Consider the following 115,343-nt stretch of genomic DNA (forward strand, 5'->3'; position numbering starts at 1 on the left):
GAAAGTTATTCCCTGAAAATAAAAAGAGGCTGATCATGATTTATGATACAGCCTCTTTTCTTTTTTAAATTATTCCTAATTATTTACCAGCAGCTTTCGCATGATCTGCAAGAAACTGTGCTAAACCAATATCGGTTAATGGATGTTTTGATAAAGCTATCATTGCTGAAAGCGGACCAGTAATTACGTCAGCACCTATCTTAGCACAATTCATAATGTGCATTGGATGACGAACAGAGGCAGCCAAGATTTGTGTATCAAATCCGTAATTATCATAAATTAAACGAATGTCTTCAATTAATGTTAAACCATCTGTTGAAACATCATCAAGACGTCCAATAAATGGAGAAACATAAGTTGCACCTACTTTTGCAGCTAAAAGAGCTTGCCCAGACGAGAAAACTAAGGTGCAATTGGTTTTAATACCCTTCGAACTAAAGTATTTTATGGCTTTAATTCCCTCTGCAATCATTGGAACTTTTACCACAATTTTAGGATCTAAGGCAGCCAAAATTTCTCCCTCCTTAACCATGTTTTCAAAGTCGGTTGAAATAACCTCCGCACTCACATCACCATCAACTAAAGCACAAATAGCTTTATAATGATTAATAACATTCTGGTCGCCAGTAATGCCCTCTTTAGCCATAAGGCTAGGATTTGTTGTTACTCCATCTAATATTCCTAATGCCTGAGCTTCCTTAATTTGGGCTAGGTTTGCAGTGTCTATAAAGAACTTCATTTCAATTTGTTTTATTATTTGCTGTTGTGAATTGTATGTGTTGTTTGATGTAAATTTATTCTATATTTTTTAGAGACAAAAACTGATTTTTGAAAAATAAAATCCAATACATGCATACCTGCATGAATTAAATTTCAAAACTAATAATCGATAAGGATTTGGCTTTTTAAGAAAAAAAAGATTTGAATTGTAATCCTGAAAATGGATGTTAAAATTCATAGACAATCGCCCAATTAAAAAAAAAATGGGCAAGCACCTTTTATCGCACCGCTACAACCTTCTACCCTTGCTGCGTTCCCACCCTGGGGGAGTTCAAAGGGAGCTGGTCGTAAAAGACTTGCCCGTCACAAAAGTAATAAAAAATTGGAAATATTGCTCCTAAGCTTAAAATTAGATAGTTGAAATACAATATTTATAAAAAATATATTTATTCATTATTAAAATCATAAAAATATTGATTTTGTATAATATTATTTTAACTTAATTATAAAAATCATTGTCAATTAAGCAATTTTGTTGTTTTTTGCCTATTTTAGGAAAAAAATAAATCAATAAATATTAATGACAAATAAAGACGAGCAAACTCAAGGTTTATACAACTCATCAATGGAGCATGATGCTTGTGGGGTTGGTTTCATCGCTAATATTAAAGGGCGTAAATCTCACCAGATTGTAAGTGATGCACTAACTATTTTAGAAAATATGGAACACCGTGGTGCTTGCGGTTGTGATCCTGATTCTGGTGATGGTGCAGGAATCTTAATTCAGATTCCTCACGATTTTCTAAAACAAGAAGCTCTAAAAATCAATATTCATCTAGATAAGGAAGGTGATTATGGTGTGGGTATGTTATTCCTTCCTAAAAAGGCTACCATTAAAGAGGCTTGTCGTAGGGCTATTGCTAAGTCGGCCGAAAAATTAGGCCTCAGCATATTGGGATATCGTAAAGTGCCTGTTAATGCAGGAATTATTGGCGAAGCAGCCTTTTCTTCTGAGCCTGATATTGAGCAAATTTTTATTGCTAAACCTGCAAATATTCATACTCCCGCTGATTTTGAACGTAAATTATATGTCCTTAAAAATCATATAACTAAAACTGTTAGAGAAACTGTTTTAGGTGCCGAGCAACAATTCTATATCGTTTCTCTATCTCAAAATATTATCATCTACAAGGGTGAATTTACTAGTAGTCAGGTACGAATTTATTTCCCGGATTTAAATGAAGTACAATTAACTTCTGCCTTTGGGATGATTCATTCCCGATTTTCTACCAATACCTTCCCATCTTGGCGCCTTGCTCAACCTTTCCGGTTTATAGCGCATAATGGAGAAATAAACACCTTGAAAGGTAATTTAAATTGGTTTTATTCGGGTATTCGCTCTTTTGCATCTCCTTTTTTCTCAAAAGATGAAATGGATATGCTCTTGCCTGTAATTGATAATAATCAATCGGACTCAGCTTGTTTAGACAATGTCATTGAATTGCTTTTCCACTGCGGTAGATCTTTGCCTCATGTCATGATGATGCTTATTCCCGAGGCTTGGGATGGCAATGAACAGATGGATCCTGCTACCAAAGCATTTTATGAATACCATGCCACATTAATTGAGCCTTGGGATGGACCAGCAGCAATCGCTTTTACTGATGGTCATCTAATAGGGGCAACCCTTGATCGTAATGGCCTAAGACCTCAACGATTTGTAATCACAAGTGATGATCAAATTATTGTAGCTTCCGAAGCTGGAGTTTTGCCGGTTGATGAATCAAAAGTGATAAAAAAAGGTCGTTTGCAACCCGGTAAAATGCTCGTTGTAGATACCATCAAAGGTCAAATAATTGAAGATGATGAAATTAAGAAAGTAATTACCTCACAACAACCTTATGGTACTTGGCTTGAAAATTATAAAATCAGGTTGGAAGATCTTGATGAGCCTCGAGTAGCCTTTACGCAATTATCAAATGAATCTACTTTTAAATATCAACAGGTTTTTGGTTTTTCTCGTGAAGATATAGAAACTTTAATATTGCCAATGGCGCTAACGGGTAAAGAGGCTGTGGGTTCAATGGGGACAGACACACCTTTAGCCGTATTTTCTGATCGTCCGCAGCATTTATCCAATTACTTTAAACAATTATTTGCGCAAGTTACAAATCCGCCCATTGATCCTATTAGAGAACGATTGGTGATGAGCTTAGCCGGATTTATGGGTAATAATGGCAATATCCTTGATGAGGATAAAATGCATTGTCATTGTGTAGCATTACCTCATCCTGTATTAAATAATACAGAACTTGAAAAAATTAGAAGTATTGATACAGGTTCTTTTCAAGCTAAAACTTTACAGACTTATTTTAAAGCTGATGGGCATGCAGGATCTCTTCAAAGAGGTCTGGAACGTTTGTGCCGATATGCTGAAGATGCAGTTCACGATGGTTTTGAGGTCTTAATCCTATCAGATCGTGCCATCGACTCTGAGCATGCCCCAATTCCTTCTTTACTTGCCGTTTCTGCCGTTCATCACCACCTAATTAAAAAGGGTTTACGTGGTGCCGTTGGAATTATGGTTGAAGCTGGAGATGTATGGGAAGTGCATCATTTCGCTTGTCTAATTGCATTCGGTGCTACAGCAGTCAACCCTTACCTTGCTTTAGCAACAATACGTAAACTAAAAACAGATGAAAAGATAGATACTCAGCTGGACTTGAAGGCTTTATATAAAAATTATACAAAGTCAATTAATGATGGTCTATTGAAAATATTCTCTAAAATGGGAATATCTACTCTTCAATCGTATCATGGAGCTCAAATTTTTGAGATTATTGGTTTAAATCAAGATGTTATCGATCAATATTTTACTGGTGCTGTTTCAAGAATCAGTGGAATGGGTCTTGACGATCTTGCCGAAGAAGCTTTACGTAAGCATTATTTAGGCTTCAGACGCTCTGGTGTGGAAGCTAAATTATTGCCTGAAGGAGGTGTTTATCAATGGAAAAGAAAAGGGGAAGCTCATCTTTTTAATCCTGAAACGATTCATTTATTGCAACATGCTACCAGGACTAATAACTACGAAATTTATAAAAATTACGCCAAGCATATTAATAAACAAACGGATGCCTTGTACACCATTCGTGGGCTTCTAGACTTTGCACATCACCGCCAGCCAGTGCCATTGGATGAGGTAGAGCCCGTAGAAGCTATTTTAAAGCGTTTTGCGACAGGTGCGATGTCTTTTGGCTCAATATCCCACGAAGCTCATAGCACACTTGCTATAGCCATGAATAGTATTGGCGCAAAAAGCAATACCGGTGAAGGTGGAGAGGATGAATTGAGATATGAACCAATGGCCGATGGTAGTTCTATGCGCTCTTCAATTAAGCAAATTGCATCTGGAAGGTTTGGCGTAACAGCCAATTATTTAACCAATGCGGATGAACTACAGATAAAAATGGCTCAGGGAGCTAAACCGGGTGAAGGAGGACAGTTACCAGGCGATAAAGTAGATGAATGGATTGCGAAAGTAAGACATGCTACTCCTGGTGTGGGACTGATTTCTCCACCTCCTCATCACGATATTTACTCTATTGAGGATTTAGCTCAGCTAATTTTCGACCTTAAAAATGCAAATCGTGATGCTCGAATCAGTGTTAAACTGGTCTCAAAGGCAGGTGTTGGTACCATTGCTGCCGGTGTAGCTAAGGCTCATGCTGATGTAATTCTGATTGCAGGATACGATGGAGGTACGGGTGCTTCGCCTTTAACTTCTATTAAACATGCGGGTTTACCATGGGAGCTTGGACTGGCAGAGGCGCAACAAACGCTTGTTAAAAATAAATTAAGAAGTAGAGTAGTTCTTCAAACCGACGGTCAGTTGAAAACGGGTAAAGACATAGCTATTGCTACTCTTTTGGGTGCTGAAGAGTGGGGAGTTGCTACCGCTGCACTTGTTGCAGGGGGTTGTATAATGATGCGTAAATGCCATTTAAATACTTGTCCCGTAGGTGTTGCTACCCAAGATCCTGAATTAAGAAAGCTGTTCTCTGGTAAGCCTGAGCATATCGTTAATCTATTTAGGTTTATTGCTGAAGAGTTACGTGAAATAATGGCCGAACTCGGATTTAGAACCATAAATGATATGGTTGGAAGGGTTCAATTCCTTAAAATGCGTGATGATGTGGATCATTGGAAAGTTAAAAATATCGATTTGTCGGCTATTCTATACTCTATGGATAATCCTTCAGGTATGACACTCTACAATAGCGAAAAACAAGATCATAATTTAGATCATGTGCTTGATTGGAAATTATTAGCTCATGCAAATAAAGCTATTGATAGCAAAGAACCTGTTTTTGCTGAATTCGACATCAAAAATACGGATCGTACAACCGGTACTCTTCTTTCAAATGAAATTACTAAAAAGTATCAATCTGCAGGATTACCTCAAAATACGGTTAATTTTAAGTTTAAGGGGTCTGCTGGACAAAGTTTTGGTGCTTTTTGTACAAAAGGGATTTCTTTTGAACTTACAGGTGAAGCGAATGATTATGTTGGAAAGGGGCTTTCAGGTGCTCAATTAGTGATTTATCCTGCTCAAAACAGTAAAATTCTATCTCAGGACAATATCATTATTGGAAATGTTGCCCTGTATGGTGCCACCTCCGGCGAATTATTTGTAAGGGGGCAAGCTGGTGAACGTTTTGCCGTTAGAAACTCGGGGGCTACCGCAGTAGTTGAAGGTGTAGGTGATCATGGTTGTGAATACATGACAGGTGGAAGAGCATTAATTTTAGGTAAAACAGGCCGAAACTTTGCCGCAGGTATGAGCGGAGGCATTGCTTGGGTTTATGATCCAGAGCATACTTTTGCTGAAAACTGCAATACCGAAATGGTAGAACTAGATCCACTTACTCCAAATGATGAAGTGGAGATTCAAAATTTACTCAAAAAACATGTTTTACTCACTCAAAGTCAGGTCGCTAAGTATATTCTTGAGGACTGGGAAAATGCTTCTTCATCATTTATAAAAGTATTCCCGACTGAATACAAGCGAGTTTTAAATAATCAACAATTACAACAATCAGCAGGATAATGGGAAAAGTTACAGGATTTTTAGAATTTGATAGGGAGCTTCCTCAAAAAAATGCCCCTCAAGAGCGTTTGGAAAATTATAATGAATTTGTGCAGGAGTTTGAGCCTGAAAAATTGAATCAACAAGCTGCCCGATGCATGAATTGTGGTGTTCCTTTTTGCCATTCGGGTTGCCCACTCGGCAATGTTATTCCTGAGTTTAATGATGCTGTATATCAAGGAAAGTGGGAAGATGCTTATCTCATTCTTTCATCTACCAACAACTTTCCTGAGTTTACTGGTAGAATTTGTCCCGCTCCTTGCGAATCTGCATGTGTTTTAGGTATTAATAAACCTGCAGTTGCAATTGAAGAGATTGAAAGGCATATCATTGAAATAGCCTTTTCGAAGGGTTTTGTGAAGCCCAATTCGCCAATCCTTAAAACAGATAAAAGGGTAGCAATTATTGGCTCTGGACCAGCTGGTTTGGCTGCCGCAGCTCAAATGAATAAAGCTGGACATAGCGTAACTGTTTATGAACGTGATGATCAACCGGGTGGTTTATTGAGATATGGGATTCCTGATTTTAAACTCGAAAAGTCGGTTATTGACCGCCGTATTGAAATTATGAAGCAGGAGGGAATTCAATTTATTTGCAATACTGAAGTAGGTGTAAAGGATGATATGAAAGCATTTATTGATCGTCATGATGCTGTAATTATGGCCGCTGGGTCAACTATTCCTAGAAATTTAACTATTCCTGGGCGCGATTTAAAGGGTATTCACTTTGCTATGGACTTCCTAAAACAGCAAAATAAGGAAGTAAGTAACCTTGCTATTCCCGGAGAAAGAATTCATGCCAAAGGGAGAGATGTGGTTGTTATTGGTGGTGGTGATACTGGTTCTGATTGTGTGGGGACATCCAACAGACAACATGCAAATTCAGTAAAACAGTTTGAATTGATGGTTCAACCCCCGAAACAAAGGAATGAAAACATGCCTTGGCCAAGCTATCCCATGTTGCTTAAAACTACAAGCTCGCATGAGGAAGGTTGTGAGCGCTTTTGGGGGATTAATACCAAAGAATTTTTGGGTGATTCACAGGGTAATTTAAGGGCAATTTTAGTTTCAGATGTGAGCTGGGAGCTTGATCCTTTAGGCCGTCCAATTAAATTTGATGAAGTGGAAGGCTCTGAAAGAGAGATTCCTTGTCAGTTGGTTTTACTAGCAATGGGCTTTTTACATGCTCAGCATCAGGGACTTATACAAAACTCGGGTTTAGAGCTTGATAATCGTGGGAATGTGAAGGCGGTGGAAGGTCAATATCAGACTAATATTCAGAAGGTTTTTGCTGCTGGAGATATGCGTAGGGGACAATCATTGGTTGTTTGGGCAATTTCTGAAGGTAGGGAAGCTGCACGTAAAGCGGATGAATTTCTTATGGGTAAAAGTAATCTTCCAAGTAAAGATCGAATCAATGAATATGTAAATGTTTAATTTTAAGGTTAAATTTCGCCCTGATTTATAATTTTTTTAAATCAGGGCATTTTTATTGTCATAATTTCAATTTCGCGAAAAAATCCCATAATACAATTCCTGCAGAAACTACAATATTAAAGGAGTGTTTGGTTCCAAATTGTGGTATTTCGATGCATGTATCAATCATTTGCATCGCTTCATCACTTACACCATTTACCTCATTTCCAAAAATTAATGCATACTTATCAGATATCTCAGGTTGATAGTGATTTAATAGCGTACTGTTTTCAGCTTGCTCGATAGCAATTATCTTATATCCATCTGATTTTAAGGTATTTATAGCATCGCAAACATCCTCAAAATATATCCATTCGATAGATTGCGTAGCACCTAAAGCAGTCTTTTCAATTTCTCGGTGTGGTGGTTGCGCTGTAATTCCACATAGGTATATTTTCTCGATAGCAAAACCATCAGAAGTGCGAAATATAGATCCAATATTGTGCATACTACGCACATTGTCTAAAATTACTACTAAAGGTAATTTCTCTTGTTTTTTAAAGTCATCAATACCTACACGGCCTAATTCTTCCGTTTTTAATTTTCGCATCTTCAAAAATAGCTTCTTTGAATTAAATCAGCCTTATTTTTTATTATTATTCATTTTTGCCTTATTTTGATGCATTAAATAAATACCCCAAACACAAAATGAAAATACATAAATCTCAACCTTTGTTTCAACATCATGGTGATGATGTTTTTCTGTTTACCCTTACAAATAGTAATGGGCTAGAGGTATGTATCAGTAATTTGGGAGCTATAATTCAATCTTTTAAAGTCCCGCGCGACGGAAAATTAATTGATATTGTTTTAGGTTTTGATGAAATGGAACAATATTTAGATCCAGAGTATTTAAAAACTATGACCTACCTAGGTGCAATAATTGGTCGCTATGCAAATAGGGTAGAAAATTCACAAATATTAATTGATGGGCAAACTTTCCCGATTAGTCCCAATTTACCTCCTCATCAGCTTCATGGTGGCTTTGAAGGTTTTGATAGAAAGGTTTGGAAGCTTGTAGATTATAATGATCAATTACTTAAATTCTCTTATTTGAGTAAAGATTTGGAAGAAGGTTATCCAGGTAATTTGCTTGTTTATATTAGTTTTTCTCTAACTAACAACAATGAATTAATTATTTCAACCGAAGCTAGCACTGATAAAGCAACTGCTATTAATTTAACTCATCACGATTATTTTAATTTGAATGGTTCGGGAAGAATTGATGATCACTTTGTTCAAATATCAGCTTCTAATTTTTTAGGTCAACATGATGATTATGTTGCCAATGGCGAAATTTTAGCGGTTAAAGACACAAAATTTGATTTTAATGTTTCTAAACCAATTAGACAAAATTGGGACTCTAATTTAGGATACGATCAATCTTTTGTTATAGATAAAGAATATGGGACTTTGGGATATGCCGCTTCAGCTTATTCAGAAAAAAGCGGGATTAAATTGGAGGTCTTTACGGATGAGCCAACGGTTCATTTTTATACAGGAAATCATCTAGGTATTAATTCTGGAAAAAATGGTCAAATTTATGAACCTTTAACGGCTTTTTGTTTCGAAACTCAGCATCATTGCAATGCAGTTCACCTAGCTAATTTCCCTTCAACTATACTTCGCCCAGGTAAAATTTATAGCCATCAGACTCGATATCGAATTGATAGTATTTAATTAAAATAAATATTATTTCTTTCCTGTTAAATAATTTAACAAGAAAAATCCACTTGCTGTGAGCATGCAGATTCCGCTAATTGTCCACCAATATAGCGAATAACCACCAAATTCGACTAAAAATGAACCGTAAAGAGGTCCGATTATTTGCGCTACAGACCATGAAATGGTATAAAGTCCAGCATATTCACCGCGATTACTATCATTCGATCTGCTTGTCCAAAAGGTATTCATAAATGGCATGGCAAACATTTCTCCAAATGAAATAATAATCGTTGAAAGGATTGCAACAAGTGCTAAAGCGGGAAGGATATCCAATATTGCAAAAGAAAAACCGGTGATTATTGTGCCTAGTCCGATAAAATACAAACTGGGTTTCTTACCTTCAATTTTATTGATCAAAAGCATCTCAAATCCCACAATTAATAAACCATTTAAGGCCATTAATCCGCCAATAAATATTTCACTTAAATGCCATTCTGTTTTATAAAATACGGGTTGAAGGGTAAATAATTGGAAAAAACAGGATGCAAATAAAGTGCTTAAAAGAATGAATGCTAAATAAGGCTTATCGCGATAAGCTGATTTAGTGATTTTTCTTTCAATAGATTTGTCTTCATTCTTTACCTTTTTAACTGCAGGTAATAGTTTTATGAGAATTAGAGCAGCAAGAATATTAGTAAAACCATCTACAAAAAACAATAAATGATAATCAATAGATGCAAAAAAACCACCCATTGCGCCACCAAAGGACCAACCTAAATTAATAGCTATCCGATTTAATGAATAAGATCTTGTACGGGTCTTTTCAGTACTATAAAATGCTACTGCTGAGGAGTTTGCAGGTCGGAAACCTTCGTTGCACATGCTTAAAATAAAAGTTCCTATGGCTAAGCTTACAAAAGTTTCTAAAAAAGCGAGGGTAATAAACATGAATCCTCCACTAATTAAGGCTCCAACTTGTAAATAGTAAAAACCAAGCTTATCTGTAATTTTTCCACCTATAAATGCCCCAAACACAGAACCTAGTCCGAATAATGCCATTATTGTACCTGCTTGTACAATGCTAAAGTTTAATTTCTGAGTGCAATAAATGGTAAGAAAAGGCACAACCATAGTCCCGCTACGGTTTATAAGCATCACAAGAGATAAATACCAATTCTCTTTGCTTAGTCCCGAAAAGGCATTTTTATAAATTTTAAGGGTATTATTTAGCACATTCAAAGATAGATTTTTGTGAGGGTTTTGTGAATGTTCTTTAAGATTATTAGGATTTAAATTTATTTTCTTGCCAAAAATATTTTAAAATTTTCTCACAAATCTTCTAAAAACCTTTTAATCCATTAACTTTATTCTTTTAAAAATAAAAGATTTGTCGAAGAAGGTTGAACAGAAGGAAACTCCTTTAATGAAGCAATACAATGCCATCAAGGCCAAATACCCTGGTGCATTGCTACTATTCCGTGTGGGAGATTTTTATGAAACATTTGGTGAAGATGCTGTAAAAGCGTCTGGTATCCTCGGAATTGTACTCACTAAACGTGGGAATGGGTCGGGTACTCATACCGAATTAGCTGGTTTTCCACATCATTCACTTGAGACATATCTTCCAAAATTGGTTAGAGCAGGTCAAAGAGTGGCTATTTGTGATCAATTAGAGGATCCTAAAACAACCAAAACTATTGTAAAACGGGGTGTGACTGAACTTGTTACTCCTGGTGTTTCTTACAGTGATAATATTATTCAGCAGAACACCAATAATTATTTGGCGTCGCTTTATTTTGAGAAAAATTCTTTCGGAATTGCTTTTATAGATATCTCTACTGGCGAATTTTTAGTCGCGCAAGGTAATGCCGATTATATTGACAAGCTTTTACAAAGTTTTAAACCTAGTGAAGTAATTTTCCAGAAAAGTAGGCAGCGTGATTTTATCGAGACTTTTGGTGATCGATTTTATACCTACCACCTTGATGATTGGGCTTATAGTGGCGATTATGCTACTGAATTTTTATTGAAGCACTTTGAAGTAAAGTCGCTTAAAGGCTTCGGAATTGATAAATTTCCGCTAGCAATAACTGCAGCTGGAGTAGCGCTACATTATTTAAATGAGACCGAGCATCGTAACCTTCAACATGTTTCCTCGATTGCTAGAATTGAGGAAGATCGTTATATGTGGCTCGACCGATTCACAATTCGAAATTTAGAATTAATTGGTTCTTCAAATGAAAACGCAGTCAGTTTGGTTGATGTTCTAGATCAAACTTGTTCACCAATGGGGGCTCGATTGCTACGTCGTTGGATAATTATGCCGCTGAAAGAACTGAAACCTATTCAAGAGCGATTGGATGTGGTTGAGTTTTTGATGAATGATGACGATTTGCGCGAAAAATTACTGCATGAGTTAAAGCAGATTGGTGATTTAGAGCGATTAATTTCAAAAATTGGTCTCCAAAAGGCTAATCCTAGGGAGGTTATGCAGCTTAAAAGAGCTCTTTATGCCATTTTTAATCTGAAAGAGCTCTGCCAAAACGCTGATAATTATGCTTTAAAAAGTATTGCAGAGCAGTTAAATCCATGCTTACTTATTCGCGAAAAAATAGAAACTGAGCTCAATCCTGATCCTCCGGTTCTTATTATCAAAGGTAATGTGATTGCCGATGGGGTGGATGAAGAGCTCGATCGACTAAGGAAAATTGCTTTTGGTGGAAAGGGTTATTTATTAGAAATTCAAAAACGTGAGGCAGAAATAACGGGTATTCCTTCACTAAAAGTAGCCTTTAATAATGTTTTTGGCTATTATTTGGAAGTAACTCATACCCACAAGGATAAAGTTCCAACTGAATGGTTACGAAAGCAAACGCTTGTAAATGCTGAACGCTATATTACCCCCGAATTAAAAGAGTATGAAGAACAAATTCTTGGTGCTGAAGAAAAGATTTTAGTACTCGAGACTCGTTTATATAATGAGCTTACTTATGCTTTATCGGAGTATATAAAACCAATACAGCTTAATGCTCAATTAGTTGCGCAGCTTGACGTTCTTTTAAATTTTGCCACATTGGCTATTAAAAATTATTATGTCAAGCCAATAATTGATAATAGTACTATCATTGATATTAAAGGGGGCAGACATCCGGTAATAGAGAAAAATCTTCCACTAGGAGAGGAGTATATCACAAACGATGTGTTTTTGGATAGTGATACGCAACAGATTATTATCATTACGGGTCCCAATATGTCGGGTAAATCTGCTTTGTTAAGACAAACTGGATTAATTGTTTTAATGGCTCAAATGGGCTGTTTTGTACCTGCTAAGGAAGCTCAAATTGGTATTGTAGATAAAATTTTTACCCGTGTTGGTGCATCAGATAATTTAACTACTGGCGAATCAACTTTCATGGTTGAGATGAACGAAACAGCTAGTATTTTAAATAATTTATCGCCAAGAAGTCTGATTTTAATGGATGAAATTGGTCGCGGGACAAGCACCTACGACGGTATTTCAATTGCATGGTCAATTGCTGAATTTTTACATAATCATCCCACTGCACAAGCTAAGACCTTGTTTGCCACCCATTATCATGAGCTAAATGAGCTAACGAACACTTTCCCACGAATCAAGAATTTCAATGTTTCTGTAAAAGAACTCTCTAACAAGGTCATTTTCTTACGTAAGCTCGTCCCAGGTGGCAGTGAGCATAGTTTTGGTATTCATGTCGCTAAAATGGCTGGAATGCCTCCTAAATTAGTTTCCAGGGCAAATGAGATACTAAAACGATTAGAACAAGAGCGTACCGGTGGTGAAGATATCAAAGATAGTCTCAAAAAAGTTCAGAAACAGGCTTATCAATTACAAATGTTCTCTATCGACGATCCAATTTTGGTCAAAATTAGAGATATGCTAAATAATCTTGAGGTAAATACCCTTACTCCAGTAGAAGCTTTGATGAAATTGGATGAGATTCAAAGGGTGTTGAAGTCTTAGTATTTAGTAGGTAGTAATTAGTAGGTAGATATGAGATATTAGATGTGAGATATGAGACAATAGATATTTGATAATTATCCAAGAATCTCCGAAATCATCCAAATCAAATAAATCATAGTTCAGACAATTTTTAGATGTGAGACAAAAGATGTGATATATTTGATGTGAGAAAATAGATAAATAATAACATTTGTTCTTTATCCTTACTCTTGGTTCCTTGTTCCTTTTTCTAATATTCCCTAAACTCTCTAATTTATTCTGTAATTTTACAAAATTACATCACCGGATTCTATGAGCAAAAACACAGGCGATTACACATTCTGGATGAAATATAAACGCTTTGCCACAACCGAAATTCTCATGTATTTTATCATGATTATTGGAATATTGGTAGGAATAATAATCTTTAGTTAATCGTATGAAATTAAATTTAAAACGTCCTCTTGCTTTTTTTGATCTTGAAACTACAGGTGTAAATGTGGCTTCCGACCGTATTGTGGAAATATCTATATTGAAAGCAATGCCTGATGGTACAGAAGAAATAAAAACACTACGTATTAATCCAGGAATACCTATTCCGCTTGAATCATCCTTGGTACATGGTATTTATGATGAAGATATTAAGCATGAACCTACTTTTAAGCAGGTAGGTGAGGAGCTTGCACGTTTTTTAGATGATTGTGATTTAGCAGGTTATAATTCAAATCGCTTTGATATTCCTGTTTTAATGGAGGAATTTCTACGCAATGGGATAGATTTTGATATTGAAAATAGAAAATTTGTTGATGTTCAAAATATTTTCCACCAAATGGAACAGCGTACGCTAAAAGCCGCTTATTTATTTTATTGTGGTAAAAATATTGAAAACGCTCATTCTGCCGAAGCTGATATCAAAGCAACTTATGAAGTTTTAAAAGCTCAAATTGCCAAATATGAAAATGTGGAATGGGAAGATAAAAAGGGAGAAAAATCTAAACCTGTTCAAAATAATATTGAGGCATTACATAAATTTACAAACCTAAATAAACCAGTCGATTTTGCTGCTAGATTGGTTTATAATGAGGATGGCCTTGAAGTAATTAACTTTGGAAAACATAAAGGCAGACCTGTAGAAGAGGTTTTTCAAGCCGAACCAAGCTATTATAATTGGATGTTAAATGGAGATTTCCCACTTTATACTAAGCGTTGTCTTGAAAAAATATGGAACCGAATGAATGCAAAAAAGGAGCAATTGAAAAATGAAAAACAATCCCTAAATGCAAAATCTTCTCCAGTTAATCCAAATAAAGTAAAAGAAGAAATTAAGCCTATCAATAATGATATGCTAGACCAACTAAAAATGAAATTTGGTAAGTAATTGTTTAGGATCTAGTATATAAATACCTGATTAACAATGGCTTATGTATTATAATTTAATAGGGTAAAAGGGCTTTTCAATTCTGCCTTCATCACTTAATAATTCATATAATTCTTCCGACTTAAGAATTTTTTGAACAGTAGACCTTTTATCATTTAGCAAAACTTTATTTTGAACTAGTCTTATGCCATGACTATAATCGACATGTATTGTTGAATGTCCGTTATAAAGGGGTTGTATTGGCCTCCCATCTGATTTATGCCAGCCGTAAATTACCACTCTTAGTGAGCCTTTGTCGTTAAAAATTTTATTAGAAATTACCACGTCCTTTTTATTTCCTGTAACTAAATGCCCGTTTGGGAACTTTTCTAAGCTATTTTTCCTTTGTTCTTGAACCATCAAATTATGCTTTTCAAAAACTGGAACTGTTATCATTTCTTTAGAAGGGGGAATCGGTTGTGGGCTTAATTTCACTTGTGCAGATTGATAAATTTTATCTGATATTTTACGTGTTGGCAGACTACATTTTAAGTATTTTGCTATTTTTTGAGCTAATTGAGGTCGCATTGGACAATAGAAATAATCTTGATCGCTACCGATGGCAAGGAAATCAGGTAAAACATAATATTTTATACTTTGCTGAACATTGTCGATTAAAATTGTGTCTCTGATTTCAACTAATTGACGATAAAAATTGGGAATGTTTCCCGATTTAACTTCTTTAAATATAATTTCTTCCCGTTTATCTAAACTAAGATTTGTATCACGAATACTTTTAGAGAATTCAGAACCACTTAATGCGTTGATAGATCGATTTTTAATTTTTAAAATCTGACCATAACTGAATGAAGAAGTTAAGAATAGGAGGATAATAAGAATGTTTTTCATTTTTCCTTATTTATTTTATTGAATAAAGAAAATCAATATTTCGTTTTAAGCCACTAAATTTTGTTCTTTTTACAGCCGAATTCTTAAAGACTTTCTTGAATGTATCTTCAGTGATCTCTTGCCAATCTCTTTGACTTAGGTTGAGTAATTCTTCTTTAGGTTGGAATCTTGGTTCTGAGTGGAGGATAGAGAATTTATTCCAAGGACAAACATCCTGGCAGATATCGCATCCGAACATCCAATTATCCATTTTGCCTTTAAATTCTTTAGGAATTTCATTTTTTAATTCGATGCTTAAATATGAAATACATCGACTACCATCTACTACATAAGGAGCAATTATTGCATCGGTAGGACAGGAATCTATACATTTGGTGCATGTTCCGCAATGATCTTTGCTCGATTCTTCTTCATAATCTAATTCTAAGTCGATTATTAATTCGGCTAAAAAAAAGAAAGAACCTGATTTTTTATTAATCAGGTTAGTGTTTTTGCCAATCCATCCTAAACCAGCTTTTTTTGCCCAAACTTTATCGAGAACAGGCGCCGAATCAACAAATGAACGGCCATTAACAACCCCAATTTCTTGCCGGATGAACTCTAATAAGGCGGTTAGCTTTTCCTTTATTACATCATGATAATCATCCCCATAGGCATATTTACTGATTCTGGGAGCATTAGGATCTTGCTGTTTTTCTTCAGTATAATAGTTTAATGCTAAGGAGACCACGGATTTAGCACCATCAACTAATTTGCGAGGATCAAGGCGTTTGTCGAAATGATTTTCCATATAGTTCATTTCGCCGTGATGATTATTTTGGAGCCATTTTTCCAATCGAGGGGCCTCTTCCTCTAGAAAAACAGCTTTTGAAATACCACAAGCCATAAAACCCAAGCGCATTGCTTCGGCTTTAATTAGTTGGCTATATTTTGTGCTATTGCTTTTCATTTGATACAAAGGTAGCTTAAAGCAAATAAAAACTTTTAATTGTGACGATTGTTATCTAATAAATTCAGCTTTTCACTAAATGCCAAAGATGATGGAAAATAATAAATTGGATGTAAATAATGAAGAAAAGAGTATAGCGCACCCCGCTGAACACGATTATGAAAAACATAAAAAAAATCCAGGACCCTCACCAAGTGCTTTAAATGAGGAGGATGATAAAGGTGTTGGATTTACATTAATCTGGATAATTGCGATAATGTTTATCTTATTGTTAATTGTCTGGTTTTTCTTTTTTAGAGATGTACCATGAGATATTAGATGTGAGACGTGAGACGTGAGACGGAAATCCAATCTCCAATCTAGTGTATCATATCGTTTAGTATATGCTTAGTACGACCGCTTGGGTAAATTATCGCATATATAATGTTACAAGCTGGCCTTCTGTCTGTCGAAGTTGTAAAGTTCTTGTCCACTGTGAGTTTCGGTGTTGTTGTCGAGTTAAGATTGGGTCTGTTTGTGTCGGCTGTGGGTAGCGGTTTTAAAAATTTTAGAAGCGAAGGGAATTTTACAAAATTATTTTTCTTTGGGTGTTAAAGGTGTAAGCTCTTTTGCAATTTTTGGTCTGTGCGTTGTCTCGTGCGACTTGCAAATGTGCTTACACCTGTGTGATAGTTATTTTCTTCTGTTTAATTTCTCTTTTGCTGTGTCCACTAAATAATAGACCATAGGCACTAAAAACACAGTCAAAATTAAAGATGATAGAAGTCCGCCAATGATTACCCATGCCAGTCCATTTTTCCATTCGGCTGCTGTTCCTGTTGCCATTGCAATGGGGAGCATACCAACAACCATTGAAAGCGTTGTCATTAGGATTGGTCGCATACGACCTTTTCCCGCAATGATTAATGCTTCTTTGAAATGTTTGCCTTCTGCTTTTAATTGATTGGTAAAATCGACAATTAAAATGGCGTTTTTTACTACTAAGCCCATTAGCATAATTAAACCCAATAAGGCGAATAAACTCAAATTGCTTAACGACAAATTCAATGCGAAAAACGCCCCAATTGCTGCTACTGGAATAGAAAACAAAACTACAAATGGATAAACAAAACTGTCATACAGTGCTACCATAATCAGGTAAATGAGCAAAAAAGAAATGAGTAAAACAGAACCTAATGCTCCAAAACTATCATTCTGTCTTTTGATGTCGCTACCCCAAGTCATCTGTATTCCGTTTGGCAATGGATTTTCTTTGAGATATGCTACTACATCGTCTGCTACAGTTCCTGATGGTCTGCCTAATGCGTCTGCTGTTAAAGTAACTGCTGGTTGTCGGTCTTTTCGTTCTAACAATGACGGAGAATTGTCTTGCTCTACGCTTGCAAACTGTGAAACTTCAACTGGTATTCCCATTGGGTTAATGATCGAAAGTTGTTGAACATCTTCAAAGTTTTGTCGGTTAAATTCATCTAACCAAATTCTTACAGGATATTCTGTTCCGTTCTCAGTAAGCGTTGCATCTTCATTACCTGTAAATGCAGTTCTTAGGTTCAATCCAACATAAGCGGTTGTTAAACCTAATCGTTGCATTTTATCTTTGTCGGGAATAATTTTGTATTCGGGACTTCCTGCTTCAACAGATAAACGAACATTATCAGCTCCTGGAATTTTTTCAATTACCGTTTTCAATTCATCGCCTGTTTTCATCACTAAATCTAAATTGCTACCGCTTAACGTAATTTCAATTGGTGCTGAACGTGGAATTAAACCCAATGCTGCCATTGAATAATTGATACTCGGAAATTTTGACTTTAGTTCTTCCCGAAGATTTTTCATAAATGTTTCGGTAGGTAAATTATCCAATTCCTTTTTGGATTTTAGTTGAATTGTAAATTCAGTTTTATTTGCTGAACCTACACCCAAACTTCCAATGCCCGTGCTTGGTCCGCCAATATTGCTGAACACCGTTGCTACTTCGGGTTGTTGAATAATGTATGTTTCAATCTTTTGAGCAATTAAATTGTTTTGATGTATAGATGTGGACTTATCAAATTCTAATGCCATTCTAAATTTACCTTGGTCGCCTGTTGAAATTAATTCTTTACCAATAATACCTTGTTTCATAATGCCTAAAGTCATTGCAAAAAGCACAATAACGATACCTGTAAAAGCTAATTTATGGCTCAATACCCATTCTAATCTGCGACCATACCATTCATTAAAGTTTTCTAACTGAATTTCAAACCAAAGTAGAAATCGATTGAAGAAATTGGTTGGTTGTAAATCTTCTTTCTTACCAATACGTGAAGCCATCCAAGGCGTTAAAGTAAAACCAACCAATAAACTGGTGAGAGTAGAAGTTACTACAACAACCGAAAACTGCTTGAGCATATCAGCAACAAACACTTGTAGAAAAAGAATAGGTAAAAAAACCACAACGTCAACTAAGGTGATGGATAAAGCAGCAAAGCCAATTTCCATTCTGCCATCCATTGCAGCAGATCTTTTGTCTTTCCCTTTATCTAAGTGCTTTTGAATGTTTTCTAAAACTACGGTAGCATCATCTACCAAAATACCAATGATTAAAGACATTGCAAGCAAGGTCATTAAATTTAAGGTGTAACCCAAAAGCCACATCACAGCGAATGCAGTAACTAAAGATGTTGGAATAGCTACCAAAACGATTAAGGAATTTCTAAAACTTCGTAGAAATAAAAGCATTACCAACGATACCAACAGAACCGCTAAAATCAAGTCAAAAACAACGGAGTTTACGGCTGCAATCGTGTTGTCGGTGCTATCGTCTGCAATAATAAATTTCACACCCGAACTGGCATTTTGTTGTTCGATAGATTTAAATTTCTCCCGAACTGCTTTTGAAACATCAACAGCATTTGCATCGCCTTGTTTTTTCAACAGTAAACCAATACCATCCTTTCCATTGTATCGACTAATAGAAGTCGTTTCTTTTATGCCATCAATAATATCTGCTATATCTTTTACATAAACTGGACTTCCTAAAACAGGCATTGCAACTTGTACTTTTTTAATGTCTTCTAACGATGTAAATTTTCCAGTTAAACGAACTGAATTACTTTCTTTATCGGTTTGCACCTTTCCAGCAGGTAAGTCTAAGCCAGAACGGTTAATTGCTTCAACAACCTGAACCATTGAAATTTTATACAATTTCAGCTTGTCCTGATTTATTTTTACTTGTATTTCTCTTTCTTCTCCACCTAAAACAGTAATCTCTGCTACACCTTTTATTTGTTGAATTTGCGGCAGATAATCATCTTTCATTTTTTGATAAAACTCGGTCGCAGACAAATTACTTGTTGCACTGATAGACATTATCGGCAAATCATTTGGCGAAACTTTGCTCATTACAGGACTTAAAATATCCTGTGGTAAATCTTTGCGAATGTTGTCAATGTAGCGTTGTGCATCTTGCATTGACTTATCCAAATCTGTCCCATATTTTAGATTGGCTATGATGATAGAAGCATTAGGTAATGACTTTGTCACCAAGTAATCTACACCTTCCAAATTGGATAAAGCATCTTCTATTTTTCGTGAAACGGATGTTTCTACTTCATTGGGTTCAGCACCTGGATAAACTGTTTTGATTACAACTACTGGCTGATTAAAGTCGGGCATTAATTCATAGCTTAAATTTTTATACCCAATAAAACCTAATAAAGTAAATACGCTGAAAAGCACTATAATCAGCGAAGGACGTTTGATTGATATTTCTGTAATATTCATTTTTCGCTGATTTTATTTAACCGTTACATTAGCACCTTCAAAAAGATTTATGAAGCCATTTGTTACAATTACATCACCTACATTTAATCCATTTGAAACAACTGCTTTGTTCTTTATTTTATTTGATATAGTGATGTTTTGCAAAAGGGCTTTGCCATTTTTCACTATGTAAACTTGCGGTTGGTTTTCAGTGCCTTGTATGGCAGAAGTCGGAATTACAATTCCCTTTCCAGACGTTTCGCTTTTGAGTAAAACATTACCAAACATCCCAGATTTTATTTTTAAGTCGGTTGTGTTATTTACCGTAAACTGAACAGGAAAACTACTACCCATATTAGCTTTACTGCCAATCATAGTAGTTTTTCCAGTCAATAAAATTTCAGAATAAGCATCTGCCGAAAGAGAATAGCTTTGATTTAATTTGAACTGGCTTAAATCTTTTTCGGCAACATTTACGGTGAATTTTAAAGTTGTAATGTCTGTTATTTGGAGCAATGGAACGCCCGGTGCAGCAAAAGCTCCTTCTTCACTAAGCTTTGCAGTAACTACTCCGCTAAAAGGTGCTTTAATAGTGGTTTTGTTTAGCTGCTCCAACAAAGTTGCTTTCTGAACTTTTGCAGATTTCAAACCTAACTCCGCCTTTTCTAATTGAACGCCTTGGATTGCATCTGCTTTAGCTAAAATCGTATAACGGTTTATATCTGCTACCAAACCTTCAATTTGCACTTCTATGGTTTGCAGTTGCAATTTCAATAATGAATTATCCAACTGAATTAATGATTGACCTTTTTTCACATAGCTTCCTAAATCAACTAAAACATCATTTATCTTTCCTTGTATTTCGGCACTTATTTTAGTTTCCTTATTAGGTTCAAATGTTCCAGAATAAGAAATTTCGGTATTCACATTTTTAATTTGCAAGGTATCTACCTGAACATATTTTACTTGTTCTTTATCGTATTGATACACTTTACTCTGCGTAATTTCTTTGTTGTTTTTCAACTTAATTACCACAATGGCAATTATCGCCAACGGAATGATGACGTAGAGTGCTTTTTTTAGGATTGATGATTTTGTGTTCATTGTGACAATTATTTAGTTGTTGAAATATTTCCTGTGAGTTTTTTTAGTTCTAAATCTGCTTTTAGATAATCAATTACAGCAGTCAGATATGTTTGTTGTGCTTCACGTAAAGCGTTGTCTGCAAGCAAAACATCTGTTAAACTTGCTGTTCCTAGTTTCTGTTGAAGTATCGTTTGATCATAAATTGTTTGAGCCAATTGGATTTGTTCTGTTGTTGTTTCTACCGTTTTTTTAGCGACTTCTTTTTGCATTTTTGAATTTTGAACCTGCATATTATTTTGTTCGGTAAATAATCCAAATTGAAGTTCATTATTATGAAGTTCAAATCTTTTCTGATTAATTTTTCGTTGTGTAACCGTTCCGTTAAATAGTGGATAAGAGAGTTGAATACCGGCAAAACCAATTGGATAGAATTTTAGAAAATCATTCGGTAGCTTGTCATATCCAAAACCTGTTGTTCCATACATTCCAATAAGATTTATTGAAGGTAAAAACCTTGATTTGTTTAATGTGCTTAATTCACTCAACAATAAGCGGTTTTGAGTTTTTATGATACGAATATCTAAAATTGACGAAGGTGTATATTCATTTGCGGTTTGATATTGAATGTTTGGCTCAATTTGTAGATTTTGCTCGATTGAAATACCCATATTGAATTTCAGCGCATTTAAAACTTGCTCGTATTTACTTTTTATGCTTAATTTTTGTGTAGTTAATTGTGCAACTTGTAATTTCACCTTGCTTACATCAGTTCCTTTGGCAAGCAATTGTTCGTTGAGTAGTTGCATATTTTTTAGAAGTCTTTCAGCATTTACAAAGTTGCTGTCGATAAATGCCAATTGATTATGTAAAATTTGTGCATTGTAATACAGATTGGAAATTTCAAAAAAGATTTGCTCTTCAGTTTTTAGGTATTGTAATTCAGTTAATTCCGATGCAATTTTAGTTGTTTGAATTGCTCCGTAAACTTGCGGATTATACAAAGGCATTGACAATTGCAAGTTTGCATTTATGTTGTGTGGAACGCCAAATTGAGCTTCTTTAAACTGACCTTCTGGAGCTGTCGGATTAAATGTTGATAATGGCATTAACTGGTATGGCAAATTGGTAAAATACTTGTAATCCGCATTGGCTGTTACTTTCGGTATTAAATTGGCTTTGGCTTCATTCTTTTTTTGCTCACCAATAGCCATATTGTTTCTGCTCATTTGCAGGTTTTTGTTATAAATCTGTGCTGTGTCAATACATTGCTGCAAAGTGCTGACTTGAGCTTGAGATGAATAAACTCCTATTAAAAAAAATAGTAGGAATACTGTTTGTTTGTGAATGTTTACTAACTTCATTGGTCATTTTTTTTTTTACTTAATTAAAACTAGTTGAGAAGAAACAGTAGCATAAAGCCAGTGTTTAACATTTGGTAAAATATTTACAAAATCGCCTTGTTCCAATTTGAATTGTTGCTCATTTTCATCCTCATAGTTAATCGTTCCCGATACGCAAATTAGTAAAGCTGGGGTTTTGGTGATGTGTTGCTTCAAAGTGCCATTTCTTTTAATATTAATCGCGGTAACTATCCCAATTCCGCCTTTAAATAGTTCAATGGCTGATACATCACTATCCTGTTTGTCTAATTCGTTTAAATTTTTCACTTCGATTTAATTAAGGTTAATACAGCCTGAATCATATTGTCACCGTTGCTTTTTATATCAAACTGAAAGTTCGCAACCCTCCATTTATACATTTGTAATCGGAAAGTTCCCATCACGATATGAATTAACTCATGAGATGTAATGGAATTAGTGAAAAAGTTTTTTTGTTGACCTTCATTTATGATAGGCATCAAGTGCTTCATTTTAACCTTCATAATTTTTAAAATGGTTTCATTGATACGTTCACTTTCTTCCATCAATCCGTCAGAGAATACTGCCACTACAAAATGCGGATGCTTTTTAAAGAATGAAAATTGGTTTTGAAACAGCGTTATAAATTTTTCTTCGGGCGATTGTTCACTGTTAATTGCATTAGTATAGCGCTCATCCATACTTTGAGCAAGATACTCAAGCAAGGCAATTATGATTTCTTCCTTGCTTGTAAAGTGTCTGTAAATGGCACTTTCAGAAAATTTCATTTCCTTAGCCAAGTTCTTAATTGTTAGCCCACTTATTCCCGAAGCAGTCAATATTTTTCCTGCTGCTTCAATGATTTCGAGCTGTCTATCTGAAATTGTTGCAGTCATATTATTTGTTTATCGAGTTCATTTTCAAAAAGGCAATTCCTAACCAAACTACAGATGCGGTCATTGCAATTGCACCGATCAATACTAAAGCAGGAGGTAAGCCAAAATACACTTCTGTTAATATTCCTATTGGCATTAATAAGCCTGTAAGTGCCAACCAAGAAATAGTTTTCACGTTTTGTAATTTGTCTCTGAAATGTAAAAGCAAATAGCCAATTAGGATGTTTAGAAAGGCAAACAAGTTACCGTGAACGTGAGCCAATCTGCTTTCGAAATGTTTTCCTATGCTGTATGAGTTTACCCATTCTTCTTTACCTGGTACAAAGTCTTTTTAATATATTAGGAGAAAGCCGTAGCGATAAAAAGCCTCATTATCAGGAAGCCTATTGCAAAGTTGTTTTTAGCGTTCATCTCGTTTATATTTTAAGTAAGTGAATATTCACTCTTCAAAGATAATTAAATTATGTTCACAGTTTCAAGTTTTTTTCAAGAAAACTTTAAAATACGAGGAAAATCATCCTGGTTCGGTGGGTAATTGGCTCTTTTGGGATTTGTTTGTGTGTCGAGTTGTGTTGAGGCAAACCCCAAATGTACCAATGTGGGTAGGCTAAATTTATTTTATTAAATGTGCGGTGGGGAAATTTTTAAAATCTTGCGTTGGCTTTAGTGTCGGCAAATTAGTCTGGTCGGTATCTAGGTACAGCGGAATTTTCAACCGAGTTTTTGTCGCACGAAAGTTAGTTTGGAAATCAAAAGTCTAGTCGTTTTGTTGTCCGTCTTACGGTTGCACGGTCGTCTTTTAGGCTTGCTTATAAGGTTTCTACGCTTGGCGAGGTTGCAAACTGCGGAACTGATTATTTTCTGTTTAAGATAAAATTTCTTGCGAAACGTGAATTTATTACAAAATTCGCAATCTTGCCAAACTCTTGTTGAACTGGTTATTATTCTTTGTTTATTTCGTACCAAACACATTTTTTAAATTCAGGAAATTCTCTTAATTCTGGGTGATTGAATTCACCTTTTCTTATCATTCCAATTTTTTTCATAACGTTCTCTGATTAATTGTTTTTAACAGTACAAATTGCGAAAACCTTATCAATCCCTATTTTACTAAATGCAAATTCAATACATCTTTTTGCTCCTTCTGTTGCATAACCTTTCCCCCAAGCAGATTTTTTCAAGCGCCAACCAATATCAGTAGCTGGGCTAAATTCGGTTTTATATTCCTGAAATGCCAAACCACTAAATCCAATAAATTCTCCTGTTTTAACTATTTCATTTGCAAAATAGGTGTAACCATTCTTTTCATAATGACTTTGAAGTCGTTCAATCAATTTGGCTGTATCTTGATTTGTCAGAGTTTTGGGGAAATGTTCCATTACATCTGAATCCGTATTCATTTTACTAAATTCGGTCAAGTCTTCCATTGTCCAGTTCCGAAAACCAAGTCTGTCAGATTTGAATATGTATTTGTCTTTCAAGTTCTGGTTTTTAATGTTTGCTAACTAATGTCTCATATCTCACATCCAATGTCTCACATCTCACATCTAGTGTCTCACATCTCAAAACAACTTCCCCGTCTGGCCAGATTTTATTCTTCCTAGATGTTTATAAGCGATATCCGTACATTCTCTACCTCTGGAAGTCCGCATGATATAACCTTCTTGGATTAGGAATGGCTCGTAAACTTCCTCAATAGTGCCTTCTTCTTCACCAACAGCTGTAGCAATGGTTTTTAATCCCACAGGACCACCCTTAAATTTATCGATGATGGTCATTAAGATTTTATTATCCATCTCATCTAGACCATGTTCATCCACATTTAAAGCGTTTAAGGCATATTTAGCTATTTCAGTATCGATTGAACCTGTACCTTTAATTTGAGCAAAATCGCGTGTTCTTCTTAAAAGAGCATTGGCAATACGAGGTGTTCCGCGACTTCTTCGCGCAATTTCAAAGGCTCCCTCTTCAGATATTTCTGTTTTGAGAATATCTGCCGATCTTAGAACAATACTTGTTAAAAGTTTAGCATCATAATACTCTAAGCGACTATTTATACCGAATCGGGCCCTTAGAGGTGCTGTAAGTAATCCTGAACGGGTAGTAGCCCCCACCAAAGTGAATGGATTTAATGAAATTTGTACAGAGCGTGCATTAGGGCCCGTCTCAAGCATGATATCTATCTTGAAGTCCTCCATAGCAGAATACAGATATTCTTCAACTAGCGGACTTAAACGATGTATTTCATCTATGAAAAGAATATCGCCTTCTTCCAAATTGGTTAATAATCCGGCAAGATCTCCTGGTTTATCTAAAACGGGTCCAGAAGTTATTCGAATATTAACTCCCATTTCATTGGCAATGATATGGGATAGGGTAGTTTTTCCTAATCCTGGAGGGCCATGTAATAAAACATGGTCTAATGCTTCTCCTCTAAGTTTAGCTGCTTGAACAAAAATTCGTAAATTCTCTAAAATTTTATGCTGGCCGGTAAAATCTTCAAAAACTTGAGGACGCAAAACTTTTTCAATCTCCCTTTCTATGGGTGAAAGATTTTCTTCTGCGGGATCTAAGTTTTCATTCATTTTGGAGATGATAAATATTAGGTATAAAGATAAAAATTGATTTTTAGTATCAAGAATCTATCTTTCTAGAATAATTTCTGAAAAAGCTATTCAATTTAATCTGAATTACCCCTAAAAAGGCCTCTCTAAATATTTTAGTGCTCATTTTTGAAGTCCCTTCCGTTCTATCTGTGAAAATAATGGGTACTTCAACCACCTCAAAACCATATTTTATGGCAGTAAATTTCATTTCAATTTGAAAGGCATAGCCAATAAATTTAATTTTATGAAGCGGAATAGTTTCTAAAACGATGCGCTTATAACATTTAAATCCGGCAGTAGCATCTTGAATAGATATTCTTGTGATAAATCTGACATAAACTGATGCAAAATAAGACATTAAAACTCTGCTCATTGGCCAGTTTACAACATTTACTCCTTTAATGTATCTCGATCCAATAGCTAAATCAGCACCATCAATACAGGCATTTTTTAATTTTATGAGATCATCTGGATTATGCGAAAAATCAGCATCCATCTCAAAAATATAGTCATAATGACGCTCAAGAGCCCATTTGAAGCCATGTATATAAGCGGTACCTAAGCCAAGTTTGCCCTTACGTTCTTCAATATGAAGTAAACCCTGATATTCTTCTTGCAGTTTTTTAACAATATCAGCGGTTCCATCAGGCGATCCATCATCAACAATCAAAACGTGAAAAACATCAGGAAGAGAGAACACCTTCCGAATAATATTCTCGATGTTCTCTTTCTCGTTATAAGTGGGAATTATGACTAGACTATTGGACATAAAAACTCATTAAAAATGATATAATAACTAGTTTTTTATTCAATTCCATGCATTTTTTTCTTCAAAAGGTTCTTTAGCAAAATTAAAACTAAACCAGCAACACCTGTTGCTACAACAAAGATTGTGAAGAAGCCTGACATAGATGATTCTTCAGCTATAGAATCCATGAAACTAGCCATAAATCCTCCTAAATAATTTGCTAATGCGGTTGCTCCAAACCAAATACCAAACATTAATCCTACATATTTTTTAGGAGATAATTTACTGATGTAGGATAAACCTACAGGAGAAACACAAAGTTCGCCCATAGTATGAAATAAATAGGCTAAACACAGCCAAATTATGCTTACTTGAGCTAATTTAGCACCATTTGGTATCGCTAATGAACCAAAAACCAATGCTCCAAAACCAACTGCAACTAGAATTAAACCTAAGGCAAATTTTACTGGTCCTGAGGGACTAAATTTACTCGATGAAAGTTTTATCCATAATGCTGAAAAAACGGGTGCTAACAAGATAATAAATAATGAGTTTAAGGTTTGAAACCATGAAGCGGGGATTTCTAAGGCCTGATCATTAAATTGTCTGTCAAGCATCCATATAGCAAGTCCCCATATTGTTAAAACACTTAATCCCATTGCCAAAACAGTCATTTGATAGCTTCTTCCAATTTTGGATGCCATATTTATCCAAAGCCATGTTAAAACTGCCAAAGGAACAATTGTAATGATAGTATTTATGATTTTAAATGCATTTGCTGCAAGTCCGGGACTCAAAGTTCTATCTGTATAATCTCTCGCGTATAAATTCATGGATGATCCAGCTTGTTCAAAAGCAAGCCAAAAGAAAATAGTGAAAAATGAGAATACACCAATCACAATTAAACGATCGCGATCAACTTTGGAAAGGGGTTCATTTGAAACAACTAATTTGTCATCTTCAGTTTTTTTCAATGGTCTTTCACCTATTTCACCAAAGAATTTACGAGCAAACCAAAATTGAACTAAGCCTAAAAGCATAAAAATTCCGGCTAAACCAAAACCATAATGCCATCCCACTGATTCACCGATATAACCACATAGTAAAATTCCAAGAAAAGCTCCAGTGTTAATTCCCATGTAGAAAATAGTATATGCAGAATCCTTTAATTGGCTTCCATCAGGGTATAATTGTCCTACCATAGATGAAATATTTGGTTTAAAGAAACCATTACCTAATATTAAAAACGCACAACCTAAATAAAATGCTGGAATCGCATCAATTGCTAAAACAACATGTCCTATAGTCATTAAAAGGCCTCCAATAAGAATCGCTTTTTTATAGCCCCATAACTTATCAGCTATTAGTCCGCCAATGATAGGTGTAATATAAACTAAACCAGTGTACCAACCATAAAGCATGCTTGCATCAGCTCTGCTCCAAGCTTGACCTCCATCAGCGAGTGAAGCTGTAAGGTATAAAACAAACAGTACACGCATTCCATAATAACTGAATCGTTCCCACATTTCTGTGAAGAATAAAATAAAAAGACCTAGTGGATGGCCAATTAATTGTTTTTGTTGTAATTCCATATAATTTGATAATTGGTAATTTTGTTTTATTTTTTTAATGTTTATCGATTAAAAAGTTCAATTATAATTAAATTTTACTAAAATTGATGCTAAATATATTCTTAAAAAATTAAAATGATTGATCAAACTGCCCTAATTACTAATGACGCTGTTGTTCTTGGAATACTAATGAGTATTCTTGGATTTGTATTTTGGACTTCACAAAGTAATCACATTATTTTTAAGAATCTATATAAATTTGTCCCGCCAATTTTATTATGTTATTTCTTGCCAGGATTATTAAATTCTACGGGTGTTATATCTGGTTCAGAGTCAAAGCTTTATACGATTGCATCTAGGTATCTTTTACCTGCAAGTTTAGTGCTTTTTACTTTAAGTCTCGATTTAAAAGAAATTTGGAAATTAAGAAAAAAAGCGGGTTTAATGTTTCTTGTTGGAACATTTAGCATTATTATTGGCGGACCAATCTCGGTTTATTTAGTTTCTTTGTTTGCTCCTGAAGTTGTGGGTGGAGAAGGCGCTGATGCTGTTTGGCGCGGATTAAGCACTATTGCTGGGGCATGGATAGGTGGTGGACCTAACCAAGCAGCAATGTTTGAGGTTTTTAAACCGAGCACAGATCTTTTTTCAGCTATGGTTGCCCTAGATGTTTTTGTAGGATATGTTTGGATGGCTCTTTTACTCTATGCAGCTGGTAGAAATAAGGAAATAAATAGCTTTTTAAAAGCTGATGATCAATCGGTTACTGAGATTAAAGATAAAATTGAAGCCTATCAACTCAGTATTATGAAAATCCCTAAAATGGATGATCTCCTCAAAATACTTGCAGTAGGTTTTGGAATTACGGGTATTGCACATTTTGGTGCAGATATTATTGCACCATGGATTACAATTAATGCTCCTCAGCTAAGTACTTTGAGCCTTACATCTGGTTTTTTCTGGATTATTATCATTGCAACAACATTAGGGATGCTATTATCGCTCACTAAACTTAGAAATTTAGAGGGTGTAGGGGCTTCTCGCTTAGCGAGCGTATTCTTATACGTGTTAATTGCATCTATAGGTATGCAAATGAATATTATGGCTATTTTTAAGAATCCAGGCTTATTAATTGTTGGAATGATTTGGATCTTAATTCATGCAATTGTATTAATTATTGTCGCTAAATTAACTAAAACACCGTTTTTTTTCCTTGCTACTGGTAGTATGGCAAATGTTGGCGGACCAGCATCAGCTCCGGTAATAGCTAGTGCTTTTCATCCTTCATTAGCTCCAATAGGAGTGTTATTGGCGGTTTTCGGATATGTTTTAGGGACTTATGGAGCTTATGTTTCTGCTTTATTAATGCAAATGGTGTCGCCTTAATAAAATGGTCTAATTAATCATAAACCTTTCATCTTTTTAGGATCGTTAAAGTTCTCATCCTGATCTGTAGAATCGTTTTTTAATTCTAATTCAGAAATGAATTTCCATCTCCCATTTAGAAACTTAAATCCATCATAAGAAAAATCTGGGCCATAAAGCTCGAATTTGCCTTTTAAATTAGGGTCGGGGGGAGCTAAATGATCAAAAATAATTCGATTCTCAGCACTCTCATAATTTAAAAGCATTGTTGCTCTTCTATCGTATTCGAAAATAATTCGTTTTTTATTCAGATTATCTGGATCTCCATCGAAAACTGGCTTCCCGAAATAGGCTTTTCCATCCTTAAAATGCAATACTTCAATGACTTTTTTTGTTGATTTTACTGTGTTTCCTTTCCAGCCAAGTAGCATATAATACGGACTTTCAACATCTTTTAACACAGGAATAATCTTATAATACTGTGCGCCATACCATCTACTGTTCGTATAAGTGCTGTCTGAAGGATTCTTTAATGTAGGGCTATAATCGACTAGAGGGAACATCTCAAGCCCGCCTTGGCTTGTATTCATTTGAATGGTACCATAAAAACGGTAACTACCATCATTATTCATAACGTGCCAAGTAAATACCCTAAATTTTTGATCTGGAGAATTTTGAATAGAAATGGTTTTTAAGGAATCAAATGTGAAATTAAATGAATAAGGAGTTTTTAGTGCAGTTACTAATGTTTTAATTAGTTTATAGCTTGCATTATAACGCTGAGGCTCAATGCTATCATTAATCATTTTGAAACTAATTTCTTTCAAACTATCTTGAAATACAATTAATTTTTCTCTGTTGGATTTATCTAAAGATTGGCCATCTACTTTTGTGATTATTAAAAGTAGAAGGCCAAATACTAGTGTTAATTGCTTCATTTAATATTATTGAAGGTTCTCAATGATTAGTGCACTCGCACCGCCACCACCATTACAAATTGCTGCTAAGCCTATTTTCGCATTGTTTTGTTGCAGCACATTGATTAGTGTAACAACTATTCTTGCGCCAGATGCACCGAGTGGATGGCCCATAGAAACGGCTCCACCGTTTATATTTACTTTAGATGGTTCTAGCTTTAAAATCTGATTATTTGCTAAAGAAACCACCGAAAAAGCTTCATTTATTTCAAAATAATCAACATCATCAGTTTTTAATCCTGCACGTTGTAAAGCAATTGGGATGGCTTTTGAGGGACTTGTTGTAAACCATTCAGGGGCTTGTTGTGCATCAGCATAGGAAATAATGCGTGCTAATGGTTTTATACCTAGCTGCTCTGCTTTTTCCTTACTCATTAAAACTAATGCCGCTGCACCATCATTTAATGTGGAGGCATTTGCTGCGGTAACCGTTCCATCTTTTTTAAATACTGCTTTTAGTGAAGGAATTTTATCGAATTTTACTGAATGGACTTCTTCGTCCTCCGAAATTAGAGTTATTTCACCTTTTCTATCCTTAATTTCAACGGCTGCAATTTCATTTTTAAATTTACCTGCCGATTGAGCTGCTTGTGATCTTTTGTAAGATTCAATAGCGTAGGCGTCTTGGTCTTCGCGACTAATTTTACAATCTGTAGCACATAATTCAGCTGCCGAACCCATGTGATAGTCGTTATAAACATCCCAAAGGCCATCCTTTACTAATCCGTCAATAATTTTCCCATCTCCTAAACGATAACCATTTCTTGCTTTATCAAGGTAGTAGGGCACATTGCTCATGCTTTCCATTCCGCCAGCAACTACAATATCATTTTGACCTAAAGCTATACTTTGAGCGGCTAGCATAATTGCTTTTGTACCCGAAGCACAAACTTTATTGATTGTTGTTGCAGGAACATCAGGTAAACCGGCAAATTTTGCAGCTTGCGTAGCAGGTGCTTGGCCTAAGTTTGCTGATAAAACATTTCCCATAAATACTTCTTGAATCTGCCCAGGGTCAATTCCCGCACGTTCAACAGCAGATTTAATTGCCGTAGCTCCTAGCTGACTTGCACTAAGTGATGATAAAACACCACCGAAACTACCGATTGGTGTTCTCGCTGCTGATATGATATATACTTCTTTCATTTTGGCTTTAATAATTGGTTGGTGCAAGTTAAGAATTTAAGGGCAAGGCCGTACAATCGAACTTATTTTTGACTGATTTATTACTCTTTACAAATAAAATATTTTGATGCTGATTTCCATTTTAACAATTAATGATGATTGATAAATAATACTATGCTAGCATATTATTTAATGTCTTTAATTGAGATTCCATTAAATCCTGCTATAGAATCAGGTAAACTTTTAACATCAATTTCAAGATTATGTTTAGCGTCGAAAGTTTTATAAGTAAAATTTAGGGATTTGCGCTTCGGAATATTTATTATTGTATAGGTTTTTACAGCCTCAGCTGGGTTAGCAATCAATTTTCTTGGTCCATCGCCAATACAACCCGCATTTAAAAAACGAATACCTTCTTTTATGGCAGGATAGAAGGCATGCTGGTGACCACTAATATATAAGTCGATACCATGCTTTTTGAAAAAGTTCAAAGCCTTCTCAGGATCTTCATTTACTTCACCAACCTTATTTTTGCTATCTACAATCGCGTAAAGCGGTAAATGCCCAATTAAAATTCTCAACTTTGCTTTTTGTGCTTGCTTGGCAGTTAATTGTTCTTCCATCCATTGATATAGCTCTGGATCCATTCTTGCACCAGCAGTGTCCCAACTTATAAAATAAACCCCGTCTTTAACATAAGAATAATAGAATGGGTAATTACTTGAATCAACGAAATTTAATCCAGTTGCATTTTTATTTTCTAGCCAAAATTTTTGTGATAATGTACGATCTAAAAGGTAGGAAGGAGAGGCATCATGGTTTCCAACAGTGAATCCAAAAGGAATTTTAAGATTATTGATTGGGTTAAGAACAGTACTCTTAAAACTATTCCACATGGAATTGATGTTATTTTCTGTTAATGATGTTTTTTGCCCTGCTACCATATCTCCAGCGCATAAAATGAGGTCGGGTTTTATCTCATTTAACTTCCCGATAACAGATTTGACCTCATCAGCATAATTTGTAGATCCATAACTAGAGTTTAAATCTGAAATCACACAAATTTTTAAGCCCTTGTTTCTTTTTTTGTCTTTACCTTTCGGCAAATCATTCGCAAAATCATGATGTTCTAATGCATAAAGCGGATTTAAAATAAAAAAGAATAAAAGAACGAAAAGATAGTTCGAAGAGTTTATTTTCATCATTAATATGTATAATCAAATTTAACTATTTCAAATGAATGAAACTGTATTAAGCGAATTATCCTTGACTGTGTATAAAATCTAGATTCATCAATCTGTTTAGCTATTTTTGTAAAATAATAAACCATTGAAAGTATGATTTTTGATACCTATTATGTTTTAATCGCTCTTTCAGTCCTAGTGATTATATCCTATTTTTTCAATATTATCGCTGATCGATTAAAGATTCCATCTGTTATACTTTTAATTGTATCAGGAATTTTATTCAAAATTGGAGCAGATTTTATTCAATTTGACTTCCCTGTATCAAGAACGGTCCTTGAAATTTTGGGCGTAATGGGATTGATTCTGATAGTCTTAGAGGGTTCTTTGGATCTTAAAATCACTACAGACAAACGACAAATAATCAAAAGGTCGCTACTTGCCGCAACTTTAATGCTATTTTCAACCACTGTGGCCATTGCTTTAATTTTGGGATACACTTTAGATATGTCCTTTAAGCAATCATTGCCTTATGCCGTTGCAATGGGTGTAATAAGTAGTGCCATCGCTATTCCTAGTGTCAATAAACTGGAGCCCAACAAAAAGGATTTCATCATTTATGAATCGAGTTTTTCGGATATCATTGGCATTATGCTCTTTAATTATGTAATTTCTGAGGAGTTACTTTCGATATTAACAGTTGGTACTTTTTTTGGAAACTTAGCATTAATAAGCTTAATATCAGTAGTTTGTACAGTTTTAGTACTTCTTTTGTTTAAATATCTTAAGGGTCACATCAAGGTTTTTTTAATCTTGTCAATATTGATTCTTGTATATTCTTTATCTAAACAATTGCATCTTCCTTCCTTGTTTTTTATTCTAGTTTTCGGCTTAGTGCTAAATAATGCTGAGCCTTATTTGCAAGGTTGGTTAAAGAAATATCTTCAGCCAGAAAAGCTTTTGGAGGTAAACATAGAGCTTAAAACTATGACTGCCGAGTTAGCCTTTCTGATAAGAACCTTCTTTTTCCTATTATTTGGCTTTAGTATTGATATTTCTTTAATTGTTTTGGAGCCAGTTATGCTAACAGGTAGTCTTGTAATCCTAATGATTCTTATTATCAGATATCTGTTTTTACGTTTTATTTCTAAAACCAATATTTTTCCAGAACTTTTTATTGCTCCTCGTGGTTTGATTACCATCATTCTTTTTTACAGTATTCCTTCTCATCTTACTACAGATAAATTTAATGAGGGAGTATTGTCTTTTGTGATATTAGGTTCGGGACTTATCATGATGTTTGGACTTATTTTTTCTAAAAAGAATGTGAATTCGGAGAATGAACTTGAATCTGAACATGTACTATAATTAATGTTTTCAACTAATTTTTAATGATATGGAAAAGACTAACAGTCGTTTAGACCAAATGAAACAGTTTATTGACAAAAAGACTTTCGACAGTCCCTCGCCATTTTCACACTGGTTAAAACCTATCATTAAGGAGGTTTCTTATGGCTCTTTAAAATGTGAGTTTACCATCCGGAAGGATATGACAAATCCCATGGGAATGCTGCATGGTGGTGTATCAGCTGGGATTATCGATGATATAATTGGGGCAACTATTTTTAGTATGGACTTGAGCCATCCATTTACCACAATTAATAATTATATCGATTATTTTGCACCCGCTATGGAAGGGGATATCATAGAAGCTCAAACAAGCGTTGTGAAATTAGGTCGCCAAATAATAAATTTACAATGTGAAATTTGGTTACCATCTAAAAAGCGTCTTATTGCACGTGGTTATTCCAATATGATTCGAATTGAAAAACCATAATTGGAAAATCCTTAAATATCTTTACAGTTAATTTATTTAATTGTGTGTCCAAAGAATATATATGCAAGAAATATTGCAGCTATAAGTCCCACGAAATCAGCAATTAAACCACAAATAATAGCATATCTTGGTTTTTTAATTCCCACAGAACCAAAATAAACTGCTAAAACATAGAAAGTTGTTTCTGAACTACCTTGGATTATACTTGATAATCTTCCTTGAAAGGAATCGGCGCCATAGGTTTTCATCACATCTACCATTAATCCTCTTGCACCTCCGCCGCTAAGAGTTTTCATTAATCCGACAGGTAAAGCCGGGACGAATGAGGTATCTAAACCGAATAATGCAACCAAAGAGCCTATACCGTTTACGATATAATCCATACAACCGGTTGTTCTAAAGGCACTTATGGCGACTAAAATGGCAATTAAAAATGGGACTATCATGATTGAAGTACTGAATCCTTCTTTGGCACCATCAATAAATGACTCATATACATTTACTTTTTTTGATGCCCCATAAACGATAAAAAGTGTAATAATTGAAAATATGATGATTCCTCCCATGAGTCCGGCATAAACCTGAATTTGATCAGGTGGGAGTGAACCGAGCCAGAAATATAATCCCGACATGATTGCTATGAAACCGCCGAAAAAAACAAGAATGGGTAGCTGAAACAGATTGATTTTCTGATAGATAGCAACAGCAATCATGCCTGCAAGGAATGAAATGAAAGTCCCAATGAGACAAGGAATAAAGACATCTGCTGGATTTGCCGCTCCATTAGCCATTCTCAGAGCAATAACACCAGTTGGTATTAAGGTAATGCCGGCTGTGTTCAAAACAAGAAACATGATTTGAGCATTACTTGCAGTATCTTTTTTAGGATTAATATCTTGCAATTCCTGCATTGCTTTTAATCCTACAGGTGTGGCTGCATTATCTAAGCCCAACATATTGGCCGAAAAGTTCATGATTATAGAACCATTTGCTGGATGGTTTTTAGGTACTTCAGGGAATAATCGACTAAAAAATGGATTTACACCTCGAGCAAAAAGTGTAATCATGCCCGCTTTTTCACCAATTTTCATGATTCCAAGCCAAAAGGTCATGATTCCAATCAATCCTATAGAAATTTCTGCACCAGTTTTTGCGCTATCAAACATCCCATTCACCACATTATTGAAAATGCTTGTATCGCCAAATACGATGAGTTTGACTAATGCTACTATAAACGCAATTACAAAAAAACCAATCCAGATGTAGTTTAAAGCCATATTTTGAGCCTGTTATGATTTATAATATATTTAATAAATTAAAATATTGCCGAATCTATTCATTTAAATTTGTTAATCTTCCATTTTCTATGGTCAGTATAATGTTATTTGCATCCTGAACGATTATATCGGCAGGTTCATCTATCCTTAATTCTTTAATTTCAGTTATTTTATAAGATTCACAATTTAGTTCTTGATAAGCATAAAATCCAGTTAAATCGCCTAAATCGCCTAATAAATAGTTGTATGATACTGATTTTAGATCTGGATTGATCTTTTCTTGAGCTATGATGCCAATATCAGCCGTATAGATTTCCCCATTGCGTTGAAGTTTGCAATTCTTTAATAAGAATTGAAAATGTCTTTTTTTATTCTCAGGAATCGAAAAATAATTATCTAATATTTCAGAATTATAAGATTCGTCCGCGATACTAATTAATCCCGAAAGGATAGATTTTAGATAAATCTTACGAATAAATTGCTTTTCAGAGTCATTTTTATACCCGCCTGCTTCAATTAATATTGTACTCGTTCCTGCAGCTTGAAAATTATCTCCAAAGGCTCTGGGCTCATATTCATCATCAAATCGGGCAATATGATTCGGGATATCATTTTTAATATCCTTATGCATATGGGAAATAACTTTCATTGCTTTTTCCCGGACGGAATTTATGCTTAATTCGCGATTATAAGCTGGGGCTAGTACAGAGATTGTGGCTGGATTTCCGGTTTCTGCCGCCGACCATAATATACTCTGATCATGTAGGTTAAAACCAAATTCAGGGTTGATTTTGTCTCTTAACTGACGTAAAATTTGTGCTTCTGGACTCTGCTGTTTATGGAAATCGCGATTAATGTCTATTTCCATGGCATTTCTTCTTGTAAATGATTCAGCACCATCGGGATTTAGCATGGGTAAAATGTAGAGCGTACATTTTTTATTTAATAATTCATTTATTTCTTTGAACTCGCCATTTAACTCCAAAATGTTCATTAAATCAAAAAGAGCCATTGTTGCTGTAGCTTCATCTCCATGCATTTGGCTCCATAAAAACACTTTTTTAGGACCTTTTCCCCATTTTACTAGGTTTATTGACCTTCCCAGTGTAGAATGTCCTACCTCTTCAATACTAAAATTGTGATTTAATGATTTCAACAAATCAATAATGAGATCATGCTTAAAAAAACGGTCATTTATTCGCTTTTCTTCAAATACATGATAGTTTGTGAGGAGAGTAGAGAGTAATTCCATTCCACTAAAATAGTATTTAGTATTAATATTTTTAATCAAAAATTTAGGTCAAAAAAAAATACCCTCCTGATTAATAGGAGGGTATTTTTGAAAAAAAGAATATATTTTTTAGATTAAACTAACACTTCTATTTACAAATTCAGTTAGTTCAGAACCAGTTAACATTCCTTGAGATAATAAAGCTAAATCGAAGGCTTGTTTAGCAAGTTGTAATTGTTCAGATTCATCTGTGCTTTGAAGAATTTTTCCAATAAGCTTGTGATTTCCATTGATAGCTACATTGTAATTATCAGGAAGAGTACCATAAAAGCCCATTCCACCACCCATTTTCGACATGTCTTTCATGCGACGCATAAACTCATCCATGGTTACAATTACGGGAAGTTCATCTGGATTTAAGCTTTCAATTTCAACGCGCATGTTTGGCTTTGTGATAGCTTTTTCAAAGATTGATTTCACGATGCCTTTTTCATCATCGTTAAGTACATGTACAGTATTGTCCTCCTTTGCAATAATTTTATCAGCCACATCAGCATCAACACGTTTTAAAGATGTTTTTTCGAGTTTTTGCTCCATCTGACTTATAAAATGAGTGTCGATAGGAGAGTTCATTAATAAAACATCATAACCCTTTTTATTCGCTGACTGTATGAATGTGTCTTGTTTATCTGCATCTGTAGCATATAAATAGACTAGATTTTCATCTTTATCTGTTTGTGCAGACTTAACCTTTTCTTTGTATTCATCTAAAGTGAAATACTTATTTTGGGTATTGCCTAATAAAACGAAATCTTTTCCTTTTTCATAAAATTTCTCTTCGCTAATCATGCCATATTTTACGAATAAACCGATATCATTCCACTTTTCTTCGTATGACTTACGGTCGTTCTTGAATAGTGAAGCAAGTTTATCAGCAACTTTTTTGGTGATATAGCTATTTATCTTTTTAACGGCACTGTCTGCTTGTAAAAAGCTTCTAGATACGTTTAATGGGATATCTGGTGAGTCGATAATGCCATGTAATAGCATTAAAAATTCAGGGACAACATCTTTCACCTCATCGGTAATGAATACTTGTCTTGAGAATAACTTGATTTTGTTTCTCTGAATTTCGAATTCATTTTTAACTTTCGGGAAGTATAAAACTCCAGTTAAATTGAAAGGATAGTCAACGTTCAAATGGATCCAAAACAATGGATCTTCAGAAAATGGATATAATTCCTTGTAAAAAGCTAAATAATCTTCATCTTTTAGCTCTGAAGGCGATTTTGTCCATATAGGGCTAGTATTATTGATAATATTATCAACTTCTACAGATTTATATTGAGGCTTTCCATCTTTATCTTCACCATCGGGAATAGATTCAGATTTAGTACCAAATTGAACTGGAATAGGTAAAAATTTACAGTATTTATCGAGAATTTCAGCAAGCTTTGCCTTGTCTAAAAACTCTTTGGATTCTTTATTAATGTGAAGAATAATATCAGTACCTCTGCTTGTACGGCTACCGGGACTAATCTCAAATTCAGTGCTTCCATCACAAACCCAACGCGCAGGTTCAGAAGCATCTTTAAATGATAATGTTTGAATCTCTACTTGATCTGCAACCATAAAAGCGGAGTAAAATCCGAGTCCGAATTTTCCAATGATCTCATTGGCATCTTTTGCATCCTTAAATTTCTCGACAAATTCAGTCGCACCCGAAAAGGCCACCTGATTAATATATTTCTTAATTTCTTCGGCAGTCATCCCCAATCCATTATCTGAAATGGTGATGGTTTTTTTCTTTTCGTCGAATGCTACAGAAACTCTTAAATCTCCAAGATCTCCATTATATTCACCAAGAGAGGAGAGGCGCTTTATTTTTTGAGTGGCATCCACTGCGTTTGCAACCAGCTCTCTCAGGAAGATCTCGTTATCAGAGTATAAAAATTTCTTAATGATTGGAAAAATGTTCTCAGTGTGAATCGAAATGGTTCCTTTTTCTTGCATCTTTTTAATTATTTTGGTTAACGGGGGTATTATCTCAATACTTATTCCAAAATAAAATATATGTCAGAATGACACACTGTTTACCTTTATTCTATAATAAAATATTTGTGATTATCTATAAATCGGTATTTTATTATAACAATAATAATTTAATTATAAATTAAATTTTTATTATAAAAAAGAAACAAAAGAAGGTTTATTCTACAGAGTCTTTTTTCCTATTAAACTCAGAGGTAGTATGGAATTCAACATCAGGGAAATCGCGTTTAGCAAGGTTTAATGTCCAATCATTATCAGCCAGAAATACAGGATTACCATCTTTATCAGTAGCTATATGATGATGTCTACGTTGAATGATTTCGTTAATATTTTTCTTGTCTTTTGAAGTTAACCAGCTTGATTTTCTGAAGGTTAATGGCCTGAATGCACATTTGGCACCATATTCATGTTGAAGTCTGAATACAATAACTTCATACTGAAGTTCACCAACTGTTCCAATAATTTTACGATTTCCTGGCTGTTGTACAAAAAGCTGGGCTACACCTTCTTCGGTAAGCTGCTGAAGTCCTTTTTCTAATTGTTTAGATTTTAGGGGATCTCTATTTTCAACTTCTTTAAATATTTCGGGTGAGAAGCTTGGGATTCCTTTAAATTGTAGGTTTTCACCTTCTGTAAGTGTATCGCCAATTTTAAAGTTACCACTGTCATATAAACCTACCACATCACCTGGCCATGCCTCTTCAACGAGACTTTTTTCATTAGCCATAAAATCTACAGGATTTGAAAATTTTAGTTTTTTATCTAATCGGGTGTGATAATAGAATTTATTGCGTTCAAATTTTCCTGAACATATTCTTAAAAAGGCAATCCGATCGCGATGATTAGGGTCTAAGTTAGCATGTATTTTAAAAACAAAACCAGTGAAGTTTTTTTCGTTTGCTAAAACCATACGTTCATTAGCTTCACGGCTTTTAGGGCTGGGAGCTATAGAAACGAAGGTATCGAGAAGCTCTCTTATTCCGAAATTATTGATGGCACTACCAAAAAATACCGGAGCTAATAAGCCTTCCAAATAAAGCTCATTATCTAATTTTCCATAAACTCCATCTACTAATTCTAGGTCATCTTGGAGTGTTTTTAATTCTTTTTCTTGAAGAAATTTATTGAGTAGGGGGTCGTTCAGATCGTTTACCTGAATAACTGGTTCCGTTATTTTAGATTTATCTGGTTTAAACAGATTCAGTTGCTTCTCATAAATATTATATACGCCTTTAAAATTATGGCCTTGTCCAATAGGCCATGAAAGAGGGCATACACTAATGTTTAAGTTGTTTTCAAGTTCATCAAGTAGATCAAAGGTATCTTTACCTTCACGGTCAAGTTTGTTGATGAAAATGATCACAGGAGTGTTCCGCATGCGACAAACATCCATCAGTTTTTGTGTTTGTTCCTCAACCCCCTTAACACTATCTACAACTAAAATAACACTATCAACGGCAGATAAAGTTCGGTAAGTATCCTCTGCAAAGTCCTTGTGACCCGGTGTATCTAAAATATTAATTCTTTTCCCATTATATTCAAATCCCATAACTGAGGTAGCAACAGAAATTCCTCTCTGCTTCTCAATCTCCATGAAATCTGAGGTGCTACTCTGATTGGCCTTGTTCCGTTTTACTGTCCCAGCAGTATTAATTGCACCTCCAAACAGCAAGAATTTCTCTGTTAATGTAGTTTTACCAGCATCTGGGTGAGAAATAATTGCAAATGTTTTTCTTTTTTCAATTTCAGGGTTGAACATAATATTCGGAACGTCGGCTTGTATTTGAATGAATAGAAATTTTTAAAAATAAGAATCGTCAGTCTCTTAAATAGCGTGCAAAGGTAGTGAATTTTGATTTAAATCGTTTTAAAGCATTAAAAACCTTCAAAAACAAGGTTTTTATTATTTAAAAAATACCTCAGTTGCGCCATAACCAAATTTTTCTTTTCTAGCATCCATGTAGGTTTTTACTTGGGGATGTTTAGAAATAAACTTGTGCAGCTCTGTCCTTAAAGTTCCATTACCAGTCCCGTGAATAAAAATTATTGATTGTAGTTTATGTACAATGGCAGCATCTAAACACTTTTTAAAGTGATCTGTCTGAATGTTTAATATTTCAGAATTGCTTAAAAAGTGAAAATCATCTCTTAGTTTTTCGATATGAAGATCAATTTCTTTGCCTGGATTTTGGATTTCAATTTTTTCATCACTTCCTTTAAAAAAACTTTCTTTCAGTTTTTGAGGATCAATTAATGGAGTTTGAGGATCTAATTGAATAATCCATGCGTCTTTAGCCAATATACTTTGATGCTTTTTTACTCCTGAAAAATCTTTTGCCTTGAATTTATCAGAATAGAGTAGGGGCTTTTGAAATTCATGCTTTCCATTACTGTAAAATAGGCATTGGATATGAAATTTGGGCCATAAATCTAGTTCGTTTAAAGACGCTGAAAAAATTTGAATGCTTGAATTGCTTTTCAATATTCCAGAGCATTCTCCTTTATATTCTTGGTTTTTTTCTGTGTTTAAAGTGAATAATATTTCCCATGAACTAGTATTTACAAGATTAAAATATACTACTGAGCCAACGCGTTTATCATCTGTAATGGCAAGAAATAAACCAGTTGAGATAAATTTATCGCTTTGATTTAAGCCTTCCTTTTTAATTTCTTCAATATCAACTACATCACTTTTCCCATGAACACGAGTTACCTGACTTGCAAGAACGGGTATTTCAAAGCCGTCATCATCGGTAACGGCAATGGTATCTTCATCAATTATTCGAGTGATAATCCCTTCACGTTTTTCATTTACAAAGCGAACAAATTCGCCTAATTTATACTTCATTTTGATTTAATTATTTACAAATCTATCAAAAATAGCTACCATAATTTTTTTTATCATCAATACCTGAATTTAGGTTTAAGAATTAACTTTGTTGAATATGAGTAAAGACCCATTACATGGCAAAACCTTAGAATCCATTTTGATTTTTTTAGTGGAACATTATGGATGGGAAAACTTAGCTTCTCTAATTAGGATTAATTGCTTTATTGATAATCCAAGTATTAACTCAAGCTTAAAATTTTTTAGAAAGACAGATTGGGCCCGAAAAAAGGTTGAAGCACTTTATATCAATACAATTAATAAGCAGAATGAGAAATTATGACGATTTAACGATATTTTTATAGCTCAAATTGCCTTAAATTTTTGATATTTGAGTAACCAAATTATTAATCATGAATAAGATGAAATTATTTTTACCTGCATTATCTTTAATTTTTGCTTTTGCAGCTTGTAACCAAACAGAACAAAAAACTGAAACTGCAGCAGCAACAGATTCTGTAAGTGTCTCAACACCAATTGAAATTGAATTGAAAGACTCAAATGTTGATATGGCTTATGATCAATATTTACAATTAAAGGATGTTTTAATATTGTCTGATTCAGTTCAAACTCGCACCTCAGCTAAATTGCTTGTAGGTACCTTAGCTAAAATTACTGGTTCAGAAAGTACAGCCAAATTGGCTAATGATATCGCTAATGAAATCTCATTGTCTAAGCAAAGAGTTATCTTCACTTCATTAAGTAACGAATTAATTGAGTTATTTAAAAAATCGGAAATTACTTCTGGTAGTATGTTCGTTCAGTTTTGTCCGATGGCAAATGAAGGAGAGGGTGGATACTGGTTAGCCTCTGAAACTGAAATTAAAAATCCGTATTATGGTGATGAGATGCTTAATTGCGGTGAAGTAAAGGAAACCATTGAAAAAAAATAGTCTTAAATAAATTTTATTCAGGCAAATCTTTGTTTTAACATCATTTATTGTAATTTCTCTGTTGAAAATTGATAAAATCTCATTTTTAACAAAAATATTGCAATTCATTTCACTAAAATGTGCTCTAAAATGAGCTTATTTATTAGTTTTGTCTAATAACCATATTAATCATTATGTCGGAAACAGCATCCTTAAAAATAGGAGAAAAAACTTACGAACTACCAATAATAACAGGTACTGAAGGTGAAAAAGCTATTGATATCTCTAAACTTAGAGATGTTAGCGGTTTTATAACTTTAGACTCTGGTTATAAGAATACAGGCGCCACTAAAAGTGCTATCACCTACCTAGATGGTGAAGAGGGAATATTAAAGTATAGAGGCTATGGAATTGAAGAATTAGCTGAAAAATCTACTTTCCTTGAGGTGGCTTATTTATTAATTTATGGCAATCTTCCAACTCAAAGTCAGTTAGATTCTTTTCAATCGGATATTTCGAGACATACTCTGGTTCATGAAGATATGAAAAAGTTTTTTGATGGTTTTCCATCGAAATCTCACCCTATGGGTCAGTTGTCTTCTTTGATTTGCTCATTATCATCTTTTTATCCAGAATCTTTAAATTCTAAGCAAACAGCTGAAGAGCAAAATTTAACAATAATAAAGCTTCTAGCCAAAATGACTACTGTTGTTTCATGGATTTACAAGAAGTCTTTAGGTCATCCAATTATCTATCCTCAAAATAAGCTTGATTATGTGAGTAATTTCTTAAACATGACTTTCGGTCAGCGTACAGAGGAAATTATAATTGACCCAGTTATTGTTAAAGCGATGAATGTTTTATTCATACTGCATGCAGACCATGAACAAAATTGTTCTACCTCAACGGTTCGTATTGTTGGTTCATCAGAATGTAATTTATATGCATCCATATCAGCGGGTATTTCAGCACTTTGGGGACCATTACATGGTGGTGCTAATCAAGCAGTTATTGAGATGCTTGAGCAAATTAAAAATGATGGTGGCGATACCGATAAGTGGATAAATAAAGCAAAAGATAAAAATGATAGTTTCCGTTTGATGGGATTCGGACACCGTGTTTATAAGAACTTTGATCCACGTGCCAAAATCATTAAAAAGGCTTGTGATGATATTCTTGATAAATTAGGCATCAATGATCCAGTTTTAGATATTGCTAAGAAGTTAGAGGAAGCAGCTCTAAATGATCCATATTTTGTGGAGCGTAAACTATATCCAAATGTTGATTTCTATTCTGGTATTATTTATCGTGCTTTAGGTTTCCCTACTGATATGTTTACAGTACTTTTCGCTCTAGGCCGTTTACCGGGATGGATTGCACAGTGGAAAGAAATGCGTGAAAACAAAGAGCCAATTGGACGTCCTAGACAGATATTCACTGGTGAGGTTGTTCGCGAATATGTTGATTTATCAAAGCGCTAATTATTAAAAATAAAAAAATCCGGTGAAAATTTTCACCGGATTTTTTTTGCCTAAATATTTGAATAAAATAATATTTACATTAAAATACCAGCTATTGTTGCTGATAAGTAGGAGGCAAGTGTACCACAAATTAATGCTCTCATACCTAGTTTAGCAAGGTCTGTTCTTCTTTCTGGAGAAAGTTCTCCGATACCTCCAACTTGTATAGCAATTGAACTAAAATTAGCAAAACCGCATAATGCGAAACTGGTTATTAATATTGTTTTCTGATCAAGGGTTTCCTTGATTTTTACTAAATCGAGGTAGGCAACAAATTCATTGATTACCATTTTAGTCCCCATTAAAGAACCAGCTACCTGGATATCTTTTCCTGGAACTCCCATTGCATAAGCAAAAACTGAGAATAAAGATCCTAAAATTTGATTTAGACTAAGCGTCTGTAAATTAATTCCTATAAATGAAAGTGAAAGGCCTAAACTACTTAATCCCAAGCCTATTTTTCCTAAAACAAAATCGACCAAAGCAATTATTGCAATAAACCCAATAAGCATGGCTACTACATTTAAACCAACCTTTAATCCATCACTTGCCCCATGAGAAATTGCATCTACTAGATTCGCATTTGTTTTTTTAATTTCTAGAGATACTCTTCCTTTTGTTTCTGAAATCTCAGTTTCAGGCCAAACGATTTTAGATATAACAAGAGCAGCCGGAGCAGCCATTAAACTTGCAGCAATTAAATATTCAGCTGGTACACCCATTGCGATATATACTGCCATAACCCCACCCGCAATACATGCCATGCTTCCGGTCATAGATGCTAAAAGTTCAGACATAGTCATACCTTTTAAATAAGGTTTTATCATGATTTGAGCTTCTACTTGCCCAACAAAGGCACTTGCAACGTTTGATAAGGCTTCAGATCCAGACACGCCCATAAGCTTATAAACAATCATAGCAATGAATTTTACAATCCGTTGCATAATTCCCAAATAATAAGCTACACTCACTAAAACCGCAACAAATATTATGGTAGGGATAATATTGAAGAAAAAGATAAACTCATTTCCAGCTCCAAAAGCTTTACCCATGTTAACCGAATTAACTAGGGGGCCAAATACAAATTCAGCACCTTTTTGTGAGAAATTAAGGATTTTAGTCACTGCAGTACCCAGCCAAGCGAAGATTGCTTTTCCTACTGGAACTTTAAGGATGAAAATTGCAAGTGATAATTGTATAGCTATTCCAGAAAGAACTAACCTATAATTTATCGCTTTTCTGTTATTAGACATTAAAAAAGCGATACCAAAAATTAAAAAAACGCCAATAAGACCTGTAAATCTTTCCATAGAATGAATAAAATGAATTAATCGTGAAATTTAGGAATAAGATTTATAAATAATGAATTATTCGAAAATTCATGAAGATTTTCTTCTTGAAAGTTCATCACGTATGCTTGCAGCCTTTTCATAAGCTTCTTCTGCAAGTGCATTCTTCAATTTAGTTTTTAATTCATCTTCAGATAGAGCACTGTAATTTAAAGCGGTGCCGGCTACTTTTTCTTCTTTAGGTGTTTCTATATTTTCAAGAAAAACGAAATCATTGCCTTCAATTACAATTCCTGCACTAGCTAAAATAAACTCATAGGTATAAATTGGACAGTCAAAACGTACAGCTAAAGCTATTGCATCAGAAGTTCTAGCATCAATCTCACTTGTTTTTTTGCCATCTGAACAGATTAATTTAGCGTAAAATATCCCGTCTACAAGGTTATAAATAATTATTTCTTGGATGTTTAAATGATAGTTTTCAGCCAATGATTTGAAAAGATCGTGAGTTAAAGGTCTACTAGGAGTCATTTTTTCAATTTCGATGGCTATTGCTTGGGCTTCGAAACTTCCTATTATTATAGGTAATCTTCTTCGTCCATGCACTTCTCCTAATACTAATGCATATGCACCAGATTGAGTCTGACTGTAAGATAAGCCTACAATATCTAGTTTAATCTTCTTCATAAATAAAGACTGAATTGTAATGAATTAAAACTAAAAAATGTTTTAAGAATGCGCTTTATAAGCTTTAACAGCATCTATTAATTTGGGAACTACATCAAATGCATCACCAACAATACCATAATCAGCCACTTTGAAAAATGGTGCTTCTGGATCTTTATTTATCACAACAATAGTTTTTGATGAGCTAACACCTGCTAGATGTTGAATGGCACCAGAAATCCCAATGGCAATGTATAAATTCGGACTTACGGCTATTCCTGTTTGACCAACATGCTCTTCGTGAGGTCTCCAACCAGCATCAGAAATAGGTTTTGAGCATGCTGTTGCTGCTCCAAGTGTTTTTGCAAGCTCTTCAATCATAGCCCAATTTTCTGGTCCTTTCATACCACGACCAGCTGAAACGACTAATTCGGCATCAGGTAGAGCAATTTTATCACTAGCTCTCACAATTTCAGAAACCATAGTTCCGAAATCTGAATCGTTCAATTCAGGAGCAAAATTTTCGACTACAGCTACATCGTTACTTTCATTAATCTGATAAGAATTTGGATTTAATGCAATCACTTTTATTGCTGACGTTAATTCAACTGTTGCAAAAGCTTTCCCAGAAAATGCTGTTCTTTTAACGGTGAAGACATTATTTTCAATTTTTGGAAGCTCTACTGCTGCATCAACAAGTCCCGCGCCCAATTTTACCGCAACACGTGGCGAAAGACCTTTTCCAGTGAACGAATTCGATAAAATTACAACACTTGCACTTTCTTTTTTTGCTGCTTCTGCTATTATTGATGCATAAGCTTGGTTTACAAAAGTTTTTAATTGATCATTGCTGACATTTAATATCTTTTTAGCACCATAATTGCCAATATTACTTAAATCAGATTGTTCAACATTTCCAATGGAAATTGCTATTAAATCTGTGTTTAGCTGCTTTGACACTGCCGCAGCATATGAAACTACTTCAAATGTGGATTTCTTAAATTTACCACCTGCATTCTCAACGTATACTAAAACCGACATATTTATAAATTTGGCCCTTTTAAAGGGGGTTAAAATCGATGATCTGTTTATTAAATAACTTTTGCTTCTGTATGTAAAAGATTAACTAATTTCTCTACTTCATTATCTAAAAGCATGGTAACTGAGCCTCTTGGAGCTGGAACTGAATAGGAGGTGAATTTAACTAATTCATCTACCGATACAGCTTCTATCACATCAAGTGTTTTTGTTCTGGCCGACATTATGCCACGCATATTTGGGATTTTAGGCTCTGCCACTCCCTCAGCACAGCTAGCTACAAATGGCAAGGAAACATTTAAAATTTCTTTACCACCTTCAATTTCTCGAACTACATTCGCTTTGCTACCATCAATATCTATTTTTTTAACAATCGAGATGGAAGGAATGTTTAATAATTCTCCTAACATGGCAGCAATTTGTGAACCATTATAGTCTATTGATTCACGACCAGTTAAGATTAAATCAAATCCTTTTTCTTTTGCATAATGCGCTATTTGAGAAGAAACAAAATAAGCGTCTCTAGGAGCCGAATTTACACGAACTGCATCATCAGCACCAATAGCTAGTGCTTTTCTGATTGTTGGTTCTGAGTTAATATCTCCAACATGAATTACTGTTACAGTCCCTTTACCGTTTTCGGTCAATTCAATCGCTCTTGCTAAAGCAATTTCATCATATGGGTTTAATATATATTGAACACCTGTCGTATTGAATTGTGTATTATCACCGCTAAAACTTATTTTTGCTGTTGTATCGGGAACGTTACTTATACAAACTAATATTTTCATATAGATTTCTCTTTTTACAAATCTACTTAAAAAAGATATAATAAAATGCATCATATACGTTTACAAAAGCTTTTGACTTTTCTTGAAAATGAGCCTACGGACCCTTTTTTAAAGTATGCATTAGCAACTGAATACATGAGTCAGAATGATTTAGAGAAAGCATTATTTTATTATGATGATTTAATGACACAACATCCTGATTATGTAGGTACTTATTATCATGCTGGAAAATTGTATGAACGTTTAGAAAAGAAGCCTGAAGCTATTCTTATTTATCAAAAAGGCATGCAAATTGCTAGAAAAGCAGGTGATAATCACGCTTTTTCAGAGTTACAAGCAGTTTACAATTCGGCTGTAGGTTTAGATTATGAAGACGATTAAATAAAATGTGGACCAAACGCCAATTGATATTTATTTATGATGTAGTTTGGTTTACACTTACTGCTTTTGGCGGTGCGCAAGCACATTTGGGCTTGATGCTTAAAAATTTTGTAAGGAAAAGGCAATATATTTCTGAAACTGAACTTCTTGAACTGAATGCTTTAACACAAATACTTCCTGGCCCTTCTTCTACCCAAACCCTAATTGGAATTGCTTTTAAAGTAGGGGGATTGCCAATGGCTATTTTTACTTTTTTTATTTGGATAATTCCATCAACTGCATTGATGTGTTTAGCGGTTTTAAGTTATACGATATTAGGCCAAAAGGAAAAATTCGATAAAGTTTTGGAATATATTCAACCTATAGCAGTTGGAATTGTAGGTTATGCAGCATTTTCATTTGCTCAAGCGGTTTTAAAATCACAAATAGCCATTTGGTTAGCATTAGGTTCTTTATTTGCTACTTTAATTTTAAGAAATGCTTATGCTTTTCCAATTTTAATTTTAGTAGGTGGAATAGTTTCTTCTACCATTCAATCAGCCGCAGAGGAGAATAAGCTCAGATTAAAGTTGTTTTCAAATATTAATCCGAAAAAGATAGCCTATTTTGTAGGTGTCCTATTATTTTTTGCCGCTTTGGGTGCTCTAATAAATAGGACATCTCCCTTCAGTTTGCCAATTCGTTTGTTTGAAAACTTCTATCGGAATGGAATAATGATTTTTGGTGGGGGACAAGTACTGGTACCGTTTATGTATACAGAATTTGTTGAGATGAAGTCTTATTTAGATTCTAATCAATTTTTATCTGGTTATGCTTTTCAACAAGCTTTACCTGGTCCTACCTTCTCTTTTACTTCTTTTGTTGGTGGGATGACTTTGAAAAATGCAGGTTATAGTATTTACGGACAAATTATGGGCAGTGTGATTGCTGTTTTAGGAATAAATTTACCTGGATTAATTTTGATTCTTTTTATTGTCCCTTTTTGGAATGATTTAAAGAAGATTACACGTATTAAAAATTCATTATCAGGTATTAATGCTGTATCTGTTGGTTTTATGATTGCAGCGTTTTTTCTTTTATTAAAGCCAGTAGGTGTTGATTTAATATCGATGGTGATAGTAATACTTACTTTCTTATTACTTCAATTCACTAAGATAAAAACTCCATTTATTATTCTATTTGGTGTAATTATAGGTTTTTTTATCTAGGTAATTCGATAAATCAATAAACTTTAAAATGGTTGTTCGTCATCCATATCATCCATTCTGGAAGGTCGTATAATGAAGTTGTTGGGTTTTTCAAAATCGTCTGAAGGTGAAATTCCAGCAAATGGGTTAGGATTATTTCCTGCAGGATTACTAAAATCTTCTTCTAAATCAAGGAATTTAACGAATTTACCAACAAATCGAAGTGGTACTGTACCTGTCTCTCCATTTCTATGTTTTGCAATAATAACTTCACCTATTCCGATGGTTGATCGACCTTCTTCATCTTCTGTTAAACCATAATACTCTGGTCGGTAAAGGAATAATACCATATCAGCATCTTGTTCAATTGATCCAGATTCCCTCAAATCCGACAACATTGGCTTTTTACTTCCTCCAGGACGGTTTTCTACTGCACGACTTAATTGAGATAGAGCAATAACAGGTACGTTTAATTCCTTAGCTACAGATTTTAATGCTCTTGAAATACTACCTATTTCTTGTTCACGGTTGCCACCTTTTCCATCGCTTTTCCCATGCATCAATTGTAAATAATCGATGATAATCATTTGAATATCGTATTGAGCCTTCAAACGCCTACATTTAGCTCTAAATTCAAAAATATTTAAGGCTGGTGTATCATCTATAAATAGGGGAGCTTCTGTTAATTTGCCGATTTTGGAATGAAGTTGCTGCCATTCCCATTCAGCTAAATGACCTTTTCTAATTTTTTCTTGTTCAATTTCTGTTTCTCCAGAAATAAGACGATTAACAAGCTGAACTGATGACATCTCCAGTGAAAAGAACACCACAGGCTTATTAAACTGAACAGCCGCATTTCGAGCACAACTCAAAACAAAAGCTGTTTTACCCATTGCTGGTCTTGCTGCTATAATTACAAGATCAGAGGGCTGCCATCCAGAGGTTATTCTATCGAGTGCAGTAAAACCAGAAGCAACACCAGTTAATCCATCAACTTTATCTTTTATTTTTTCGAGATTATCCAATGATTCACGGATGATTTCATCCATTTTCCTAGAATCTCTACGCAAATTGTTTTGTGCTATATCAAATAAATTTTTCTCTGCATGATCCAAAAGATCGAAAATATCGGTTGTATCTTCATACGACTTACTGATAATTTCTGTAGAAATTCGAATTAGTTCACGCTGAATAAATTTTTGCGAAATTATTCGGGCATGATATTCAATGTTTGCTGCTGATGCTACGCGATTGGTAAGCTCGGTGATATAATACGCACCTCCAATCATTTCTAAATCACCCTGTTGTCTTAATTGAGCTGTAACAGTTAGGATATCAATGGGTGATGACTTTTGAAACAAAAACTGAATAGCTTCAAAGATTTTTTGATGACTATCCTTGTAAAATACTGCCGGATTTAAAATGTCAATTACAGCTGATAAAGCATCTTTTTCCAACATTAGTGCACCTAGAACTGCTTCTTCTAGATCTATTGCTTGTGGTGGAAGTTTGCCTAATCCACTAGCCATAGTAGTCAATTTATTTCTGCGATCAGCAGAAAATGTTCCCTTTGTGCCTTTATTGTATTCTTGTTCCTGACCTAAACTCATAACAACAAAAGTAGATAAAAAATAGAGTCCAATTGTTTAAGTTTTTCACACAAAAATATTGAACGATTTATTTCTTGTTAATTGATCGAAAAATTCGACTATTTTATAAACATTAAAACAAAAAAATATGTTAATATCTTTAAAAAACTGCCTTTATAGTGGATTAAATCAAGTGTTAATAATTTTTTATCATGTTAATAAACCAAAACTACGTGCTAATTATCATACAATTTTATTTGAAAATGGAAATTATATCTACCTTCGCCAATAAATAAAATCATAAAATGAACGGTAGCCCTTTTAAAAGAAAACGTGAGCATGAAGTCCATGAGTCTAATCAAATGGTATTTGGAATTCGTGCTATTATTGAGGCTATTAAAAGTGGTAAAGAAATAGAGAATTTGTTCTTACAAAGAGGACTAACCGGTGGGATTATTCTTGAATTGCGTGCCTTGCTGAAAGATCAAGAAATTGGTTTTCAATTGGTTCCAGTTGAAAAATTAAATCGCTTAACGACTAAAAACCATCAGGGTGCAATAGCTTTTATATCTCCAATTAGTTATGATAAAATAGAAAATATAATTCCCTTGATTTATGAAAGGGGAGAAGTTCCTTTGATCTTGATACTTGATGGTATTACAGATGTTCGAAATTTTGGAGCTATCGCTAGAACAGCTGAATGTGCGGGTGTTCATGCAATTATAGTCCCTGCTAAAGGCTCAGCTCAAATTAACCCAGATGCAATTAAAACCTCTGCAGGTGCTCTCTATAAAATACCTGTATGTAGGCATGAAAGTCTTTTTAAAACAGCCAAATTTTTACAAGAATCTGGTTTACAATTAGTTGCGTGTACTGAAAAAACTAACGACTTTCTTTACCAGCCTGATTATACCGTTCCAACAACCATCATTATGGGCTCAGAAGAAAATGGTATTTCAACTGATTTAATCCGTATTTCAGACCATCTTGCTAAGATTCCTATGTTTGGTGAAATTGAATCACTAAACGTGTCAGTCTCAGCTGGTATTCTATTGTATGAAGCTGTTAGGCAAAAGCTAGCTACTAAATAAATTCAGTACCAAATCTCTGCTTTACATCAGCAACTATTTGCTTGATTTCTTGCTCTTTATCTCTAGGACAAATTAAAATGGTGTTATTTTCTTCTACCACAATAAAATCATGAAGTCCTTGAAGTACGAGTAGTTTGTCTTTAGAAACATTGACCATACAATTTGAAGAGTCGTACATGATTACCCTTTCGGAAGGTATTACAGCATTTCCAACATAATCCTTTTCAGATAAATCATAAATTGATGCCCATGTACCAAGATCAGACCAGCCAAATTCAGCTGGTAAAACATACACATTGTCAGCTTTCTCCATGATTCCATAATCAATCGAAATATTTGTACACTGTGAAAATGCTGATTGTACAAATTCGGATTCTTTAGTGGTATTGTACATATTTTCTCCTTCTTTAAAAATATCGTTCATCTCTGGGAGATGAGCTTCGAAGGAATTTAGAATATTTTTAACAGACCAAACAAAAATGCCTGCATTCCATAGAAAATCGCCACTTTGGACAAATGTTTTAGCGATTTCTAAATTTGGCTTTTCTGTAAAGGTTTTTACTTTGAAAAAATCTTCGCCAATTTTAGAATTATTGTATTGAATATAGCCATAACCTGTGTCTGGCCTTGATGGTTTTATTCCAAGGGTAATTAAACAGTCGTTATTTAATGCTGTGTCTAATGATTTTTTAATACAGCGAGTAAATTCTTCAGGATCCAAAATTAAATGGTCGGAAGGTGACACTACAATTGCAGCATCCGGGTTTATTCTCCGAATTTTATGACTTCCATAAGCAATACAAGGAGCTGTATTGCGCATAATTGGCTCTGCAAGGATTTGTGATTGATCAATACCAGGAAGTTGGTCTATCACAAGATTTATATAGTTTTCATTCGTTAAAATGAATATATTCTCTTTTGGAACAATATTTAAAAATCGTTCAAACGTTTGCTGTATAAGTGTTTTTCCTGTTCCCAAAATATCAATAAATTGTTTGGGATGAGAAGTACGACTTAATGGCCAGAATCTACTTCCAATGCCACCTGCCATTATTAGGACGTAATGATTTTTCATATTTGCTCTAAATCTTAAATTATTCCTTCTTTCAAAAGATCATGAAGGTGTATGAATCCCTCAAACTTGCTTTCAGAACCTACAAGTATTTGAGAGATATTGTTAACGCGAAGAATTTCAAGTGCGTTAATGGCAAGTTCGTTCTTATCTATATATTTTGGAGATTTTGTCATGATGTTAGCTGCCGTTAAACCATCAATATTTAGATTATTATTCAACATTCTACGAATATCACCATCAGTAATAATTCCTCTTAATATCCCCTCATCTACAACGGCTACAGCACCAAGTCTATTTCTCGTAATTTCTATAATCACCTCTTTTACAGTTGCAGATGAATTAACAAATGGTTTCTCATTTTGTGAGGCCAATGTTCCAACTGTTAAATATAACCGTTTTCCTAAAGACCCTCCAGGATGGTATTTAGCAAAATCGGAACTGCTAAATTCGCGACATTCAAGTAAACAAACTGCCAAAGCGTCACCCATAGCCAATTGTGCAGTGGTACTGGTTGTAGGAGCTAAATTATGAGGGCATGCTTCAATATCAACAGAAGTATCCAGCAACCAATCAGCTTCTTTAGCTAAAAATGAGTTTTTGTCACCTGCCATTGCGACAAGTTTATTTCCTCCTTGTTTCAATAATGGCACTAAAACCTTAATTTCGGGGGTATTGCCACTTTTTGAAATACAAATTACTAAATCATTTTGTTGAATCATGCCCAAATCGCCGTGTATGGCGTCTGCAGCGTGCATGAATATAGCTGGTGTACCTGTAGAATTAAATGTAGCGACAATTTTTTGCGCTATTATTGCACTTTTTCCAATGCCAGTTAATATCACTCTGGCTTTTAGGTACAAAATTTGATGTACTATTTCTGAAAAATCATCGTTCAATTGTGTTGAAATTCGATTTATGCCTTCCGCTTCAATTTGAAGCGTCTTTCGTGCTATTTCTAATATTTCAATCTTATTTTTCAAATGATTTTTTTTTAATAATTATATAATTTACCGCAAAAATATGTTATTTTGAATATTATTATGACCTATTTTCAATTTTTTCCAGTTAAATAATGGAAATAAACAAATCGTTATTCGATAATTTACAGAATTTTTTTGGCTTTGATAACTTTAAAGGTGATCAGGAAGCCATTATAACCAGTATACTTCAAAAGAAAGATACTTTTGTAATTATGCCAACAGGTGGAGGGAAATCCATTTGTTATCAATTGCCAGCTTTAATGAGTGAGGGGACTGCCATAGTTATTTCACCATTGATCGCTTTGATGAAAAATCAAGTGGATCAGTTAAGGGCATTTGGTGGGACTGACAGTATTGCTCACTTCTTAAATTCCTCACTTAATAAGTCTGAAATTACTAAGGTAAAGGAAGATGTATCCAGTGGTGAGACTAAATTATTATACGTTGCTCCAGAATCTTTAACGAAGCAAGAAAATATTGATTTTTTAAGAGGTATTTCGATTTCTTTTGTTGCAGTTGATGAAGCACATTGTATTTCTGAATGGGGGCATGATTTTAGACCTGAATATCGAAGAATTAGACAGGTGATTGATAATATTGGGGAAAATATTCCAATTATTGCGCTTACTGCAACAGCTACTCCTAAAGTACAACAAGATATTCAAAAGAATCTGCAAATGAATAATGCAGTGCTTTTCAAATCATCCTTTAATCGACCTAATTTATTTTACGAAGTACGTGCTAAGCGTAACGCAATTAAAGAGATTGTAAGGTATGCTAAGCAAAATTCAGGAAAATCTGGAATAGTTTATTGCTTGAGTCGTAAAAAGGTAGAAGAAGTGGCTGAAGCGCTAAAACTGAATGGAATTAAGGCTTTGCCATATCATGCGGGACTTGATCCTAAGACGCGTGCAGAGACCCAAGATAATTTCCTGATGGAAGATGTGGATGTTATTGTAGCAACCATAGCTTTTGGTATGGGAATAGATAAACCAGATGTTCGATATGTTATTCATCATGATATTCCAAAAAGTATGGAGGGCTATTATCAGGAAACAGGTCGTGCAGGACGTGATGGTGGTGAAGGTATTTGTGTTGCTTTTTATTCTGAAAAAGATATTGAAAAACTAACCAAATTCATGAAAGATAAGCCTGTTTCTGAAAGAGAAATAGGTACTCAGATATTGAAAGAGGTTATTGATTATGCCGAATCATCTGTCTGCAGGCGAAAACAAATTCTTCATTATTTTGGTGAAAATTTTAATGAAACGGGATGTGATAATATGTGTGATAATTGTCGCCACCCTAAGACTTATTTCGATGCAGAGGCTCCTTTAATTAAAGCCTTGGCTCTTATTAAAGATTTAGGAGAGAAATTTGATGATCAACATATTATTAATATCATGTTGGGTATTGAAACACCTCAAATTAGCTCCTATGAGCATAGTAAATTGCCTGTGTTTGGCTCCGGCAAAGAAGATGGCGAAATCCTATGGAAATCTTTGATGCGTCAAATGGTCTTGAATAATTTTGTATTTAAGGATATTGATAATTACGGACTTCTTAAATTAACTAAGTCTGGGATTTCATTTATTGAAAATCCTCATTCTCTTAAGTTTATTCTTAATTATTTAATGGATGTGGCCGAAGATGAAGTTGAAGAATCTCATCATCAAGGAGGTGCATTAGACACTCAATTGCTTCAAATGTTGAAGGATTTGAGAAAAAAAATCGCCAAACAAAAGAATTTACCTCCTTTTGTAATTTTTCAAGATCCTTCACTGGATGAGATGTGTACTCATTACCCTGTTTCAATTGATGAATTAAAGCAAATTCAGGGTGTTGGATCTGGAAAGGCCATGAAATTCGGAACTCCTTTCATAGATCTGATTAAAAAGTATGTGGATGATAATGATATCGATCGCCCAGTAGATTTAATCATAAAAAGTGCTGCTAATAAATCAGCTTTAAAGGTTTCTATCATTCAAAATATTGACCGCCAAATATCTTTGGAGGATATTGCTTCAGCTAAAGGTATTTCATTCGATGACATTTTAAAGGAGCTTGAAACTATCGTTAATTCGGGTACGAAACTTAATCTTAACTATTATATCGACGAAATGCTTGAAGAAGATAGGCAAGAGGAAGTGTTTGATTACTTTAGATCAACAGAAACTGATTCTATCGAAGATGCACTTAAAGAGCTCGGCCCCGAAGATTATACTCGCGAAGAATTACAATTAATGCGTATTAAATTTTTATCTGAACTAGGAAATTAATGATTACCAATATTCCCCAAATTAAACATACTGAGTCTGGAAATTTTTTCTTAATGGCCGGACCTTGCGTTATTGAAGGTGAAGAAATTGCTCTCAAAATCGCTGAAAAAATTGTAAAAATAAGTGATAAGCTTGAAATTCCTTTAATATTTAAGGGTTCTTACCGTAAGGCAAATCGTTCAAGATTGGACTCATTTACAGGAATTGGAGACGAAAAAGCACTTCAAATACTTAATAAAGTTAGTAAAGAGTTTGGTATTCCTACAGTTACAGACATTCACGAAAGTCACGAAGCAGCCATTGCAGCCGAATATGTTGATGTTTTACAAATTCCTGCTTTCTTATGCCGCCAAACCGATTTATTGGTTGCTGCAGCTAAAACTGGGAAAACAATCAATGTTAAAAAAGGTCAATTCCTTTCTGCAGGTTCAATGAAATTTGCAGTAGAGAAAATTCAAGAATCAGGAAATCCTAATGTGATTTTAACAGATCGTGGAAATACATTTGGGTATCAAGATATAATTGTTGATTACAGAGGGATTCCTGAAATGAGAAGTTTTGGTGTTCCTGTAGTTATGGATTGTACACATTCTCTGCAACAACCAAATCAAGCAAGTGGAGTTACAGGAGGTAAGCCAGCGCTTATTGAAACAATTGCAAAGGCGGCTATTGCAGTGGGTTCTGATGGTTTATTCATTGAAACTCATCCCGATCCAGCTAACGCAAAATCTGATGGAGCTAATATGCTTCATCTTGACTTACTCGAAGATTTGATGATTAAATTAATTAGAATCAGGAAAGCTATTTCCTGATTCTAATTTTAGCCTCCTTAATTTAAGGGGGCTATTTTTTTAAACTCTATAATAATCTGGTTTCCAGTTTTTTATAGCTTGTTTAATCGATTTTGAATCTAGTTTTTCTGAAACTGCCTTTTCAACTAAGCCAGGAAATTCTTCGTCTGGTGCAAATCTTAATGCTACAATTTGTCCCATACTCAATTCACTTGGTAGTCCTTTTCCTGTTAATAGGTAATATCTGAAATTCTCTTCACTACGGATTGCTCTATCTTGTGCTTTAAGCGGAAAAGAGCGTGTGTACCAAAATAGAAAAATACCGCAAAGAAAAAGTAGAGTAATTAAACTTGCCGAATAAAATGTGTCATTTCCAAATGATTTATAAAGATTAAAAAGTGATCCTATAAATCCTAGGAGTAATAAAGGTCCTAATACTTTGTGAAAGCCTGTAACTAGGCGTGCATGGTTTTGGTAGTTTTGATTCATATTTATTTATTTGTGATTTTAAATTCAGTTCTTCTATTCAGTTTACGTCCGTCTTCCGTTTTATTGTCGGAAATTGGATTAGTCTCCCCAAAGCCCTTAAAGCTTAATCTATTTGCCCTAATGTTTTGATTAATTAGATATTCAAAGACCGTTTTAGCTCTGTTTTTAGATAGCGTTAGGTTAGTTTCATCATCTCCAATATTATCGGTATGGCCGCCAATTTCAATATTTAAAGTGGGATTTTCATTTAAAAACTGAACTATTTGTTCGAGTTCAATTTTTGATTCAGGTAATAGATCAAATTTATTAGTATTAAAAAATATATTATTAAGGACTACAATCTTGCCGATTTCGATTTTTTGTAAGGGGATCTCAAGCAGAAATGCCTCGTTTTTTTCCATATTATCGAGTAAAAAATTATGCGAATAAAATAAATATCCCTCTCTTCTAACCGTTAATCCGTAGTTTTTACCATTCACAAGGCTAGCTAAGAATTTACCATCCTCCAATTCAGTAAAATCGTCAAAAACCATCTTTCCTGTACTTAAATCGTTTATCTGAATATGTGCATTGAGTTTAAGATTATTAATTTTATCAAATACCATACCCTTTACATAGCTTACATTTCTAGGTCTTAGTTCTTTAGGAAGTTCAAAATAATAAATGTCTAATTTTCCAAAACCACCTTCTTTCTTGCTTGAAAAAAAGGCTTTTTCTCCGTCGTGGCTTATACTCAAGCCACTTTCTTCACTATGTGTATTTATTGGATAGCCTAAATTTACTGGTCTTGTCCAATCAGTTTTGTTTTCCGTGTTTTGGATTTTCCTACTTATAAATAAGTCTTTATTACCAAAACCTGGCCAGCCGTTTGATGAAAAATAGAGACTTTCATCATCAGAATGAATAAATGGCGAAGTTTCATCATATTTAGTATTGATATTTGGTCCTAAGTTTACTGGCGAATTCCAACTACCATCAGCATTTAACTCTGCACTCCAAATATCATATCCTCCAAAACCTCCTTTGCGAGTGCTTACAAAATATAAAGTTTTGCCATCGGCACTAATTGACGGCTGTGATTCCCATCCAGAGGTATTTATTGGTTCTCCAATATTAAAGGGTTCACTCCAATTATTGCCCTCTTTTTTTGAAAGATAAATATCACATCTTCCTAAACCTTCTGGTCGGTTACATGCTGTAAAAAATAGGTATTTTCCATCAGGAGATATGTTTTGCGCTCCTTCATTATAATCTGGGCTGTTTATATTATTACTTAAATAAGTTGCTTTTTCCCATATTTCATTTGCCCTCTTACTGGTATAAAAATCCTCATTTCTATTTGCCTGGCGTGTAAATATGATAGTTTCTTCATCTGCTGTAACAACAGGAAGATATTCATCCTCTGCGGTATTAATTGCTTGCCCGATGTTTTTGGGCTCAAATGGAACTGGTTTTTCAATACCCTTCAAACTGAATTGACAGTCCAATAAATATTTTCCTGTCTTTTCTATGCTGGTAGCAGATATTTCGGGAAAGCCCAAATAGCTTTCAAAGTGTGTTATGGCTTTGGAGTAATCTCCAGTATTTAGCTCAGATTCTGCTAAATAAAAATGGGTGAGTGGGTAAAATTCGGAATCGATTTCAAGTATTTTAGTATAATTGATACGAGCCTCTGCGTAATTCCCAGATTTTCTTTGGATATCTCCTAGTTGTTGATAAGCGGCTAAAAATCTATTATCTAAATCAATTGCTTTTTTAAAATCAATAATTGCTAAATCTATTTGATTATTTGTTAAATAGCTAACAGCCTGATTATAGGATTTTTGAGCCTGTTTTACAGTTGAAGTGCTTGACTTTTGCGCAAAAAGTCCTAGGGGTAAAAAGCAAATAATAAAAATGAATCTATTAAACATTGGCCTTATTTATTTTCTTTTTAAGATAAAAAACAAAAAAATCATTGTGTTAATGAACTCCTTTTATTAATTACAATTATATGAAAATAGTCAATTTATGGAATATTTAGATATTTATGTGTTTGCAGCGATACTTCCCATTTGGGATTTTGCATCACATAATCAATAATTAAAGGGGTTATTTCAGCACTTTTTGACCATTCAGGTTGTAAATATAATTTACATCTGTCTGATACATGAGCTGCATGCTCTTCGGCCCACAAAAAATCACTTTTATTAAAGACAATCACTTTTAATTCTCCTGCCAAAGGTAAAATATCTGGTCTAGGCGATTTAAATTTTTTGGGTGATAAACAAATCCAATCCCATGATCCTGAAAGCGGATATGCTCCAGAGGTTTCAATAAAAGTTTTTATGCCTTTTTTTTGGAGTTCAGCAGTTAGATAATCTAAATTATAAATCAAGGGTTCACCACCAGTAACTACTACAGCCTTTCCTGGATATTTTTCGGCGTTCTCAACAATTTGATCGGCAGAAGTTAGGGGATGAAGTTCCGCATCCCAACTTTCTTTTACATCACACCAATGGCATCCTACATCGCAACCGCCTAAACGAATAAAATAAGCAGCTTTCCCAGAATGAAATCCTTCACCTTGAATCGTGTAAAACTCTTCCATTAAAGGTAATAATGTGCCGTCAGGCGGAATTTGATGTGCCATTTTGTAAATTAGAATACAAATATACTTATTTTACAATCTTAAGCTTGTTGAAAGCACATAGAGAAATAAAATTGACATATTTTTAACCTATGAATTGGATTAAAATTGTTTCTATAGATAAATTAAGCAAGGAAGATTTCATCTCAAAAGTGAATGTTTCTGGCAAGAAAATATGCCTAGTACGCACAGAAGGTAATCTTTTTGCTGTGCAGAATAGCTGCCCTCATGCTGGTGCACAACTCAGTAATGGTTGGTGTTCTAAAGGTAAGATTGTTTGTCCGTACCACCGACAAGAATTTGATTTACAGACAGGTAGGGGAGCTGAGGGACAAAGAAATTATGTAGATACCTATCCTTTGGATATGAGAAAGGATGGACTTTATATTGGAATTAAAAAGCCTTGGTGGAAATTTTGGCAATAAAAATCAATAAATCTCCTTTTTAGCTGATGCAAGCGTATTTTTTAGTAAACCTACAATAGTCATTAATCCTACACCGCCAGGAACTGGAGTAATCCAAGATGTTTTTGGAGCTACATTTTCAAAATCTACATCGCCATATAATTTGAAACCTGATTTAGTTTCAGTTGATACCTCACGATTCATACCTACGTCGATAACAATTGCTCCATTTTTTACCATATCGGCGGTAACAAAATTCTTTTTCCCAATGGCAACAATAAGAATATCAGCATCTAAACTGAATTTTTTAATATCGGGTGTGCGACTATGGCAAATGGTTACTGTACAGTTCCCAGGATTAGTGTTGCGAGCCATTAAAATGCTCATTGGAGATCCAACAATATTACTTCTGCCAATAACTACGCAGTGTTTTCCAGCGGTATCTATTCCATATTCCTGAAGCATCAGTAAAATGCCGTAAGGTGTTGCCGGTAGGAATGAGGGAAGGTTTCTTTGCATCCGACCAAGATTTACCGGGTGAAAGCCATCAACATCCTTTTCTGGTGAAATTTTCTCTGTTACTTTATCAGCAGAAATATGCTTAGGAAGTGGAAGTTGTACCAAAATTCCATCAGTATTTGGATCTTGATTTACTTCGTCTATCTTTTTAAGGAGCTCTTCTTCGGTAATAGTATTTTCATAGCGATATAAGGTAGAATTAAATCCCACTTTTTCGCAATTCTTTATTTTACTGGCTACGTAGGTTTCTGAGCCTCCATCATGTCCAACTAAAATAGCTACTAGATGAGGTTTTCTACCTGTTTTTTCTAAGATTGTGGCAGCTTCAACAGCTATCTCTTGTTTTAATTTTTCTGAGACAAACTTTCCGTCTAGTAATTGCATCGACTATTAATTTGGGTATTATTTTAGAATTACAATTCGCCTTTCGCTAATCGCGAAAAGCGAATTTTTGAATTAATCAAGTTTCAATACCGCCATAAATGCAGTTTGTGGAATTTCCACATTTCCTACCTGACGCATACGTTTTTTACCCTTCTTTTGCTTTTCAAGGAGTTTTCTTTTTCTTGAAATATCACCTCCATAACATTTAGCTGTTACATCTTTACGCAAGGCTTTAACGGTCTCACGAGCAATGATTTTAGCTCCAATTGAGGCTTGAACGATAATTTCGAACTGCTGTCTTGGTATTAGTTCTCTTAATTTCTCACAGATTTTCTTTCCAAAATTATAGGAGTTAGTTCGGTGAATTAGAGAAGATAATGCATCTACAGGTTCACTATTTAATAAAATATCTAGTCTAACTAGATCCGACTGACGATATCCAATTTGATGATAATCAAAAGAGGCATATCCTTTAGAAATTGTTTTTAATCGATCGTAGAAGTCGAATACAATTTCGCCCATTGGCATTTCAAAAATTAGCTCAACACGATCGGAGGTAAGATAAGATTGGTTGATGATAGTGCCTCTTTTTTGAATACAAAGCGACATGATTGAACCAACAAATTCTGATTTAGTGATGATATTAGCCTTGATATAAGGTTCTTCAACATGATCTAGTTTACTAGGGTCAGGAAGATCGGAAGGATTATGAACATCAATTTCTACACCTTTAGATGTAAATGCTTTATATGAAACGTTTGGAACGGTAGTGATAACCGTCATATCGAATTCACGTTCAAGGCGTTCTTGAATGATCTCCATGTGAAGCATTCCCAAGAATCCACAACGAAATCCAAAACCTAATGCTGCCGAAGATTCAGGTTCAAATACGATTGAAGCATCGTTTAGCTGCAATTTGTGCATGCTTTCACGCAATTCCTCGTACTCATCCGTATCAACAGGGTAAATCCCGGCAAAAACCATTGGTTTAACTTCTTCAAAACCTTTAATTGGTTCTTTGCTTGGTCTTTCTTTATGAGTTATGGTATCACCAACTTTAACTTCACGAGCCTCTTTGATACCAGAAATGATATAACCTACATCACCTGTTTTTATTACATCCTTTGGTTTCTGAGTTAATTTTAGAGTACCAACTTCCTCAGCAATATAATCTTTATCCGTTGCTACAAATTTTACTTTATCTCCTTTACGGATTTCCCCATTTAGGACTTTAAAATAGGCGATAATACCTCGAAATGAGTTAAATACTGAGTCGAAAATTAAAGCTTGTAATTCACCATCAGGATTTCCTTTTGGCGCTGGAATACGTTCTACAATAGCTTTTAATATATTGTCAACTCCCAAACCGGTTTTTCCCGAAGCAGGAATAATTTCCTCACGCTTACAACCAATTAATTCAATAATCTGATCTTTAACCTCCTCAGGCATCGCTCCAGGAAGGTCCATTTTATTAAGAATTGGTATAATTTCTAAATCATGCTCTAGCGCAAGATATAGATTTGAAATGGTCTGAGCCTGAATACCTTGTGAAGCATCTACAATTAATAGTGCACCTTCGCATGCAGCAATGGAACGAGAAACTTCATAGGAAAAATCTACGTGCCCAGGTGTATCAATTAAATTTAAAACATAGGGCTGTCCATCCTGAATATAATCCATTTGGATAGCATGACTTTTGATAGTAATACCACGTTCACGTTCTAAATCCATGTCGTCAAGCAATTGAGCCTGAGATTCACGTTGAGTTATCGTGTTAGTGTACTCCAGAAGACGGTCGGCTAAGGTGCTTTTACCGTGATCTATATGAGCAATTATGCAAAAATTTCTTATGTGCTTCATCTGAAATGCAAATATAGTTTTTTGTAAGCAAATTTTGCTTTAGTTCTTTTAAATATGATTGTAATTTATGATGCGTTAAAGCCAGCATTTTCATTTAAAATATCTTTCTTTTTTATTCTTTAATTATTTTAAGTATTTTGTAGAAATTACTCATTTACAGCCTATTCTATGATAATTGGAATCTTACGTGAACCATCAATTGAAACTAGAGTTTCTTTAATTCCAGAACACATAAAAGTGCTTACCAAGCAAAATATTCAAGTTTTAGTGGAGCACGATTGTGGTATTTTAGCTTTTGCACCTGATAATTTATACAAAGAACAGGGTGCCGAATTGAGTACAAGAGAAGAAATTTTAAAAAATGCTGATGTTCTTTTGACTATTAATTCTTTGTCGAATGAAGATTTAAAAAGTATTAAGAAAAACGCCATTATTTTAGGAGTTTTTAGTCCCCTAGCTAATTTAAATTTAATGCAAGAGTGGGCTCAAAAGGGTTTAACAACTTTTAGCATGGATATGTTGCCTCGAACTACCAGAGCGCAGAGTATGGATATTTTGAGTTCTCAAGCAAATATTGCTGGTTATAAGGCGGTTTTGTTAGCAGCTATGCAATTGCCTAAATATTTTCCAATGTTTATGACCGCTGCAGGAAGTATCGCACCAGCGAAAGTAATGATTTTGGGTGCTGGTGTTGCAGGATTACAAGCGATTGCTACAGCAAAACGTTTGGGTGCCGTTGTTGAAGTATTTGATACTAGACCCGCCGTAAAAGAGGAGGTGATGAGTTTAGGAGCTAAATTTATTGAAGTTGAAGGTGCTCTTGATTCTTCCAACGCTGGTGGATATGCAGTTGTTCAAACAGAAGAATATCTTCAAAAACAAAGAGAAAGAATTGCTGATGTAGCTTCTAAAGCTGATGTTATTATTACTACTGCTCAAATTCCTGGTAAAAAAGCTCCAATTTTATTGCCAGATGCTATTTTGGATAATATGAAATCCGGCTCTTTAATCATTGATTTAGCCTCCGCTACAGGTGGTAATACTTCTCAAACGAAAGATCGTAAGACAATAAGATATAAGAATGTAACTATTATTGGTAACTCAAATTTACCAGCCACCATGCCATCCGATGCGAGTAAGCTTTACGGTAAGAATATTTTAAATTTCTTACAATTAGTTATTGGAGCAGATGCTTCACTAAACTTAAATTTTGAAGATGATTTAGTTAAAGGTACCTGCATTACTCACAATGGTGAGATTTGTAATAATCGAGTTAAAGAAATAGCAGATATATAAAGTATTACTTTATATATTTTACATAAATTATTGTTAAACAAATAGATATGAATTTTAAGATATATTAGAAATGGAAACTATGTTAAATTGGCTTACTCTTCATCAGGATATGATTTATATCGTTCTTTTAAGTGTTTTCCTAGGTATTGAAGTGATAGGTAGGGTACCAAGTGTGCTTCATACTCCTTTAATGAGTGGTGCTAACGCAATTCATGGGGTTGTTATTATCGGGGCTATTATTGTAATGGGCAAAGTTCAAAGTGATAATTTAACCGCACTTATATTGGGCTTTTTAGCTGTTATTTTAGGAACCTTAAACGTTGTTGGTGGTTTTGTTGTAACCGATAGAATGTTGGAAATGTTTAAAAAGAAAAAATAAGTAAACATTACCTTTTGAAAAATCATTTATAAAAATATTACATGGAATTAAACATACTTGTCATTTGTTACTTAATCGGATCAGTAACATTTATCATCGGATTAAAAATGTTGAGTCACCCGGAAAGTGCAAGAAGAGGTAACCTTATTGCTGCAGCAGGAATGGCAATATCAATCTTTGCGACTATTTTTCTTTATGAAGAGGATGGTCATAAACTGCAAAATTATCCATGGATTTTTGCCGCTTTAATTATTGGGTCAGTTTTAGGTACACTAGCTGCAAAAAGGGTTAAAATGACTGCCATGCCCGAAATGGTTAGTTTATTTAATGGGATGGGAGGTGCTTGTGCAGCTTTAATTTCCATTCTAGAATTTGATCATATTTATTCTTTAATGAAAGACGGTGAGGTCTCTGATTCTGGTATTTTATTAATCATTTTTGCGGGATTGATTATTGGTACTATTTCTTTTGCAGGGAGTATGGTGGCTTGGGCTAAGTTAAATGGAAGGATTAAAGATTTTTCTTTCCAGGGGCAGCATATCATGAATTTGTTAATTTTTGGTGTCATTATTTGTCTTTCAGGATACTCAATTTATTCAGGTGATTTACAAATTCAAACCTTATTTTATGTAGTATTTGCCTTGTCTATAATTTATGGTTTATTCTTCGTGCTACCTATTGGCGGTGCAGATATGCCAGTTGTTATTTCTTTGTTAAACTCATTTACAGGTGTTGCAGCAGCATTTGGGGGATTTTTATATGATAATCCCGTTATGCTTACTGGAGGTATTTTGGTAGGTTCTGCAGGTACTATATTAACTATTTTAATGTGTAAGGCCATGAATAGGCCTCTAAGTAATGTTTTAATTGGTTCATTCGGGGGATCAAAATCTAGTGCTGCTTCTAAAGATCAGGGTGCCTATAAAGAGATTAGCATCAGCGATTCGGCAGTTGTAATGGCTTATGCTAAAAAGGTAATGATTGTGCCAGGTTATGGATTAGCTGTTGCTCAGGCTCAGCACGTATGCCATGAACTGGAAAAATTGCTAAGCGATAAAGGAGTTGAAGTAAACTACGCTATCCACCCAGTAGCGGGTAGAATGCCAGGACACATGAATGTATTGCTTGCAGAAGCTGATGTAGACTATTCAAGTCTTTTGGAAATGGAAGATGCTAATGATGTTTTTCCTCAAACAGATGTTGTCCTTGTTTTAGGCGCAAATGATGTTGTTAATCCTGCTGCCAAAACAGATCCTGCATCACCAATTTATGGTATGCCGGTTTTAGATGTAGAGTTAGCCAAATTGGTAATTATTAATAAGAGAAGCATGAATCCAGGCTATGCAGGGATAGAAAATGAACTATTTTTCCAACCTAAGTCATCCATGCTATTTGGAGATGCAAAAGATGTACTTCAGAAATTAGTTGCAGAAATTAAAACGCTATAAATTAAAAAAAATATAGCGTTTTATTCTTCACGTTTTAAGCTGTATTTATCAATTTTACTATATAAATGGCTTCTTTGGATGTCGATTTCATCGGCTGTTTTTGATACATTCCAATTATTTTTCTCCAATTTATATTTAATAAAATCGCGTTCTACATAATCTTTGTATTCCTGAAAATTTGTAAAACTGTCAAAATTTAAGGAATGATTATTTTTTGTGCTTACGGATGTAGAGCTTATAGAATTCGGATTAGCAAAAGCTATAACATCCTTATCAGTTATTACTTTATCACTCAAAATGATAAGACGCTCAATCATATTCCTTAACTCTCTAATATTACCAGTCCATGCCATGTTTTTTAATGCATCCATAGCTTCTCCACTGATCGCTTTAAGGGGCATGCCATAGTCATTGCAAATTTCGGTACAAAAGTTTTGTGCAATTAGAGGAATGTCCTCCTTGCGTTCTGTTAAATTTGGTACATGAATTAAGATCACACTTAGTCTATGATAAAGGTCCATTCTGAAGTTGCCTGCGTCAATTTCTTTTTGGAGATCTTTATTGGTTGCAGCTATCACACGTACATCAACATCAATTTCTTTTTCACCACCTACACGCGTTACTTTATTTTCTTGAAGTGCACGTAATACTTTTGCTTGAGCAGAGAGACTCATGTCACCAATTTCATCTAAAAATAATGTCCCACCATTGGCTTGCTCAAATTTTCCAATTCTTTGTTTAATGGCTGAGGTAAAAGATCCTTTTTCATGACCAAATAGCTCGCTTTCAATTAATTCTGAAGGGATGGCAGCACAATTAACTTCAACTAATACAGAATCTGCACGGTTCGATTTTTCGTGTAGCCAACGCGCAACCAATTCTTTTCCACTGCCATTAGCACCGGTTATTAATACACGCGCATCAGTAGGGGCAACACGGTCAATAGTATCTTTAATTTTTTGAATAGCGGTTGATTTACCAAGCATCTCACGTGTGCGACTAGCCTTACGCTTTAATACCTTGGTTTCTATCACTAAGTTTTTGCGTTCTAAGGCATTTCTAACCGTTAATAGCAATCTATTTAAATCGGGTGGTTTGGTTATAAAGTCATAGGCTCCTTTTTTACTGGATTCAATAGCAGTTTCTACGGTGCCATGTCCAGAAATCATGATAAAAGGCAAGTCTGGTTGTATTTTTAGTCCCTCTATCAGAACCTCCATACCATCCATCTTATTCATTTTTATATCGCAAAGAATCAAGTCATATTCGTTTTTAGCGATAAGAATCAGTGCATCAGAACCATTATCAATGTCGTCGACCTGATATTGTTCATATTCTAAAATCTCACGTAAAGTATTACGTATTGACCTTTCATCATCTATGATTAGAATTTTTGCCATATATTTTCGAGAATTAATTTAAAGATCGTTACGATAATTAATTAAAATTAAATTATTGTAACTATAAATTAATAAATGATTTTTCAAAAAATGCAAGCCTGTAAGCCGGGTTCTGTTTTCCGATAAATCGGAAATTCTATCATTTATCTAGCCATGAAATTGCTTACATGATCTAACGACCTACCCATTCCGGATTTTGCTGTTTTGCAGCAAAGGAAACGAGCAGTTTCGCTTCCGGAACCTATTTGGTCTTTCAACTCCTGGGGTTTACCGCAACTTATGTCACCATAAGTTACCGTGAGCTCTTACCTCACATTTTCACCTTTACCTACCGAAGCAGGAAGTATATTTTCTGTGGCACTTTCCGTCACCATTTTCATGATGCCTTCCTGTTAGGAAGCAGGATGCTCTATGTTGCCCGGACTTTCCTCCTTGACTTTCATCACGGCGATAGAACGGCTTGCATCTCAAAGATAAGAATTTTGAATTAAGGAGTAGGGGAATTTATTTTATCCTTTGAAGATCTTTATCTAGTTTAATTATACTTTTTAAAATTGCTGTTGCTGCTGAGTAGAAAAAATCCTGATTGATATTTTGAAAGGTATCGGTTGCTTGGTGGTAATCTTTATGATCTTCAACGCCAAAATAAATAAAGGGTATATTTTCTTTTGCAAAAGGACCTTGATCACTTTGCATGGTCCAATCATCTTTCCCGCTACCAGGAATATCGTGGCCAAAAATTATACTTATTCCAGTATTTTTATCTGCATCCTTTATAATTTCTTTTAAAACTGGTGTTTTATAGGTCCCTGCTGCATATAATTCAGATTTGTCATTATGGGAAACCATATCCATATTAATATTTAATTTAATGGCCTTTTTATTGGTCTTTGGATCTTTTAAAAATGCATATGCTCCTTGCAGACCCATTTCTTCTGCATCAAAGGCTATAAAATAAATTGTACTTTGTGGTTTATGCTTTTTAAAATATTCAGCAATACTTAATAAAGCAGATACACCAGAGGCATTGTCATCAGCACCATAATAAATCTTTGAATTATTGATGCCTACATGATCATAGTGTGCTGAAATAACGATTATATCTTCTGTTTTACCTTTGATATAAGCAATTAAATTAGTCCCATTTACTTGCTCTGATTTTCGGTTTTTAAAACTAAAATTATGCTTAAAATCCTCATTAATGGAGTTAAGACCTATTTTCTTAAATCGATCAATGATATATTCTGCCGCAGCATGGTTTCCAGAAGTTCCAGTTTTTCGTCCCTCATATTTATCAGATGCTAAAATCTCAATGTCTTTTAATAAGTCAACTCGATTTATTTGCTGAGCCTGAGATTTAAACCCTAAAAGTAAAGCAATGATTAAAAGAACTTTTTTCATATCAATTTTTTAAATAGAACCCAAACTTAAGCAACCTCACGCATATCTACAGCAACAACTTTTGAAACACCTTGTTCTGCCATTGTAACACCATAAATTATGTCAGTACTTGCAATAGTACGCTTATTATGGGATACAATGATGAATTGAGAGCGATCAGAGAATTCACGGATGATATTATTGAACTTATCAATATTTGTATCATCAAGAGGAGCATCCACCTCATCAAAAATACAGAATGGGGCAGGTTTCAATAAATATAGGGAGAATAAAATTGCAGTCGCGGTTAGCGTTTTTTCTCCTCCTGATAATTGATTGATCGATAATGGTCTTTTACCTTTTGGTCTTGCTATGATATCGATATCAGATTCTAATGGATTTGTTGGATCCGCTAAAATTAAATCGCAACTATCTTCTTGATTGAATAATGAACGGAAAACCTCAATAAAATGTGTTCTAACGCTCGTAAATGCTTCCATGAACTTTTCCTTTGCAGTATCATCAATTTCTTTGATAGTCTGTAAAAGTGAGGCTTTTGCTTCTGAAAGATCCTTTTTCTGCGATTGAATGAATGTATAGCGCTCATTCATCTCTTGGTATGCTTCCATCGCCATCGGATTGATAGCGCCATATTCATCAAGTTGTTTCTTTAATTTTTCAGTTTTTTCACGAAGTTCTTGTTCATTTTCAGTCTCCTGCGCTTGATTGATCTCGTCATCCAAAAGTTCAGCAATATCAATTGAAAACTCGACAGATAAACGTTCTTTTAATGCGTTCAATTCAAGTTTTATAGCTGTTTTTTGATCTTTTAACTCATTACTTATTAAATCAGCTGATTCTTTGTTTTTACGGAGCGTACTAATGTTTTCTTCAATCTCAGTAATTTTACCTCTAGAAGCATAAAACTCTTGCTCTGAGTCTCTCAAGGCAATTTCAAACTCTTCTTTTTGAGCATACATCGCAATTAAATCTTCATCAGAATGATCTGCATGTTGTAATGATTCTTTTATGCTTAAATTGGTTTTTTCAAGCTCGCTCGTATTACTTTCTATTTTAGTTTCGAGTGATTTTTGCTGACTTTCTCTGTATTCCAGATCCTTCTCAATGCTCGATACTTTATTTTGCTGTTGATGAAAACGGATATTTTCCTGATTAAACAAACCTGACTTATTGCTTAATAGTTCGGTAAGTTCATTGTATTCTTGTTGGAATTGTATTAATTGGACCTCTTTATCGCTCTTTTTGATTTTTAATTCAGCCAAAAGTGGCTCAGAAGTCAATAATTCAGCACTTATACTTGAAATTTTTTGTTCAATGTCTTGCTTTCTATTTAGACTATTTTCAATAAATGCTAGGTATTGTTCTTGTTTTGTTTTTACAGAAGTAAACTCATTACTTAGTTTATTAATCTCAATTTGAAGGAGGTTAATTGTATCTTTTTGAGATGATTCACTCTGATTTTTAAGATTTTCTTCTTCAATTTCAATTTCCGACTTTAACTTAGTCAAGCTGGCTTCTGTGCTACTAATTTCTTTTGAAAGCTTTTCCAGATTTTTAGCACGCCCAATTCTTTTCCCTTCAAATAAACCTACAGAACCACCAGACATGCCAATTCTGTTTTTTGAGAACATCCCTGATTTACTGAGAATTACAAATTGTTCTTCCGGTAGAGCAGATTTAATTTCTTGTTCATCACCAGTTTCTAGAAGATATACGTTGTTTAAAAGGATTTCACAAAGCGGGCGATACTTAGAGTCGGTATCGATTATATCAAGTGCTGATATTAAATTCGTTCCGCTTAATTTTTCAGAATTTGACTTGGTTTTTTTACTTAGCGCATCTAAAATAAAAAAGTTTGCTCGTCCTCTAGAAGAATCGTTGAGTAATTGAATGGCCTGAATAGCCTCCGCCTGTGTTTCAACAACATAATGGTTCATTACAGGTTCCAAGTAGTTTTCAATAGCTATTCTATACTCTTCACGACAGAATAAAATATCTGAAAATAGGGGAGCTTGTTTTGCCCAGCCAGCATTTTTCTTCAAGAAACGAATAGATTCCGGAAAACCTTCCAGATTATCAACCATTGATTTAGTTAAATTATACTCGTTTTGCTTGGAATCGAGCTTACGGCTTTCCTGGTTTAAAGTCTCCTTTAATTCTTTTAATTTTTCTGTGCTTCGCTGAATTTGACGGTTAAGCTCGTCCTCAAGCTCTTTTTTATTATTATATTCTTTTTGCTTGATCTCTAAATTACCACCAATTTCATTAATTACTTTATTAAATTCATTGAGTTCAGTTTCTTTAGAAATAGTGTCCTCCATATTTCGGTTAGCTTCCTGAAAAAGTGCTTCCTTTTGAATATTTAGGATGGCAATGTCTTTTTCAAGCTTATAAACCTGATTTTGAAGGTCAGTATTTTCTTTTGTATAAGAATCTAATTGCGCTTTTGATTTTTGTTGGTTCTCTCTAAGTCCGTTTATTTCTAATTGCTGAGTCGCTAAAGAACTTTGTAATTTATTAAGGATTTCACTTTCTTGAAGATGTTCTTCATTCAATCGTTTTTGATTGTAAAAGACGTGGTTAAGCTGGTTTTTGTCTTTCTCTAACTCATCGCTTAGGCGAGTCTTTTTATCTTCTAAAAAGCGTAATTGCTCGTTTTTTAATTTTTTGTCGCTTTCGTAGTTTCTGATTTTAGCAATAAAATCGTTACTAGCTTTTTGCTGTACAGAAAGATTTTTTTCAAGTTTTAAATTATCAAGTTTTTGTTGTTGCAATAAGGCTTCCAAATTGCTTATTGCTGTGCTAATTCCTGAATTGCCTAAAGCATGTTCCTGTTCTTTATCTTCAAGTCTTGAAAGCGATTCCCTAAATCCGATAATACGAAAAGAGGCTAGAAGGATGCTTAAATTTTTGTATTGCTCTTTCAGTTTGAAATAACGCTCAGCCTTTTTTGCTTGATTTTCAAGTGTTTTGAGGTTTTTTTCGATTTCAAAAAGTAAATCTTCAACGCGACTTAAATCAGCTTCTGTATCTTTTAATTTGTTAAATGTCTGTTTTTTTCGTAACTTATATTTAGAGATTCCCGAAGCTTCCTCAAACAAAGCACGTCTTGAATTGTCTTTATTGGCAATGATCTCATCTATCATTTTAAGCTCAATGATAGAGTAGGAGTCTGAGCCAATTCCTGTATCAAGAAAGAGGTCTGTGATATCTTTTAAACGACAAGCAACATCATTTAATCGATACTCACTTTCGCCTGATCGATAAAGTTTTCTAGTTATGGTAACTTTTGTAAAATCTGTTGGTAGGATGTTTTTTGTATTGTCGAAGGTTAAAGAAACCTCTGCTAAATTGGATGCTTTACGATTTTTTGTTCCATTAAAAATGATGTTTTCCATCTTTTCGGAACGTAGCATTCTGGTACTTTGTTCGCCTAAAACCCAGCGTATGGCATCAACAACATTCGATTTTCCGCAACCATTAGGGCCTACAATTGCTGTAACGCCTTCGTTAAAGTTAATAGTGATTTTATCACCAAAACTTTTAAAACCTTTGATTTCCAGTTGGGTAAGTTGCATTTTACTATTTTCGCTTTGTGCGAATTTGAATTTTATTTAGGGGCACAATTTAAGAAATATTACAGAGCATTGCGATATTTTTTAGCATTAGAATCGATAAATCTTTTTTTGATGGGCAATTTGCTATCTTAGAAAGAAAAATAAATTAACAGGTTATATTTATAATATTATGGAATACAGACGATTAGGAAAATCTGGTTTAAGAGTTAGTGCACTTTCTCTTGGAAGTTGGTTAACTTTTGGTAATCAGATTGAAGATAAGGTGGCCGAAGAGTTGATGGATGTGGCTTATGAAGGGGGTGTTAACTTCTTTGATAATGCAGAAGGTTATGCAGGTGGGAAGTCAGAGATTGTAATGGGTAATATTCTGAAAAAGAAAAATTGGGATCGTAGCTCTTATATAGTTTCTAGCAAGATATTTTTTGGAGCAGAAGAAAAGAAGCCCAATATGATTGGACTTTCAAAGAAACATATTTTTGAAGGGACACATAATGCACTGAAACGACTTCAATTAGATTATGTAGATTTAATTTATTGTCATCGCCCGGATAAGGAAACACCCATAGAAGAAACTGTATGGGCAATGCATCAATTAATTCAGTCAGGAAAAGCACTTTATTGGGGAACATCGGAATGGAGTGCTTTAGAAATTATGCAAGCACATTATTTTGCCGAGAAAAATCATTTAGTGCCACCCGTAATGGAGCAGCCTCAGTACAATATGCTTTGGCGTGAAAAAATTGAAAATGAATTTTTATTATTATTTAGAGATTTCGGAATGGGCACCACTATTTGGAGTCCGCTAGCTTCTGGTTTACTCTCAGGAAAATATAATGATGCTGATCCTAAAGATACACGCTTTAGTATTGAGAGTCTGGAATGGCTTAAAAACAGGCTATTGGTTGAAGATAATATTAGAAAAGTTAAGCTTTTAAAAGGAGTAGCTGATAAATTAAATACCACTCTTGCTAAATTGGCTATTGCTTGGTGTCTTAAAAATCCTAATGTAAGTACTGTCATTTTAGGAGCAACAAAAGTTAGTCAGCTAAAAGAAAATTTAACCGCAATGGAAATTTTACCTTTATTAAATCAGGAGATAATGGATGAAATTGATGTGATTACTGGGACAAAACCTCAGATTACTGTAGTTTAAATCATTGTAATTTTCAATTATAAAAAAAGCAATCCGATTGGATTGCTTTTTTTATTTAAGTCAATATTAAACTTGAGTAAGTTTGAAAGTGTCTTTTACTCGAATACCTTTTTCTGTTTCTTGTAGAGTACAGCATTCATTAATTGGATCATGCTCTAAGAAAAGAATATAATCATTTTTTACCGCTTCTGCAAGAAATTCTTTCTTTTCCTTTAAAGTTTTGAGAGGAAACATATCGTAGGCCATCACGTATGGAAGGGGAATATGCCCGATAGAAGGCAGTAAATCAGCCATGTACAAAATGGTTTTGCCATGATATGAAATCTGTGGCAACATCATAGAATCGGTATGGCCAAATGCAAACCGGATTTTAATATTATCGGTAAAATTAATTCCATCAACACAGTCAATGAATTTTAATTTTCCACTTTCTTGTATAGGCAATAAGTTTTCTTTTAGGAAAGAAGCTTTTTCACGATCGTTTGGTTCGATGGCCCATTGCCAATGATTAGAATTGCTCCAGTATGTGGCATTTTTAAAGGCTGGGACTAAAGTGCCATCTTCAAGTTTATCGATAGATCCGCCGCAATGATCAAAGTGCAAATGGGTTAAAAAAACATCAGTAATATCATCTTTTGAAAATCCATTTTTTGCTAAAGATTTTTCAAGAGTATCATCGCCATGTAAGTAATAATGTTTTAAAAAGCGCTCATCTTGCTTATTTCCGATGCCATTATCAATAAGTATTAATCGATCGCCATCTTGTACTAGAAGGCATCTCATGGCCCAAGTACACAGATTTAATTCATCTGCGGGATTAGTCTTTTGCCAAATAGATTTTGGTACTACGCCGAACATAGCACCTCCATCTAATTTAAAAAAGCCTGTTTCGATCGTAAATAACTTCATTAATAATATTTTACAAGTGAATTACTTCACCATATGCATCAGCTGCAGCTTCCATAATTGCTTCACTCATGGTAGGGTGAGGGTGTACCGTTTTAACGATATCCATGCCAGTAGTTTCTAATTTTCTAGCTACAACTACTTCAGCAATCATTTCAGTAACATTGGTTCCAATCATGTGAGCGCCGAGGAATTCACCATATTTAGCATCAAAAATCACTTTCACAAAACCATCTTTAGCACCTGCAGCACTTGCTTTTCCGGATGCAGAGAATGGGAATTTTCCTACTTTAATTTCATAACCAGCTTCTTTTGCTGCTTTTTCGGTGTATCCAACAGAAGCAATTTCTGGAGAGCAATAAGTACATCCAGGAATATTATTGTAATTTAAAGGCTCAGGATGATGTCCAGCAATCTTTTCAACACAAATAATTCCTTCAGCAGAAGCAACATGCGCAAGAGCTTGTCCTTTAACAATATCTCCAATGGCGTAAACACCTTCTATATTGGTCTTATAGAAATCATCAACTTGAACACGACCTTTATCTACTGTTATACCAACTTCTTCTAATCCTAAATTTTCTAAATTGGTACTAACACCAACAGCCGAAAGAACAACATCACATTCTATAACTTCTGTCCCGACAGCATTCTTAACGGTTACTTTGCATGTTTTACCGCTTGTATCAACCGACTCCACATTGGTTCCAGTCATTATATTAATTCCAGATTTTTTGAAGCTTCTCACCAATTGTTTTGAGATATCTTCATCTTCAACAGGAACGATATTATCAAGGTATTCAACGATTGTAACTTTAGTACCAAGAGCATTATAAAAATAAGCAAATTCTACTCCAATTGCACCAGATCCTACAACAACCATCGATTTAGGTTGTTCAGCTAATGCCATTGCTTGACGGTATCCAATCACTTTTTTACCATCTTGTTTTAAGTTTGGTAATTCACGTGAACGACCTCCAGTTGCCAAAATAGTATATTTAGCGGTATATTCTTTAGTTGAGCCATCAGCACCAAGAACTTCCACTTTTCCACCTTTCTTTATTTTACCTGTGCCCATGATGACATCGATTTTATTCTTTTTCATCAAGAATTGAACACCTTTGCTCATCCCTTCGGCAACAGCGCGACTTCTTTTTATGATTGCTCCGAAATCAGCCTCAGAACCTTGAACTTTGATTCCATAATCAGCCGCATGTGTTATATATTCGAAAACGTTTGCACTTTTTAATAATGCTTTTGTGGGAATACAACCCCAATTTAGACATATTCCACCCAGAGATTCACGTTCAACAATGGCAACTTTAAGGCCTAATTGAGCTGCTCTTATAGCTGCTACGTAACCACCTGGTCCACTTCCGATAATAATGATGTCGTAATTCATATATATTAATTGTAGTACAATTGAAAATTAATGCAAATCTAATAAAATACTCAAGGGCTTGAAAATATTTATAAAGTCTTGTTATAAATGTTGAAAAGATTAAAATGTCGATAACTATTCGAAAGATTTAATAATTACTTAACATTGAAATTGTTGTGATTGATAAAAGGTCTGTATATTTGCGGCGATTAAAATAACCAACCATTTAAAATCAACTTTATGAAGAAAATTCTACTCCTAACACTTGTTGTGTTATCCTTTGTGTTTGATGCATCAGCACAGGTAACAACAAGTAGTTTATCGGGTACTATTCGTGATTCAAAGGAATCACTTATTGGTGCAACTATTAAGGCTACACATCAGCCTACTGGGACTGTTTACGGTTCATCTTCCGGCGTTGATGGAAGATTTAACATCCTTAACATGCGTGTGGGTGGTCCTTATCTTATTCAAGTAACTTACGTTGGATATCAATCGGAGTCCTTTAGTAATGTTATACTTAATTTAGGTGAGCCATTTGTTTTAAACGTCACATTAAAGGAATCAGGTAATCAACTTCAAGAAGTTGTGATTACTGCACAAGATCCTAATTCGGTTCTTAATGCTAATAGAACTGGAGCCACTACAAATATTGGTCGTGCTCAAATTCAATCATTACCTACTATTTCTCGTAGTGTAAATGATATTACTCGTCTAACACCACAAGCAAATGGAACTAGCATTGGTGGTGGAAATTATCGTTCAAATAATTTTTCTGTAGATGGAGCGAATTTTAATAATCAATTTGGTATAGGTTCAAACATTCCTGCAAATGGTTCTCCAATTTCTATCGATGCGTTAGAACAAATTTCTATCAATGTTACTCCTTATGATATTCGTCAGTCTGGTTTTACAGGAGGTGCGGTGAATGCGGTTACTCGTTCTGGGGGAAATAAATTTTTCGGTAATGCTTTTTACACCATGCGCGGTGATGACCAGCAAGGTAAAAAAATTGGCAATTATACTATCCCAACTTTACAAAAATTTGATGAGAAAAACTTTGGCGCTAGTTTTGGTGGACCAATCGTTAAAGATAAATTGTTCTTTTTTGTCAATGCGGAATTTAAAAAAACTACAGCTCCTGGTTCTCCTAGAATTGCAGCTACTCCACAACGGCCTTATGGTTCAATTTCTACAGTTACAAGAACTACTGCAGATTTTATGAATTCCGTGAGTTCATATTTACTTGATACCTATGGTTATAAAACTGGTATTTATGAAAACTTTAATAATATCAGTAATAATGACAAATTATTTGCTCGCTTAGATTGGAATATTTCCAAAAATCATCGTTTAAGTGTTCGCTACAATCAAGTAGAAAGTCAGACACCGAACTCACCAAGCACTTCAGTTTCTGGTTCAGCTATTACCGGTAACTTAACTTATGGAAATGTTAGATCTGGTTTGAATAATAATGCTGGTTTACCTTTTCAGAATACAAATTATTATCAAGCAGCTAACTTATACAGTTCTACTGCTGAGTTGAACTCTAACTTTGGTAGTAAACTAACTAACACATTGCGTGCTACTTACTCTCATCAAAATGATCCTAGAACTACTGATAGTTCACCATTCCCAATGGTTGATATTTTAGATGGTACGCAATCAGCTACAAGCGCAGGAAATGTTTTAACTACTTTTGGTTATGAAGCTTTTACTTATGGTAACCTAAGAGATGTGAAAAGTTACACTTTTAGCGACGAATTAGGTTTGGCTCTAGGTAAGCATAATTTAACTTTAGGATTGCAAGCTGAATTTAGTACTACAAAGAACGGTTTTCAACGTTATGGTGCCGGATTTTATACTTTCAAATCATGGTCTGATTTTGTAGGTGGAGCACGTCCATTACAATATTCAGTTACTTATCCGTTAACTGCTGATGGCTCACAAGCTTTCCCATCATTTAAATTTTCACAATACTCAGCTTATTTGCAAGATGAGTTTGCAGTTTCCGACGCATTAAAATTAACTGCTGGAATTAGATTTGAACAAGCTACATATCCAGGTGTTGATGAGATTAGAACTCATCCTTTGGTTGCAGCTCAAACTTTTGCTAATGGACAAAAGGTTAATACTGGAGAGCTTCCAGCAGCTAGAATGAATTATTCTCCTCGTTTCGGTTTTAACTGGGATGTGAAAGGTGATCGTTCATTACAAGTACGAGGAGGTACAGGTATTTTTACAGGACGCGTTCCATTTGTATGGATAGTTTCTCAATCTGGTGATGCTGGATTATTACAGTTTACTCAAACTTACTCTGGTTCATCAACTCCATTTTTTAATCCGAGTACAGCACCAAACCTTACTTCTACTAAAGGAGCAGCAGGAACTAGTATCCCTGGAACCATTAGTGCGATGTCAAAAGATTTAAGATTCCCTCAAACTTGGAAATCTAGCTTAGGTGTTGACGTAAAATTACCTTGGGGTATGGTTGGTACCATAGAAGGTATCTATGGAAAAGATTTATATGCTGCAACCGCTCAAAACGTAAACTTAAAAGATCCAACAGTATTCAATTTTACAGGTTATCCTGATAGTAGACCATTTTATGGAAACTCTACTAATTTGAGACAAGTTGTAAATATCACTTCTGCTGGAATTCCTTCTTCAACAGGTACTTCTGCGTTAAATGTTGTTAAAATGACTAATACTAAAGGAGGTTATAACTGGATGTTAACAGCTCAATTGACTAAGCAATTTTCAAAAGGCTTATCTGTTATGGCTGCATATACCAAAACGGATCAACGTAACTTTGGTGATGGAAGTGGAGATCAATTGTTGAATTTATGGTCTATTCCACAAACATTCAGTAATGCAAATTCTCCTACTTTAAGTTATTCTAGTAATTTAAATCCTGATCGAGTAATTGCATCACTTTCTTACAAGAGAGAATACTTTGATAATTTAGCAACTTCAATCTCTTTATTTTATGAAGGATCTCAACAGGGAAGATTTTCTTATACTTATTCTTCCGACTTTAATAGAGATGGTCAAAGTAATGATTTGATTTATATTCCTAAGGCAGGTGAAATGCCAGCCTCATCATTCCAGGCAATTCCAGCTAATACTTCTGGTTATAGAGCGGCTGGTTATACTGCTCAAGAGCAAAGTGATTTATTTGAATCTTACATTCAACAAGATAAGTATTTGAGTAAAAATAGAGGCTCTTATGCTGAACGTAATGGAGGAACTTCACCTTGGAGAAATCAAGTTGATTTTAGATTAACTCAAGAAATCTTCAAAGATGTAAATGGTGCTAAAAATTCAGTACAATTTACAATGGATGTATTTAATTTAGGTAATTTGTTAAATAAAAATTGGGGTAATGTCAATTTTGTAAATAATAGAGAAATTTTAGTTCCTCGCAATGTGGACCTTATTTCTTCAACTACAAAACCTATATTTAGAATGGCCGCTGCCAATGGTGATATAGTGAAAAGTACTTTTGGTACTTCTCAAACCATTTCATCAACATATTACATGCAATTTGGTATTCGTTACAATTTCCAATAGTATATAATTACTAAAAGCCCGCTTCCATACGAAGCGGGTTTTTTTTTGCCCAATTTTTTCCTGATATTTTATATTAACATTCTAGAGCTTACATTTGTATAACCAATATAATAAACCATAATTATGAAGAGACTTAAATATACATCAGTACTACTGATGGCCATTTTACTGTTTTTAGCCCCGCCTTTAAAAGCCGACGAAGGAATGTGGCTTCCAATGCTCATTGGAAAGAACTATGAACAAATGAAGAAGCAGGGTTTTAAATTAACTCCTGAAGATCTTTACAGTGTAAATAAAGCAAGCATTAAGGATGCTATTGTTTCTTTTGGAGGTTTTTGTACGGGTGAAATTGTTTCGAAAAACGGATTGGTTTTTACTAATCACCATTGTGGTTATGATGCTATAGCATCTAACTCAAGCCCCGAAAATAATATTTTGGATAATGGTTTTTATGCTAAATCTTATCAAGAAGAAAAACCAATTAAAGGACTTTTTGTAAGATTTCTTGTCCGCATGGAAGATGTTACTCCCCAAGTTATGGCAGCTATTGCCGGAGTAAGTGACAAAGATAAAGCAGCTAAAATAGTTGAAGCAACTAAGAAAATTACAAGTGATGCAATTGCTGCTACAAGTTACGAAGCTGATGTGAGAGATGTTTATAAAGCAAATCAATACCTATTGTTTGTTTATGAAAGATTCAATGATATTCGTTTAGTAGGTACTCCTCAACAGTCGATTGGCAAGTTTGGTGGTGATACTGATAATTGGGAATGGCCTCGCCATACGGGTGATTTTTCAGTGTTTCGTGTTTATGCAGATGCAAATAATAAATCTGCCGCATACTCTGTAAATAATAAGCCTTATACACCTAAAAAATCTTTACCCATTTCTATAAAAGGAGTTAAAAATGGTGATTTTTCTATGGTTTATGGTTTTCCTGGACGCACAGATCGTTATTTAACATCTCATGGTGTTAACTTAGCAATAGAGAAAACAAATCCCACTACTGTAAAACTTCGTGATATACGTTTAAAAGCTTGGAAAGAGGAAATGGATAAAAGTGTTGATACTAGACTTAAATTATCTTCTCTTTATGCAAATATTGCTAATTACTGGAAATACTTTATCGGTCAGACAGAACAATTAAAACGCTTAAAAATTGCTGACGAAAAAGTAAAGCAAGAAGTTGAATTTACGCAATGGTCTGCTGCTTCTCCAGTTAATTCACAGCTAATGGATTCATATAATAAGGCCTATAAAGCCTATGAGCCTTTTGCTGTTCACATTACCTATGTAAATGAAGGATTATTAGCCTCTTCATTTGTACGTAATATAAATCAAGTGGCTAGTATGCTCAAAGCAATGAATACTCGTAAAGAAGATGCTGCATTTCAAACTCAAACGAAGCAAAACTTTAATTCATTGGTAGATAATTATCAAAATACCTATTCTGAAATTGCCGACAAGAAAATTTTAGCTCAGATTCTAACATCATTCTATCAGGATGTTCCTAAATCTCAGCACCCTAAATTCATTTCACAAATTCTAATTGATTTTCCTAATGCTAGTCCCGCTGAAAGTTTCAATAGCTTTGTAAATAATTTATGGGAAAATAGTAAGCTAGTGAACCCTGAAAAACTACGTCAGTTTTTACTTAACCCAAGTTCAGATGTTTTAGAAGCTGATCCAGCTTATCAGTATGCTAAAAATTTAGTTCCACAAGAATATATTAAAAATAACTTCGGGACTGTTTTAGCTGATTTTCAAGTAGAGAAAAATCGTTTGGATAATTTGTATTTAAAAGCGCTATTAGAAAAAAATAAAGGTGTTTTAACATATCCTGATGCAAATTCTACAATGCGTATTAGCTATGGTGCTATTCAGAATTATAGTCCCAAAGATGGAATTACCTATGATATTAATACAACTATTGATGGAATGGTTGCCAAATATCAACCAGGTGATGATGAATTCGACCTTCCTAAATCATTGCTAGAGGCTTATGAAAATCGAAATTTCGGTCGGTATGTAGAAAATGGTACTCTTCCTGTAGCATTTATTAGTAATAATGATATTACTGGTGGTAATTCAGGTTCCCCAGTATTAAATGGAAATGGTGAGTTAATAGGTATAGCTTTTGATGGTAATTGGGAGGCAATGAGCGGTGATATCGCTTTTGATAAGCAATATAAGCGTACCATCTCAGTTGATATTCGCTTTGTTCTTTGGTGTATCGAAGTTTTAGGTGGAGCAAAGAATATTATCGATGAACTTGATATTAAAACAAACAAATTACCGGTTCCTAAAAATAAATTAATAATGAATTAATTCTCAATAAAGAATTATAGAAATTATAAAAAAAGCCTTTTTGATTATTCAAAAAGGCTTTTTTGTGCAATAAAATTACTGAGACTGGAGAATGTTATTGGTAAATAAACTCTCCGTATGGCGATTTGATTGTGACTTGTTTTCCTTCAAATTTTTCAACTCGGCCAATAATTTGGGCATCCACATTAAAACCTTTTGAAATTTCCATAATTGATTCGGCAATTTCTTCAGGTACATAAAATTCCATTCTGTGACCCATATTAAAAACTTTATACATCTCACGCCAATCAGTCCCAGATTGCTCCTGAATAAGACTAAAAAGAGGTGGTACTGGAATCATATTATCTTTAATGATATGCAAATTATTGATGAAATGAAGCACCTTGGTCTGTGCACCACCACTACAATGTACCATACCATGAATTTTATCACGATATTGATCTAGAATTTTCTTAATTATTGGCGCATAGGTACGAGTAGGAGATAGGACCAGTTTTCCAGCTGTAATGCTTAATTCATTATTATAATTGCTTGCTGGTATTGAAATTAAATCCTTCAAATTTTTACTTCCCGAAAATATCAATTCATAAGGAACTGCAGGGTCGTAGCTCTCTGGGTATTTTTCTGCAATGTATTTATGAAAAACATCATGTCTTGCAGATGTTAATCCATTAGAGCCCATTCCTCCATTATATTCACTTTCATAACTTGCTTTACCTGATGATGATAATCCTACAATGACATCACCGGGACTAATTTTCTCATTACTAATGATATCAGCTCGTTTCATTCTGCAGGTTACGGTAGAATCTACAATTATCGTTCTAACGATATCTCCAACATCTGCAGTTTCGCCACCAGTAGAATAAATTCCTATGCCAAGCTCTCTTAATTCAGCCAATATTTCTTCTGTGCCATTAATAAGCTCAGCAATAACTTCGCCTGGTATTAAGTTCTTATTTCGTCCAATAGTTGATGAAAGTATAATGTTATCTGTGGCACCTACACATAGTAAATCATCAAGGTTCATAATGATAGCATCTTGAGCAATTCCTTTCCATACAGAGATGTCGCCTGTTTCTTTCCAATAAATATAGGCTAAGGAAGATTTTGTACCTGCACCATCGGCGTGCATGATGTTGCAATAAGCCTCATCAGATCCTAATATATCTGGTATGATTTTACAAAAAGCTTTAGGGAAAATTCCTTTATCGATGTTTTTGATGGCATTGTGCACATCCTCTTTATCAGCTGAAACGCCGCGCTGGTTGTATTTAAGATCTGACATTCCTTCAAAAATAGTAATTGTATTCTTAATTATTTAAAACCTCTACAAATTTAGCTTTTCATTTGCTAGTTCAGGTATTTTATAATGTTTTTCTAATGAATAGAAAACAGCTTGGTCTAAAATAAGAAAGTCCCCATTTTGAGGACTTTCTTATTTTTTATTAACTTTTAAATCGATTACTTAAGGAACAATAATTCTCTGAATTTAGGTAATGGCCATTTAGAATCATCAACTAATTGTTCTAATTTATCTACATGATATCTGATTGGGTCAAAGTAAGATTTTACTTTTTCATCATAAGCGATTGATTTATCTCTAATATCTTCGATATTGTTAGCTTTTTTACGCTCATTAACCATTTCTAGGTTAGCTGTTCTAATAAAATTAACGTGTCCAGAAATTTTCTTTATAATTTCAAGCTGCGCAGCATAAGTATCTTCACTTAAACCAATTTCTTTTAGGCCTTTAACATTTTCAATCAAAGTGGTTTGATAGTTAATAGCTGTAGGAATTATTACGTTATCAACTAAATCACCCATTACTCTAGCTTCGATTTGAAGTTTTTTGAAATAGCTTTCTAAAAGTATCTCATGGCGTGCATGCGACTCACGTTTGCTGAATATTCCTGTTTCTTCAAATAATTTATCTGTTTTAGGATCTAATAGAACGTCTAATGCTTTAGGAGTGGTTTTGATATTTGATAAACCTCTCTTTTTTGCTTCTTCAGCCCACTCATCACTATAACCATTACCTTCAAAACGTATAGCTTTTGATTCTTTGATATAACGTTTAATGACAGTCATGATTGCGACATCCTTTTTCTCACCCTTCTTAATCAATTTGTCAACCTCAACTTTGAACTTGTTTAACTGACTAGCTACAATTGTGTTTAGGATGGTCATTGGATTGGCTGAATTCGCTGAAGAACCTACCGCACGTAACTCAAACTTATTACCAGTGAAAGCTAATGGAGAAGTACGATTACGATCTGTATTATCCAATAAAATTTGAGGTATTTTAGGAATGTTGGTCCATAATGAAGGCTCCTGCTTCATCTTATTTGTTACCCTCGATGATTCAATCTCATCCAATAGATCGTTCAACTGAGAGCCTAAAAACATTGAAATAATGGCAGGAGGTGCTTCGTTTGCACCTAATCTATGATCATTATTAACAGAAGCTATTGAAGCACGTAAAAGATCTGAATATTCAAAAACAGCTCTGATAGTATTTACAAAGAATGTAAGGAACATCAAATTGTTTTTAGGTGTCTTACCAGGAGAAAGCAAGTTTTTACCTGTATTTGTTATCAGCGACCAGTTATTATGCTTTCCAGAACCATTAATACCAGCATAAGGTTTCTCATGTAAAAGCACTTTAAAATTATGTCTTCGAGCTACCTTATCCATTAAATCCATTAGCAATGAATTATGGTCGATAGCAAGATTCATTTCTTCATATAATGGAGCACACTCAAATTGCGATGGTGCTACCTCATTATGACGAGTTTTTAAGGGAATACCAAGTTTGATAGCCTCAGCTTCAAAATCCTGCATATAAGCTAATACACGCTCTGGTATTGATCCAAAATAATGATCATCGAGTTGTTGATTTTTCGCAGACATATGTCCGAAAAGTGCTCTTCCCGTTAAATATAAATCTGGTCTTGCGTTAAATAAGGCTAAGTCAACTAAGAAATATTCTTGTTCGATACCTAATGAACTATTAATCTTATCTATGTTTTTGTCAAAATATTGTGCGACAGAAACAGCAGCTTTATCCATTAAACTAATTGCTTTCAAAAGAGGAGCTTTATAGTCTAATGCTTCACCTGTATAGGATACAAATACAGTCGGAATACATAATGTAGTACCAATAATAAACGCAGGAGATGATGGATCCCATGCTGTGTAACCTCTTGCCTCAAATGTACTTCTGATACCACCATTAGGGAAACTTGATGCATCAGGCTCTTGCTGTGAAAGAGCTTCTCCTGAAAATTTCTCTAATCCCTGACCATCAGATCCTGGTTCAAAAAAAGAATCATGCTTTTCTGCAGTAGTACCTGTTAAGGGCTGAAACCAATGGGTATAATGACTTGCACCCTTTGACATCGCCCAGGATTTCATAGCTGAAGCTACTTGTTCTGAAATACCCCGATCAATTGGAGTTCCAGAATTAATAGATTCAACGATGCTGTTGAAAGCCTCTTTAGATAAATTATCTTTCATTTTCTTCTGATCGAAGACATTGCAACCGTAAAAATCAGATAATTTTGAAGAAGGCATTTTTACTTCAGGTATTGACCTTGAAAGTACTGAGTTAAGTGCTTGAAATCTTAAAGTGGACATTTTTTAGCTTATTTTGAAATTAATTCTATAAAATTAAAAGAATTAAATCATATTTTCTAAAATTTTAACTAAAATTTGAAAATAAAATTCATTTTTTATCTAATTTATAAATAATTGGGATCATTATTTATGTTTTTTAATGATTTATTAAAATTATTGACCTAATAATTGAAAATAAATAATGTTTTTTGTTGTGTTTTTATTAAAACTCTTTTCAAATTAATGAATTTATTGCTAATTATTGCAATAAATCATATTGATTGACCAAGTTTAAAGGCGCAATTGTATTATTTTCTTTCAATATTTTTTCATAGAGCATCAATTCTAGAAATAAAAAGAAAATTAAATGAATCATTTTTCACGCATATTTATTAAATTGTGGCAAAACAAAGCTTATTATTAATTTAATTAGGCAATATTTTAGCAATTAAACATGATAAAATTAAATCGTCTGCACCATGTGGCTATAATTTGTTCAAACTACCAATTTTCAAAGCACTTTTATACTGAAATTTTAGGTTTACAAATCATACAAGAGGTCTACAGAACAGAAAGACAATCATATAAATTAGATTTGGCTTTGAATGGCAATTATTTAATTGAGTTATTCTCATTTCCAAATGCACCAGCTCGACTATCCTTTCCCGAAGCCCAAGGATTAAGGCATTTAGCATTTGAAGTTGATGATTTGCAAGATGCTGTAAACGAATTGAAATTAAAGGGTATTTTTACTGAGTCAATAAGAATAGATGAGCATACTGGAAAAAGATTTGTTTTTTTCGCTGATCCTGATGGATTACCCATTGAACTTTACGAAATCTAATGAATAATATTTTTCATTTTAAAGAGTTTAAAATCGATCAATCTGATTGTGCAATGAAAGTCAATACGGATGGTGTTCTTCTTGCAGCTCTTGTACAAGCTAAAAATCCGCAAAGAATACTTGATATTGGGACAGGTACTGGACTGATTTCATTAATGTTAGCTCAAAGATTTGAAACTGCTAGTATTGATGCTGTTGAAATTGATGAAAATGCAGCAAAAAGAGCAGGAATAAATTTTAAAGAATCTCCATTTGCAAGCCGACTAACATCTATTCATTCATCAATTGAAGACTTCTTTTCAAGTACAAATGAAAGCTATGATCTGATAATCTCTAATCCACCTTTTTTTATAAACTCTTTAAAATCTGAAGATTTTACCAAAGAAATAGCTAGACATACCTCTCAAGATTTTTTTGAAAATTTACTTGATCATTCAGTAATAAAACTAGGTCCGAATGGATGTTTAGTAATGATTTTGCCAATTGAAACATCTATTTTGATTGAAAAATTAGTTGAAAAAAATACCAATTTACACTTAAATGAAATTATCATGATTCAATCTTTTGATGATTCAAAACCACATAGGAAAATATTGAAAATTGGTTTAAATCCTACAGAACTAAATCTTAATAAATTTGTTATCTATGAGGCGCAAGGTATTTATTCTTCAGAATACCAAAACCTTCTAAAAGATTTTTTCACCATTTTTTAGGACGAATGATATGATGAAGATAGGTTTAATATCAGATACACATAGTTATTTAGATGATGCTGTATTTAAACATTTCGATAAATGCGATGAAATTTGGCATGCTGGAGACTTCGGTAGTTTAGAGCTTGCCGATCAGTTAAGTTCTTTTAAACCATTAAGGGGAGTTTATGGGAATATTGATGGAAGTGACTTACGTTCTGTTTATCCTGAAAAATTAAGGTTTAATTGTGAAGAAATGTCTGTTTTCATGACTCATATTGGTGGCTATCCTGGAAAATATGATGTTCGTATTCGTGAGGAAATTTATAATAATCCTCCAAGTATATTTATTTCTGGCCATTCTCACATTTTGAAGGTGATTTATGATAAAAAAATAGGAAGTCTGCATTTAAATCCGGGAGCAGCTGGCAAGCATGGCTGGCATAAAGTCCGCACGCTCCTTCGATTTAATATCAGCGAGAAGAAAATACATGATTTAGAAGTTATAGAATTGGGTAATCGGTAATTTAAAAATAATCACTATGCAGGGAGTTTTAACATTAGGTCAATTTATAATTGAAAATCAAAGTGAATTCCCTTATGCTAAGGGTGAATTATCTCGTCTCTTACGCGATATTGGTATTGCTTCTAAGATTGTTAATCGCGAAGTGAATAAAGCCGGATTAATGGATATTTTAGGCGAAGCGGGCACAATGAATATTCAGGGAGAGTCTCAAAAAAAACTGGATGTATTTGCTAATGAGCAGTTTATATCTGCACTTCAAAGCGGTGGTGAATGTTGTATTGTTGCCTCTGAAGAGAATGATGAATTTGTTTATATCGATGGTGAAGTCTCAAAAGATGCCAAATATATAGTGGCAATAGACCCTCTAGATGGATCATCCAATATTGATGTTAATGTTGCTGTTGGGACTATTTTCTCGATTTATAGACGTAAATCCTCAACGGGTAGAGCTACGATAGATGATGTTCTTCAAAAGGGCACCGAACAAGTTGCAGCAGGATATGTTATTTATGGATCCTCAACTATGCTCGTTTATACTACAGGTAAAGGTGTTAACGGATTCACCTTAGATCCATCAATTGGCGAATTTTGCCTTTCACATCCTAAAATGAGAATTCCAAAAGATGGGACCATTTATTCGATTAATGAGGGTAATTATGTCCATTTTCCTGAAGGAGTTAAAAAATATTTGAAATATTGCCAGGTGGAAGATCCCACAAGTTCTAGACCATTTACCTCTCGATATATAGGCTCAATGGTAGCAGATATTCATCGAAATATGATAAAAGGGGGTATATTTATTTATCCTACAACTTCTAGTGCACCTAATGGTAAACTCAGACTAGTTTATGAATGTAATCCGATGGCTTTCATAATTGAACAAGCTGGTGGCCGCGCTACAGATGGTTTTAATCGAATCCTAGAGAAAGATGTGCACTCTTTGCATCAACGTTCAGCCATTTTTATTGGATCTGAAAATATGGTGCATAAAGCTGAATCTTTAATGTCTCAATACACTAAAGATCAATCTGACGAAAAATTAAATGAATTATTGTACAAAACAGGGGTTATTGGCGGATTAGATTAAATATTTAGTTTTAGCTCTTCTTTTTCAAAAAAAGTATCAACTAAGAGATTTCTTTGTTGAGCCGCCTGAACAGCTAATTCATCACACCTTTCATTTTCTGGATGGCCATTATGCCCTTTCACCCAAGTGAATTTTACTTGATGTAATTTATAGACATCTAAAAAACGAAGCCAAAGATCTTTATTTTTCTTGCCCTTAAAACCTATTCTTACCCAGCCAAAAACCCATTTTTTTTCAACTGAATCAATAATATATTTAGAATCGGAATAAACCATTATTTGTTGGCCAGCAACTTTTATACTTTCTAAACCAGTAATTACAGCGAGAAGCTCCATTCTGTTATTAGTAGTTTTGCGATATCCTGCTGAAAGTTCCTTGTAGTGTTTTCCAGAACGGAGAATTACTCCATAGCCACCGGGACCAGGATTACCACTTGAAGCACCATCTGTATATATCTCAATCATTAATCCGGCTTAAAGGCACAATTATAAGGATTTTGTTTTTAATCGGATAGAATTACCTATTACAATTACATCTGAAAATGCCATAGCTAATGCTCCAACCATAGGATTTAGTAATCCTACAGCCGCTATTGGAATTGCAACTACATTGTAGAAAAAGGCCCAAAAAAGGTTCTGCTTTATTGTTAAGAGGGTGTGTTTTCCTATTTTTAACATTTTATTAATTGCCAAAAGGTCGTTTTGAAGTAAAACAACCTCTGCCGATTGAATAGCAATAGAGCTTGAATCACTCATCGAAATTCCAACATCAGAACTGGTTAGGGCAGGGGCATCATTTATTCCGTCGCCAACCATTGCTGTTTTTCCTCTTTTTTTAATTCCGTCAATAATTTCTAATTTTTGGTGAGGCATGGTTTCAGCATATACTTCCTCAATTCCTAAATCTGCGGCTAATGCATCACATTTTTCTTTCTGATCTCCACTTAACAAAATTGGTTTTATTCCTAATCTTCTTAGTGCACTAATTAAATTGGCCGCCTCTGGCTTAATTTCATCTTCAATGGCAATTTTAGCGACTAAAATATTGTTGATTTTAAGAAATAGACTATAATTACTTGAATCTTCTTCAGGCAAAAGAATTTGTTTAGATCCAAATTGATAAGAATTTCCTTCAGTATCTGTAGCCGACATACCTAAACCTTTTTCTTCATTTACCTTTGTGAAGATGATTTTTTCAGGTGATTTTGAACTTAATTCTTTCACTAAAGATCGCGCAATGGGGTGGTTTGAATAGGCTTCAATTCCAAAAATGATTGATTCTGCTTTTTGTTGGGAAATGGAAATACATTCGAGCGATTTAATTTTAAAATTTCCAGTAGTTAGAGTCCCGGTTTTATCAAAAACCATAAATTTTAATTTCGCTATTTCTTCAATTGTATGACCACCTTTAATTAAGATTCCGCTTTTTGCTGCACGACCTAATCCGACCATTACCGCGGTAGGAGTGGCTAGTCCCATGGCACAGGGACAAGAAATCACTAAGACAGCAATGGCATTAAGCATTGACTTTTGAAAACTAATATCAAAAGCATAAAAAGCTATAAAAAAAGTTAGAACAGCTATTCCAACAACTATTGGGACAAATATGGCTGCAACCTTATCGCCCAATTTCTGGATATTAGGTTTTGCAGCTTGTGCTTTTTTCATTAAGTCAATAATTTGAGAAAGTACTGTATGCTTCCCTGTTTTGGTAACTAAAACATGGATGCTGCCTTTTTCAATCATTGTACCTCCAATTGCTTGGTCGTATTTTGATTTTTCGACTGGCAGACTTTCACCCGTTAACATAGCTTCATTAACTGATGCTTCACCCCAAATTATCTCTCCATCGACTGGAATTTTATCGCCTGTATTAATTACTAAAATGTCGCCGGGTTTTATTTCAGAGGAATGAATTTCAATAATTTCACCGTTTTCCATTTTGTTTGCTTTTACCTCTTGGAAAAGCATGAGATCACGAACGGCAGAAGTGGTTTGAGAAACCGAGCGCTTTTCCAAAACATTACCTAATAATACGAGTGAAATAATGGTAGCAGCTGTTTCGTAAAACAAGTAATCGGGACCTAAATTCTGAACTGTGCCAACTATACTGTAAATAAAAGCTGCACTTGAGCCTATAAAAATAAGTACATCCATATTAGGAATGCCGTTTTTTAGGGAATGAAAGGCGCTTTTGCCAAAATGGAAAAATCCTAATAAATAAACAGGTGTACATAATGCCAGTTGCACCAAGGGGTTATGAAGCCAATGGAATGGCAAAAACATGTGCGAAAATAGTGGTATGGTAAATATTAATGAGAAATAGAATTTGTTCTCGACTTTCTCATATGCTTTTTCTATGATTGGTGCAGTATCTTCACTTACCTTGTAGCCAAGTCCCTCAATCTCTTTTATAATGGAAGGAGTAGAGTTTGGATCATTAGTCTTATACTTTACTTCATCATTTGCGAAATCTACGTATATATCATGTAAGCCCTTCTTTTCAAGTAATTTATGCACAGAAAGAGCACAATTATTACAATGCATTCCGCTAACCTGAAGTTCAATCAATTCTTCCTTTTCCATTTTAGCCTTAATTAATATAATACAAATTTAACAAAATTGGATGTATAGCTTGATGTTAATCCTATAATGTTTTGTTTATGACAATAGGAGCTTGGAATTGTTTAATAATCAATTAATTAATAATTATATCGTATCATTCTGATAATCAGCTTAGAAAATTAAGATAAAAAAATTTGCAATCTATGCTTAAATGCTTAGTTTTGCAGAAATAAACGGTGGCTGTAGCTCAGTTGGTTAGAGTATTGGTTTGTGGTGCCGAGGGTCGTGGGTTCGAGCCCCATCAGCCACCCGTAAATATTAGAAATCCCCTTTCATAACGGAAGGGGATTTTTTTATGCACTGGAATCTGAATTCTTCTCAGATGATATTCCATTTCTTAGAAATCTCTAATAATCTTTATTTCTTAATCAAAAACATTAAATCGTTTGTATCTTTCAAAACAATAGGTCATTGCTTTATTTGATTTTACAATTTATTGAGCAATAATTTCTACACTGTGAGTAGTAAATTCTACAATGTGGGGAAATATTAAATATTTATATCTCTTTTTAAGGATCTTGGCACGTATTTTTTTTGGCACACCAATTGTGTATAGGTTTATGCCCTCCCAAAGGGCATGTTTTTCATAGGTAGATGTAGGGTCGAATATTTATATTCGGCCCTTTTTTTATTCAGTGCTCTTATTATTGTTTTTCCAGCTATCCTCAGCTTTTTTAACACTTCCTTCTTTTAACAATAATTCTTTTGCTTTAGCATAATCAGTTATTCCTGTGTTGCCCATTAACATCTTTACTGCGCGATCAATAATCTTATCATTGATAAGTTTTACATTCACCATTTTATTATCCTGAACGCGACCTAGTTTAATCATTGTTGAAGTGCTTATCATATCGAATATCATTTTTTGTGCCGTCCCACATTTCATTCTTGTACTTCCACTAATAAATTCTGGTCCGGTGATAAGCTCTACGATATAATCCGATTGCTCTGCAATTGTAGAATTTGGATTGCTTACAATACACCCAGCACTAATATTATTTTTCCTGCATTCTTTTAAAGCTGATAAAACAAATGGTGTAGTGCCGCTAGCTGAAATCCCAATCACAATATCCTTCACGTTTACTTTATGCTGAACCAGCATCTCCCAAGCTGAATTTATATCATCTTCTTTTTCCTCAGGTGCTTCAATTAAATGTTCTTTACCACCAGCAAGAATTACATTAAACAAATCATTTGAAACGCCAAATGTTGTAGGCAATTCTATGGTATCCAATACAGATAATCGTCCTCCACTACCAGCTCCAACATAAAACAATCGGCCGCCAGTAGATATTTTATCGACTATGGTATTAATTAAGTCGTTTATTGCTGGTAAGGCATGCTCAATGGCTAAGGCAACAGACTGATCTTCTTTATTAATATTCTTAGTGATTTCTTCAACCGACATTTTTTCCAAGTGCCTATAATTTGATTCTTGTTCCGTGATTTTTAGCATGATTGTAGATTTGATTGTTTTAGAAAAAACACTTTATATTTTTTTGAAGTGAATATCTTGTTTTTATTGAAAGCTTGAATTCTATGATTTTATATCCAATTATTAAAACTATCTAAAATTAAAGATCTGATGTCAATAAATAACAATTATCCCATTTAATTGTTAATCATTTATATAAAACCTAATTAGATCACTAAACATTCCGATTATAAGCCATATGTCTATCCAATCAGATCTTAAATCATTTTTAGATGTTTGCGGCGAATTATTTCGTTTTAACTCTCGATTTTTCACTTATGGCTTTAAGCCACCTTATGAATTCTCTGAATTTTTAAAGCAATGTTATGTTATAGGTTATAAATCGTTACCACTTATCGGACTAACTGCATTTATCATGGGAATTGTTTTGACGATGCAATTAAGACCATCAATGGCTGATTATGGTGTCGAATCACAATTGCCAGCAATCGTTGCGATAGCAATTGTTAGAGAGGTGGGACCGGTAATCACAGCATTAATATTTGCCGGTAAAATAGGAAGTAGTATTGGTGCTGAACTTGGATCAATGAAGGTAACAGAACAAATTGATGCCATGGAAGTTAGTGGAACGAACCCCTTTATGTATTTAGTGGTTACTCGTGTTTTAGCCTGTACCTTCATGTTGCCCATTTTGGTTATGCTAGGCGATGCTATTTCCCTGTATGGTGCATATTTAGGAGTAAATATTCATAGCAATACAAGCTTTAATCTGTTTTGGAGTCAGGTTTTTGATAATCTAGTCTTTGGTGATGTGCTGCCCGCCTTTATAAAAAGTTTCTTTTTTGGATTTGCGGTTGGTTTAATTGGTTCCTATAAGGGTTATACTAGCACAAAAGGTACAGAAGGAGTGGGTAGATCTGCAAATTCAGCCGTGGTTGTTTCCTCTGTCATGATTTTTATCATTGATTTACTTGCAGTTCAGGTGACAAATATTTGGGGATTATAATTTTATGACCGACAAGAAAACGACTGAGTTTACTAATGATAATGTACTAAAAATAAATGATTTATGCAAATCATTCGGAGAAAATCAGGTACTTGATGAATTTAATTTGGAATTAAAGCGTGGTGAAAGCCTTGTTGTTTTAGGTAAATCGGGATCTGGAAAATCTGTTCTAATAAAATGCATTATTGGATTATTGAAACCAGATAGTGGTAGCATTTATGTTTTTGGTGAAAATGTACCCGATTTAAATCATGATGAATTGGACAAGATTAGATCAAAAGTTGGATTTATGTTTCAAAGTAATGCCTTATACGATTCAATGACTGTTAGAGAAAACCTTGAATTCCCACTTAGAAGGCATTCATTGGGTATTTCAAAAAAGGATAATGATAGGGTAGTGCTTGCTGCGTTAGAAGATGTAGGACTTGCTCATACAATAGATATGATGCCTGCTGAATTATCTGGAGGGATGCGAAAAAGGATCGCCTTAGCACGCACTTTGATTTTAAAACCTGAAATTATACTTTATGATGAGCCTACAACCGGTTTGGATACAATTACAGCAAAAGAGATTATTCAGCTAATGCTTCTTATTCAAAAAAAATATAATACGAGTTCCTTAATTATATCACACGACATGAATTGTGTAAGGTTAGCAAGTAATAGGGTGGCTATTTTAATTGATGGAAAGTGTTATGCTACAGATACTTATAAGAATTTATTGAAATCAACAGATTCTATCATAAAACAGTTTTTTGATTAATAAATGAAGAAGCAACTAATTAATAATACAAAGCTCGGATTTTTTGTATTGGTAGGTTTATTATTCCTAATTCTCCTTTTATATATGATCGGGAGAAATAGGAGTCTCTTTGGATCAAATTATCTTTTAAAAACTAGGTTTGAAAATGTAAATGGATTAATACCAGGAAATAATGTTCGTTATGCTGGTATTCAAGCTGGGACTGTTAAAAAATTAGAGATTTTAAATGATACAACCGTAGAGGTGACTATGATTATAGATACTGAAATGGAGCAGATTATTCGTAAGGATGCAATAACAGCTATTGGAACAGACGGTTTAGTTGGAAATAAAGTTGTGAATATAGTTCCAGGAAATTTAAACGCTAGCATTGCTAAAAATGGCGATCTCCTAAAGAGTAAGAAACCTATTGACACAGAAAAAATATTAAATACGCTTTCCACCACTAATAATGATGTATCCATTATAGTTTCAGGATTAAAAACAACGGTGGAACGGATTAATAATAGTTCTGCTATTTGGGATTTGTTGAGTGATGATCAACTTCCGAATGATATTAAAAAATCGGCAAGAAATATTCAATTAGCTACGCTTAAAGCTGCTGCAATTAGTAATGAATTCCAATTAATTCTTAATGAATTACGCAATGGCAATGGTTCTTTGGGTATGCTTTTGAATGATACCGTTTTAGTATCCAATTTGAATAAATCATCTCATAATTTAAATTTGGTAAGCTTACAACTTCATACTGTTGTTTCAGATCTACAAAAAGATATTAATTCTGGTAAAGGTCCTGTAAACTCTTTGCTAAAAGATACCTTAATGGTTAAGAAACTGAATACAAGTCTTGATAATATCCAAATGGGAACGGATGGCTTTAACCAAAGTATGGAAGCTTTAAAACACTCATTTCTTTTAAGAGGTTATTTTAAACGTCTTGAAAAAGAGAAGGCTAAAAAGGACACCATTCCCAAATAAATTAAAATATAAAAAGAATAAAATGCTATTCTGTATATTGAGTGATGTTTTAATTTAAATTGTAATAATGGATATCAACTATCAATCTGCCGAAGAAGCCATTAAAAATGTTAAAAATGGGCACCGCGTGTTTGTCCATGGAAGTGCAGCAACACCAATAACTTTGTTAAAATCGCTTATTGCTCGTTCTGGCGAGTTAAAAGATGTTGAATTAGTTAGTATTTCTACACTTGGCGACAATATTTTTGATCATCCTGATTTTGCAAAGAGTTTTAAAATCAATGCGCTCTTTGTCTCTCAAAATGTACGCAGCATAGTAAACAGTGATAGCGGTGATTATATCCCTATTTTCTTAAGTGAAATACCATTGCTATTTGACAAAAATATTCTGACTCTTGATGTAGCATTAATTCATGTTTCTCCGCCAGATAAACACGGGTTCTGCTCTTTAGGCACTTCCGTGGACATTGCTCGTTCGGCAGTTAAACATGCAAAATACATTATTGCTCAGGTCAATAATCAAATGCCACGTACGCTTGGTGATGGAATTATACATATTAATGAAATTCACTCTTTTGTTCAAGTTAATGACCCTTTGCCTGAAGTTTCTTATTCAAGTCAGATGGATGACACTACTATGACAATTGGAAGAAATTGTGCTGAAATTATCGAGGACGGTTCCACTTTACAAATGGGGATTGGGGCTATACCAGACTCAGTTCTTTCATTTCTAACTAATCATAAAGATTTAGGTATTCATACAGAAATGTTTTCTGATGGTATCATTCCACTAGTTGAGCGCGGTGTTATTACCAATAAGTTTAAGAAAAAACATCGAGGGAAAATTGCTACTGGATTTGCTATTGGAACACGTAAATTATATGATTTTATTGATGACAATCCTCAAGTAGTATTTTTAGAGATTGACTATGTTAATGATACTAAAATTATCCGTTCAAATCCTAAGGCAGTGGCCATTAATTCTGCAATAGAAATTGATCTTACCGGTCAAGTATGTTCTGACTCTATTGGTACTTACCAATATTCGGGGGTTGGCGGACAAATAGATTTTATGAGGGGAGCTGCCTTATCGGAAGGTGGTAAACCCATTATTGCTTTAGCATCAACCACTAAGAACGGTCAGTCGAAAATTGTACCTTTTTTGAAAGAAGGTGCAGGAGTAGTCACTACGAGGGCACATGTTCATTATGTGGTTACTGAGTATGGAATAACTAATTTATTCGGGAAAAATCTAAAACAAAGAGCTGAAGCTTTAATAAGTATTGCCCATCCAGCTCATAGAGAATGGCTAGAAAAAGAAGTCATCAAACGTTTTGGTAAATAGATTTCATTAGCACCTCACTGACTTACTAATGGATTATAAATCATTTCTTTACATTTTTTAAAAAATATGTTTCAATTATTTTAGAAAATTCAAATGTCTCAGTATCTTGTATTTGATATAGATGTAAAATCGTTTTAAATACTTAGTCTTTTCATGAAAAAGAGGGTCATACTTTATCTTTTAGTTGTAATTGCAATTCTTTATGGTGTCCAATCATGTAATTATATCCATGAGAATTTTACTGATGAAGAGCCAATTCCAGATCAAATAAGTTATAATTTCGATATAAGACCGATTTTGTCGGATAAATGCTTTGCTTGCCATGGTCCTGATCCAAATAAAAGGGAAGCTGGACTTCGTTTAGATATTGAAGAAGACGCATTTAAAGCGCTTAAGGAAAGTCATGGAAGTCACGCTCTTGTTGCTGGTAAGCCTGATTTATCGGAAGCCTTTTTAAGAATAACCACCAAAGACACGGCTTTATTGATGCCGCCATTAAATTCTAACCTGAAATTAAATTCTCGTGAAATCAAATTAATTGAAAAATGGATTAAGCAAGGTGCTAAATATGAGACTCATTGGTCATTTGTTAGACCTAAAAAAGCTAAACTTCCTAAAGTAAGCGACTCGAAATGGACAAAGAATGAAATTGATTATTTCGTTTTAAATAAAATGGATCAAAAGGGTTTAGAACCGAATCAAATAGCCGAAAAAGAACATTTATTGAAGCGTTTAAGTCTTGATTTAACTGGTCTGCCACCAAGCATCGATTTGATGAATAAATTCTTGGCGGATAATAATCCTGATGCCTATGAAAAGCTTATTGATCAATTATTGAAAAGTCCCGCTTATGGTGAAAAAATGGCTCTACAATGGCTTGATGTAGCCCGTTATGCCGATTCTCATGGGTATCAAGATGATAATTATCGCTCTGCTTGGCCTTGGCGGGATTGGGTTATTCATTCTTTCAATAAAAATTTACCTTATGATCAATTTATAACCATGCAAATAGCGGGAGATCTTATTCCCAATGCAACAAAAGAACAAATTCTCGCTACAGGTTTTAATCGGAATCATAAAATTACTGAAGAGGGTGGTGTTGTAGATGAAGAATATCGAGTTCAATATGTGATTGATCGCACAAACACATTTTCTAAGGCTCTAATTGGTGTTACAATGGAATGTGCTCAATGTCACGACCATAAATATGACCCATTTTCTCAAAAGGAATATTTCCAACTTTATGCATTTTTTAATAATGTTAAGGAAGTTGGTTTGGAGTCTGATGTTGGCGGACCAGAAACTTATGCTAAAAATCCTTTGATCGAAATTAGTAATGAGGAAGTTAAAAGTATTCTTAAGTTTATAAATAAGCAGGACACGAATAAATTGATCGTATCTGTAATGGCAGATAGAGACACTCTTAGAAAAACCTATACTTTAAAACGTGGTGCCTATGATGCGCCTGATAAAGAGGTTTTTCCAGGTACGCCTAATTCTATTTTAGCTTTTGATAAGAATCTGCCGAAAAACAGATTGGGATTGTCTAAATGGTTATTTGACAAAAGAAATCCACTAACAGCCAGGGTTTTCGTAAACCAACTTTGGCAGGAAATTTTTGGTCGTGGTCTCGTAAAAACTGCTGGTGATATGGGTATGCAAGGTGAATTACCATCGCACCCTGAACTACTCGATTGGCTAGCAGTAGATTTCATGGAAAATGGTTGGGATATCAAACGGCTACTTAAAAAAATGGTAAGTTCTGCCACATATCAACAATCGGCAGTAATCTCAAAATCAAAATTAGAGTCGGATCCAGAAAACATTTATTTGTCGAGAGCACCTCGATATAGAATTAAAGCTGAATTTGTGCGTGATTTAGTTTTATCAAGTAGTGGACTTCTTGTAAAAACTATTGGCGGACCAAGCGTAAAACCTTATCAGCCCAATGGATTATGGGAGAACGCAACTTCAGGCCGCGGAATTTTAAGAACCTATAAACAGGATCACGGAACTGATTTGTATCGAAGAGGAATGTACACCTTCATTAAACGAACAGTGCCTCCACCAGTAATGGGTATTTTTGATGCTAGCAATAGGGATCAATGTGAAGTTGGTCGTTTAAAAACCAATACACCACTTCAGGCTTTAATCATGATGAATGATCCAACAGTGCTTGAAGCGGCCCGTGTTTTAGCGAGTAAACTAGATTCTGAAAAAAATCAGGTTGAGGATAAAGTAATTAAAGCATTCAGATTGATTGTCTGCCGAAAACCAACCGAAAAGGAAGTTAAATTATTGAGTAGCTATTATAATAATCAATTAAGCACTTTCAAAAAAGAGCAAAGTAGAGCTGAAAAAATACTTGCCGTAGGAGAGTACCCCATGCCAACAAAAATGAATAAAACGAGTGTTGCTGCCATGATGCAGGTAATTACAGCACTGTATAATTTGGAAGAAACTATAACTAAATCCTGATGGAAAAAGATTTTTTAGAACATGGTTTAAATTTTAATAGACGACGTTTTCTTTCACGACTCAGTTTAGGTCTTGGAAGTGCTGCTTTGGGTTCATTACTTGTTCCAGACCTTTTTAGTGGCAGCTCCTCTGAATCAGGATTTGCAGCGGGTATCCCACATTTTGCACCAAAGGCAAAACGCGTAATCTATCTTTTTCAAAATGGTGCCCCTTCACAATTAGAACTTTTTGATTATAAGCCTAAGTTAAGAGAGATGATGGGTCAGGATCTTCCTGCATCCATTAGAGGTAACCAAAGGCTAACAGGAATGACAGCAAATCAAGCAGCCTTTCCAATGGTAGGTTCATTTGCTGATTTTAAACAGTATGGGGAGTCTAGAAACTGGATTAGTGATTTACTTCCATATACAGCCAAGGTAGTTGATGATATTTGTGTGATTCGCTCCATGCATACCGAGGCCATAAACCATGATCCAGCACTAACATTTTTCCAAACAGGGGCACAGCAAGGTAATAGGCCAAGTATGGGTTCTTGGTTAAGCTATGGTTTAGGCAGTGAAAATAAGAACCTTCCTTCATTTACCGTTTTACTTTCTAAGGGTAAACAAGGCAATAATCAGGGTGTTTATTCCAAATTATGGTCGAGTGGTTTTCTCGATTCTATTCATCAGGGAGTACAATTTAGTAGTGGAGATGATCCGGTACTTTATTTAAGAGATCCTGATGGAATGAATAAATATGAACGAAGAAAGTTCTTAGATCAGTTATCTCAATTGAATCAAATTTCCTATGAAGAGTTTGGTGATCCTGAAATAAGCACCAAAATTCAGCAGTATGAGATGGCCTATCGCATGCAGACTGCAGTTCCAGAAATTATGGATCTTTCTAAAGAACCTGATGATATCATCAAGCTTTACGGTTCGGATTCTATGACACCAGGAACCTTTGCCGCAAACTGTTTATTGGCAAGAAAACTTTCGGAAAATGGTGTTCGTTTTGTTCAGTTATACCACCAAGGTTGGGATCATCATGGGAATTTACCTTCTGATATTGCTTCTCAAGCTAAAGAGGTTGATCAGGCATCTGCGGCTTTAATAACGGATTTAAAGCAAAGGGGACTTTTAGATGAAACATTAGTCATTTGGGGTGGTGAATTTGGTCGTACTAATTACAGTCAAGGTTCATGGACTGCCGAAAATTATGGTCGTGATCACCATCCACGCTGTTTTAGTATTTGGATGGCCGGTGGCGGTATAAAACCAGGAATTTCTTATGGCGAGACTGATGAATTAGGATATAATATTGTTAAAAATCCTGTGCATGTGCATGATTTTCAAGCAACTATATTAAATCAACTCGGATTGAATCATGAAAAGTTGATTTTTAAACATTTAGGAAGAAGATATCGTCTTACCGACGTTTCAGGGAAAGTAATTAATGACATTTTAGCTTAATATTTTATAAATAATTTTATGGATAGAAGAAAATTCATTCAGAATAGTAGTGCTGTAACTGCCAGTTTTTTTATCGCAAAAGATCTTTTTGCAATCGATAAAGGTCCAGTTTATGGCCATAATAACATGAAATATACCCTAGATACTAAATGGGGCAATTTAGATTCAATGAAATTTCCTGTGAAGGATTGCCATGAAATGGTTCAGGATAAAAAGGGTCGGATAATTTTATTGACTAACGAAACTAAAAACAATATCCTCATTTATAATACATCTGGCAAGCTTTTAGATGCTTGGGGGCATGATTTTCCTGGAGGGCATGGTTTAACACTTTCTAATGAAAATGGAACTGAATATTTATACATCACAGATACTGATAAACATCAGGTCTATAAAACCACAATGGATGGAAAAATCGTTCTTACAATTGATGTCCCGCTAGAGGCTGGAATCTATAAAAATGCAAAAGAATTTGTCCCAACCGAAGTAGCAGTACATGCAAACGGTGATTTTTTCATCGCTGATGGTTATGGAGCTCAATACATCTTACATTATGGAAATGATGGTAAACTAAAGGGGCACTTTGGTGGTAGGGGACAAGGAGATGAATATTTGGACAATGCTCATGGAATTGTTGTTGATACTAGATATGAAAAACCAAGTCTTTTAGTTACCGACCGCACTCGTAATTGCTTTAAAAGATATTCTATGGAAGGAAAACTCCAAGAAATAATTAGTCTGCCAGGAGCTTGTGTATGCCGTCCAGTTATTAAAAATGACCACCTCTATGCTGCAGTTCTTCGTTCACCAAACCTAGATAAAGAAGGTTCAGGCTTTGTAACTATTCTTGATAAAAACAATAAAGTGGTATCAAATATTGGAGGAACAGAACCAATTTATAAAGATGGAAAGCTTCAAACAATGTCGCAGGCGGAAAAGATATTGTTTCACCCTCATGATGTATGTGTTGATAATGATGAGAATCTGTATGTAGCTCAATGGGCATCTGGAAAAGTTTATCCTTACAAATTCAAAAGAGTTTAATCTTTGTTCAATTCATTTTAAATGAGAATCAAACTTCCTGCATTTGTACTAAGTCTGATATTTGGTTTAAATACCTTAATCATTTTTATTACAATTTTTGAGTCCCAATTACAGATTCCACAATGGTTACAAGTGCTAGGTAGAATGCATCCAATACTTTTGCATTTCCCAATTGTACTGCTACTTTTGGCATCATTACTTGAGTTTTTTAGATTTCAATCAGAGAACACAAAAACACTTTTTTATCAATTACTAAGTTCCTACGTATTTGTTGCAGGGATACTTTCTACGGGAATAACAGTCTTGATGGGCTTGATTTTATCCACTGAAGAAGGTTATGAGGGAGAAACCTTAGATTATCATAAGTGGTTTGCATTAGGCACACTTTTATTAGCATCCATTCTCTTTAAATTAAGAGATTTTAAGTGGTATTCAGTTATTCATGCCAGAATTGGATCAATAATTTTAATACTTAGCTTAATTATAGCAGGCCATTTTGGTGCTGTGCTTACACATGGCGACAATTTTGTTCTTGAACCAATCACAAAGCCTGAACTTGTCCCGCTTGAACAAGCAAAAGTTTATGATCATGTCATTCAACCTATTTTTCAAGAAAAATGTATCAGTTGTCATAATGATCAAAAATTAAAAGGGAATTTAAAGCTTACAGATGAGATGTCTATCCTAAAGGGAGGTAAAACAGGCAAACTTTTGGTGGCTGGATATCCTAATCTAAGTTTATTATTACAACGTGTACATTTACCATCAAGCGACAAAAAGCACATGCCGCCAGCAGGTAAGCCACAATTAACTGAAGAAGAAACTCAAATTCTTTATTTGTGGATTAAAGATCAGGCATCGTTCAGTAAAAAAGTAATTGATTTAAAGCCAAGTGACTCGCTAAGAATGTTGGCAGCTTCGAGGTTAAAACCTGCTGAAATTAAAGAAGAACAATTCGATTTTAACCATGCCGATGAAAAAACTATTCAGAAATTAAATACTTTTTATAGAGTGGTAAGTCCCATTTCTCAAGGTTCTGCTGCCTTAAATGTGAGCTTTTTCGGGAAATCAGGTTATAATGCCAAATCATTAGATGAATTATCGGTAATTGAGGAGCAAATTGTAGGATTAAGCTTGAGTAAAATGCCTGTTAAAGATGCCGACTTGAAGAAAATTGCCAAATTCAAATCTTTAAGAAAACTAGATTTGAATTTTACCGATATATCAGGAAGTAGTTTAAATGATTTAATGAAATTGCCTTCATTGAAAATATTATCACTTTCTGGCACCTCGGTTAATCTTAAACAGGTTCAACCATTATTAGCTTTGAAGAATCTTGAGGAATTAACAATCTGGAACACAAAGCTTTCTGAGAGTGAATTAAATCAATTAAAAAAGTCGACGAAGAAAGTAAGGATCATTTCCGGATTTAAAGATGATGGAACAACGCTCGTGAAATTATCTCCTCCATTTTTAAAAAATAAGTCTCGTGTTTTTATCGGACAAGGAACCATTGAACTTACACATCCAAGAAAGGGAGTAATCATAAAATACACATTAGATGGTACAGAGCCAGATAGCTTAAACTCTAATGTATTTAAGAATACCTTGAAGATTAATAAAAATTCGATTATAAAAGCTAAAGCATTCAAAAATGGATGGCTCAGCAGTGATGTAATCACTTATGGATTTTTAAAAACCGCTTTAAAACCAGATGGAATAAAATTAATCAATAGTCCGAATGAATATCATAAAGCTGCTGGTGCTAACTCATTGATTGATGGTCAGTTAGGTGATTTTGACTCAAACAATAATAATTGGTTAGGCTTTAAAGAGAACAATTTGGAAATAATCCTTGAATTTAGTGGCCTTCAAAAAATAGAAAATATAGCCTTAAATACACTTATTTCGGCTAATGGAGGCTATTTCCCACCTTCAAGCATTCAAGTATATGGTGCAACACAAAATGCTAAGTGGGATTTATTAACCACTATAACTTCTGTTATGCCTAACAAGGAAAGTAAGCAGGAGATTAAGGCTCTCTACGCAAGCTTTAAGCCTCAAAGCTTAAAGTATGTCAAAATCATAGCAAAACCTGTTAGAAAGCTTCCTATGTGGCATCCAGCTAAAGGACAGCCTGCTTTATTGCTAGTGGACGAATTGTTGCTTAATTAGAAATTCACTAAATGGCTCTAATTTGAAAAGCTATTTTTGAATATATCTAAAGTCAAATCTTACATTGACTATTATCATTTTACTTTTTGTTTCTCAAATCTATTTTTGGGATTAAACTAAAAAAGATGAAAGCAAAAATTATTCTTATGTTTCTACTTACGATAGGAGCATCCGGTCTGTTGCATGCACAAGATCAAGAAAAAGTACAAATTCAGGATAGAATCCACCTAGAAGACCACTATAGATATTATGATGGGCAATTGTTCCAATATCGAAATGGAATACAAACACGTGTAACGGAGCAGCAAAGATTAAATAATGGAACTGTTATAAATCCAGATGGGTCTTATCAATTACAGAATCAAGAAAGATATCAATTAAGACAAGGAGAATGTTTAGACAATAATGGTTTTTTGTATAGAAATCATAATAAGTACAATAGGGGTAAGAGTATCTCAAATAAGAAAATAGTTCAAAGACGAGCTAGGGAGGTGTCAAGAAATAAAATTCCTAGATCAGGTACAAAGCCGGCTCCTAGAAGAGGTAGAAATTGAAGAAAACAAAATTGAATTATTTAGAAAATAAAAAACCCTCTCTAAAATTAGAGAGGGTTTTTTTGTTCGGTCGGGGTGGCAGGATTCGAACCTACGACCTCCTGGTCCCAAACCAGGCGCGATACCGGGCTACGCTACACCCCGAACATTTAACAGTGATTGCCTAAGCGTTTCATTTGTTAAGGGACTGCAAATATAGGCTTTTCATTATTTGTGACAAATATATTTGAAAATATTTTCAAGATAAATTTTGCTAAGTTGTATGGATGTTCTTAAAGTGCTGAACATTAGATATATTGTAATTAATTTATTTAATAAATAAATAGTTAGGAAGCAGTTATTATTTAGATAATAATAAGTTTTTGACCGTAGAAGTTCAAAAATTGCACCACTAATTGCACCATTAAAAATAAAATTCAATAAAAAAGCCTTTAACGATTTGTTAAAGGCTTTTTATTGAATAGTGGCGGAGAGAGAGGGATTCGAACCCTCGGTACCGTTACCAGTACGACAGTTTAGCAAACTGTTCCTTTCGGCCACTCAGGCATCTCTCCAATATTCTCTTTCGAGGAATGCAAATATAGTAAAACAGTCTGCCTAGCAAAAATATTTTTAAATGATTCTTTAATTTATTGAAAAATTGAATTAACAGCTTGATAATCTGATATATTCATTTTGTTTATTCAATAAAATTAAACAACATCTAGCTCATAATCGATGCGAACATGATAAATTCCCATTAACATAGTCTTAAAAATGAGCTTGATAGTCTCAATATCTTTCAATGTGATGTTACTATTAGTTAATTGTCCCTGATCTAATTTATAGTCAATAATACGTTCTACTAAAGCACTGATGCTGATTGCATCGGGATCCTTGAGACTTCTAGAAGCGGCTTCAACCGAATCGGCAAGCATTAATACTGCTGTTTCTTTTGAAAATGGAATAGGGCCGGGGTATCTAAAAATATTCTCATCAACAAACTTTTCTGGGAAGTTCTTTAAAAATGATTGGTAAAAATAATCTACACGTGTATTTCCATGATGAGTACGGATAAAGTCAATCAGCATCTCAGGAATATTATTTTTTCTCGCAATTTCTACTCCCTTATTTACATGCTGAATGATGATTTGAGCACTTTGTTCATAAGAAATAGAATCGTGTGGATTATTGCCTCTATTTTGATTTTCTATAAAAAAATGAGGATTTACTGTTTTCCCAATATCATGGTAAAGGGCACCTGCTCGTACAAGCAATGTATTGCCCCCAATTTTAAAGATAGCAGCCTCTGCAAGGTTTGCAACCTGCAGGGAGTGTTGGAAGGTTCCTGGGGCTTTAAATGCCAAATCACGCAGAAGCTTTGAGTTGGTATTGGTTAATTCCATTAAAGTAACATCCGAGGTGATGCCAAACATCCGCTCAAATGCATAAATTAAAGGATAGGCCAAAAGAGATAGTAAAACACTAAACACGAATGGTAAAAAATTTAACCACTCAATGTCGCCAAATGAACCATCCCTAATTAAGGAAATACCCAAAAAGGCAATGAAATAATTCAATAATATTAATAATGCAGAAGTAAGAAATTGCTCACGCTTAATCAGATTCTTGATGCTATAAATTGCTACCATACCAGCTGATATCTGCAAGAAAGCAAATTCAAAGCTATTTGGGACAAAAAATCCGGCTATTAAAACCACCAAAAGATGAATATTTAAAGCCAGACGCGTGTCAAATAAGATTCTAATGATGATTGGAACAATACAAAAAGGAATGTAGTACACACTTGGGACTTTTATACGAATTGCCCATGATAAGGTAACCAACATCCCAGTAATAACAAGAAGAATGAGTGCTAATTGCCTATTATCTACATAAATGTCTTTTCTGAATAAATAAAGGAAAATTATTAACAGTGTAATAATCAAACCAGACAATAAAAACTGACCTAAAAGTATAAGTTGACTATTTCCACTTACTTTGGCATCCTCTTCGTAAGCTGTTCTTAATGATTCTAGTTTTTGATAAATACTTGAATTGACCATAGTGCCATTTCCCACAATCAATTCGCCTTTTTGTACCATTCCTCGGGTTAATGATAGACTGCTCAACGCATTTTCTTCTAGTTTCTCAGTCAGCTCGGCATCATATAAATAATTGGGACTTAAATGACTTGAGACTAATTGTGTTAACCATTCTTTATTTTCAATTTCTCCATTTCTAGAAATCTTTTCTTTAATAAGTCGTTGTGCATTTGAAATATAAAGTGCATCAGTTGTGTTTAATTGGGATGCAAGGTTATTTTGTATAAGACTGAAATTATAATTTTCTCCGTATCGTTGGTATTTCTTTACGGGACTCATGAGACCTCTTTTGTAAATATCTTTTAAAATAGAACTTCCAACTAAGTAATAATTTTCCTTTTTGTTTTCAGCTATTCCGCTACTTCTCCATTTAGTCTCAAATTCAGAATTAAAGCCATCTAATTCATTATCAATAACTTGATCGTCTTTTTGATAAATAGGAAGTACGGTTTTTAAAATATCATCTCTATCTTTTTCAATTTCATCAGAAGTTTTTTGAATAGAGAAACTGTAAGGAGAGTATAGATCCTTTTGCATCCAAACTTTACCTTTTTCGTACTCAAATCTGAATCGAGCTTGTTTAGGTAGAGAAAGGGTGACGAAAATGACGCAAATTAACATCATCACATATTTCAAGTGTTTGCCATACTTGCGATATAAGATGAGGTGTAATTGCTTGTTGAGTTTTGCCAATGTCTTATTATTTTATCAAAAATACTAATTTCTATGAGATTGATATGAAAGAATCTGTGATGATGGATGCCTGATTTACAAGGAGATGCGTAAAAATTGAAGAAAAATTATAAAATATCTGTATAAATTGTTCTCATTAGTTTGAGTTTTTGTGATGTTTTTATACTTTTGTCGCAGAATGCGCCCATAGCTCAGCTGGATAGAGCAACGGTTTTCTAAACCGTAGGTCTTAGGTTCGAATCCTAATGGGCGTACATCGAACAAAAAACCTCTTGCTTGTTGTAAGAGGTTTTTTTGTTTTTATGCATTTTCAAAAAAATATTTTTTATTCCTTCAGAATAAATTTCATCTAAACTATTTAGCACAGCTTATTTCTAAAATTAATGCAGCGCTGTTTTATTATTACAGGAAATTAAGTGTGGGAAATAGGTTTATTACTTCGATTTAGAATGATAAAGCTAAGATTATACCAAAAAGAAAATTATTATCTTTAGAATTTATTTTTTATCGATTTTTATTAATTGCTGCATAAAAAAACCCTTATCGATAGGATAAGGGTTTTAATATTTTCTGCGGAGAGTTAGGGATTCGAACCCCAGGAACCTTTAACAGTTCAACAGTTTTCAAGACTGCCGCAATCGACCACTCTGCCAACTCTCCGCTGCAAAAGTACAAACTCAAGCGTAATCTACAAATCAATTTATATCTTTTTTTAAAAAATAGTTCTAACTAGCAGAAAATGAATGAGAAAGAGTTTAAAAAACTAATAAATTAGGACTTTTTATCAAGTTTTTCTTCAACTGGCGCTGATTTAAAACTATTAAATCGAGGTTTTATAATCTTGATACTTCTCTTTGAAAGATCAATACTTGCATTTAACTCAAAACCTACCAGTATAATTAAGGAATTTAGATATAGCCAAATCATTAATACGATAAGTGTTCCAATTGATCCGTAAAGTTTATTATAAGTCCCGAAATTATTAATGTAATAGGAGAATCCCCAGAAGGTTAATACCGCTAAAATTGTTGCCATCCATGAGCCGGCACTAAAAAATTTCCATTTCTTAGCATTTGCGGGTCCGTAGCGATATAATGATGCAATGGTCACAAAATAAATAATAATCAATATTAACCACCTACCAAAGTTTAAAAGATATAGCCAAATAGAGTCTTTAAATCTAAGTTCTGACTTTAAAAAATCGATAATGTATTCACCGATGGTCATAATTACCAATCCGAAAATTAAAGCGAAAGAAATAAGCACTGTTAAAAAAACAGCTACTAATCGCTGTCTTAACCACGATCTAGTCTCAGAAATTAAAGATGATTTATTAAAAGCTACCATCAATGTGTGAACCCCATTAGTTGCAAAAATTAAAGCAAACACGAAACCAAAAGATAATAAGCCAGAATTTTGGTTTTTTACGATGTCTATCAAAGTAGTATTTACCGCCGCATAAGCCTCTGCAGGTAAAATTAAGGCAATCAGGCTCATTAATTGATCTTGAAAATTATCTATTGGTACATAAGGAATTAAGGTAAATAAAAAGATTATTGCTGGAAAAATAGCCAACATGAAATTATAAGAAAGGGAAGATGCCTTATTTATTAATTCATCTTTTCCAATCTCTTGGAAGAAAAAAGAGGCAACGGTATAGAATGGCAGCGGACTAAATCCAGGCAATATCAATACTTTTGTCCACTCAATGAACAAAAAATAAGGCCTGAATTTTAATAAAGTGCGATGCAACCAATCCATAAATAATTAATTAAAATATGGTTTCATTTTATCTAGAAATTCGCTTGAAGGCAAACACGGTTTATTCTTTATTTTATCAACAAATACCAAGGTAGTTTCACCGAGGTGAATTAACTCTTCCTTTTCATTAAACAACTCATAACGAAAATGTATTCTTATAGATGGCATTTGTTCGATAATTACTTTGACAGTAATTTCTTCATCATATAGCGCTGGTTTAATGTATTTGCATTTCAGTTCGCTTACTGGCATAATTATGCCCGAGTCTTCCATTGATTTATAGGTCATACCTAAACTGCGTAACATTTCAACCCTGCCTACTTCAAAAAATGTGGCATAATTACCGTAGTACATATAACCCATTTGGTCGGTATCAGCATAACGAACACGTATTTTTGTAGTATGGATATACATTATTTTTTGATATTGCGCTCATTTAGAGCTTGTTGAAACTTTTTAGCATTAATTAGGTGTTGCGATAGGGTAGCAGCATAATTATGATAACCTGAAAAATCCTCTTTTGCACACATATAGATATAATCGTGTTTCTCATAATTTAAAACAGCATCAATTGCATTTATACTAGGCATGGAAATTGGTCCGGGTGGTAATCCTTTGTTTAAATATGTATTATAAGGTGAATTAATCCGTAAATGTTTATTTAATACTCTTCTAATTGTAAAGTCATTAGCTGCAAATATCACTGTTGGATCAGCTTCTAAGCGCATTCCCTTGATAAGTCTGTTCATGTACAGGCCCGCAATTTTAGGCATCTCATTATCATTTAATGCTTCACCATCCACAATTGAAGCAAGAATACTAACTTCTATCGGACTCATATTTATTCCTTTAGCTTTTGATTTCCTTTCGTCATTCCAAAATTTGGTGTACTCTTCATGCATTCTTGTTAAAAACTTTTCAGCATCGGTATTCCAGTATATTTCATAAGAATTTGGAATGAACATGGTGTACACATTGTCGGTGTTAAAGCCAAACTTTTGAACATATTCAGTAGAATCTAGCAATTTTGATATGGAAGCTGAATCACATTCTAATTTTTTTGAAACCATTCCGGCTAGGGTATGTTTAAGTCGCACATTTTGAAAAGATATCTTTACAGCTTCTTGATTTCCAGCTTTAAGCATGTTTATGAAGGCTCTATTGCTCATTCCTTCTTGTAAACGATACCTACCTGACTTAACTTTACCCGAATATTCCATGTTTTTGGCTGCTTCAAGGAAGGAGAGTGTATCTCTTAAAATATTTTCAGATTTTATAGTTGAGTAAACATCATTAAAATCAGACCCAGTTTTAATGAATAAATATTCTTGACTTGCGCTAACGTTAGGTTTAAAATATTTCAAATAATAGTTTAGTGCAGTTCCACCTAATGCCAATATTAATAATACACTAAGTGCTAAAAGTATTTTTGATTTAAAAGTCATTTATGTATCTGATTATTAATTATTTATAGACTAATTTATTTTTACAAATTCAATTTTCGGATTGCTAATAATCCCCCAATCAAATTTCTAACATTTGTAAATCCATTATTGATTAGAACTCTTTTAGCTGTTTCACTTCTCAAGCCACGTTGGCATAAAACAATAATTTCCATTTCTTTATCATAGTCAAGCTCATCAATATCTCTCAATAATTTCCCCAAAGGGATATTTTCGCCTCCAACATTAAAAGTTAGATATTCAAGTTCTTCTCTAACATCAATTAATGTAAATGATGAAGAGTCAGAATTGCGTTCTATAAATTCTACAGCTGAAATATCTTTCAAATTAATTTCCTCGTTTTAGAACTACATCAATAGAAGTGCCGATGCTAACCTTGTTTAAGGTGTCATTTATAGCAGGAAATTGATTAATTATTCTAGAATTTACCGTGTCACTAGCACCTTCAAAAGTAACATTACCCAAAATTAGGGAAGAGCCTAAAAGAGCCATTCTTGCTTCACTTAAACTTAATCCCAATAAATTGGGGATATCTACTTCACTTGCCCCAAGTCCATCACCAAGAACCAAACTGATTTGTGATCCTTTCGGGATCTGTTGTCCTTTTCTTAGAATATTTCCATTAAAAAGAGCCTCTAATATCACATCTTTAGCAACATCAGATCGATAAGTGGTATCACCAACTTTTAATTGATAATTATTAAGTATAGAACGAACCTCAAGGAATGTTTTACCTTCAATATCAGGGAATTTAATGTTGGGAGCATCTTTTGTAATAATCAAATAAATGGTACGGTTTGATTTTACATTCGTATTTGGGTCAGGATCTTGTTCTACAACAACACCTGGACCCTGATCAATTAAATAGATTGAATCATTTATTTGATATCTTAAGCCCTGTTCTTCTAAAAGTTCAATGGCTTCGGCTAGGGCTAGGCCTTTTAGCTTCGGGACTGGTATTCCTTCACCATGATGAGTGTAAAAACCCAGACTATAAAATAAGATAATTAGAAATGTTAATATAGATCCAACAGCAATAAGGAGGTTTTTACGAAATGTTTTTGTTCGTAAGTAGCTAAAAAATTTACTCATTATATGATGGTTTTATTTATGGTTTATAAAACGATGAATGATAATCAATTTATGCCTCAATAGACAATTATCTTTCAAAAATAATTCAAAATAACCAATATCGAAGATAAATATTAGTCAGCTTTATTATTGAATTGTTTTAAAATTTATATTTGAACCTATGAAAAGGAAAATTGCATTAGTTACAGGAGGTTTTACCGGCGAGTCAGTAGTTTCATTTAAAAGTGCTGATTTTGTTGAATCACAGTTAGATAAATCTAAATATGATGTCTTTAAGATAGTCGTTTTAAAAGATTCTTGGTATTATTTGGATGCTAGTTCATCCCAACATCCTGTCGATAAAAATGATTTTTCTATTCATATTAATAATGAAAAAATAAATTTCGATGTCGCTTTTATCATGTTGCACGGTTCTCCTGGCGAGGATGGTAAGCTTCAAGGTTATTTCGATTTAATCGGATTGCCATATACAAGTTGTGATGCGTTAACTTCCTCATTAACAATGAACAAGGGCTATTCTAAGGCTATTGTTGATGGTATTAGCGGACTAAACATTGCTCGTTCAATTCAGTTATTTGAAAATTCGGAGCTTTCAGAAAAGCAAGTATTAAACAATTTAGTTTTGCCTTTATTTATTAAGCCTAATAATGGTGGTAGTAGCATTGGGATGAGTAAAGTAAAATCTGACTCTGAACTTAAGGATGCATTAAATAAGGCATTTAATGAAGATCAACAAGTTTTAGTTGAGGAATTTGTAGAGGGTAGAGAGTTCTCTATTGGAGTATATAAAAATGAAAATGGGATTCAAGTTTTACCAGCTACAGAAGTAATTCCTACGAACGATTTCTTCGATTTTGAGGCAAAATATACTCCAGGTGCCACTGAAGAAATTACGCCAGGCAGAATGACTGAGGAAGAAAAATCTAGAGTGGAGCGAATTGTAACCGACGTTTACCTTAAACTGAATTGCAAAGGAATGGTCAGAATCGATTATTTCTTACAGAAAGATACCTCAAATTTTTATTTTATTGAGATTAATACCATTCCAGGTCAGACAGCACAAAGTTTTATTCCACAGCAAGTACGCGCTGCAGGATTAAATATTAGTGAATTTTACGGTAATTTGGTAGAAATGGCTTTAAACAATCATGTTTAATGGTCTAGATCGAATATTTTTGAATCATTTCTTCTGAAACTTTTACGCTTCTGCCAGTATTGATATCAATCATAACATAATCAAACCAACCATCGCAGGCAACTTTGCCTGATTTTAGGATTTTTATTTCAAACTTAACACGGCATCCTTTGTCGTTTATGGTTTCAATGCCAGTCTGGACTGAAAAACGATCGCCTAATCCTAGTGGTCGTTTATAATCTACGAAGGCAGAACGTACAACCCAGCCAAATCCCTGACTAAGAAATTCTTCCATCGACATCTTATAAAATTCCTCCATTTGCTCATATCGAGCAGCTAGAACATAATCAAAATAGGTGCTATTATGAACATGATTAAACATGTCGATATCATCAGGTCTAACCTTAAATTCGCTCGTAAACTGACTGTATTTGATTTCGTTTTCCATTGGGGTAAAAATCGAAACAATAAATGGGATTAGGAAATGGAATGTGAGATTTGAGATGTGAGATTTGAGACGTTAGATGTTAGATGTTTTTTTATTGCTTTCGACTTTTTTCTAACACTAATTTTTTTCTTTGTCCCTTTATTCTTATTCTTTTCTTAAAAATATACTCTTGCCCACATAAAATATCTAATCACTTTGAAATTACCTAACAAACATCTATCTTTGCACCTAATTAATTAATTATTAACAGCTTTAATATTATTCAGGTAATGTATTTAAGTACAGAGTACAAGGCAGATATTTTTGCCAAGCACGGAAAAGGGGCAACAGATACTGGTTCTGCAGAAGGACAAGTAGCATTATTTACCGCTCGAATTGCTCATTTAACTGGGCATTTGAAAAAAAACAAGAAGGATTTTTCTACACAATTATCTCTTCAGAAACTTGTAGGTAAACGCCGTGCCTTATTAGCATATCTTTACAAAAAAGATATCAATAGGTATCGTGCCATTATCAAAGCATTAGAGTTAAGAGATATTATAAAATAATCTTAGCAAAATTTTGCGAAGCCATCCTCAATTTGTGGGATGGCTTTTTACTTTAAAAAAAATAAAATCAATATAAAAGAAGATGTGCTCTAAAGAGGAAAAGTACGTCGCAATTAAAACAAATGAGTTATAACGCAATTAAAAAAACATTCGATCTAGGCGATGGCCGTATGATTGAAATCGAAACTGGTAAATTAGCTAAGCAAGCTGATGGTTCAGTTGTTGTAAAAATGGGTGACACCATGCTTTTAGCTACTGTAGTTTCTAGTATAGGTGCAAAACCTGGGACTGATTTTCTACCATTATCAGTTGATTATCAAGAAAAATATGCTGCAACTGGAAGAATCCCTGGTGGTTTCCTTCGCCGTGAGGCAAGACTTTCTGACTATGAGGTATTAATTTCACGTTTAGTAGATCGTGCTTTACGCCCAATGTTCCCAGAAGATTATCATGCTGATGTACAGGTAATGATATCTTTAATTTCGGCTGATAAAAATATTATGCCAGATTGTTTGGCAGGTTTAGCTGCTTCAGCTGCATTAGCTGTTTCGGATATTCCTTTCAACGGACCAATTTCTGAAGTTCGTGTTGCTAAAATTGATGGTAAACTAGTTATCAATCCTTATTTAAGTGATTTGGAAAGAGCTACCATGGATTTAATAGTAGCTGGATCTG

93 protein-coding genes, 5 tRNA genes and 2 other RNA genes (1 of these 100 running past the window's edge) are annotated in these 115,343 nt (G+C 34.2%); 43 read left to right on the forward strand and 57 right to left on the reverse strand.

Going from position 1 to position 115,343, the window contains the following annotated elements; translation table 11 throughout:
• Positions 1-79: 79 nt before the first annotated feature.
• Together fsa and ffs are read right to left on the reverse strand one after the other, a co-directional pair.
• Positions 80-739, reverse strand: a complete 660-nt coding sequence (fsa, locus tag QZ136_RS07330; protein WP_291401968.1) for a fructose-6-phosphate aldolase — start codon at positions 737-739, stop codon at positions 80-82.
• Positions 740-982: 243 nt separating this feature from the next.
• An RNA gene (gene ffs, locus QZ136_RS07335) (signal recognition particle sRNA small type) lies at positions 983-1,082 on the reverse strand.
• A gap of 218 nt (positions 1,083-1,300) precedes the next feature.
• Here ffs and gltB point away from each other — a divergent pair.
• Together gltB and QZ136_RS07345 are read left to right on the forward strand one after the other, a co-directional pair.
• Entirely contained in the window at positions 1,301-5,827 is a 4,527-nt protein-coding gene (gene gltB / locus QZ136_RS07340; RefSeq protein WP_291401970.1) for a glutamate synthase large subunit, read from the forward strand.
• On the forward strand, positions 5,827-7,302 hold the full coding sequence (locus QZ136_RS07345; protein ID WP_291401972.1) for a glutamate synthase subunit beta: 1,476 nt from the start codon (positions 5,827-5,829) through the stop codon (positions 7,300-7,302). The genes gltB and QZ136_RS07345 overlap by 1 nt, the downstream gene beginning before the upstream one ends.
• Before the next feature lie 58 nt (positions 7,303-7,360).
• Here QZ136_RS07345 and QZ136_RS07350 read toward each other — a convergent pair whose 3' ends face one another.
• A complete protein-coding gene (locus QZ136_RS07350) occupies positions 7,361-7,891 on the reverse strand; it encodes an RNA methyltransferase (protein ID WP_291401975.1) in 531 nt (176 codons plus the stop codon).
• Between the two features lie 98 nt (positions 7,892-7,989).
• Here QZ136_RS07350 and QZ136_RS07355 point away from each other — a divergent pair, with 98 nt between their 5' ends.
• Positions 7,990-9,021 carry an aldose epimerase family protein gene (locus QZ136_RS07355; protein WP_291401977.1) on the forward strand — a complete coding sequence of 344 codons (1,032 nt, stop codon included), beginning with the start codon at positions 7,990-7,992 and terminating at the stop codon, positions 9,019-9,021.
• Positions 9,022-9,033: 12 nt separating this feature from the next.
• Here QZ136_RS07355 and QZ136_RS07360 read toward each other — a convergent pair whose 3' ends face one another.
• The gene (locus tag QZ136_RS07360; RefSeq protein ID WP_291401979.1) at positions 9,034-10,239 is read right to left on the reverse strand and encodes an MFS transporter; all 1,206 of its coding nucleotides are present in this window, start codon (positions 10,237-10,239) and stop codon (positions 9,034-9,036) included.
• A 190-nt stretch (positions 10,240-10,429) separates the two neighbouring features.
• Between QZ136_RS07360 and mutS the strand changes: the two genes are divergently transcribed.
• The 3 genes from mutS (at position 10,430) to QZ136_RS07375 (ending at position 14,363) form a co-directional block, all read left to right on the forward strand.
• On the forward strand, positions 10,430-13,006 hold the full coding sequence (gene mutS / locus QZ136_RS07365; RefSeq protein WP_291402918.1) for a DNA mismatch repair protein MutS: 2,577 nt from the start codon (positions 10,430-10,432) through the stop codon (positions 13,004-13,006).
• A gap of 291 nt (positions 13,007-13,297) precedes the next feature.
• Complete coding sequence (locus QZ136_RS07370; protein ID WP_291401981.1) at positions 13,298-13,420, forward strand: hypothetical protein; 123 nt, start codon at positions 13,298-13,300, stop codon at positions 13,418-13,420.
• Positions 13,421-13,424: 4 nt separating this feature from the next.
• Complete coding sequence (locus QZ136_RS07375; RefSeq protein ID WP_291401983.1) at positions 13,425-14,363, forward strand: 3'-5' exonuclease; 939 nt, start codon at positions 13,425-13,427, stop codon at positions 14,361-14,363.
• Between the two features lie 48 nt (positions 14,364-14,411).
• Here the strand turns inward: QZ136_RS07375 and QZ136_RS07380 are convergent, their stop codons facing one another.
• Both QZ136_RS07380 and queG read right to left on the reverse strand, forming a co-directional pair.
• Positions 14,412-15,251, reverse strand: coding sequence for a hypothetical protein (locus tag QZ136_RS07380; protein WP_291401984.1), 840 nt, complete (start codon positions 15,249-15,251; stop codon positions 14,412-14,414).
• 10 nt (positions 15,252-15,261) lie between these two features.
• A complete protein-coding gene (queG, locus tag QZ136_RS07385; protein WP_291401987.1) occupies positions 15,262-16,200 on the reverse strand; it encodes a tRNA epoxyqueuosine(34) reductase QueG in 939 nt (312 codons plus the stop codon).
• Positions 16,201-16,288: 88 nt separating this feature from the next.
• Here queG and QZ136_RS07390 point away from each other — a divergent pair, with 88 nt between their 5' ends.
• Positions 16,289-16,510: a hypothetical protein gene (locus QZ136_RS07390; RefSeq protein ID WP_291401988.1), complete on the forward strand. Its 222-nt coding sequence runs from the start codon at positions 16,289-16,291 to the stop codon at positions 16,508-16,510.
• 362 nt (positions 16,511-16,872) lie between these two features.
• Here the strand turns inward: QZ136_RS07390 and QZ136_RS07395 are convergent, their stop codons facing one another.
• The 10 genes from QZ136_RS07395 to QZ136_RS07440 all read right to left on the reverse strand — a co-directional run bounded on the left by QZ136_RS07395 (position 16,873) and on the right by QZ136_RS07440 (position 28,230).
• Complete coding sequence (locus QZ136_RS07395) at positions 16,873-19,965, reverse strand: efflux RND transporter permease subunit (protein ID WP_291401990.1); 3,093 nt, start codon at positions 19,963-19,965, stop codon at positions 16,873-16,875.
• 12 nt (positions 19,966-19,977) lie between these two features.
• Complete coding sequence (locus QZ136_RS07400; RefSeq protein WP_291401992.1) at positions 19,978-21,048, reverse strand: efflux RND transporter periplasmic adaptor subunit; 1,071 nt, start codon at positions 21,046-21,048, stop codon at positions 19,978-19,980.
• An 8-nt stretch (positions 21,049-21,056) separates the two neighbouring features.
• Complete coding sequence (locus QZ136_RS07405; protein ID WP_291401995.1) at positions 21,057-22,391, reverse strand: TolC family protein; 1,335 nt, start codon at positions 22,389-22,391, stop codon at positions 21,057-21,059.
• Between the two features lie 15 nt (positions 22,392-22,406).
• Positions 22,407-22,697 carry a hypothetical protein gene (locus tag QZ136_RS07410; protein ID WP_291401997.1) on the reverse strand — a complete coding sequence of 97 codons (291 nt, stop codon included), beginning with the start codon at positions 22,695-22,697 and terminating at the stop codon, positions 22,407-22,409.
• Entirely contained in the window at positions 22,694-23,284 is a 591-nt protein-coding gene (locus QZ136_RS07415; protein ID WP_291401999.1) for a TetR/AcrR family transcriptional regulator, read from the reverse strand. The genes QZ136_RS07410 and QZ136_RS07415 overlap by 4 nt, the downstream gene beginning before the upstream one ends.
• A 1-nt stretch (position 23,285) precedes the next feature.
• Positions 23,286-23,459: a hypothetical protein gene (locus QZ136_RS07420; protein ID WP_291402002.1), complete on the reverse strand. Its 174-nt coding sequence runs from the start codon at positions 23,457-23,459 to the stop codon at positions 23,286-23,288.
• A gap of 883 nt (positions 23,460-24,342) precedes the next feature.
• Positions 24,343-24,765: a GNAT family N-acetyltransferase gene (locus QZ136_RS07425; RefSeq protein ID WP_291402004.1), complete on the reverse strand. Its 423-nt coding sequence runs from the start codon at positions 24,763-24,765 to the stop codon at positions 24,343-24,345.
• Positions 24,766-24,846: 81 nt separating this feature from the next.
• Positions 24,847-25,869: a Holliday junction branch migration DNA helicase RuvB gene (ruvB, locus tag QZ136_RS07430; protein WP_291402006.1), complete on the reverse strand. Its 1,023-nt coding sequence runs from the start codon at positions 25,867-25,869 to the stop codon at positions 24,847-24,849.
• A gap of 49 nt (positions 25,870-25,918) precedes the next feature.
• Complete coding sequence (locus QZ136_RS07435; protein WP_291402008.1) at positions 25,919-26,659, reverse strand: polyprenol monophosphomannose synthase; 741 nt, start codon at positions 26,657-26,659, stop codon at positions 25,919-25,921.
• Positions 26,660-26,694: 35 nt separating this feature from the next.
• Positions 26,695-28,230: a peptide MFS transporter gene (locus tag QZ136_RS07440; RefSeq protein ID WP_291402010.1), complete on the reverse strand. Its 1,536-nt coding sequence runs from the start codon at positions 28,228-28,230 to the stop codon at positions 26,695-26,697.
• Between the two features lie 114 nt (positions 28,231-28,344).
• Between QZ136_RS07440 and QZ136_RS07445 the strand changes: the two genes are divergently transcribed.
• Complete coding sequence (locus QZ136_RS07445) at positions 28,345-29,595, forward strand: DUF819 family protein (RefSeq protein ID WP_291402012.1); 1,251 nt, start codon at positions 28,345-28,347, stop codon at positions 29,593-29,595.
• 17 nt (positions 29,596-29,612) lie between these two features.
• On the opposite strand, the gene QZ136_RS07450 is transcribed toward QZ136_RS07445, so the two are convergent.
• The 3 genes from QZ136_RS07450 to QZ136_RS07460 all read right to left on the reverse strand — a co-directional run bounded on the left by QZ136_RS07450 (position 29,613) and on the right by QZ136_RS07460 (position 32,881).
• Complete coding sequence (locus QZ136_RS07450) at positions 29,613-30,512, reverse strand: hypothetical protein (protein WP_291402014.1); 900 nt, start codon at positions 30,510-30,512, stop codon at positions 29,613-29,615.
• 6 nt (positions 30,513-30,518) lie between these two features.
• Positions 30,519-31,697, reverse strand: a complete 1,179-nt coding sequence (locus QZ136_RS07455) for an acetyl-CoA C-acyltransferase (protein WP_291402016.1) — start codon at positions 31,695-31,697, stop codon at positions 30,519-30,521.
• A 164-nt stretch (positions 31,698-31,861) separates the two neighbouring features.
• Positions 31,862-32,881, reverse strand: a complete 1,020-nt coding sequence (locus tag QZ136_RS07460) for a metallophosphoesterase (RefSeq protein ID WP_291402018.1) — start codon at positions 32,879-32,881, stop codon at positions 31,862-31,864.
• Between the two features lie 132 nt (positions 32,882-33,013).
• Here QZ136_RS07460 and QZ136_RS07465 point away from each other — a divergent pair, with 132 nt between their 5' ends.
• Both QZ136_RS07465 and QZ136_RS07470 read left to right on the forward strand, forming a co-directional pair.
• Positions 33,014-34,228, forward strand: coding sequence for a cation:proton antiporter (locus QZ136_RS07465; protein ID WP_291402020.1), 1,215 nt, complete (start codon positions 33,014-33,016; stop codon positions 34,226-34,228).
• A 28-nt stretch (positions 34,229-34,256) separates the two neighbouring features.
• Positions 34,257-34,697 carry a PaaI family thioesterase gene (locus QZ136_RS07470; protein WP_291402022.1) on the forward strand — a complete coding sequence of 147 codons (441 nt, stop codon included), beginning with the start codon at positions 34,257-34,259 and terminating at the stop codon, positions 34,695-34,697.
• 32 nt (positions 34,698-34,729) lie between these two features.
• Here QZ136_RS07470 and QZ136_RS07475 read toward each other — a convergent pair whose 3' ends face one another.
• The 5 genes from QZ136_RS07475 to QZ136_RS07495 form a co-directional block, all read right to left on the reverse strand.
• Positions 34,730-35,974: a spore maturation protein gene (locus tag QZ136_RS07475; RefSeq protein WP_291402024.1), complete on the reverse strand. Its 1,245-nt coding sequence runs from the start codon at positions 35,972-35,974 to the stop codon at positions 34,730-34,732.
• Between the two features lie 55 nt (positions 35,975-36,029).
• A complete protein-coding gene (locus QZ136_RS07480; protein ID WP_291402026.1) occupies positions 36,030-37,226 on the reverse strand; it encodes a M14 family zinc carboxypeptidase in 1,197 nt (398 codons plus the stop codon).
• Positions 37,227-37,334: 108 nt separating this feature from the next.
• On the reverse strand, positions 37,335-39,218 hold the full coding sequence (htpG, locus tag QZ136_RS07485) for a molecular chaperone HtpG (RefSeq protein WP_291402028.1): 1,884 nt from the start codon (positions 39,216-39,218) through the stop codon (positions 37,335-37,337).
• 196 nt (positions 39,219-39,414) lie between these two features.
• Positions 39,415-41,016: a peptide chain release factor 3 gene (locus QZ136_RS07490; protein ID WP_291402030.1), complete on the reverse strand. Its 1,602-nt coding sequence runs from the start codon at positions 41,014-41,016 to the stop codon at positions 39,415-39,417.
• Between the two features lie 144 nt (positions 41,017-41,160).
• Positions 41,161-42,105, reverse strand: a complete 945-nt coding sequence (locus QZ136_RS07495) for a DUF2027 domain-containing protein (RefSeq protein ID WP_291402033.1) — start codon at positions 42,103-42,105, stop codon at positions 41,161-41,163.
• 88 nt (positions 42,106-42,193) lie between these two features.
• On the opposite strand from QZ136_RS07495, the gene QZ136_RS07500 reads away from it, so the two are divergent.
• The 3 genes from QZ136_RS07500 (at position 42,194) to QZ136_RS07510 (ending at position 44,497) form a co-directional block, all read left to right on the forward strand.
• A complete protein-coding gene (locus QZ136_RS07500) occupies positions 42,194-42,427 on the forward strand; it encodes a VF530 family protein (RefSeq protein ID WP_363245013.1) in 234 nt (77 codons plus the stop codon).
• Between the two features lie 70 nt (positions 42,428-42,497).
• A complete protein-coding gene (locus QZ136_RS07505) occupies positions 42,498-43,037 on the forward strand; it encodes a DUF3347 domain-containing protein (protein WP_291402037.1) in 540 nt (179 codons plus the stop codon).
• A 173-nt stretch (positions 43,038-43,210) separates the two neighbouring features.
• On the forward strand, positions 43,211-44,497 hold the full coding sequence (locus tag QZ136_RS07510) for a citrate synthase (protein WP_291402039.1): 1,287 nt from the start codon (positions 43,211-43,213) through the stop codon (positions 44,495-44,497).
• 74 nt (positions 44,498-44,571) lie between these two features.
• On the opposite strand, the gene QZ136_RS07515 is transcribed toward QZ136_RS07510, so the two are convergent.
• From QZ136_RS07515 to QZ136_RS07530, 4 genes are all read right to left on the reverse strand, one after another.
• Positions 44,572-45,846, reverse strand: coding sequence for a nucleoside transporter C-terminal domain-containing protein (locus QZ136_RS07515; RefSeq protein WP_291402041.1), 1,275 nt, complete (start codon positions 45,844-45,846; stop codon positions 44,572-44,574).
• Positions 45,847-45,915: 69 nt separating this feature from the next.
• Positions 45,916-46,512 (reverse strand): bifunctional nuclease domain-containing protein, encoded by a 597-nt coding sequence (locus tag QZ136_RS07520; protein WP_291402043.1) that lies wholly within the window; start codon positions 46,510-46,512, stop codon positions 45,916-45,918.
• A gap of 42 nt (positions 46,513-46,554) precedes the next feature.
• Positions 46,555-47,532 (reverse strand): electron transfer flavoprotein subunit alpha/FixB family protein, encoded by a 978-nt coding sequence (locus QZ136_RS07525; protein WP_291402045.1) that lies wholly within the window; start codon positions 47,530-47,532, stop codon positions 46,555-46,557.
• Between the two features lie 50 nt (positions 47,533-47,582).
• Positions 47,583-48,320 carry an electron transfer flavoprotein subunit beta/FixA family protein gene (locus tag QZ136_RS07530; protein WP_291402048.1) on the reverse strand — a complete coding sequence of 246 codons (738 nt, stop codon included), beginning with the start codon at positions 48,318-48,320 and terminating at the stop codon, positions 47,583-47,585.
• Between the two features lie 45 nt (positions 48,321-48,365).
• On the opposite strand from QZ136_RS07530, the gene QZ136_RS07535 reads away from it, so the two are divergent.
• Positions 48,366-48,701 carry a tetratricopeptide repeat protein gene (locus QZ136_RS07535; RefSeq protein WP_291402050.1) on the forward strand — a complete coding sequence of 112 codons (336 nt, stop codon included), beginning with the start codon at positions 48,366-48,368 and terminating at the stop codon, positions 48,699-48,701.
• A gap of 5 nt (positions 48,702-48,706) precedes the next feature.
• Positions 48,707-49,909 carry a chromate efflux transporter gene (gene chrA, locus QZ136_RS07540; protein WP_291402052.1) on the forward strand — a complete coding sequence of 401 codons (1,203 nt, stop codon included), beginning with the start codon at positions 48,707-48,709 and terminating at the stop codon, positions 49,907-49,909.
• A gap of 23 nt (positions 49,910-49,932) precedes the next feature.
• On the opposite strand, the gene dnaB is transcribed toward chrA, so the two are convergent.
• On the reverse strand, positions 49,933-51,498 hold the full coding sequence (dnaB, locus tag QZ136_RS07545; protein WP_291402054.1) for a replicative DNA helicase: 1,566 nt from the start codon (positions 51,496-51,498) through the stop codon (positions 49,933-49,935).
• Between the two features lie 284 nt (positions 51,499-51,782).
• Here dnaB and rlmB point away from each other — a divergent pair, with 284 nt between their 5' ends.
• Positions 51,783-52,568 carry a 23S rRNA (guanosine(2251)-2'-O)-methyltransferase RlmB gene (gene rlmB, locus QZ136_RS07550; protein ID WP_291402056.1) on the forward strand — a complete coding sequence of 262 codons (786 nt, stop codon included), beginning with the start codon at positions 51,783-51,785 and terminating at the stop codon, positions 52,566-52,568.
• On the opposite strand, the gene QZ136_RS07555 is transcribed toward rlmB, so the two are convergent.
• Positions 52,561-53,643, reverse strand: coding sequence for a mannose-1-phosphate guanylyltransferase (locus tag QZ136_RS07555; protein ID WP_291402058.1), 1,083 nt, complete (start codon positions 53,641-53,643; stop codon positions 52,561-52,563). The two genes, rlmB and QZ136_RS07555, sit on opposite strands and share 8 nt — an antisense overlap.
• A gap of 14 nt (positions 53,644-53,657) precedes the next feature.
• On the reverse strand, positions 53,658-54,623 hold the full coding sequence (locus tag QZ136_RS07560) for a KpsF/GutQ family sugar-phosphate isomerase (protein ID WP_291402060.1): 966 nt from the start codon (positions 54,621-54,623) through the stop codon (positions 53,658-53,660).
• 92 nt (positions 54,624-54,715) lie between these two features.
• Between QZ136_RS07560 and recQ the strand changes: the two genes are divergently transcribed.
• Positions 54,716-56,902: a DNA helicase RecQ gene (gene recQ, locus QZ136_RS07565; protein WP_291402062.1), complete on the forward strand. Its 2,187-nt coding sequence runs from the start codon at positions 54,716-54,718 to the stop codon at positions 56,900-56,902.
• The gene (kdsA, locus tag QZ136_RS07570; protein ID WP_291402064.1) at positions 56,902-57,714 is read left to right on the forward strand and encodes a 3-deoxy-8-phosphooctulonate synthase; all 813 of its coding nucleotides are present in this window, start codon (positions 56,902-56,904) and stop codon (positions 57,712-57,714) included. The genes recQ and kdsA overlap by 1 nt, the downstream gene beginning before the upstream one ends.
• 39 nt (positions 57,715-57,753) lie before the next feature.
• Here the strand turns inward: kdsA and QZ136_RS07575 are convergent, their stop codons facing one another.
• From QZ136_RS07575 to QZ136_RS07585, 3 genes are all read right to left on the reverse strand, one after another.
• On the reverse strand, positions 57,754-58,182 hold the full coding sequence (locus tag QZ136_RS07575) for a DUF6526 family protein (RefSeq protein WP_291402066.1): 429 nt from the start codon (positions 58,180-58,182) through the stop codon (positions 57,754-57,756).
• Between the two features lie 2 nt (positions 58,183-58,184).
• Positions 58,185-60,095, reverse strand: coding sequence for an OmpA family protein (locus QZ136_RS07580; protein WP_291402069.1), 1,911 nt, complete (start codon positions 60,093-60,095; stop codon positions 58,185-58,187).
• A 95-nt stretch (positions 60,096-60,190) separates the two neighbouring features.
• A complete protein-coding gene (locus QZ136_RS07585) occupies positions 60,191-60,814 on the reverse strand; it encodes a 7-carboxy-7-deazaguanine synthase QueE (protein ID WP_291402071.1) in 624 nt (207 codons plus the stop codon).
• 89 nt (positions 60,815-60,903) lie between these two features.
• On the opposite strand from QZ136_RS07585, the gene QZ136_RS07590 reads away from it, so the two are divergent.
• Entirely contained in the window at positions 60,904-61,236 is a 333-nt protein-coding gene (locus QZ136_RS07590) for a Rieske (2Fe-2S) protein (RefSeq protein ID WP_291402073.1), read from the forward strand.
• A 3-nt stretch (positions 61,237-61,239) separates the two neighbouring features.
• On the opposite strand, the gene QZ136_RS07595 is transcribed toward QZ136_RS07590, so the two are convergent.
• On the reverse strand, positions 61,240-62,118 hold the full coding sequence (locus tag QZ136_RS07595; protein ID WP_291402075.1) for a tetrahydrofolate dehydrogenase/cyclohydrolase catalytic domain-containing protein: 879 nt from the start codon (positions 62,116-62,118) through the stop codon (positions 61,240-61,242).
• A gap of 72 nt (positions 62,119-62,190) precedes the next feature.
• Complete coding sequence (lepA, locus tag QZ136_RS07600; protein ID WP_291402077.1) at positions 62,191-63,978, reverse strand: translation elongation factor 4; 1,788 nt, start codon at positions 63,976-63,978, stop codon at positions 62,191-62,193.
• Between the two features lie 168 nt (positions 63,979-64,146).
• Between lepA and QZ136_RS07605 the strand changes: the two genes are divergently transcribed.
• The 3 genes from QZ136_RS07605 to QZ136_RS07615 all read left to right on the forward strand — a co-directional run bounded on the left by QZ136_RS07605 (position 64,147) and on the right by QZ136_RS07615 (position 67,101).
• On the forward strand, positions 64,147-65,274 hold the full coding sequence (locus QZ136_RS07605) for an NAD(P) transhydrogenase subunit alpha (protein WP_291402079.1): 1,128 nt from the start codon (positions 64,147-64,149) through the stop codon (positions 65,272-65,274).
• 70 nt (positions 65,275-65,344) lie between these two features.
• Positions 65,345-65,653 (forward strand): NAD(P) transhydrogenase subunit alpha, encoded by a 309-nt coding sequence (locus QZ136_RS07610; protein WP_291402081.1) that lies wholly within the window; start codon positions 65,345-65,347, stop codon positions 65,651-65,653.
• Between the two features lie 41 nt (positions 65,654-65,694).
• Complete coding sequence (locus tag QZ136_RS07615; protein WP_291402083.1) at positions 65,695-67,101, forward strand: NAD(P)(+) transhydrogenase (Re/Si-specific) subunit beta; 1,407 nt, start codon at positions 65,695-65,697, stop codon at positions 67,099-67,101.
• Between the two features lie 20 nt (positions 67,102-67,121).
• Here the strand turns inward: QZ136_RS07615 and QZ136_RS07620 are convergent, their stop codons facing one another.
• The 4 genes from QZ136_RS07620 to smc all read right to left on the reverse strand — a co-directional run bounded on the left by QZ136_RS07620 (position 67,122) and on the right by smc (position 73,480).
• Complete coding sequence (locus QZ136_RS07620; protein ID WP_291402086.1) at positions 67,122-68,501, reverse strand: sigma-54 dependent transcriptional regulator; 1,380 nt, start codon at positions 68,499-68,501, stop codon at positions 67,122-67,124.
• Between the two features lie 85 nt (positions 68,502-68,586).
• Positions 68,587-68,968, reverse strand: an RNA gene (gene rnpB, locus QZ136_RS07625) — RNase P RNA component class A.
• 37 nt (positions 68,969-69,005) lie between these two features.
• Positions 69,006-69,902, reverse strand: a complete 897-nt coding sequence (locus tag QZ136_RS07630) for a M28 family peptidase (RefSeq protein ID WP_291402088.1) — start codon at positions 69,900-69,902, stop codon at positions 69,006-69,008.
• Positions 69,903-69,928: 26 nt separating this feature from the next.
• Positions 69,929-73,480: a chromosome segregation protein SMC gene (gene smc, locus QZ136_RS07635; protein ID WP_291402091.1), complete on the reverse strand. Its 3,552-nt coding sequence runs from the start codon at positions 73,478-73,480 to the stop codon at positions 69,929-69,931.
• A 169-nt stretch (positions 73,481-73,649) separates the two neighbouring features.
• On the opposite strand from smc, the gene QZ136_RS07640 reads away from it, so the two are divergent.
• The gene (locus QZ136_RS07640; protein WP_291402093.1) at positions 73,650-74,633 is read left to right on the forward strand and encodes an aldo/keto reductase; all 984 of its coding nucleotides are present in this window, start codon (positions 73,650-73,652) and stop codon (positions 74,631-74,633) included.
• A gap of 66 nt (positions 74,634-74,699) precedes the next feature.
• Here QZ136_RS07640 and QZ136_RS07645 read toward each other — a convergent pair whose 3' ends face one another.
• Both QZ136_RS07645 and lpdA read right to left on the reverse strand, forming a co-directional pair.
• Entirely contained in the window at positions 74,700-75,542 is an 843-nt protein-coding gene (locus QZ136_RS07645) for an MBL fold metallo-hydrolase (RefSeq protein ID WP_291402095.1), read from the reverse strand.
• A 10-nt stretch (positions 75,543-75,552) separates the two neighbouring features.
• Positions 75,553-76,941: a dihydrolipoyl dehydrogenase gene (gene lpdA, locus QZ136_RS07650; protein WP_291402097.1), complete on the reverse strand. Its 1,389-nt coding sequence runs from the start codon at positions 76,939-76,941 to the stop codon at positions 75,553-75,555.
• Between the two features lie 219 nt (positions 76,942-77,160).
• Here lpdA and QZ136_RS07655 point away from each other — a divergent pair, with 219 nt between their 5' ends.
• A complete protein-coding gene (locus tag QZ136_RS07655; protein ID WP_291402099.1) occupies positions 77,161-80,493 on the forward strand; it encodes a TonB-dependent receptor in 3,333 nt (1,110 codons plus the stop codon).
• Positions 80,494-80,616: 123 nt separating this feature from the next.
• Positions 80,617-82,821, forward strand: a complete 2,205-nt coding sequence (locus QZ136_RS07660) for a S46 family peptidase (protein WP_291402101.1) — start codon at positions 80,617-80,619, stop codon at positions 82,819-82,821.
• A gap of 94 nt (positions 82,822-82,915) precedes the next feature.
• Here the strand turns inward: QZ136_RS07660 and QZ136_RS07665 are convergent, their stop codons facing one another.
• Positions 82,916-84,109, reverse strand: coding sequence for an AIR synthase related protein (locus tag QZ136_RS07665; protein WP_291402102.1), 1,194 nt, complete (start codon positions 84,107-84,109; stop codon positions 82,916-82,918).
• A gap of 176 nt (positions 84,110-84,285) precedes the next feature.
• The gene (locus tag QZ136_RS07670; RefSeq protein ID WP_291402104.1) at positions 84,286-86,460 is read right to left on the reverse strand and encodes a glutamine synthetase III; all 2,175 of its coding nucleotides are present in this window, start codon (positions 86,458-86,460) and stop codon (positions 84,286-84,288) included.
• Between the two features lie 433 nt (positions 86,461-86,893).
• On the opposite strand from QZ136_RS07670, the gene QZ136_RS07675 reads away from it, so the two are divergent.
• Genes QZ136_RS07675 through fbp form a run of 4 tightly spaced genes read left to right on the forward strand, consistent with a single transcriptional unit; the run spans position 86,894 to position 89,588 of the window.
• On the forward strand, positions 86,894-87,283 hold the full coding sequence (locus QZ136_RS07675; RefSeq protein ID WP_291402107.1) for a VOC family protein: 390 nt from the start codon (positions 86,894-86,896) through the stop codon (positions 87,281-87,283).
• Positions 87,283-87,996 carry a methyltransferase gene (locus tag QZ136_RS07680; RefSeq protein WP_291402109.1) on the forward strand — a complete coding sequence of 238 codons (714 nt, stop codon included), beginning with the start codon at positions 87,283-87,285 and terminating at the stop codon, positions 87,994-87,996. Before QZ136_RS07675 ends, QZ136_RS07680 begins: the two co-directional genes overlap by 1 nt.
• A gap of 10 nt (positions 87,997-88,006) precedes the next feature.
• Positions 88,007-88,501, forward strand: coding sequence for a metallophosphoesterase family protein (locus QZ136_RS07685; RefSeq protein ID WP_291402111.1), 495 nt, complete (start codon positions 88,007-88,009; stop codon positions 88,499-88,501).
• Between the two features lie 16 nt (positions 88,502-88,517).
• On the forward strand, positions 88,518-89,588 hold the full coding sequence (fbp, locus tag QZ136_RS07690; protein ID WP_291402113.1) for a class 1 fructose-bisphosphatase: 1,071 nt from the start codon (positions 88,518-88,520) through the stop codon (positions 89,586-89,588).
• On the opposite strand, the gene rnhA is transcribed toward fbp, so the two are convergent.
• The gene (rnhA, locus tag QZ136_RS07695) at positions 89,585-90,052 is read right to left on the reverse strand and encodes a ribonuclease HI (RefSeq protein WP_291402115.1); all 468 of its coding nucleotides are present in this window, start codon (positions 90,050-90,052) and stop codon (positions 89,585-89,587) included. The genes fbp and rnhA overlap by 4 nt on opposite strands.
• 21 nt (positions 90,053-90,073) lie before the next feature.
• Positions 90,074-92,173, reverse strand: coding sequence for a cation-translocating P-type ATPase (locus QZ136_RS07700; RefSeq protein ID WP_291402117.1), 2,100 nt, complete (start codon positions 92,171-92,173; stop codon positions 90,074-90,076).
• A gap of 215 nt (positions 92,174-92,388) precedes the next feature.
• Between QZ136_RS07700 and QZ136_RS07705 the strand changes: the two genes are divergently transcribed.
• Positions 92,389-92,462: transfer RNA gene (locus QZ136_RS07705), tRNA-His, on the forward strand.
• A gap of 378 nt (positions 92,463-92,840) precedes the next feature.
• On the opposite strand, the gene QZ136_RS07710 is transcribed toward QZ136_RS07705, so the two are convergent.
• Positions 92,841-93,668 (reverse strand): N-acetylmuramic acid 6-phosphate etherase, encoded by an 828-nt coding sequence (locus tag QZ136_RS07710; RefSeq protein ID WP_291402119.1) that lies wholly within the window; start codon positions 93,666-93,668, stop codon positions 92,841-92,843.
• A gap of 217 nt (positions 93,669-93,885) precedes the next feature.
• Between QZ136_RS07710 and QZ136_RS07715 the strand changes: the two genes are divergently transcribed.
• The 9 genes from QZ136_RS07715 (at position 93,886) to QZ136_RS07755 (ending at position 105,444) form a co-directional block, all read left to right on the forward strand.
• Positions 93,886-94,653, forward strand: a complete 768-nt coding sequence (locus QZ136_RS07715) for an ABC transporter permease (RefSeq protein WP_291402121.1) — start codon at positions 93,886-93,888, stop codon at positions 94,651-94,653.
• A gap of 4 nt (positions 94,654-94,657) precedes the next feature.
• Entirely contained in the window at positions 94,658-95,416 is a 759-nt protein-coding gene (locus tag QZ136_RS07720) for an ATP-binding cassette domain-containing protein (RefSeq protein WP_291402124.1), read from the forward strand.
• Between the two features lie 3 nt (positions 95,417-95,419).
• Positions 95,420-96,394, forward strand: a complete 975-nt coding sequence (locus QZ136_RS07725; protein ID WP_291402125.1) for an MlaD family protein — start codon at positions 95,420-95,422, stop codon at positions 96,392-96,394.
• Positions 96,395-96,461: 67 nt separating this feature from the next.
• Positions 96,462-97,739 carry an acetyl-CoA hydrolase/transferase C-terminal domain-containing protein gene (locus QZ136_RS07730; RefSeq protein ID WP_291402127.1) on the forward strand — a complete coding sequence of 426 codons (1,278 nt, stop codon included), beginning with the start codon at positions 96,462-96,464 and terminating at the stop codon, positions 97,737-97,739.
• A gap of 153 nt (positions 97,740-97,892) precedes the next feature.
• Entirely contained in the window at positions 97,893-100,217 is a 2,325-nt protein-coding gene (locus tag QZ136_RS07735; protein ID WP_291402129.1) for a PSD1 and planctomycete cytochrome C domain-containing protein, read from the forward strand.
• Entirely contained in the window at positions 100,217-101,671 is a 1,455-nt protein-coding gene (locus QZ136_RS07740; protein WP_291402131.1) for a DUF1501 domain-containing protein, read from the forward strand. Before QZ136_RS07735 ends, QZ136_RS07740 begins: the two co-directional genes overlap by 1 nt.
• 18 nt (positions 101,672-101,689) lie before the next feature.
• Positions 101,690-102,715: a hypothetical protein gene (locus QZ136_RS07745; RefSeq protein ID WP_291402133.1), complete on the forward strand. Its 1,026-nt coding sequence runs from the start codon at positions 101,690-101,692 to the stop codon at positions 102,713-102,715.
• A gap of 21 nt (positions 102,716-102,736) precedes the next feature.
• Positions 102,737-104,890 (forward strand): chitobiase/beta-hexosaminidase C-terminal domain-containing protein, encoded by a 2,154-nt coding sequence (locus QZ136_RS07750; protein WP_291402135.1) that lies wholly within the window; start codon positions 102,737-102,739, stop codon positions 104,888-104,890.
• Positions 104,891-105,036: 146 nt separating this feature from the next.
• On the forward strand, positions 105,037-105,444 hold the full coding sequence (locus QZ136_RS07755; protein WP_291402137.1) for a DUF6799 domain-containing protein: 408 nt from the start codon (positions 105,037-105,039) through the stop codon (positions 105,442-105,444).
• Between the two features lie 70 nt (positions 105,445-105,514).
• Here the strand turns inward: QZ136_RS07755 and QZ136_RS07760 are convergent.
• From QZ136_RS07760 to QZ136_RS07770, 3 genes are all read right to left on the reverse strand, one after another.
• Positions 105,515-105,588: transfer RNA gene (locus QZ136_RS07760), tRNA-Pro, on the reverse strand.
• Positions 105,589-105,908: 320 nt separating this feature from the next.
• Positions 105,909-105,998, reverse strand: a tRNA-Ser gene (locus QZ136_RS07765).
• A 138-nt stretch (positions 105,999-106,136) separates the two neighbouring features.
• Entirely contained in the window at positions 106,137-108,149 is a 2,013-nt protein-coding gene (locus QZ136_RS07770; RefSeq protein WP_291402920.1) for an HDIG domain-containing metalloprotein, read from the reverse strand.
• A gap of 252 nt (positions 108,150-108,401) precedes the next feature.
• Here QZ136_RS07770 and QZ136_RS07775 point away from each other — a divergent pair.
• Positions 108,402-108,475: transfer RNA gene (locus QZ136_RS07775), tRNA-Arg, on the forward strand.
• A 319-nt stretch (positions 108,476-108,794) separates the two neighbouring features.
• Here the strand turns inward: QZ136_RS07775 and QZ136_RS07780 are convergent.
• The 6 genes from QZ136_RS07780 to QZ136_RS07805 all read right to left on the reverse strand — a co-directional run bounded on the left by QZ136_RS07780 (position 108,795) and on the right by QZ136_RS07805 (position 112,537).
• Positions 108,795-108,881 (reverse strand) — tRNA-Ser (locus tag QZ136_RS07780).
• 111 nt (positions 108,882-108,992) lie between these two features.
• Positions 108,993-109,982 carry a YihY/virulence factor BrkB family protein gene (locus QZ136_RS07785; protein WP_291402139.1) on the reverse strand — a complete coding sequence of 330 codons (990 nt, stop codon included), beginning with the start codon at positions 109,980-109,982 and terminating at the stop codon, positions 108,993-108,995.
• Between the two features lie 6 nt (positions 109,983-109,988).
• Positions 109,989-110,396, reverse strand: a complete 408-nt coding sequence (locus tag QZ136_RS07790) for a thioesterase family protein (protein ID WP_291402141.1) — start codon at positions 110,394-110,396, stop codon at positions 109,989-109,991.
• Positions 110,396-111,427, reverse strand: coding sequence for an endolytic transglycosylase MltG (mltG, locus tag QZ136_RS07795; protein ID WP_291402143.1), 1,032 nt, complete (start codon positions 111,425-111,427; stop codon positions 110,396-110,398). The genes QZ136_RS07790 and mltG overlap by 1 nt, the downstream gene beginning before the upstream one ends.
• Positions 111,428-111,468: 41 nt before the next feature.
• Positions 111,469-111,771 (reverse strand): rhodanese-like domain-containing protein, encoded by a 303-nt coding sequence (locus QZ136_RS07800; protein ID WP_291402145.1) that lies wholly within the window; start codon positions 111,769-111,771, stop codon positions 111,469-111,471.
• A 1-nt stretch (position 111,772) separates the two neighbouring features.
• Entirely contained in the window at positions 111,773-112,537 is a 765-nt protein-coding gene (locus QZ136_RS07805; protein ID WP_291402147.1) for a PASTA domain-containing protein, read from the reverse strand.
• 160 nt (positions 112,538-112,697) lie between these two features.
• On the opposite strand from QZ136_RS07805, the gene QZ136_RS07810 reads away from it, so the two are divergent.
• Positions 112,698-113,693: a D-alanine--D-alanine ligase gene (locus tag QZ136_RS07810; RefSeq protein WP_291402149.1), complete on the forward strand. Its 996-nt coding sequence runs from the start codon at positions 112,698-112,700 to the stop codon at positions 113,691-113,693.
• 4 nt (positions 113,694-113,697) lie between these two features.
• Here QZ136_RS07810 and QZ136_RS07815 read toward each other — a convergent pair whose 3' ends face one another.
• Positions 113,698-114,120, reverse strand: coding sequence for an acyl-CoA thioesterase (locus QZ136_RS07815; RefSeq protein WP_291402151.1), 423 nt, complete (start codon positions 114,118-114,120; stop codon positions 113,698-113,700).
• A 269-nt stretch (positions 114,121-114,389) separates the two neighbouring features.
• On the opposite strand from QZ136_RS07815, the gene rpsO reads away from it, so the two are divergent.
• Together rpsO and pnp are read left to right on the forward strand one after the other, a co-directional pair.
• Positions 114,390-114,668: a 30S ribosomal protein S15 gene (gene rpsO / locus QZ136_RS07820; RefSeq protein WP_291402153.1), complete on the forward strand. Its 279-nt coding sequence runs from the start codon at positions 114,390-114,392 to the stop codon at positions 114,666-114,668.
• A 122-nt stretch (positions 114,669-114,790) separates the two neighbouring features.
• Positions 114,791-115,343 carry the 5' portion of a polyribonucleotide nucleotidyltransferase gene (gene pnp / locus QZ136_RS07825; protein ID WP_291402155.1) on the forward strand. 1,595 nt of this gene lie beyond the right edge of the window, so only the first 553 of its 2,148 coding nucleotides appear in the window; the start codon lies at positions 114,791-114,793; its stop codon lies off the right edge, out of view.

The sequence above is a fragment of the Daejeonella sp. genome (assembly GCF_017495225.1).
Taxonomy (GTDB): Bacteria; Bacteroidota; Bacteroidia; order Sphingobacteriales; family Sphingobacteriaceae; genus Daejeonella.

Coding starts and splice junctions, on each gene's coding strand:
- QZ136_RS07640 (WP_291402093.1), top strand. CDS start 73,650: ATGGAATACAGACGATTAGGAAAATCTGGTTTAAGAGTTAGTGCACTT.
- chrA (WP_291402052.1), top strand. CDS start 48,707: ATGTGGACCAAACGCCAATTGATATTTATTTATGATGTAGTTTGGTTT.
- smc (WP_291402091.1), bottom strand. CDS start 73,480: ATGCAACTTACCCAACTGGAAATCAAAGGTTTTAAAAGTTTTGGTGAT.
- QZ136_RS07510 (WP_291402039.1), top strand. CDS start 43,211: ATGTCGGAAACAGCATCCTTAAAAATAGGAGAAAAAACTTACGAACTA.
- QZ136_RS07685 (WP_291402111.1), top strand. CDS start 88,007: ATGATGAAGATAGGTTTAATATCAGATACACATAGTTATTTAGATGAT.
- QZ136_RS07490 (WP_291402030.1), bottom strand. CDS start 41,016: ATGTTCAACCCTGAAATTGAAAAAAGAAAAACATTTGCAATTATTTCT.
- QZ136_RS07750 (WP_291402135.1), top strand. CDS start 102,737: ATGAGAATCAAACTTCCTGCATTTGTACTAAGTCTGATATTTGGTTTA.
- QZ136_RS07440 (WP_291402010.1), bottom strand. CDS start 28,230: ATGGAATTACAACAAAAACAATTAATTGGCCATCCACTAGGTCTTTTT.
- QZ136_RS07505 (WP_291402037.1), top strand. CDS start 42,498: ATGAATAAGATGAAATTATTTTTACCTGCATTATCTTTAATTTTTGCT.
- QZ136_RS07450 (WP_291402014.1), bottom strand. CDS start 30,512: ATGAAGCAATTAACACTAGTATTTGGCCTTCTACTTTTAATAATCACA.
- rnhA (WP_291402115.1), bottom strand. CDS start 90,052: ATGATTGAGATATATACAGATGGTGCTTCAAGTGGTAATCCTGGTCCC.
- QZ136_RS07675 (WP_291402107.1), top strand. CDS start 86,894: ATGATAAAATTAAATCGTCTGCACCATGTGGCTATAATTTGTTCAAAC.
- QZ136_RS07470 (WP_291402022.1), top strand. CDS start 34,257: ATGGAAAAGACTAACAGTCGTTTAGACCAAATGAAACAGTTTATTGAC.
- QZ136_RS07680 (WP_291402109.1), top strand. CDS start 87,283: ATGAATAATATTTTTCATTTTAAAGAGTTTAAAATCGATCAATCTGAT.
- QZ136_RS07810 (WP_291402149.1), top strand. CDS start 112,698: ATGAAAAGGAAAATTGCATTAGTTACAGGAGGTTTTACCGGCGAGTCA.
- QZ136_RS07355 (WP_291401977.1), top strand. CDS start 7,990: ATGAAAATACATAAATCTCAACCTTTGTTTCAACATCATGGTGATGAT.
- QZ136_RS07455 (WP_291402016.1), bottom strand. CDS start 31,697: ATGAAAGAAGTATATATCATATCAGCAGCGAGAACACCAATCGGTAGT.
- QZ136_RS07630 (WP_291402088.1), bottom strand. CDS start 69,902: ATGAAAAAAGTTCTTTTAATCATTGCTTTACTTTTAGGGTTTAAATCT.
- QZ136_RS07755 (WP_291402137.1), top strand. CDS start 105,037: ATGTTTCTACTTACGATAGGAGCATCCGGTCTGTTGCATGCACAAGAT.
- QZ136_RS07370 (WP_291401981.1), top strand. CDS start 13,298: ATGAGCAAAAACACAGGCGATTACACATTCTGGATGAAATATAAACGC.
- QZ136_RS07615 (WP_291402083.1), top strand. CDS start 65,695: ATGGAATTAAACATACTTGTCATTTGTTACTTAATCGGATCAGTAACA.
- QZ136_RS07415 (WP_291401999.1), bottom strand. CDS start 23,284: ATGACTGCAACAATTTCAGATAGACAGCTCGAAATCATTGAAGCAGCA.
- QZ136_RS07710 (WP_291402119.1), bottom strand. CDS start 93,668: ATGCTAAAAATCACGGAACAAGAATCAAATTATAGGCACTTGGAAAAA.
- dnaB (WP_291402054.1), bottom strand. CDS start 51,498: ATGAGTTTAGGTCAGGAACAAGAATACAATAAAGGCACAAAGGGAACA.
- QZ136_RS07375 (WP_291401983.1), top strand. CDS start 13,425: ATGAAATTAAATTTAAAACGTCCTCTTGCTTTTTTTGATCTTGAAACT.
- QZ136_RS07345 (WP_291401972.1), top strand. CDS start 5,827: ATGGGAAAAGTTACAGGATTTTTAGAATTTGATAGGGAGCTTCCTCAA.
- kdsA (WP_291402064.1), top strand. CDS start 56,902: ATGATTACCAATATTCCCCAAATTAAACATACTGAGTCTGGAAATTTT.
- QZ136_RS07610 (WP_291402081.1), top strand. CDS start 65,345: ATGGAAACTATGTTAAATTGGCTTACTCTTCATCAGGATATGATTTAT.
- QZ136_RS07460 (WP_291402018.1), bottom strand. CDS start 32,881: ATGATGAAAATAAACTCTTCGAACTATCTTTTCGTTCTTTTATTCTTT.
- QZ136_RS07405 (WP_291401995.1), bottom strand. CDS start 22,391: ATGAAGTTAGTAAACATTCACAAACAAACAGTATTCCTACTATTTTTT.
- QZ136_RS07660 (WP_291402101.1), top strand. CDS start 80,617: ATGAAGAGACTTAAATATACATCAGTACTACTGATGGCCATTTTACTG.
- QZ136_RS07805 (WP_291402147.1), bottom strand. CDS start 112,537: ATGAGTAAATTTTTTAGCTACTTACGAACAAAAACATTTCGTAAAAAC.
- QZ136_RS07435 (WP_291402008.1), bottom strand. CDS start 26,659: ATGTCCAATAGTCTAGTCATAATTCCCACTTATAACGAGAAAGAGAAC.
- QZ136_RS07715 (WP_291402121.1), top strand. CDS start 93,886: ATGTCTATCCAATCAGATCTTAAATCATTTTTAGATGTTTGCGGCGAA.
- htpG (WP_291402028.1), bottom strand. CDS start 39,218: ATGCAAGAAAAAGGAACCATTTCGATTCACACTGAGAACATTTTTCCA.
- fbp (WP_291402113.1), top strand. CDS start 88,518: ATGCAGGGAGTTTTAACATTAGGTCAATTTATAATTGAAAATCAAAGT.
- queG (WP_291401987.1), bottom strand. CDS start 16,200: ATGAAAAGCAATAGCACAAAATATAGCCAACTAATTAAAGCCGAAGCA.
- QZ136_RS07575 (WP_291402066.1), bottom strand. CDS start 58,182: ATGAATCAAAACTACCAAAACCATGCACGCCTAGTTACAGGCTTTCAC.
- QZ136_RS07515 (WP_291402041.1), bottom strand. CDS start 45,846: ATGGAAAGATTTACAGGTCTTATTGGCGTTTTTTTAATTTTTGGTATC.
- QZ136_RS07525 (WP_291402045.1), bottom strand. CDS start 47,532: ATGTCGGTTTTAGTATACGTTGAGAATGCAGGTGGTAAATTTAAGAAA.
- QZ136_RS07725 (WP_291402125.1), top strand. CDS start 95,420: ATGAAGAAGCAACTAATTAATAATACAAAGCTCGGATTTTTTGTATTG.
- QZ136_RS07585 (WP_291402071.1), bottom strand. CDS start 60,814: ATGGCACATCAAATTCCGCCTGACGGCACATTATTACCTTTAATGGAA.
- lepA (WP_291402077.1), bottom strand. CDS start 63,978: ATGAAGCACATAAGAAATTTTTGCATAATTGCTCATATAGATCACGGT.
- QZ136_RS07645 (WP_291402095.1), bottom strand. CDS start 75,542: ATGAAGTTATTTACGATCGAAACAGGCTTTTTTAAATTAGATGGAGGT.
- QZ136_RS07790 (WP_291402141.1), bottom strand. CDS start 110,396: ATGTATATCCATACTACAAAAATACGTGTTCGTTATGCTGATACCGAC.
- QZ136_RS07395 (WP_291401990.1), bottom strand. CDS start 19,965: ATGAATATTACAGAAATATCAATCAAACGTCCTTCGCTGATTATAGTG.
- QZ136_RS07475 (WP_291402024.1), bottom strand. CDS start 35,974: ATGGCTTTAAACTACATCTGGATTGGTTTTTTTGTAATTGCGTTTATA.
- QZ136_RS07350 (WP_291401975.1), bottom strand. CDS start 7,891: ATGCGAAAATTAAAAACGGAAGAATTAGGCCGTGTAGGTATTGATGAC.
- QZ136_RS07580 (WP_291402069.1), bottom strand. CDS start 60,095: ATGTTTAATAGATTCATTTTTATTATTTGCTTTTTACCCCTAGGACTT.
- QZ136_RS07590 (WP_291402073.1), top strand. CDS start 60,904: ATGAATTGGATTAAAATTGTTTCTATAGATAAATTAAGCAAGGAAGAT.
- QZ136_RS07530 (WP_291402048.1), bottom strand. CDS start 48,320: ATGAAAATATTAGTTTGTATAAGTAACGTTCCCGATACAACAGCAAAA.
- QZ136_RS07700 (WP_291402117.1), bottom strand. CDS start 92,173: ATGGAAAAGGAAGAATTGATTGAACTTCAGGTTAGCGGAATGCATTGT.
- QZ136_RS07465 (WP_291402020.1), top strand. CDS start 33,014: ATGATTTTTGATACCTATTATGTTTTAATCGCTCTTTCAGTCCTAGTG.
- QZ136_RS07535 (WP_291402050.1), top strand. CDS start 48,366: ATGCATCATATACGTTTACAAAAGCTTTTGACTTTTCTTGAAAATGAG.
- QZ136_RS07745 (WP_291402133.1), top strand. CDS start 101,690: ATGGATAGAAGAAAATTCATTCAGAATAGTAGTGCTGTAACTGCCAGT.
- QZ136_RS07720 (WP_291402124.1), top strand. CDS start 94,658: ATGACCGACAAGAAAACGACTGAGTTTACTAATGATAATGTACTAAAA.
- QZ136_RS07740 (WP_291402131.1), top strand. CDS start 100,217: ATGGAAAAAGATTTTTTAGAACATGGTTTAAATTTTAATAGACGACGT.
- rpsO (WP_291402153.1), top strand. CDS start 114,390: ATGTATTTAAGTACAGAGTACAAGGCAGATATTTTTGCCAAGCACGGA.
- QZ136_RS07770 (WP_291402920.1), bottom strand. CDS start 108,149: ATGTTAATTTGCGTCATTTTCGTCACCCTTTCTCTACCTAAACAAGCT.
- QZ136_RS07670 (WP_291402104.1), bottom strand. CDS start 86,460: ATGTCCACTTTAAGATTTCAAGCACTTAACTCAGTACTTTCAAGGTCA.
- gltB (WP_291401970.1), top strand. CDS start 1,301: ATGACAAATAAAGACGAGCAAACTCAAGGTTTATACAACTCATCAATG.
- QZ136_RS07785 (WP_291402139.1), bottom strand. CDS start 109,982: ATGGATTGGTTGCATCGCACTTTATTAAAATTCAGGCCTTATTTTTTG.
- fsa (WP_291401968.1), bottom strand. CDS start 739: ATGAAGTTCTTTATAGACACTGCAAACCTAGCCCAAATTAAGGAAGCT.
- QZ136_RS07605 (WP_291402079.1), top strand. CDS start 64,147: ATGATAATTGGAATCTTACGTGAACCATCAATTGAAACTAGAGTTTCT.
- QZ136_RS07730 (WP_291402127.1), top strand. CDS start 96,462: ATGGATATCAACTATCAATCTGCCGAAGAAGCCATTAAAAATGTTAAA.
- ruvB (WP_291402006.1), bottom strand. CDS start 25,869: ATGAATGAAAACTTAGATCCCGCAGAAGAAAATCTTTCACCCATAGAA.
- QZ136_RS07815 (WP_291402151.1), bottom strand. CDS start 114,120: ATGGAAAACGAAATCAAATACAGTCAGTTTACGAGCGAATTTAAGGTT.
- QZ136_RS07520 (WP_291402043.1), bottom strand. CDS start 46,512: ATGAAGAAGATTAAACTAGATATTGTAGGCTTATCTTACAGTCAGACT.
- QZ136_RS07555 (WP_291402058.1), bottom strand. CDS start 53,643: ATGAAAAATCATTACGTCCTAATAATGGCAGGTGGCATTGGAAGTAGA.
- QZ136_RS07445 (WP_291402012.1), top strand. CDS start 28,345: ATGATTGATCAAACTGCCCTAATTACTAATGACGCTGTTGTTCTTGGA.
- mltG (WP_291402143.1), bottom strand. CDS start 111,427: ATGACTTTTAAATCAAAAATACTTTTAGCACTTAGTGTATTATTAATA.
- mutS (WP_291402918.1), top strand. CDS start 10,430: ATGAAGCAATACAATGCCATCAAGGCCAAATACCCTGGTGCATTGCTA.
- QZ136_RS07665 (WP_291402102.1), bottom strand. CDS start 84,109: ATGTCAGATCTTAAATACAACCAGCGCGGCGTTTCAGCTGATAAAGAG.
- rlmB (WP_291402056.1), top strand. CDS start 51,783: ATGAACGGTAGCCCTTTTAAAAGAAAACGTGAGCATGAAGTCCATGAG.
- lpdA (WP_291402097.1), bottom strand. CDS start 76,941: ATGAATTACGACATCATTATTATCGGAAGTGGACCAGGTGGTTACGTA.
- QZ136_RS07480 (WP_291402026.1), bottom strand. CDS start 37,226: ATGGAATTACTCTCTACTCTCCTCACAAACTATCATGTATTTGAAGAA.
- QZ136_RS07655 (WP_291402099.1), top strand. CDS start 77,161: ATGAAGAAAATTCTACTCCTAACACTTGTTGTGTTATCCTTTGTGTTT.
- QZ136_RS07495 (WP_291402033.1), bottom strand. CDS start 42,105: ATGAAGTATAAATTAGGCGAATTTGTTCGCTTTGTAAATGAAAAACGT.
- QZ136_RS07400 (WP_291401992.1), bottom strand. CDS start 21,048: ATGAACACAAAATCATCAATCCTAAAAAAAGCACTCTACGTCATCATT.
- QZ136_RS07595 (WP_291402075.1), bottom strand. CDS start 62,118: ATGCAATTACTAGACGGAAAGTTTGTCTCAGAAAAATTAAAACAAGAG.
- QZ136_RS07620 (WP_291402086.1), bottom strand. CDS start 68,501: ATGGCAAAAATTCTAATCATAGATGATGAAAGGTCAATACGTAATACT.
- QZ136_RS07735 (WP_291402129.1), top strand. CDS start 97,893: ATGAAAAAGAGGGTCATACTTTATCTTTTAGTTGTAATTGCAATTCTT.
- QZ136_RS07390 (WP_291401988.1), top strand. CDS start 16,289: ATGATGGAAAATAATAAATTGGATGTAAATAATGAAGAAAAGAGTATA.
- QZ136_RS07380 (WP_291401984.1), bottom strand. CDS start 15,251: ATGAAAAACATTCTTATTATCCTCCTATTCTTAACTTCTTCATTCAGT.
- recQ (WP_291402062.1), top strand. CDS start 54,716: ATGGAAATAAACAAATCGTTATTCGATAATTTACAGAATTTTTTTGGC.